The organism is Sulfuricurvum sp. IAE1, assembly GCF_004347735.1.
Taxonomy (GTDB): Bacteria; Campylobacterota; Campylobacteria; order Campylobacterales; family Sulfurimonadaceae; genus Sulfuricurvum.
This window is the reverse complement of record NZ_SLTI01000042.1, coordinates 115343-223823: the sequence shown is the minus strand read 5'-3', so window position 1 is coordinate 223823 and position 108481 is coordinate 115343. Positions and strand designations below refer to the sequence as shown.

The following is a 108481-nucleotide window of genomic DNA, read 5'->3' as shown; positions in this document are numbered from 1 at the left end:
CTTTGGCGCGTACTTTGGCATCGGATTTGTCAATGATGCCGATGGGGTTGAGGACCTTTCGGAGGGCATCGATGATCGGGGCGCGCAGCCGTTCCATTCCCAGGGTGTTGATCTGAATCGCAAGATAGCCGTTGTAGCTGTCGACGATGAGACCCGGGAGAAAATCGGCTTCGGAGTGGACGACGCGGTAAGCGTCGGCGCATCCGGCTATGGCCTTGCGTTTGACGTAGGCCGACCGGATCCGTTCTTCGAAAAACGAAGCGTCGATCTCTCGGCGCTCAAACGCGAGGACCCGTACCGAAATCGTGCTTTTGCGGTTGAGATACCCCCGCGCGAGAAATGTCCCATCGGGTGCAAGGATATCGACGATCTCTCCATCGGCAATATCGTCCGGGGCGATCAGTTCGTTGCTGTAAACCCAGCAAAAGAAATTGCGTAAGGATCGGGCGGCGTTTTTGGTGACGGTAATGGCGTTCATGGGATTCCTCGTAATGATGCTAAAATCATAACCCAGAGGCGATAAGAGAAGGGTTAAGCCCTGTGCCGTTCAAGGGCGACGACGGCGATCGCGTAGTCGCCGTCATGGGTGATCGAGACGCTGAGATTTTCGATAGCGAACGCCGTTTTGACCCGTTCGGACAGATCGATCAGCGGTGCACCTTTGGGGTTTTTGGAGAGGATGATATCGTGAAATCCGCACTCGGCCCCGATGCCGCATCCAAGCGCTTTGGCGCATGCTTCCTTGGCGGCCCAGAACCCGGCGGCGTTACGGTGGTTTTTGACGAGGAGAATTTCATCGGGGGAGAGGAAACGGGAAAGCCCCCGTTCGCCGAAACGGCCCAGTAGCCGTTCCATCCTCTGCGTTTTGACCAGGTCGATTCCGATCATTGCACCACGAAATCGGTGAAGTAGACGTTTTTGACTTTACCGTCTTTAAGACGCATGTTGATCTCGTCGACGATCTGTTCTTTGAGTTTCTCTTTTCCTTTGATCGTCGAAATTTCTTCGAGCGATTTGGAAGAGAGAATCCGGATAATGATATCGCGGAAAATCGGTTTTTTCGTATCGAGTTCAGGGCTAAGTTCTTCCCCCTCGATTTCAAGGTTGATCTCGACTTTCAGATAACGGCGTCCGCTTTCGGAAAGGAGATTGACCGTGAAAACGTCAAGCGGGTACATCAGTCCCACTTCGGTCAGGGAAGAATCCGAAGGGCCCGCTTCGCTTTCGGCTTCGTCGGCATGCGGCGCGGCCGCGGCTTCTTTTTTGGCTCCGTGAGCCGCTTCGCCCGCCGCATCATCGTTACCCATCATCAAAAATGCAATGGCCCCGCCGATCGCCAGTACGAGCACCAGTACGATGATGATAATGATCAGCAGCAGGTTCGATTTTTTCTTTTCTCCGCCTTCTGCGGTCTGTTCTTCTTCTTTTTCAGCCATCCGTTGCTCCGGTTGTTTGGTAAGATAATGGATATTGTAGCGAGAAACTTTTGAATTTTAGGCTTTCTTGGAGTAAACTTACCCGATTAAAACAAGGAATAGTGCAATGATAGAGAGGCTATTGGGTTACGTCGGCCGTCCGTTCGTCCGTTTTTTCGACACGATTGAGAGATTCGGGGCGTTTATTCTGTTCCAGGTCAGACTTTTTGCACTCTTTCCGTACGTACTGCGCCGCCCCAAAATTTTTCTGACCCAGATCGAAGTTATCGGGATGGGGTGTATGGGGGTTATTACGCTGACCGCCGTTTTTACCGGAATGGTGCTGGCGATACAGCTTTACAACGGGTTCCACCAGTTCGGCGCCGAAAATTTTATCGGCTATACCGTCTATTTTTCGATTACGCGCGAACTGGGGCCCGTGTTCGCGGCCTTGATGCTGATTTCGCGCTCCATCAGCGCGATGGCGGCGGAACTGGGGACGATGCGGGTGAGCGAACAGATCGACGCAATCGACATCCTGGGGGTCGATTCCAAAGAGTACCTGATCTCTCCGCGCATCGTAGCGACGATCATTTCGCTTCCCCTGCTGGTCGTCTGGTTCGATTTCATCGCCATAGGTGCCGGTTATCTGATTTCGACGGGAGTTTTGGGGATCAATCCGGTCGTTTACCAGGATACGCTGATGCGGCTGGGAGAATTCGACGACATCATGACCGGCGTCATCAAAGCCGCCGTTTTCGGCTACATCGTCAGTGCCATCGGCAGCTACATCGGCTACCATACAACAGGCGGAGCCAGAGGGGTCGGAGAGTCGACGATCTATGCGGTCGTCTATTCGGCGGTGGCGATTTTCGTCGCGAACTATTTTCTCTCGGCGCTGTTTTTGTTTCTGGATTGGTAAAAAGAGCGTCCCGCAAAGGGACGGAAAAAGAACGGATTATTCGGCGAGATCGCTGAGCGGTCGGAACTGGTAGGAATCGGGATCGTAGTAATCGATCGTTCCGGTTTCGATATCGTAGTACCACCCGTGGATGAACAGTTTATCCGAGTCCACCAGTTTTTTGACGTAAGGGTAGGTGAGAAGGTTTTCGATCTGGGTGATGATCGAGAGTTGCTCGGTTGTCCGCAGGAGATTGTCCTTAGGGGCGTTGTCTCCCAGTGCGATCAATGCCATCGATTTGGCTTTTTCTCCCAGAGTCAGCCATTTGGCCGTATGGACCATCGACGTATCGCACGTCGTTTTGTACAGCGATTCGATCGCCCCGCAGTGAGAATGTCCGCAGATGATGATCTCGGAGACTCCCAGGACGTTCACGGCGTATTCGATTCCCGCCGCGGTCGAGTGAAAATCCTCGTCGGGTTTGTAGGGAGCGACGAAGTTTCCGACGTTTCGGATAACGAATAAATCGCCGGGATTGGACTGGACGATCAGGTCGGGAATGACCCGTGAATCCGAACATCCGATGAAAAGGGTCTTGGGGTTTTGACCTTCTTTTGCAAGTTTGAGCAGTTGCGCTTCATTCTTGCGGAAGTAGGTTTTCTGGAAGGTTTCGTTCCCTTCGGCGAACTCTTTAAGACGCTGGACACTCAGATCCGAGGGGTTGATGGTCAATGACATTCCTCTATTCCCAGTTTTTTGATGATCGCTTCGAACACGTTGCCCCCTTCGCGGTCGCAGTCGTCATGGTATTCGATCGTGATCATCCGTTTTCCGCCGGTGACGGCACCGCCGTAAATGGTCGGCTGGATTGAGCACAAGGGAGTACACGCCTCGATCGTTTCTTCGATCAGTTGGCGTTCTTCGTCGGTCGTATAGGCGAGCGAGAGCTTGGAATAGCGCTCTTCGGATTTATGATCGGCAAAAATGGAACACATAGGCATGTTGATTCTCCTCAGGTTATGGGTTGGAAATTATACTCGAATCTACCTTTAAAACCACTCCAGCAGTTTACTCACTTCGTCGATTTCGTAGCATTTGACGCTGCTTTTTTCGAGCGGTTTTTTGGGGATGAGCGCTTTTGTGATCTGTTGGGAAGCCGCTTCTTTGAGCCGCTGGTCGAGTTGGTACACTTCGCGGATATCCCCGACGAGCGAGACTTCGCCGATAAAAACGGTCTCTTTGGAGATGGAGCGGTTGCGGAAGCTGCTGATGATGGCGGCGAGAATCGCGAGATCGGCGGACGTTTCGGTGATTTTGATGCCGCCCGTGATGTTGACGAAGACGTCGTAACTGTTGAGCGGCAGTTCGAGTTTGCGCTCCAGCAGGGCCAGGAGCATGTTGAGACGGTTGGTTTCGAACCCCGTCGCCTGACGTTTGGGATTGGGTGCGTGGGTGTCGCTCACCAGCGCCTGCACTTCCAGCACGATGGGGCGGGAACCCTCCATAATGACGGTCAGGGCCGAGCCGCTTTGGGATTTGGAGCGGTTGAAAAAACGCGAGGAGAGGTCTTTGGCCGAAACGAGCCCTTCGCCGCGCATTTCGAATACGCCGATTTCGCTGGTGGGGCCGAAACGGTTTTTGAACCCGCGCAGGATCCGCAGTTCGTGACCGCTGTCCCCTTCGAAATACAAGACCACGTCCACCATGTGCTCCAGTACCCTCGGGCCGGCGATTGAACCCTCTTTGGTGATGTGCCCGATGATGAAGATGGCGATTTTGCGCTCTTTGGCAATGCGCATCAGGTCAAACGTGATCTGGCGTACCTGCGTCACCGATCCGGGTGCGGAGGGGATCGTCTCGGAATAAAGGGTCTGGATCGAGTCGACGATGATGCATTCGTACGCGCGTTCGTGCAGTTCGCCCAGAACCTGTTCGAGGCGGATTTCGCTGAGGAGGTAGAGGTGGTCGACGTTGGCCCCGAGGCGGTTGGCCCGCAGTTTGACCTGTCCTTCGCTCTCCTCGCCCGTGACGTAGAGGACGTTACGGTTCTGGCGTGCGAGGTTGGAGCCGATTTTGAGGAGCAGGGTCGATTTTCCCACCCCGGGACTCCCTCCGATCAGGACAAGTGACCCCGGGACGATTCCGCCGCCGAGAACCATGTCGAGTTCGCTGTCATCGCTGCTGTAACGCTCGGTCGTCTCTTCGACGATACTCGTGATCTCTTTGGCCTTGGCTCCGGCTGCGGGAGATGATGAGGAGGTGAGTTTGATGATCTCCTGCTGCTGTTCGTTCAGCTCGATAAAACTGTCCCAGCCGCCGCAGTTGGTGCATTTGCCCATCCATTTGGGGGTGGTGAAGCCGCAGTGCTGGCATTCGAAGAGGGTCGTTTTCTTTTTGGCCATGATCAGGCGGCTTTCTCGCCGAAAATCGCGTCGAGGATACCGTCGACGAATTCGTATTTGTCAAACGGGATGAGATGTTCCGCACTCTCCCCGACGCCGATGTAGAGGATCGGGAGTTTGAGGGCGTATGCGATACTGAAAACTGATCCCCCCTTCGCCGTTCCGTCGAGCTTGGTGATGATGATCCCATCAACACCCACCATCTCGTTGAACGCTTTGGCCTGGGCGATCGCGGAACTCCCCTGTGTCCCGTCGAGAATGAGGATTTTGCGGTGGGGCGATCCGGGATGGGCCTTGTCGCAGATGCGGACGATTTTTTTGAGTTCGTTCCCCAGATTCGTCTGGGTGTGGAGGCGTCCGGCGGTATCGATGATGACCTGCTCAAACCCCCGCGCTTTGGCCGATTCGATCGTATCGTACGCCACGGCGCTGGGATCATGCCCCTGGCGCGAAGAGACGATGGGGATTTCGAGTTTGTCGGCCCAGCGGGTGAGCTGTTCGATCGCGGCGGCGCGGAAGGTGTCTCCCGCACCCAGGATGACCCGTTCGCCGTTGTTGAGGTGGCGTTGGGCCAGTTTGGCGATCGTCGTCGTTTTCCCGGCCCCGTTGACGCCGATAATGAGGGTGACGGTCGGTTTGTCGGGGTTGTCGGGGAGGGTGTTCTGGGCGAATGCTAGGGTCGCGAGGAGTTTCGACTCGAGTTGCTCGCGCGTCACGTTTTCCTGGTAAAGTTCGCGGAGAATGATTTCGACGAGATCGTATTCGACATCGGCTTCGAGGAGGATGCTTTCGAGCTCATCTTTGGAAACGGCCGCTTTTTTTTCGGGGAGTACCGCCGCGATCGCGTCGACCGTTTTCTGAAGTCCTTTTTTGATAAATCCGAACATTCTTAACGCTCCAGTGCTTCGGCGATGTCATGGTCGATGATCTCTTCATGGGTCGCGCCGGCGTAGTGGGTCACGTATTCGCCGTTTTTGTAGAGCACCATGAGCGGTATCGGAAACTGCTGGCCGACCCCGATGGTCGATGCGATGGCGCGGGCAAGTTCTTTGTTATCGGCTTTGTTGCTGATGAGGTAGTCTCCCCCTTTGTACTTTTCGCGGAACGCTTCGAGTTCGGCGTTGCTTTTGTCGTCTTCGATCGTGATCCCCATGATGATCAGATCCTCACCGTATTTTTTCTGGAGATTGCCCAGATGTTTCACTTCGGCCTGGCAGGGGGGGCACCAGGTGGCAAAAATATCGAAAAGGACGACTTTGTCTTTTCCGGTGCTGAGGGTGAAATTGGTTCCCCGTTTTTCGACGGTATAGGCTTTTCCCTGCGTGTCCATCAGGTTGAACGTGGCGGTCGAGACCATCGCGTCTTCGGCCGAATCGTCGCCGCATCCCTGAAACAGGAGGGTTATAGAGATCAAAGAGGTAAAAAAGAGTGAAAAACGCATCTCGGTCCCTTTTGGAATTGGATAAAATTAGGCTGATTATAACGAAGCAAAGGTAAAAAGTGACCAAAAGCGAGTTCCGAAGCGTTTGCAGCAAACGACTTAAAAGTGCCAGTCCCGCGACCAAAACGATGCGCGACGCGAGGGTACGGAGGACGCTTGATCGGGTGCTCTCTGAGCTTGCCCCCCGAAGCGTCCTGGCCTACTGGCCCATGGAGTTTGAAGCCGACATCCGTAAGACGGTTGCCGCCGCACGCCGCAGAGGAAAAGTATATCTCCCGTTTATGGATGGCGTCAGTTTCAAGATGGTACCATTGAGATTACCGTTGGAACGTAAAGCTTTCGGGATTTACGAGCCTCGGGACAGTTATCGAAAAACAGATTTAATAGATGTAGCTATCGTCCCCGCTATAGGGGTAGACGCCTCGCTGGGCCGGATCGGTTTTGGCAAAGGGATGTATGATCGATTTTTCCCGACCCTTAAAGCCAGACCGTTTACGATTTTTATCCAGTCCTGCGAATGTTTGACAAACAGATTTTTATGTGACGATTATGATGTGCGGTCTGATTTGTTGATTACCCCGCGCGGGGCCTATAGTATGAGGAAAACCCATGTTGAACGAACTACTCGCCGGAGGCGGCATTGCCGTCGCCAGCGGTGTAGTCGGCTTTTTAATTTCGAAAAAGATTTCCGCCGCCCATTTTGATTTGTATCTCGAACAGGCCAAGGCAAAGGCCAAAGCGATCGAAAACGAAGCGCAGATCGTCCTCGAACGCGCTTCGATCCGTTCGCGCGAGATCGAAAAAGAGGCTCAGAAGCGGTACGACGAAACGTACGAACAGGTTAAAAAAGAGTTCGCAGAGCGCGAACAAAAGATTCTCGATCAGGAGAAAACGTTCGAACGTTTCCGCAAAAGCGAAGAAGAGAAGCTTTCATCGCAGCGCTCGGCAATCGAAAACCGCCGTTTGAATCTCGAACGCAACGAGCGGTCTTTGGAGAAATTAAAAGAAGACTATCGCCGCAAAATTGACCAGATGCAGGTGATCGTGGAACAACGCGCGGGACTCTCCGCGCAGGAGGCCAAGGCGATCCTTATCGAACAGGTGCGGGACAAAGAACGTCTCGCCCTTGCGCGTGAAATGCGGCTGCTCGAAGAGCAGTCCAAAGAACAGATCAAACGCAAAGCCGATTACATTCTCGCGCAGGCGACGTCCCGTTTTGCGGGCGAATTTGCGGCCGAGCGGCTCATCAGCGTGATCCATCTCGATGACGATGAGCTCAAAGGGCGCATTATCGGCAAAGAGGGACGCAATATCAAGACCCTCGAAATGGTGACCGGGGTCGATATCATTATCGACGAGACCCCCAACGCGATCATTGTCAGCTCGTTCAACCTCTATCGCCGCGCGGTCGCGGTACGGACGGTCGAGTTGCTGATTCAGGACGGACGTATACAGCCTGCCCGGATCGAAGAGGTGTACCAAAAGGTGTGCGAAGAGTTTGAAGAAGCGATGCTGCGCGAAGGGGAAGACATCGTCTTCGAACTGGGGCTAAGCGGGATTCACCACGAGCTGGTCAAACTCGTTGGACGGCTTAAATACCGTTCAAGCTACGGCCAGAACGCATTGGCACATACCCTGGAAGTCGCCCATCTGGCGGGTATCATGGCCTCAGAGATGGGAGGCGACGTCAAACTCGCCCGACGTGCCGGACTGCTGCACGACATCGGCAAGGCACTGACCCAGGAGAGCGGGGGAAATCACGTCGACATCGGCGTCGAACTCTGCCGAAAATACAATGAAGATCCCGTCGTGATCAACGCGATTTACGCGCATCACGGCTTCGAAGAGATCAAAAGCATCGAGTGCGCCGCCGTGTGTGCGGCCGATACCCTTTCCGCAGCCCGTCCGGGCGCGCGGCGCGAAGTGCTGGAGAGTTTTCTGCGGCGCGTGAGCGAAATCGAAGAGATCGCGACCCGCAAAGAGGGGGTCAAGCAGGCCTATGCTATCAATGCGGGGCGCGAAGTGCGCGTCATCGTCAACGCCCAAAGCGTCAATGACGACGAAAGTGCGCTGATCGCCCGCGAGATCGCCGAAGAGATCGCCCAGAAGGTGCAGTTTCCCGGCGAAATCAAAGTCAATGTCATCCGCGAAAGCCGCGTCGTGGAATACGCGCGTTAAACGCCGATACGGCGGGGCAGAGGCTCCGCTTATTCGGAAATCTCAACCTTTACCATTCCCCTTAAATCCCCCATTTTATACCCCAGCGCTTTATCTTCGGGATAGGTTGTCGCAATCGCTTTTCCCAGAGGGGATCCCGAAGCGATGTCGCCGTGGCATTTCAGACACGCTTCATTGTTGATGAGAATCGGTTTGTAATAGGCACTTTGAGAGGACGAAAGTTTTTTCAGTTCATGGCTTGGAAGGCTTTGGCCGTTTTTGAGCATCGTTTCCCATTGCTCGAGCAACGCTTTGTCCTCGCCGGTCGCGGCGTTGAGCGGATTGCGGTTTTTGAGGCTGAGGCGCTGGATCTTCGTTCCGTGCTCTTTACCTACCTGCTCGGTCATGGGGAGGGCGTTCATCGAACAAAATTCGAGCGTTTTGACCGGACCGGAGGCTTCCATGTTTTTTTTGACTTCTCCGCCCAGTTTCTGGAGTAGAGCCGAAGAGGCCGCGGCACCTTTTGCGATCCGTTGATCGTCGTTTAAACCGGCGGCACAGAGAAACGAAGAAGCGGCAAGCGCGATAGCGAAGGGAAAAAATTTCATTTTGCATTTCCTTTTGTTATTATTTTCATCATTCTATATTATGGAAAATAACACTTTCCTCAGAGCCTCAGTCTATATATTCCCCTTCAGAATCGTCGTAGGGATCAAGATGGATCAGTGCATGTACGTTGGCGTCGGGGAAAAGTTTCTTGAGTGCGAGTTCGACACGGTCTCCTACCTTATGGGCATCGTAGAGCGACGTGCTGATACTGAATACGATATGGACGCTCATGTAGATTTCCGATCCCGAACGGCGGGTGCGCAGATCATGGTAGCCGCTGATGTCGTGCTGATTTCTTAAAAGGGTATGGATCTTTTCGACACTGTCGGCGTCGAGCGCCGCATCCAGCAGCATCAATATCCCTTCCCGGATGAGAGGGAACGCCGAATAGATCATGTAAACGGCGATTCCGATACCGAGCAGGGGATCAATAAAGGTGTAATCGGTAAAGTGTATGAGGGCCAGAGAGATCAGAACCGCCGCGTTGCTGAAGAGGTCGGTCTTGTAATGGAGGGCATCGGCCTCGATCACCATGTTGCCCGTTTTTTTGGCAACGAAGTGCAAAAAGATCACCAACGCGGCCGTGACGACGATGGAGACGACCATGACCCCGATCGAGAGGTCCAGATGCTCGATGGGGCTTCCCTGAACGAGCTTGGAGATCGCTTCGTAGAGGATGAACAGGGCCGAGAGGCTGATGACGGTCCCTTCCACGACTGCGGCCAGGGGTTCGAGTTTGCGACGTCCGAAATTGAAATATTCATCCGGCTGTTTTTCGGCGTTATGGAGGGCATAATAGTTGAACGTCGAAACGACCATATCGAGCAGAGAGTCGATCGCAGAGGCCAAAACGGCGACCGAGCCGCTGATAATGCCGACGGTCAGTTTGAACGTGACCAGCAAAAAGGCGACGGTGGTAGAAACGAGGGTAGCTTTTTTTTCGATACGCATAGGGTCATTTTAGCCTAATATGGCTAAAATTTCGGGGCTTTGGAGATGAAAAAGCTCACAGGTCGGGAGAGGAGAGAGAATGGATTTAAACGCGATACGTGCGGAGCGGATGAAATGGATGGAGTGGAAAAATATCGCCCCTTTGCGCGAAGCACTCAACGCGCTTCCCGATTTCAGGGCCGAAATCTCGCCCGAAAACACCGTGACCCTTCGCAACGGCGGAGAGATCGACACCGCGGAGCTCGAAAAAGTCGCGCGGATGATGATGCCCTGGCGCAAGGGGCCGTTTGATCTGTTCGGACTCCTGATCGACACCGAATGGCGTTCGGACATGAAATACAATTTTCTTCGCCCGCATTTCGATCTTCACGGCAAAAAAGTGGCCGATATCGGCTGCAACAACGGTTATTACATGTTCCGTTTTCTCGAAGACGCCCCGGCGAAAATGGTCGGGTTCGATCCCTCCGCACTTTTCAAGACGCAGTTTGACCTGATCAACCGGTTTGCACAGACAAAGATCGTCTACGAATTGCTCGGGGTCGAGCATCTGCCGTACTACGAAGAGAAATTCGATGTCATATTCTGCCTGGGCGTGCTCTATCACCGCAGCGATCCTGTCGCGATGCTCAAGGCGTTGCGCCAGGGGCTTGCGGAGGGGGGAGAAGTCTACCTGGACACTTTTATCATCGACGGGGACGATCCGGTGGCCCTGTGCCCGTCGGAGAGTTATTCTAAAATCTCCAACGTCTATTTCGTCCCTACCCTCAAAGCGCTGGAAAACTGGTGCATCCGCGCCGGATTTAAAGAATTCGAGGTATTGGGAACGGTGGTAACAACCCCGGACGAGCAGCGCAAAACCGACTGGATCGAGTCGCAGAGTCTTGAAGATTTTCTTGATCCGGCCGATAATAGCAAAACAGTCGAAGGGTATCCCGCGCCCAAACGGGGATACGTACGGATTAAAAAAGGATAATTTTGGCGAAAGAAGCAGCAGAAACACCGGCGGAACTGGTCCAGTCGGTTACAAACCCCCAGGCCGCGTTGAACACGCATGAACGGATCAATACCTCATTCAGCGGTTACATTGTACGTCTAGAAAGCGGTTACGCGCAGGTGGCGCTCGAGACCAGCGACGTTATGCGGGCCGACGAACTCGGATTGGTACACGGCGGCTTTATTTTCAGCGCCGCCGATTTTGCGGCGATGGCTGCCGTAAACGAGCCCAACGTCGTTTTGGCGTCGTGCAACTGTCTTTTCCTCGCCCCCGTCCGATCGGGCGACGTCGTAACGTTCGAAGCGACCGAACATCAAAAAGAGGGGCGTAAGCGCAACGTCACCGTCAAGGGATTCGTTCATGAGATCAAAGTTTTCGAGGGGGAGTTCAAAACGGTCATCACCGAGCGCCATGTCTTGCGCCTCGATCTGATGAAAAACGTCGAATAATTCTAGACTACTCTCAGCCAGTAATCGATATTACGCTGCTCCGCGCGGACGCTGGTCGCTCTCCCATGACCCGGATAGAGCGGTTTGTCGTCGCTCCAGAGCGCAAATTTTCGGAGGCTTTCGCGCATCGCTTCAGGGTCGGAATAGGGGAAGTCCCATCGTCCGATTGAACCTTCGAACAGAAAATCCCCGCTGAAAATGACGTTGCCGATCTCGATCATTGAACATCCCGGACAGTGTCCCGGGAAATGGTGAAACGTCACCCGGATACCCGAAATATCGAAAGTCTGGTCGCCGTCGACTTCGACGTCGGGAACCGAGGGGGGAAGATCCGGCATCCACGTACTGCCCGAGAGAAGCATGACGTCGCCTTTGGGGGTATAGAGCGGGATTCCAAGCTTTTGCCGGAGTTCGCTGTTGCTCCAGACATGGTCGAAGTGGCCGTGGGTATTGAGGATGGCGACGGGGTTCGTAACATTTGCCATCACCCATTCGGTGGCCCCCATCCCCGGATCGATGATGATCTCTTTGCCGTCGATTCTGACAATATAACAATTGGTTTGATAATCGCCCATCGGACGTTTTAGAATTTCCATACAGTGCTCTTTTTTAGTCAAATTCTAGCATAATTGGTCCCATGGAAATTTACGGTACGTTGGAAACATTGCTGGGCATTGCCGCACCGGCCGAAAAGATTGCGGCGTTCAAAACCTTTTATGCGGCCTATCGGGATGGGAAAGTCGAACGCGACGCGTCCGCGGAGTGCAGGGTTTTCGACCGCCCTTCGTATGCGGGATTCTGCACGATTGCCGATCCCAAAGAGGTCCCCCGCCGTAACAACCTCAAAACAGCTCATGGGCAGACGCTGCTGCTGCACGCGATTGCCCATATCGAATACAGTGCGATCGATCTTGCGCTGGATGCGGTGTACCGGTTTCGGGAGGAGGGGGAAGAATTCGAACGCGACTGGCTCGAAGTGGCCGAGGATGAAGTGCGCCATTTCGAAATGATCGAAAACCTGCTCCATGAGCTGGGAAGCGGGTATGGGGAATACCCCGTACACGACGCGCTGTTCGAAGCATCGATGCGGACGCTCAGCCTCAGTGAACGGATGGCGGTTGTCCCCCGTTACCTCGAGGCCAACGGCCTGGACGCGACGCCGCAGATCCTCCGGAAACTCGAGCCGTACAAAAAGGAGCCGATGATAGCGAAAATCATCGCGGCACTGCATGTCATCCTCGATGAAGAGGTCGACCATGTCCGAAAAGGCGACAAATGGTTTGCACACTCCTGCCGGAAAGCCCGAATCCCCGCTTCATCGTATTTTGTGATCATCGAACGCCATTATCCGGGGAGTTTTCCCCGTAAAATCGAGATCAACTGCGAGGCGAGACGGCGCGCGGGATTCGAGGAAAAGGAGCTGGAGAAAATTTCGTCGAAACGATGTTGACGGTGACCGTGCGAATTTACGTTATAATGCAAAATGTTAATTTTACGGTAAGGTTGGCAGGTGGATAAATACGCACTGATCAGTGAGTATCTGACACGGTTCCTGGAAGAAGAGGTCCGCAAGACCGGTCTGTCCAAAACGGTCGTCGGTTTAAGCGGGGGGATCGATTCGGCGGTTGTCGCGGTGCTGGCGCACCGTGCGTTCGGAGACGACCTGCTGTGCGTCAAAATGCCTTCGCACCATTCGTCCCAAAGCAGCCTTGACGATGCCGATGAACTGTGCCGCGTTTTTGGCCTCCGCAGCGAAACCCGCAGTATCGAGCCGATGTTGCGGGCGTATGGAGAGGAGGGGATGTCGGCGCTTCGGATCGGCAACCTCTCCGCACGGCTTCGGATGGTAACGCTGTTCGATATCTCCGCGCGGGAAGGGGCGCTGGTGCTGGGAACCAGCAACAAAAGCGAATTGATGCTCGGTTACGGGACCCTTTACGGCGATCTGGCCAGCGCCCTCAACCCGATCGGCGATCTGTACAAAACCGAGGTTTTTGAACTCGCCCGCCATCTGGGGATTCCGGGTTCCATCCTTTCCAAGCCCCCCAGTGCCGATTTATGGGCGGGGCAGAGCGACGAAGCCGAGATAGGCTACCCCTACAGCGACCTCGACCGTGTGTTGAAACGTTACGTCGAAGAGCGTCACACACGTGAAGAGATGATCCGTGATGGAGAAAAACCCGATTTGGTCGATATGATTATCGGAAAGATTTATAAAAATCAGTTCAAGCGCCGTATGCCGGTCATCGCCAAACTGACGTCGCGGACGGTCAACATCGATTTCAATTATCCCAGAGATATAACCCTATAAAAAGGAAAAGCAGATGAATATCCCGTTTTATCGTGTCGAAGTCGGAGGAGATGAGCGAGAAAAAATCGACGAAGTGCTTGACGGCGAAGCGCCGGACATCATCAAAGATCTCGAAAGCGCTTTCGAATCGTATATCGGCGCTTCGTATGCGCTGGCAACGTCGCACGGAACCGCGGCACTGCATCTGGCGATGCTGGCGATCGACCTCAAACGGGGCGACAAAGTGCTGTGCTCGATCAATGCGTACCCTTCGGTACCCGAAGTGGTACGCCATTTCGATGCCGAGCCCATTTTCATCGACATCGATCCCGATACCTTCAACATCGATCTGGGTAAACTCGAACACTATCTGTCCGAAAACAAAAGCAAAAAGCTCAAAGCGGTGATCGTCTCGCATGTGGGCGGGCAGAGCGTCGATCTCGACCGTCTCTACGAGATCGCCAAACAATACGACGTCAAAATCGTCGAAGACGCTTCCGACGCGCTTGGAGCAACGTATAAAGGCCAGAAAATCGGTTCAACCGGTGCGGATATTACCTGTTTTGATTTCAGTCCCCACCTGCGCCGTAACGTCTGTAACGGCGGCATGCTGGTGAGCGATGATGAAGAGATCATCGAACGGGCCCGGCTGCTGCGCAACCACGCCATGGTGACCGAAGACGAATCGCTGGGGTACATCTACGACGTGACCGATATCGGGAGCCAGTACATGATGAGCCCGCTGGATGCGGCGACGATCCTTATACAGCTCGAAAAACAAGACGACATCATCGAACGCCAGCGCGTGATCGCGGCAGTCTACAACGAGCATCTTGAAGGGGCGCCGCATATCAAGCTGCCGATCGCGAACGACGAGCACCCCTATTCACTCTACATTATCAAGGTCGACAAAAACCGCGATTCGTTCGCCCGCGAACTCTCCGCGCGCGGGATCGAATGCGGCCTGCACTACATCCCGCTGCACCTGTTGAGCTATTACAAGGCGAAGTATTCGCTTCGCGTTAACGATTTTCCCGTTGCGCTGCGCAGTTACCAGCAGGTTTTGTCGATTCCCAACTACGCCGCTTTGAGCGACGATGAGGTCGACGAAATCTGCGAAGCGATTCTGGACGTAGCGTCGACCCGGGTGTGAAACGCTTTCTGATCCGATGGGGGGAGGGGTATCTGTATCGCCCCTCGCTGCTCCAGAAACTCTTTTCGATTCTGTTGCTCCCTTTAAGCGCCCTGTATTGTCTGTGCGCTTATATCCGCTACCGACGCAGCGTTCCGAAAAACCAGGGTATCCCGGTCGTGAGCGTCGGGAACCTGGTCGTTGGCGGGAGCGGTAAAACACCCCTGGTAATCGAACTTGCCCGCCGCTTTGCCAAACCTGCCGTCGTGTTGCGCGGATACGGGAGATCGAGCCGGGGGATGGTGGTTGTCAAGGATCGGGACATTTTGTGCGACATCGCCCAAAGCGGGGATGAAGCGATGCTGTATGCCAAATCTTTGCCCCACGGCGTCGTCATCGTCAGCGAAATCCGCGAACGGGCCATCGCCGAAGCCAAAGCGATCGGATGCGATGTGGTATTGCTAGACGACGGCTACGGGAAACACGCCATCGAGAAGCTCGACGTACTCATCCGCGTGAAAACCCCTAACCCGTTCTGTCTCCCCAGCGGAGCCTACCGTGAAAAACTCTGGAAAGGCAAAGAGGCGCTTATCGCCGAAGAGGGGGAGACGTTCACCCGTCGGGTAAGTGTGCAGAATCCGACCCGCAAGATGGTACTGGTGACGGCGATCGCCCGTCCGGAGCGGCTTGACCCCTATCTCCCCGAGGTGGTCGAAAAGGTTTATTTCGAAGATCACCATCCCTTCACCCCCGGCGAACTCGAAGCGATCGTCAAGCGGACGGGGGCGACGAGCCTGCTCGTAACTCAGAAAGACTTCGTTAAAATGGCGTCTTTTAATCTCAACCTCACCGTCTTGGAACTCTCCTTGGATGTAGATGAGGCGTTTATCGAACAGGTAAAGGAATACGTCAATGCAAAAAAAGATTGATACCGTCAAAACCCTGATGGACGCGATGCCGTTCATCAAAGAGTTTCGCGACGAGATCGTCGTCATCAAATACGGCGGATCGGCGCAGAGCTCCGAAGAACTTAAAGCCAAATTCGCGCAGGATATCGTATTGTTGCACCTGGTGGGGGTTAAAGTCGTCATCGTCCACGGCGGGGGAAGCCGTATCAGCCAGTTGCTCGCTGACCTCAAAATACCGACCGAGTTTATCGACGGCGAACGGGTCAGCACCCCCGAAGTGATGCGGATCGTGGAAATGGTGCTCAGTGGGGAGATCAACAAGGAAATCACGTCGCTGCTCAATTCCCACGGCGCCAAGGCGATCGGTATCAGCGGCAAAGACGCCCATTTCCTCAAAGCCAAACCCAAAGACGAAGCCAAATTCGGTCTGACGGGGCGGGTGAACGAGGTAAAAGCCGACGTGATCCACAACCTTCTGCGTGAAAACTTCATCCCTGTCATTGCCCCTATCGGAGCGGACGAAGCGCTTGGGCATCCGGGTTACAATATCAACGCCGATCTCGCCGCATCGGCGATTGCGGCCGCCATCGGCGCGTGCAAAGTGATTTTTATGACGGATACCCCGGGCGTTCTGAACAAAGATAAAGAGCTTTTCTCCACCCTGAGCGAAGCCGAAGTCGAAGCGCTCAAAAACGACGGGACGATTCAAGGCGGGATGGTTCCGAAGGTGGATGCATGCCTTGAAGCGGTGGACGGCGGCGTCAAAAAAGCGCACATCATCGACGGACGGATTGAACACGCGATTTTGCTTGAGCTTTTCACGTCCGACGGAGTCGGGACCCAGATCACTTTGTGATCGGCCCGAACTTTAAGCTTCCTGCGTTATAATTTCGGTCTCTTTTCACACAAAATACTTTGCGGTCGTGGTGAAATTGGTAGACACGCTAGATTCAGGTTCTAGTGGCAGAAATGTCGTGGAGGTTCAAGTCCTCTCGACCGCACCATCGTAAAACAGGTACTTTCATAGCCTTACAATAATCACTCAAATTTTTAAGAATTCTATTGGGGTACAACTCAGGGTACAACTTCAATTTCACGAAGCAATGGCAACTTTTTTCGATTCTATCCACTCTTCAAGCTTTTCTACCTCAAAATAATTACGGTTTCCGACTTTGATCGCCGGTATGAACTCGCCCTTCATGTAGAGTTTCGTAAGGGTGTTTTTTTTCAGTCCGTAGATTTTTTCAATATCTCTATAGGTTATATATTTAGCCATTGATCGCCTCCTCTTTACTGATCTGTTCAAACTCGGTCACCCAAACGTATCTGTTGTCGAATGATCTATCGCCGTATATCGACTCCCAAAGTGTTTTAAATGAAGATTGTGCGGATACCAAAAATCTCATAGAATCGTTTTTTCCGTACATATAATTTTTGAAATAAACTGGATGATATTCATGTCCATCATAAACACCATCTATTACTTCGATTCCTTCTGCAACTGCATCCCCTTCGCTGATCTCATTCAACCGCTCAATGCGAACGTCTTTGACTCTGAGGAATAAACGGGCGTACTCTTTTGGCATGTAGATAGATGGTTTCCATTTCACATTGTCTGCTTCGATATGAACCTCTTCGCCATGCTCTGTATCTTTAGCATCCCAATGAAGCGGAAAATCAGCCTTATACCAAACGTAGTTTTTGGGGTAATCGCTCCATGTCTCCCGCACATAGATAATGTCACCGACTTTATAGGGGGCAAATTCAAGCAGATACTTAATATCTCCATTTGAAAAAGGTCTATCAACCCCATTACTTCCGATTTCACCCAAAAGCTGTGCGTATTTAATAACCTTTTCTATGTACTTTGAAAACGGACGGCGTGTATTTGTTTTTCGATCATCAAGTATCGCTCTCACCATTTCGGTGTTGAAGATTGCGGGTTTCATTACGCACCCCATTCATTATTGTAGTCATCAGCAAACTTGTCAAATTCGTCGCCATCTATTCCACGAGATGAAAGTTCAACCATAAGCTCTTCATTGGTAAAGTCGCCGATTTTTTTATCTTCAATTCGGTGAATCGAAGTCATATAGATTTGATCCTCTTTCTCGTCAAATTCATCACTCATAGCACACTCTATCCAAGGTTTAAACCCCAACTTTTCATGTACTTCTTGCATTGTCATATTTGTTTGTAATGCATAAAATTTCATCCAGCTCTCCTCATTTGTTCTAAAATCCTCATCGCCTGGTGGTAGTCGTACCACTCGTCGGCGGTGTCGAAGTCGTCTCTGGTAACTTCTTCGATCGGTTCCGCTTCCATTCTCGGTTGTAGTTGCGATGCTGTTCCGGGTTGTTCTCCCGCCATCGCTTCACGCTCTCGTAAGATGCTTTCGGGTTGTCCTTGCGCCATTTCTTCATGTAGTTGCGTTTCCACTCCCGTTTTTGTTCCAAAGTGAGACGCGGTTTTTTCGGCTTTTTGACCATCTCGTGGGCTTGCACGACATGATCTGTTTTCGGCTTTGGCTCTTTCTGAGCCTTGGCCGATTCGGGCTTTTTTCTACGGCGCTCTTTTACCTCTGCGGCGATTTTGGCATGGTTGTCGATCGACGACGATACTGATCGCTTCGGGGTGATCTGTAGAGGCGGTTGCCCCGTGCGGTCGTATCCCATCATCGCGTCGAAGTCGCGGCGGATCATCGGTTTCTGTCCGCGCTCGCGCATCTGGGCGCAGTAGGTTTCGTAGGTAAATTTCGGGTTTGGGCTCATTTCGTATCCTTTTTTCCGAAGTAGTCTCTGATTTTTTTGCTGTAGTAGGTCATTGCTTCCTGCCGGTTCATCCGTGCGGGTAGCTTCCATAGGCTTTTTTGAATCTGTACCAGGTCTTTTCTCAGATCTATATTTGCACGTTTGTGTACGTATGCTTCTCCGTGGGTCATTTTCGATTCCTCTAAAAGCTTGTTTCACTGGCGCTGATCAGATAGCTGCCGATACACTCGCCGTTCATGCACCGTGTTCGTTCGAGCTCGCCTTTTTTACGCTGAACCCGCATGAAGTCGAGCGCTTTGTCGGCAATGAGTTCTTCATCGGAAGGGATATGGTTCCGATTCCACTCCAGCAGAACATTGATGATCTCTTCGCATTCCTGGTGGGTTCCAAATCCGACGGGGTAAGGTTTGATGTGCTGTCGGATTTGGTAAAACTCGATCAGATCGGATGGGGTCATATGCGGTTTGTCGTGGGTAAGCATCCATGCCGATTTCGTGTATGCTCCGGCCGCATCGCAGCGGTTCAGGAACTCATCGATCGGCAGATGTTCCCCGCTATTGTTGAACACGTCCAGGTACACTGCCGAGTCAGACCATGCCACGGCTCTTACCTCATACTCTCCGCTGAGCCCGTCGACGTCACCGCTGAATTTGACGGCTTGGATGAAAGGCTCGTACGTCAGGCACCATCGGAAGTATTTGTCGCTTCGTTTTATGTTGCCGGATTTGATCAGTTCCGAGATCCTGTTGACCGTCTGGTCGTAGGTCATCGTTGGGACGTTTGACATGTCGATCGTGTTGAACTTCGGCAGCTCTACGACGCGCTCTATCCGTACAGGCTTATCGGTTGCGATCACGGCTCCGCCGAAATCGAACGATGATTGCGGGTTTTTTGACATGGTGAATCCTTTGGGTTAATTAAACACTTCTAATAATTTATGGATAAGTTCATTCTCAGTAAATCCCTCTAAGTGTATAGACAGCATGACACCACCTTCACTATTCGAATGTACTGATACCCTTTGAATGCGCTTTTTGAAATTTGCTGTATCTTCAAATACACTTTCCTCTACTACAGGTGATTTCTTGAATTTCTTTTGAACCAAATTGTCAATAGATTCTCTTGTATACACACCTCTGCGGATACGTTCGGCTCTATGAGAATAGTTAGCATTAAACGATTGAGTTGACACGCCAAGTAGATCAGCCGCTTCACCCACTGAATACCCGTCTTTAGCCAAGTTTACTGATGAGTCTTTTATTTTAGAATGATTTTTAACGTATTCTTTAATGCGTTTAATATCAAGTCCAAAAAAATAATCCCCGTCAGGATCAATATCTAATTTTTCGCAAACATCGCGAAATATCGCTGGAAATAATCCTGTCTCTACTATTGCTTGTGTTTTTGTCATGTGTAGCTACTTGAATGTTATTTGTTCATTTTGACTGTCTCACAGTGAATCCGTCGATGTGCGGAATGGTTGGACGTATTCAGTCTGGGGCAGGGTATTGGTTTAGGTGGATTGTTTTAGTGTATGGGTATGCGGGGAGATCCCGCATATTTTAAACGACAGCTGCTGGTGCTTCATCGACTTTTTTTAGTGTTACTGTCATAATGAATGATTGACGTTTGATTTCGCCATTTTCATACCATACGCATGTAACTGAATCATCTTCATCAATGCTTTCAACCGTCATGATTGGGCCACCTGATTTAAGGGTAACTCTGTCTCCTGCTTTAAACATGCTATCACCTCCTTTCTTTTAAGATGCCGTCATTATATGTGACGTATAGTTAAAAAATCAGAGATTTATATCTTAACTTAAGATGCTCCATGCCATCGGTACCATTCTTGAAACCTGTCCGTTTCCAATGGCTTTAATGCGGTGTGCCCGATGGGCCACCCCATGAGCCACTCTTCCCAATCCGGGTTCAGCAGGCCATCTTCTCCCATACGCTGCAAATGTTCTGCCAAATTGACCCCACGGCTTGAGCCATCCATTCTCTTGAGTAGTGCTTCCTGTGACAGATTCCCCCTCCAGTCTCTCGCAAGCGGAGTTGGATAGAAGTTCATCACCTGACCGACGATCCCGTTGCGCTTGTCCGCAGATACTTTCCCGCGCTTCTCTGCATCGTTGGCTTTGGGAGTATAGAAAAATTCGCGGGTTGATCTCTCCTCTCCGAACTCTATTTCGTCGAATAGACTTTCGGATAGCTCGGAAGTTTGCGTGCTCTTCCCGGACACGCTTCGCGACGATCCAAATGCGGTCGCGCTTGTGGGGAGCACCGGTATTGTGCGCTCCGATAACTCCCCATTGACAGTCATACCCCAACGCGGTAAGATCACCAATAACTCGATCTCCTCCCCGAAGAGTGAGGAGCGGCGAATTTTCCACGAGAACGTATCGGGGTCGTACTTCGCCGATGATCCGCGCCATTTCTCTCCATAGACCGGATCGCTCTCCGTCCAGTCCGCATCCTTTTCCGGCAGAGCTGATGTCCTGACATGGGAACCCGCCAGATATGACATCAACAATTCCTCGCCACGGGTATCCGTCAAAACTTCGCACGTCAGACCATATCGGGAAAGGTTCGAAGGTTCCGTCATTTTGTCGTTGTGCCAAAACTTGTGCGGCGTAGGCATCACGCTCAACGGCGCAGACGGTTCGCCATCCGAGAAGTTTTCCGCCGAGTATTCCGCCACCAGCGCCCGCGAAAAGAGCCAACTCATTCACGTATCCTCCTTTTTTATTCGTACGAACTCCGATTGAACGATTTCAGCAACGGGTTATCTTCCGACGTTTCAAAAGGTGTGGGGCAGTACTGATCACACCGACTGGAATCATCATACATAGGCATTCCTGTAAGAGCGCACCACGTATCTACACCTACCTCGTCTGATAACAGATAGTTGCACCCCCTGCATCGAGTGTCTTTTTGCTCTTCGCGGACGATGCGGTCGTATTCCGCCATGAAAAAAGCGGCTCCGATGATCAGGTTCGTTTTACGGTCATGCTTTTGGCGTGAATCGAAAACGGGGCACCACGGATACAGGGTTCGGACCGGGAACGTTTCGCCTCCGAGTTTGTAGACCGGCACGGTGGCACCGTAGCACGCTCCGGCATCCGCCAGCGATCCGTCGGTATGTTCATCGTCATGCTCTCGGGTGTATCCTTTTTCGACGATCTGGCGAGTCCGCTCTTTGGCTACGAGTTCGAGGAAGTTTGATCTGTGCATGGGGAGTCCTTTTTCTTTCGTTCATGTTCTTCATACCAGCCGAGCAGTACGGTCAGCACCACGATAACCGCTATGGTGATCATCATCTCTTTGCCTTTGAATATTTCGCTCCGGGGAAGTTTTCTCCGTACCGTCGTTTTTGCTGACGCGATCCGATACCGATCACCGCCAAAACGATGAGGAATACAACCGCCCCTATGAATTGGTCTTCCATTTCATGCCGCCTTATAAGAGATCGTATTTTTCGCACCAATCGAGGAGCTTCTCAAAATTGGTTTCAATGATGTGCCAAGCAATAAACATCGCTTCTCCTTTTCTATTTCTTCGAGGATTCGCACCGCTTCACCGATGCTGATGAATCTGTACTTCATACGATCTCCTCGATGGTGATTTTGTACTTCTTCCACGGCTCTACTTCCCGGAAGAATCGGTGGAAATCATCCCCTCCAAAAAGCAAACGTCCATCACCTTGTGTGACAGCAACCTCTCTTTGGACTTTTATTTTTTTAGGTTCGATCGGCTTTTCCGCTTTCGGCTTCGCCGCTTCTTTGAACTCATCGCGCTTGATCTCCCCGGCGTTGTACCGATCATATACCTCGCGCTGTTTTTCCGGTTCCACCCGGCTCAGTTCTTCGAGCACGGAGAGTCCGGTGTCGCGTTTGTTCTCCTCGATGTCGGCTCTGATCTCCGGGTCGAGCTTGTTGACGACGCTGAACGCTTTGGATACAAATGAGAGCGGTTTGGATATCGCGCGGGCGAGATCCTTTTTCTGAGGGTACATGCCTGTCTCCCACAGCCGCACGACCGCCATCGCGATTTCGTAGTCGGTCAGGTCGTCGCGCTGGATGTTCTCGATCAGCGCCATCTCTTCGATTTCGGATTCATCCTTGACCACCAAAGCAGCTTTGATCGTAACGGACCCGATGATCTGATGAGCTCTCCATCTCCGCTCCCCGGCGATGATCATATACCCCGCAGTTCTTCGGACCACACTGATAGGTTGGATCAGTCCATGTGATTTGATAGACTCTGCCAGCTCAACCAGTGAATCAGGGTCAAAATGTTTGCGTGGCTGGTGTGGGTTTGCGTAGACCAGAGACATCTCCAGTTCCATGACATCTGATATGCCTGAAGTGCGGGGCTTTGATTCGCTGACCGCGTCATCGAGTGCGTCTAAGTTCATCTCTCAGCTCCAGTATTTCGGTTTGTGCCGCGACGTTTCCGATGCTACTGAAAACGCTCTGGCCGTTGCCCATCGTGGTGTAGTAGATCTTGCGCGACCGGATGGCGCTGTCCAGGATGGTGAAGCGCGATCCCTTGACCGCTTTTTTGAATTTGTCGAAGTTGCGTGTGGAGGCGTGTACGTTGTTGAACAGTACGTGAAAATGTGTATCGACTATGTCCAGCTCAGAGAGGATCGCGTCAAACGTCCGGAACCCGAGCACCTCGGTCACGCGGTCGGGGGTGATCGGGATCACGACGTGGTCGCTGTGCCTGATCGACGCGCGGTTCAGATCGCTGTCGAACCCGCCGATATCCATGATGAGTGTCACGTCGTGCGTGGTGCGACTGATCAGGTCGTACAGCTCTGCGACGTTGCGCGGCTGATGGACGGTAAACGGACGACCTGCCATGATGTTGACGTAATGGAGCGTCTGGTTGAAGTCCATGTCGACGATCTCGACCGGACCGATCAGACTGAATGCATGGGCCAGATGCCAGGCGGCGGTCGATTTGCCGACACCGCCTTTGGTGTGTGCGAGGGTGAGGATCATTTGATGTCCTTTTGGCTGTATTCAGTGCATCCAAAGTCTTCTTTCACAAAACCTCTATAGCATTCATCTACCAGCTCTCGCCCATATCTGATGCCATACTGGCAAGAACCTATGTCAAGGACACTGCCATCAGTACACTCCCAAGGTAAATACTGCTTGCATGTTTCACACGTTTTTGGCTTTGTGAGTTCTTCAACTTCGGCTATCGCCGCATCGTACACTTGAGCGAACTCGTGGTCGTCTTCTATCTGTGATCGTGTCTTTTGCAAAATTTCCAATGCATTCATCGTTTGACCTTTTTGATTGAATTTTCCCGCGGGAAATTTTGAGCGCTCTGCTGGATCGAGGGATAGCGAACCGCAAAGGGAACCTATGCCCAGCGCAACGCTCTCTGTGAAGCCCTCACTGCTAATCCCCTACCGTTAAATTTCCGTAAATGCTGTCAGGAGATCGCATGGAGATTCGTGTCCATGTTGGATGACTTTTGAGGGCTTCATGGAGAGTGTTTTTGTTATTGAAATATGGATTTGCGAAGAAATTTCATATCAGCTAAAATTTTTCACAACATAGGAGGAATATATGGAAGGACTATTAAAGTTAATCCCTGTCGGAAGACACTACAGCGTTATCATTTTTTTATCCGCATTGTTTTTATTATTTGCACTATTCAATGAGAATGTTTATGTGGATCGTTTTTCACTGGTTGCAATATCATTGGCGGGTTTATTGTTTGGGATATCAGAGATGATAAATCATTCAGATGAAAAACAGTACAAACCATATTTTAATCATTGGACTAATGAAACAACACAAATTCCAGATGGTATTAAACATGTAAGAAAAATGACAATATTAGGGTCATCAATACTTGGAGCCGCTATTGTCATAATGATTACAGGTCTATATCATATAAGCACTCTGTGAAACGCATCGCTGCGATACGCTTCATTAAGCACTTTTGCTCCGTCCCTTCCTTCGTGTTATTGGGGACTATCGGAAAGTGAAGCTGCACGTAGCTCTAGCACTCGCCGCACGCGGATCGATCGCACCGCTTGCAAGAGATACACTCTCTCACTCCCTCAAGGATTTCTCCTCGCTTTATTGAGCATAGGCTCAATAGATCACACCATCGTGTGATCTATGAAACTATGCGGATGTCGTTTTCACGGCAATAAGTGGTAAACCCGGTACAGTTGTTTTTCAGGTATTCGAAGATCCGCTGATCCAGTGGGGTGCTTTTGCCGTTGCGTAGGAATTTTGCCCCGATACGGTTTTTGATCGATGCCGGAGTGGTGCCGATATCGGTCGCAGCGTCTTCGATGCTTTTGCCGTTTGCGATCAGCGAAGCCTTTACGTTCTGATAGAGATTTACACTTTGGTTAAATGCCATTTTTGTCAAACCTTTCGCCCTATTTGCCGAATGTGTTATAATTGTTCATGTTATGAGAACGTGAACGAATAGAGGCATTATAGACATATTTGTCAAGTATTGTCAAGAGGAAGTGTCAATTTATGTCAACATGGTTTGAAAGATTTAAAAAACTTAGAATAGAAAAAGAGCTTACACAGCAAGAAATTGCTGATGCCCTAGGAAAAGACATTACTGCTGTTAGCAGATATGAAAATGGCAAAGGCTCTAAAGATATGCCTTTCGTATTCAAGAAAAACTTGACAAATTTGTTTACAAACGGCGAACTTAGATATATAGAGACTGGCGAAAAGGCAAAAAATGTACAATCTAACGAGGAAATAAACTCCAAGTCTATTCCAGTAAATACCGACAAAATGATTTCCGCCCCGATCATGTCGGTCAAAGCCTCCGCCGGAAGAGGCAACGAGAACTATGAGGCGGTCATCACCGGAGAGCTGCTGATCGACCGTATGTTGTTCAAAGTGCTGCCGAACCTGAAAAACATCCGCGCCATAGAGGTGGAGGGGGATAGCATGTACCCGACGCTCAAAGAGGGGGATTTCGTGATCATCGAAGAGAACCAGCATTTCAGCGGGGATGGGATCTATGTGCTGCAGTGGGACAGTGTACTGCTTGTGAAAAGGCTGCAAGCGGGAGCGGGTAGGATCGATATCATCAGTGACAACCAGCAATATGCGGTAAATACATTTGACCCTACGGATGATCAGCGGTCATTTCATATCGTCGGGAAAGTTATTCTGAGGATGCAGAGATAATCAGCGCAAATGATGCGCTGATTTAAGTGTTAGGCAGCATGCTCTTTTGTAAGAGCATCGTAAAAATCTGTCGTTTCAGCAGATGCATTAAACCAGTCAAGGTTTTTAAGAGTACCGTGCTCTTCCAAGTGTGCTTCAAGAGCTTCTTTTATTACTCTCGTGAGTTCATTCTTAATTGCTTCAGAATTTTGAAACATAATCCTTCTCCTTCTACCATCAAGATTATTTTTTTCTGAATACGAGCCATTTACCACTACGTGTACATAGTATATCGGCTTTTTCAAAAATTTCGTTAAGCATTTTGCTTTTAACGATTCGGTCAAAAGTCTTAATCATATTATCCGTTCTTCCGTAAATTTTCAACTCTTTTGCTGTTGTATAATCACTAAACAACAAATCAATTGAATCAAAAATTGAAAAACTCACTGCCTCTGCTGCTTCATTGATGTTAAAATCACCAAGTACCAAATCTGGGTGTAGATCAAGATCAAGTAGCTTTAACCAAGGTGTATCTGACTTTGGCAATGCATGAATAATACTTAATAGAGCTTTTGTCTTTCCTTCTTCATTTTCGAAGACGTACGCGTAATTATTGGGTTCCGAAATGCTTTTTTTTAGCTGAGCGATTTTTTCATTTAAATCGTTAGCATAAACAGCGCCCTCATCACCATATGGCAATGTCAACTCAGACCAATTATCTAAAATTATGTCCAGGTCACCAGATGTCGCTTTTTTTAGCATTAATCCCCTTTTTTAAATGAGGTGCAAAATTATACACCTGTTAGATAAATATTTGTTTACGTTTTCAAAACGTGAACGATACTTTTACCTTTGGTAACATCTTTTTCCATATCGCAAACCGTATTGCAACGATTATTCCAAAAGATATCGCCATGATTTTCCCGTGGGAAAATTACCGTGGAACTCCAGCTGCTTCACAGTCCGATTTTTCCGTGGCATCCCATTCTTTGTATCCTGTTTCATTTTTGGCCTGCAGCATGGCTGCCTTTACCATCCCTGCCTGTACGCAGGTATCCATCGCATTGCCGCCGCTTTTGGCGATATTGTACTGAGCTATGGCATCATCCACTACCTGGTTGTGGATATCGTTTAGCTGGTCTTGCACCATCTCCTGCTGGATCGAGCTGTCGCATCCCGTGAATGCCATAGCCACCAAAGCTGCCGCCGTCATGATTGTAATTTTTGTCATGTTTTTCCTTTAGATGAATTTGATCCAGTGTTCTTCGGATACGATGCTGAGCGATGTTTTTCCGCTATCCCTGATCGTCACCGCCGCTTCGATCTTGCGCCCGTGGGTGGAGTGGATCCAGTCGCGGCTTCCCACGATTCCAATCACGAGGTAATCGGTGGAGAGGGTAGGGGCTTTTACACATTTGCCTCCTTTGCTCTCGATCAGCTTCGTGACGTTGTCACGCGATCCTACCGTAAAACCTCCGGTGAGGCAAAATACCCGGCCCTGAAACAGGATATCCGGCTGCGGGTTATCCAGCGGGAGGGTCGAGGACATACTCGATACCTGCTCCGGAGTTTTTCCCCCGGTGATCTGCGATATCAGATCCATCAGGTCCGCACTCTCGGATGCATCGAGGATGCCGTCGGAAAGATGGAGCCGGATCCGCTCATAGAGGATATTGGCCGGCCACTGGTTCGCCGCATCCTGGTTCGACTCCATCCATGAGAGGAGAAACTCCGCCTCTTTTTGCGAAACCTCACCGTCTGCTATGACACCCTTGCAGATCCCGATCAGCTCGTCGACGTTCCGATCCGCGCGACGGGCAGCGCTGATGATATGGAGCACCGGCTGGGCCGTATCCGGATCCAACATGATATCGCTCATTTCATAACCTCCAAAATTAAATTAAATTGACAATACTTGACAAAGATGTCAATATTTGTCTACAATGACGACTCAAACCAGTTCATCTGAGCAGCGGGGGTTTGACCTTTTGGGCCCGTTCGCTCTTCAGATGAGTTCCCAAAAGGACGCAACATGCCACTTCCAAAACATTCCTGGCTTTATAAATCCATATCACAATCGATCGACGCCTTCGGGCGCAGACACAACCTGACTGCACGACAGCATTTCGCGCCGAAGCTTGGATACTCCGGAACCAACGGAGAGATACAGCTCGGAACAGCTCTAAATTGTACCACATATAACCCGATCAACCCAAAACCGTTATCTATTGATCAGCTCGCCATACTGCTCGACGAGCTGGGGGCTGATCAGAAGATCATACTGGATGCTATCGCAAAGCAGTGCGACGGGGTGTTTACCTATGGTGCGCAGGCGTCCAAAGTAGATTCTGAGTCAATAAAAGATGAGCTGCTCACCATCGCATCGTTTGCCGGATCGCTTTCCGCCAAGTTTTTGGAATACAAAAACAATGACGGGATCATCGACGATCATGAAGCCGAAGAGCTGGAGCGGGTGGCGTATGAGACCCGACAGCATCTGAGAGCATTCGAGGAGATGGTCGCAAAGAGCAAATTGTGTGTGAAGGAGGAGTAGATGACACCCACTACAAAACGCACCGGAATGGTTCAGACGGTTCTCGAATGGCTAAAAAGCGGCCGTGAGATCACCGCACTCGAAGCGGCGCGCATGTGGGATGAGCTGAACCTGCGAAATAAAATCAGCATACTGCGTGCCGATGGGTGGCCGATCCATAGCCGTGAGGAGAAACATAACGGTAAAGTATTCAAAGTCTACTTTTTAGACGGGTGCAAAAACGCATGAATGAAGAATTCTATAACCTGGCCTTCGAGCGATCGGTGCTTGCATCATTTATTTTTGAACCGGCTATGTTCGCACGTTCAGGAGTAACTTCCGACGATTTCTACATGCATGCCCACCAGAATATTTTAAACGCCATGAAAGACCTAAACGATCAGGACCGTCCGATCGATGAGGAGTTCATCCGGGTATGGCTGAGTGACCGTAAGCAGTTCGATGAGCGGGCTATGATGGAAGTACTCACTTCAAACCCCATCTCAAACCTCCATGAATACATCAAGTCGCTCAAAGAGTACGCTCAACGCCGTGCACTATGGAAACTCGGTATCGATCTGCAAAAGCAGGAGTTTACACGTCCGTCTGATGGGATAGACATGATAGAAACAACCCTATCTAATATCCGCGACATGCGTGTAGGTGTTGCGATCCGAACCATACCATCCGGGGATGTTGTGGAACGGGAGCCGGAATTCGTCCTGAGCAACTGGCTTCCGCTCCCTCGCGGGGTCGTATCGATGATATCAGCAGAGGGAGGGTCAGGGAAGGGATGGACCGCACTGCAGATTGCCAACCGATACATCGACGAACACCCATACGATAAAGTATGTCTGTGGCTATCCGAAGACGATATCGGTATCAATACGAACCGGCACCGCCTGGTGTCTTCGAGCGTCATGAACAAGCTATACAGTGATTATAAAAACTCCGTGCACTTCCCTGTTGTTCAAAAAAACGGAGTAATCATTGGAGAACGTCCGAAGCCTCTGATCGTCAACGGAAAATTCGACCATCATGCGTTCTATCGTATGCGCCAGTCGCTTCGTGGGTTCGGGCTGATAGTTCTTGATCCGCTACGGTCTTTTTACGGTGGAGATGAAAACAGCAATACCGAGGCAAACCTATTCATGGGTCCGCTGCAGGACTGGGCGGCCGAAGAGAACATCGTCCTGGTGCTGCTGCACCATTCCAATAAAGACAAAGACGGAAGCTTCAAATCCAAATCACGTGGGGCTAGTGCGTTCCGTGATGCGGTGCGCGTAATGTACGAGATCGACAAAATCTATAAAAACCCTCATACCGCAGAGATCGATCTGGATAACGCGCACATGCGCAGGTTCAAGATGACGAAGGATAATCTCGGGGCCATGCGTGTGCTCGGTAGATATGAAGTGACACACCATATCACTCCCAAAGACAGTGCACGTGCTACCGTTATCCAGTACGAGTCAAAGACTTCGGATGAGAATGAGTACAAGTTTGACTTTCCAGCAGGGGTGACAGCAGAATGAGCGCACGCATGAATTACATCTCTGTCCCTGTGGACTATGTGAGGGCATTGAAAACCAAAGGGGTGCGAGGCAGAGAACGTGCACGTGCCTTTATGGAGTATTTTGACGATATGGATTCAGGCGATCACCACTCCGTAGGTTTCTATGCAGAATCATGGGGGGTTAGTAAATCAACTGCGCATGACTGGCTCAAAGAATTCCGCCATGAAACAGATCGGTTCTTCAGCTTTTGGGTGCTTAAAAATGGTCAGCACTATAACTATGCAAAAAATCAAACCGAACGAACCGAACGACAGCACCCGAACGAACCGAACGGCTACGAACCACGCGAAATAGGCATTTTCGGAAATGATACCGAACGAACCGAACGACAGCACCCGAACGAAGTATTTAATATCAACGTAGTTGATAGCGCGGGGGGGCGTGCGAGCATGTATGACTGCATTACCGATCCTGAGTTCGGGGACCTGTGTTTCACCTACTCTATGAACGGCGGAACGGTAGGAAAGAAGCCGGAAGCCTATGAGGTCTATAAAACCGTACAGGCCGATCCTGATTCTCTGAAAATTGCCGCTATTGAATATCTGCACTCAAACCAGCATCGAGGGCATTACAACCTCCGTAATTTTTTGATGAACGATACGTACATGAAATACATGCCGAAGCGGGTAAGTATCTTCCATAACGGAGTATGGGTCGAGATGAGCTATGACATCGATAACGGAGAACTCAGAGCTGATAACGGAAGTACCGGAAGCATCTCTCCGAAGATGATGATCAAGATGTTCAAAGACGGAACTCTAAAATTTATCAAACCAGTTGGGAGGGTTGCATGATCAACATTGATGCGAACTTCAAAGAGATGAACCGCTTTATCGGGTCACTTCCAAAGCAACTGAACTACGGAGCGTCGGTTGGATTGAATAACCTTGCAACGCATATGCGTGACTCGGAGTTGGCCGGTGCAAAGAATACTTTGACACTTCGCGGAAGATGGTATGAACCTCGCTCTCGTTTCGGGTTCAATGTTCAGTTTGCAAAGAAGAACGATCTCAATGCTGCTGTCTATACAAGGGCTGATTGGTTGGTACTTCATACTGAGGGTGGAACCAAGACAGGGCGTGGTCGTATTGCTATCCCGACTGCAGAAGTGAAACGCAGTAAACGAGACATGATCACACGATCGAATCGACCCCGCAATATCAAAGGGTCGTTTCTTGTTCACACGAGCAAGGGAGATGCTATTGCAGTTCGAAAAGGTAGAGGCAAACGTTCACGGTTGGTGATTCTGTATTGGTTGGAAAAACAGGCGAAAATCAAAAAGGTGTATGACTTCTATGAGATCGGTAAAAAGGTTTACGATCGGAACGCGCAGCGGTATCTTGGTGAAGGGGTTGATAAAGCATGGGCATCTATAAAAAATTGACGGGTCCTTTTGGGGAAATATCTATCGAGGGTACGCGCCACCCCGATTGTCGCGTAGTTTGTGGGTTTTTTACTTGGTTGACACACTCGGAGTTGTCAACGTTGACACATCTTGACGGAATGGGAGCCTGACGATGCTGATGACACAGGCCGCTTTTGCACGTAAGGTAAAACGAAGCCGCCAGTACATCAATAAGCTCGTTAAAAACGGAACCATCCCGACATACTATGACGGGCGGGTGAACATGGAGGAAGCTGAACGGCTGATGGCAGAGCATGAAGATCCACGCCGAGACGGACAGCGTGAGGCGAATGCTGCGAAGCGTTCAGGCGGAGCTGACCTGCTGTCATCGGCAGGAAGTTACCCGTCAATGGCTGATATGACCGAAGAGGAGCAGGAGATCGAGCGGGAGCGGTTGCAACAGACTCTGCGAGATCTGCAAAATAAGGCGTCCGATATCGGAGAAGAGGATGAGACTATCGGTGATATAGAATCCATGAACGTCAAGCAACTCAATATCGCTATTTTGAAGCAAGATTTGCGGATCAAACGTGCGAAAGCCGATGAGAGCGAGAAAATGTCCGTCCCTATCGATGAAGTCCGAAACAGCATATTTGCTGCATCACGCATCGTCAGAGACGGATTGCTCGGTATACCTGCCCGTCTTGCCGCACGGATTGCTGCCGAAAGTGATCCTCATATTTGTCGGACGATGATGGAGCAGGAGATTAACCGTCAGCTGGAAAACCTTAGCGGGGCATTCCGTGAGCTGTAATCCAGTTTATGATGCTTTTGCACTTGGTTTTGAACCTGACCCGTATCTGACGATAGACCAGTGGGCGGACAAACGACGTAAATTGCCATCCGGTGCCAGTGCCGAATCAGGTCAGTACAGTACCGACCGTATGCCGTATCTTAGAGAAATCATGCAGGAGCTTTCACCTCAGAGCCCTACGCAACAGGTAAAGGTCATCAAAGCTACACAGGTTGGATGTACCGAAGTGGGTAATAACGCCGTCATGTACTATATGGACGTAGTGCCTACATCGCAGCTAATGATTATGCCTACCGAGGGACTGGCAAAAGACCACAGTAACCGAAAACTCACTCCTTCACTGCGTGCGATGCCGGAGTTGGCTCAAAAAATCAGCGGAGGGAAGACGCGAGACGATATCGGAGGAACATTTGAAAAAATCTATCCTGGAGGTATGCTGAAAATTTCATGGGCAGGTTCACCTGCCAACTACCGATCACTCTCATGCCGGTTCGTATGTCTCGATGACGTAGATGGGTTTCCGCTGGATGTCGCGGGGGAAGGGGACCCGCTCGAACTCGGGAAAAAAAGGGCGGACTCATTCGGGATCATGCGTAAGATTTACATCAATTCCACTCCTACCGAAAAAGGGTATTCAAATATCGAAGCCGAGTTTGAAGCATCGGATCAGCGCCACTACTACATGCCATGCCCGTATTGCGGAGAGATGATCTGCTTTGAAAAAGACGGGTTCGTGTTCGAGTATAACAAAGAGACCTACGCGTTGATCGGTGACGTCCAGTACGGATGTACCGAATGTGGATCACTGATCGATGAGCATCATAAAGGCCGCATGCTGCATGAAGGCAAATGGGTACCGCACAATCCAGGGCATATCCACCGCGGGTATCGATTGCCGTCGTATTATTCTCCGCTCGGGTTTGTGAGCTGGAACGAGATTTTCAGAGAGTTTCTGGAAGCGAAAGCGCTGATGAAAACAGGAGACGTGCGCAAAATGAAAACATGGGTCAATACCCGTGATGCTAAGGTATGGGAAGGTGATCTGGAAACGGTTAAAGCAGATGACCTTCCATCTCGAAGAGAGCACTATCCGTCTGAGGTACCTGATGGGGTATTGGTACTGTCCGCCGGAATCGATACCCAAAATACCCGCTTTGAGATCGAGGTGGTAGGGTATGGTAGGGACGGTGAAACGTGGAGTATCGATTATCACATCATCAACGGTGATCCAAACGACATAGAGACGCGAAAGCAGCTCGCAGCGTATTTGAACCGAACGTTCGAGTGTAATGACGGGGCGCGGATGAAAATCTATGCAAAAGGTGTCGATACGGGGGGGCATCGTACGAAAGCTGCGTATGCGTTCTGTAAGCCACGGTACAGCCAGCGCGTCTATGCCCTCAAGGGATCAAGCACTATCGGAGCACCGTTTATCAACAAGCGGGCCAGTACAAACAACGAGGGTAAAGTGAACCTGTTTCTCGTCGGGGTAAATGCCGGAAAGGATGAAATCTATGCGAATATCGAAGTCACAGAGCCGGGTCCGAACTATATGCACTTCCCGGATTATGACGTGTACAACGACGAGTACTTCAAACAGCTCACTGCGGAGAAACGGGATAAAAAGACCGGAGGGTGGGTCAAGTATCGCCACCGTAACGAGGCCATCGACTGCCGTAACTATGCAAACGCGGCATTGCAACTCGCAGGTGTGGACGAGCAGGTACTCGGCATTGGGAGACGGATCGGGATCGTTTCGGTCCAATCGTCAGAGAACGGAGAAAAAATTTCCCGCGGGAAAAAATCCGGCAGAAGAATCATTTCAAGGGGGAGATAATGGCAAAAGAGTATAAAACACCACTTAGAGTTCATATTGATGTGAATGTTTTGAATACACTGGAGATGATCAAGTCTGAAAAAAATACCGAAGAGACAGGGTCGCTTCTAAAAATGCTACTCCTCGAAAGCCCTACATTTGCCGAAAAATACGAAGAAATCATGAGATTATTCGGAAAATCCGCCTAAAAATACCAAAAACACTTCCGCAAAGTCAAGACAGCAAAAATGCTGTCTATTTTATTTTTTCCGCTTCTGTGAAAATGTCGTCAAGATTAAAAAAAATCGGATTTAACCTTGGCAACACTCATTCAAGAACTTACCGAAGTCAAAGCAGCTATCAAAGCCGTACTCACGTCTCAAAGCTATGAGATGGAAGGGCGCAAGCTTACCCGTGCTGATTTGGAAATGTTGCAAGCTCGTGAAGATCGCCTAGAAGATAAAATCCGAAAATACGGCCCGAACTATGATATCACGCAGGAACAAGTTCAGGCCAGACGCGGCATTCGTGTCAAAAAGGCGGTATGGTAATGAAAAAACCGACCGTAACTCCCAATATGATCGACAAAGCCGTGATGTTCGTCGCTCCCCAATGGGGGATGTCGCGCATCCAATCGCGTATGAAATATGAAGCTCTATCAATGGGCGGGTACATCGGTGCCGATACGTCGCGCCGATCCATGCGTTCAGCAAATACCACAATCGGATCATCCGACACCGATGATCTTCCTTCTCTCGAAAAACTCCGCGCCATCGCCCGTGATATGTACCGCAACGCTCCGATCGTACACGGGGCAGGGGATACGATCCGGTTTAATGTCATCGGTTCCGGGCTGACCGTCCAGTCAGATATCGACCGCGAATTTTTGGGGATGGATGAGGAAGCGGCGCGCAAATGGGAGCAGAACGCAGAGCGGCTGTTCCGGTTCTGGGCAGATTCGGAGAGCAGCGACGCAGAGCGAACGTCAAATTTTTATGAATTGCAGACGATCGCGCTGATGGGTGCGCTGATCAGCGGGGATATCTTTGCAGCGCTTCCATATGTCAAACGTGAGGGTACTCCGTTCTCACTTATCGTCCAACTGATAGAAGCAGACCGCTGTTCCAACCCGAACAGTAGCATGGATACCGACAAAATCGCCGGAGGGGTAGAAGTAGACGCGCTTGGCGCCCCCACCCACTACCATTTTACAAAATACCATCCAGGGGGACTGCGGTTATCGAACGAGTGGAAACGGATTCCAGCATTCGGAAATAGTGGTCGCAGAAATATCCTGCACGTGTATGAAAAACTCCGCCCCGGGCAGAAGCGCGGCGTCTCTATCCTCGCCCCGATCATCGAACCGCTCAAGCAATTCACCGATTACACCCATGCTGAATTGACAGCTGCGGTGGTAAGCGGACTGTTTACGGTGTTTATCGAGAGCGAATCGGGCGGTGTCAATCTGGATATGGAAGATGAAAACGGCGGCAGCGGGTCAAATGTAGATGCCGATGAGTTGAACCTATCAGCCGGTGCCATCCTCGGGCTTGCCCCTGGTGAAAAGGTGACTACCGCAAACCCGAACCGACCGAACACGGCGTTTGACCCGTTTACTCAGGCGATCCTGAAACAGATCGGCGCTGCGCTAAATATCCCGTTTGAAGTGCTAATGAAACATTTCAGCGCTTCATACTCAGCAAGCCGTGCCGCTCTTCTGGAAGCATGGAAGATGTTCCGTTCCCGCCGCACATGGTTTTCGAAAAAATTCTGTCAACCCATCTATGAGGCGGTGCTCACCGAAGCGGTGCTGATCGGTCGGCTCGATGCTCCCGGTTTTCTTGAAGATCCGATGGTCCGTAGAGCGTATTGTCAGGCATCGTGGAAAGGACCGGCGCAGGGGCAGCTAAACCCTGTCAACGAGACAAAGGCCGCAGACATGAGGGTTGAATCAGGGTACAGTACCCGCGCCGCTGAAGCGGCGGAGATGAACGGGAGCGATTTCGATCAGAACATCAAACGGGCTACTGTCGAGACGCGGCAGATGAAAGAATCCGGACTGTTTGAAATGAAATACACGACCGCCTCTATTGAGCAGGCGAAAATTGATCAGGGGAACGAACAATGAGCGCAATTTTAAATGCGATGGCAAATCAGCCGTGGTTAATGATGCCGGACCGTCTGGAAATGATGGCAAAAATAGCCAAACGCGAGCACGACGTCGAAGCGCTTGCAGCCCGTGTCGGGTCGAAGCTGGACAATACCCGTACCGTAGAGATGCGCGGGAGTATCGCTGTGATCCCAGTCATCGGAGGGATTTACCGATACGCAAACCTTTTTACCGAGTTTTGCGGCGGTACTTCAACGGAAGTGCTCGCCAAAGACATCATCGCGGCGGGGGATAACCGATCGGTGAGCCATATCGTACTCAATTTTGACACCCCCGGCGGTCAAGCGGCCTCTATCGCTGAAAATGCCGAACTGATTCGGATGGTAAGCCAAAAAAAACCGGTAATCGCCTATGTCGATGATCTCGCCGCGTCTGCTGGGTATTGGCTCGCCAGTGCGTGCAACCATATTGCCGCATCCAAAACGGCGATGGCAGGGAGCATCGGTGCGGTGTATTCGTTTCGTCTGTATGACGACGGCAGCGAGAAGATCGAAATCGTCTCGTCCGTAAGCCCGAAAAAACGACCCGACATCAAAACCGATGAAGGGAAAAATCAGATTCAGGCGTGGGCGGACAAGCTCGGCGAAATTTTTGTCGAGGATGTGGCCGCGAACAGAGGCGTCTCCGTCGATGAAGTGCTTCAGCGCTTTGGTCAGGGGGATCTACTCATCGGCAGCGACGCGCTCGATGCCGGGATGATCGATGAAATCACAACATTCGAGGCTCTGATCGCAGAGCTTCAATCTTAAACAAGGAGCATCAATGGCAATGTACAAAGACAGCGAAATCACCGCCGCGATGATTCAGGATAAATTCCCGAGTGTCGCTACTGAGATTGTTGCATCGGCAAGCGCCGAAACAGGAATTACGATTACGGCGGCTTCGCTTCGCGAAACTCACCCGGACGTAGTGGCTGAAATCGTAGCTGGGGCTACAGCCAATCAATCAGAGGCGGTAGCCACAGCAGTAGCGGCCGAACAAAAACGGATCGCTGATATCCAGGCGCTTTCTCGTCCAGGGTATGAGAGCATCATCAGCAAGGCTCTTTCGGATACCAAAGTAACTCCTGAGCAGGTGAAGATCAAGATGTTCGATGCGATGAACTCAAAACGTACCGAAACGGCGTCAGCACACAGCGCTGATGGCGAATCGCTCGGGAAAGATCTGGTCGAATTGGGTGGAGGTTCAGCCGACGGAGCGGATGCAAATACGTCGGATGATGAAAAAGCGGTTGCGGCGATGGCCGAAGCCGGTAAAAAAGCAAGAGGAGAAATGTAATGGCTGAAACATATACACCGGACAATCTGATTGCCGGGGAGACACGGACAGTATGCGACATCGTAACGATCGCATCAGGAGGCACAGCGCTCAAACGCGGTGCGGTATTAGGAAAAGTGACTGCAACAGGGAAGCTTATCCTGTCTGCATCGGATGCAGTCGATGGTAGTCAAACACCGAGTGCCATTCTGGCAGAGGATTGCGATCCGAGCTTGGCGGACGTGACAAACGTGGCCGTCTACATCAAAGGAGAGTTCAACGCAAACGCATTGAGCTTCGGAACCGGGCATACGGCCGCGTCGGTAAAAGATGCGCTTCGTGATGGCGGAATTTATATCAAAACAGCCGTAACGGCATAAGGGGTAAACGATGGAAATCAGTATTTTTGCATCACGAGCTATGGCGGCGGCAATGCGCCAGGACAAGAAGACCGGGTCATTCATCCTTGACCTTTTGTTTTCGAAAGTTGACCCGGTAACGGCTGAAACCGTCGATATCGACATCATCAAAGGCAAACGCCGTATGGCTCCGTTCCAGTCTCCGCGTGTGGAGGGGAAACTGGTCGAGAAGCTCGGTTTTACAACCAACAGCTACAAACCGGCTTATATCAAGCCTAAAAAAGTGCTCGAATCTGCAGATATCGTCAATAACCGTGCTGCTGGTGAATCCGCGTACTCACTTCAGTCTCCGGAAGAACGTGCCAGTATGAAGCTTGCCAAAGAGCTCACTGATCTTGAGGATATGATCATCCGCCGCGAAGAATGGATGGCATGTCAGCAAATTGTAAACGGGTATGTCGATGTCGTCGGTGATGGCGTGAACTACCGAATCGATCTGCTGATGGATGCGGATCATAAAATCACATTGACCGGAACCGACATCTGGACAGATTCCGGGTCAAATCCAAATATCGATATCGGAATCGGAGTGCAGCTGATCTCGAAAGATTCCGGAAAATCTGCAAACGTCATGATCGGGAACACGACAACTATGGATGTGTACGTGAACCATGCAAAAGTTCAAAACACTCTCAATACACGCCGTATCGATCTCGGGATTATCAAGCCCGAAGACATGGGTGATGGCGTGTCGTACTACGGGTATGTCACGGTCAATGGAAAACAGCTCGATCTTTACGGTTACGATAACTGGTATATCGATGATAACGACGTAGAACAACCGATGATCCCTGACGGTCAGGTCGTCATCACGTCGACAAAAGCAGATTTCCGCCGTCACTACGGTGCGATCAAGGACAAAAAAGCCGGATTCGCAGCTATCCCACGGTTCCCTAAAACATGGGACGAAGAGGACCCTGATGCAACGTGGTTGATGGTGCAGTCTGCTCCGCTTCCTGCCGCGCATGAGATCGATGCGATCGTATCTATGAAGGTGTACTAATGGAAGCGATTAAACTCATGAATTCCGCCAAAGTAGGCGGAAAACTGCATAAGGCCAAAGCAGTGCTTGTAGTCGGTAACGGGAAAGACATCGATGTTAAAGATGCTGAGTTTCTGGTGGCTCACGGTGCTGCAGAAGAGACATTCAAACCTTCATCTACACAACCATCTACAAATGGTGATGGACTCTCTGTTGAAGAGATGGCGGTACTGGATGATCTGAGTGTGCTCAAAGTTGACGACCTGAAAAAAGTATGTGAATACCTCGGGCTCGAAAAATACAGCAGTATGAACAAAAAAGAGCTGATGGCGCTTATCGAAGATCATCGCGGCATTGTCGACATCGACGAAATGGATGAAGACGCTCTGCGCGAGCTGGCTGAAGAGGAAGGGATTACGCTCCCGGACGATGCGGATATCGAGACTATCCGTAAAATCATTGCGACGAGCATCGGAGATTAACAATGAGCCTCAAAGATCAACTTGCCGCTGATACGGAAAACGTGTTCATGAACTCCGAAGAGCTTGCCGATTCGGTAACGATTGATGGGGTAGTGATATCTGGGTTTTTGCTGGAGCAATCCGGCGAAATGGAAGAGTTGGTAAATGTGCTTAAAGTTGCGTCGAGCGTAGTGATCAGTGCTGATTCGGTGATCGTTGCAAACGGTAAAACATACGGTGTTGCAAGCGGTCCGCACGATGACGGTTTTGGATCAAAAACGGTCGTTTTAGGTACGCGTTTATGATGAGTGAAGCTGACGTAAAAATACGGATTTCGGATGCGGTTCGTCCTATCGTAAAGACGGCGGATGTTTTCGTATTCCGACGCACTCCTACCGCGTCAACGCTCAAAGAGGTTGTATTCGCAGTAAAGGTCAAGCGTGATGCTGATATCGGTGAATCGATGGTCAATGCATTGATGACGATAGGCAACGCGGGTGATCTAAACCATCCTGAGAAGATCGAGTTTGCCGAAAGTACCCTCGATTTTAACGAGGGATTGGAACACGAATATTTTATGGTCAAAGCGACGCTTTGGTCTGGAGTGTGATATGGCAAGAGCCAAAGATGAAACGGTGACGCTTGTCATCGAGGACAATACGGTGGTGGTCCTCAGCGATCTGGAATACAGCGGAGAGGTAACGGTCAATGCGGCCACCGCCGAAGCTCTGAAACAAACAGGAAAGGTAAAAGATTATGTCGAATCAGCTGACGCTTAAAAATGTTGTCCTGGCAAAATCAGGAGGCGCACCGGTTGCTGATGATGTCATCACAACCAACGGGCTCGTTTTTGTCAATCCGAAGGTGAAATCCGGAGATTACAAAGACATTGGTAACGGGATGATGGGTGCTACCAAAACATTCATCGACCCCAACTGGGTCACTGCAGAGTTTGACATTCCTGTACAGATGAAAAAAGCGTCTGCACTAGGAACAGCCCCCAGCATCGACGAGCTGCTTAAAATCTGCGGACTTGCAGAAACGGTCACAGCAGCGACAAAGGTCGAGTACAAGCCGGGCGGAACCGGTGCAGGTACAGGACAGATCAAGGTTTATACCGACGGGTATGTACGTGCTCTCACGGGAGTGGCAGGAAATCTTAAAATTAGCGGGAAAATCGGTGAGCCATTGTCGGCGACGGTATCGGTCAAAGGGTTTTTAGCTGATGCAGCGGCTACTGCGGAACCAAACCCGACTGTTACGCTCGATACCAATACAGCTCCGCTGGTAACCAAAGTGTCGGTTCTGACCGTAGGGGGTGCGACACTCAATGCAGACAGCTTCGATTTTGATCTCGGAAATCAGATCAACGAGCTATACGCGATCAATATGGCCGAATACTACATGCAGGATTTCGACCCTACGATCACTGTCACTGCGGTCAAGATCAAAGGTACTGATGAAGCAGCATGGGCAGATTTCTCCGCTGGAACGGTACTGGCGATCATCATCCAAGTTGGTGAAGCTGGGTCACAGATCGAGCTCTCGATCCCCTATGCAATCCTCAAAGATGTCAGCGAGAGCGACGATGCCGGAAACGTCAAAATTTCCCGCACCTTCCGCGCTCAGGCATCTTCCGGGAACGACAATTACACGATCACCTACAAGTGATCCGATGGGTTAGCCTTCCCCTCACCAAAAAGGCAATGAATTTTTTGATCAAAAAATTTCCCGCGGGAAAATCCATAAAAAGGCAAAAAAATGGCTTTGTTCACAACTATGGCAATCGCATTGGAGATCGATGGGATCACATTCAATGTCACGGTTTCAAATTTGAAAAAAGAGCAGCAGGACACGCTGAAAGAGAAGTACGGTTCATACGATGCAGAGTTCAAAGAAAGAAGTGAAAACGAGGCTAAACTCGGTCGAATGATCGAGCGGTACCAGTTGCTTAAAGCTGACGGTCAGAACCAATCAGCTCTCGATCTTCTCGATCAGATCGAAGCGATCGAGGCAAAGATCGCTCCAAAAAACATCGAAGAGACAGAGAAGATGCTCAACGAAATGTATCAGTCACGCTTTTTGATGACTGTTTCAGGGACCGATAAAGAGCGCCTCAAAGGTTATGTCGATGAACATAACATCGGATATTTAGTGCTTGTGAAAGAAATCGAACAAATGGTCGCTGAGGCAAAAAAGGGAAAGTCGAAAGGCTAAGACGTTTTGCCAGAGAGTTTGGCAAAGGTCAAAGTTATATCCATCTGGCAGACGATCTGCATCGGATCGATGATGATGCTGTATTCATTCCGGAGTGTGAAACAGAGTTGATACTAAGTGACTGCTTAGCTCTGTCGCTCCAGAGGTCATTCGATGGTGTTGCAATCAACTACGACATCGTGAAAGATTACGTTAGCAGAACCGGGGATGACCCAGTAGAAGCTTATCGGATTTTAAAATCAATGTTGTCCGAATTTAACGGATAAATAAGAACCAGATAGCCGTAATGGCGATCAGAAAAGGTGCCGTAAAACTGATAGCGGCTGTTCTGAATAGAGAAGATAAATATTTCATAGGGGGCAGTATATGGAAAAAGAGCTGAGAATCAAACTTAATACCGTATCTGACCTCAAAGGGATAGAAAGTGTTAAGCGAAGTTTCTCCGAGATCGAGCGCGAATCGATACGAGCCGTATCGGCACAGCGATCTGTTTCGTCGGCAACTTCGGACGCAGCAAAATCGGTAGATAACCTATCAGAACGCATCGGATTTATGGGTCATGCGTATGTAGGATTTCAGGCAGTAATGGCCGGATCATCTTATATGAGTGATCTCACCAGAGATGCTATCGCTCAGGCAGACACATGGAACCTGTTAGAGGGACGTTTACGCCTTGTCACAGATTCCACACAGCAGCTCGTATCGGTGCAGGCCGATCTGTTCGATATCTCTCAGGAGAGCCGTACCAGTTATGGGAGCAATGCCGATCTGTATGCTCGTATTGCACGGGCTACGCAGGATATGAACAAAAGTCAATATGAAACGCTCGACGTAACGGAGGCCATCAGTAAATCATTTATAGTTTCAGGGGCTTCCGCTGAAAGTGCAAAAGCGGCAGTAATCCAATTAGGACAGGGATTTGCATCTGGGGTTCTCCGCGGTGAGGAGCTCAACTCTGTGCTAGAGCAGGCCCCACGGCTTGCGGAGGCTATTGCTGAAGGTATGGGGGTCACAGTAGGGCAGCTTAAAACGCTCGGGGAAGATGGAAAACTAACTGCTGAGAAAGTCTATGAAGCGATTCTCACCCAAAAAAGTGCCATAGAAGAAGAATTCAATCAAATGCCTAAAACTGTTGGGCAGTCGCTGGTTGTTTTGACCAATCAGATCGGTCTTACAATCCACGAATTTGACCAGATGCATGGAGTAACAGTCGGTATTGCTTCAGCTATTTCCGATGTTACAGTTGTACTATCTGAACATAGTGGAGAGATTGGTGATTATGTTGGGTATGTAGGTACGGCAGTTTCAACGATTATAGCGTGGAAAATAGGCACAGTGGCTTTGAATGGAGCGCAGCAACTGCATGCGGCTTATATAGCTGCTTCCACCGTTGCAACTACATCATATAGCATTGCAACCAACACTACTACCGCATCTGTAACAACGCTTACCGCACGTCAAGTTGCCGCCAATGCAGCTATAGGGGCATGGAACCGTCTTATTGCAGTGAACCCGTACGCTATTGCAGGTGCGGCGATCGTCGGTGTCGGATTAGTTCTGAAAAATCAGGCAGATGAACTGCGGGATTCAGTCCGAAGAACCGCTGTAGATGTAGAAAACCTGAGCGCCAAAGCATTGCAAGCAAAGATTACATATGGAACTATAGAGCTTGACAAGGTTAATGAATCGATCAATAATCCTTCGATAATGCAATCACTTTTTGGTAATGAAAGGATTGCGCTTCACCGCAGAGTTCAGATTGAGAATGAACTCAAAACATATGGAAAACAGCTTCAGAAATTACATGAAGTCGCGAATGCTAAACCATCTGGTGGAGGAGTAAATAAGCCTTACATACCCACCGATAAAGAGCTAAAAGCAGCAGCCAAATCCGCAGAAGAGTACGCCAAAAATTACAAATCGCTTCAAGATACTATCTTCAATATCGGTGCTTCTGACCATGACAAAGCAATCAAATCTATCGATGACCAGGCAAAGGCGTGGCGTGATCAGAAAATGCCTGAGATAGAAATTGCCAAGTACGTATCTGAAGCAAAATCGGCGTTGAACCGTAAAGAGCTTGATGAACTTGGCAACATGATGAGTGAATCACGCAAGCTCACCGAAGAGAACTATGCCAAAGAGGATCAGGCTGATCAGGAACGCTACGCAAAACAGATTGAAACGGCTCAGTCTATGTATATGGCTATCAACGAGCTGTCAGACAACTGGTATGACAATGAGCTGGTAAACATTTCCAATCGTGCAACAGAGTTTGCAGCCGCAGGACTTGAAGACATTAAGATCGTCGAATACGTTAATGCATCGATTTCCAAAATCGACAAAAAGCGCTACGAAGAGCAATCCGAACTAGCGAAAAAACAATGGGAAGAACAGAATGCCGGGTGGCTGTCATTTTTCAGTGATCTCTATAAAGCGATGGGTAATCAGCTCTTCGATGCTATGGTTGGGAAATGGAATTCGTTTGGTGATTGGCTGAAGGACTTTTGGGACAGCCTCACAACTTCAATTGCAAGAGCGATTTCGTCGAGGTTGTCGTCGTCGATCATCGGAAGCGTTCAGGATATGTTGATCGGAACAAATTCGGCACCGTCTGGTATCCAAAACATATTCAGTTATTTCGGTGGGGCTGCACAGGTATCCGGGGCAGGAATGCTCGGGGTTGGTTCGGTACTGAGCGCGGATCAAATCGCAATGTTCGGAGGGACGAGTGATTCATCTGGGTTTACCACAACCGCGGGCGGTACCGTTTTCGACTCGGCCGGTCAAATTACGACTGCCGGAACAGATATCGGGAATTTGGTTAATTCCGCTTCAGCGTTGAATAACGCCTATACTCTTGCTACACAAGGTATAAACGGCCTGCTGTATGCGCCTTCAGCTTACATGGCGAATTTGGCCGGTACGGCATACGGAGCCGGATTTACCGGAACCGGGTCATTTTTGGCAGGTGGGGCAAACGTACTTGCCGGTGGTGGTGTGTCCGGATTGAGCGGAGCGGCGTACTACGGTGGGCTTGCAACTGCAGGAGCCCTAGGGGGGCTTGGCGGATATGCAGTAGGATCACTTGGGGATAAGCTGCTCGGGGCGAATACGCGTGCCGCAAACTATGGAGCGATTGGTGGGTCTATAGGTGCGATCGCTGGATCGATCATCCCTGGGCTTGGTACTTTGGTTGGCGGGGCAATCGGTACCGCTCTCGGATCTGTGATTGGCGGAATGTTCGGAAAGACCAAAACAACCGGATCAGGTATCCATGCATGGTCCAATATCACGTCTGACAGCGGTATGGGCGGATTGTCTGCGTATACTGATTATCAGAAGAAGTCTTGGTTTAAATCGAAGTCTTGGACTGAGTATTATGGGCTCAGTTCTGATCAGATGAAGCAGATACAAGGGATCTTTACAACATACGATTATCTGCTCGGACAGCTTGGAGACGTTGACCGTATCGTTGTTGGGGCTGGCAGATACACCGGGACAAGTTTCTATAACGCGATTGATCGTGCATTTATCCGTGCGTTCGTTGATGATCCAAACCTGACTGATTATTTTTACGGGGCGTGGACTCAGTATGCATCGAGCCTGAGCAAGACGGTCCAGGAAACATTCGCTACGGCTGTGAACGATTTCATCGGGACGAAAAGATCATTTGAAACATGGTCACTCGAGCGGATAGGAATGGTTACCGAGTCTCTAAAGAAGCAGGCAGAGTGGGCGCGGGGAGATCTCGAAGCGGTTGCAGATCTGATAGGTGCTCAGGGGGTAACAGTCGACAATTATTTAGAGAAGTACAACGAAGCTATTCGGTCGTCATTCACTCCTGAAACCATCAATAACTGGAAAAGCCTCGGGGATGCGTTGATGAATGCAACCAATGCATCAGACGCTTATAACGCACAGTTGAGTAAATCTACTGATGAGCTAGAAGCACAGGCAGATGCAATCAAGCAAACAATGTACGCGCAGGTCAATACTGGATTTATACCAGACATGATGCTAGCAAAAATCGGAACTCCAAGTACATCATTCAGTGTCAAATCACTGGCTGACAAGATGCAGGAAAACGCCGACAATTCATCCCAGATGGTTGCCCAGCTGTATGAAGTGATCCGTACGCTCAAAGATCAGCTAAAACTCGCTCAGTTTAACAGTACGTCAGGAATTCCGGCATGAAGATAATGTATCCGTCAAATATCTCTATTGTCAGTTCAAATGTCTCCGGTTCGCTTTTGAACGAGTGGGATATCAATACTCCGTACAGCATCGGAGCGCAGGTATATCTTCCAGACAACTACGGAGAATATAAAGCCCTGACAAACAATACCGGAAAGAAGCCTAATGAAAATCCGTTGGACTGGGAGCATATAGGTACAGCGAACAAGTTCAAAATGTTCGATCAATTTCTGAACACACAGACGATTAACCCTGAGAATATCGACGTCGAAGTAGTGGCATACGGATCAAAAGGTATGTTTATCGGAAATATCGAAGCTTCATCGGTTCTGATTGAAGTAATTGACAATGATACGCTACAGACGATCGAAAGCACCACTTTCGATATGGTAGACGACGTTGTCGACTGGCTCGATTACTTTTTCGGTGATTGGCTCGATCAACGTAAAAATTCGGTGACGTATTATCGAACAACCTTGACGATGAATATCACATATCACGTGAAGATCGACAATGGCGTCAGTGAGGCCAGATGCGGGATCCTTTTTATCGGAGTGGTTAGAGAGATCGGAGCGACAAAATATTCGTTTTCCTTGGGTGCTCTTGATTTTTCGAAAGTGGTTACCAACCAAAGCTCCGGTGCAACACTCCTTGAACGCGGAAATTATGCGAAAACAATCAGGGCGAATGTATTCGCACGTACAGGTACATCGCAAATGGTATTCAAAAGGCTTACGGAAGCCAGGGGAACACCACTGGTTTTCCTGAACGGAGGCGGGCTCTTAGACATCTTCGGGTATATCCAAAAACACGAAGTGCTTATTGAAGGACCAGTTGAAACCGCTATCACCGTAGATATCATCGGATTAATTTAAAAAGGGGAAATACATGGCAATCAATGTCCAATTTACAACACCTCCGGATGCACCAAGTTCGGCAGACGCGGCTACTTTTCGGACCCGCTCCGATGCGTTCGTCGCATGGATGGCTTCATTTGGGGTGAAGCTCATTCAATTCGTCACACAGATCAATGCGACCGAGCAAAACATCAATGAAAAAGAAGTGAGCACCAACGCGGCGGCGGCTGCAGCGCTTTCCGCTGCAAATTTCCAAGGCAGTTTTGTTGCAGGTGTGTCTTCCGCCGTTGTTGGTGAATCATGGGAGTGGCAAGGTCTAGTGTATCGTGTATTGGAGAACACCACGGAAAGCCCGACAGAGTCACCATTGTCATGGATAGCCATGAATGATGCAGGATCGATTCATTACGACAATCAGACGAGTGGGCTGAGTGCAACAAAAGTAAAAGCTGCATTAGATGAGTTGTCTGCCGAAAAAGCAAATTTATCTGATTTATCTTTAGCCATACCTGCCGGTACTGTTTGCTATTTTGCTCAGAGCACTCCCCCTGGCGGTTGGATCAAAGCCAATGGAGCGTTGGTATCGAGAACTGCTTATGCGGCTTTGTTTGCTGCTATCGGTACTACATTCGGTGCCGGAGATGGGTCGACTACATTCAAACTGCCTGATTTGCGTGGAGAGTTTCTGCGCGGATGGGATGATGGCAGAGGCGTGGATAGCGGTCGTGCATTTGGTAGTTCACAATCAGGAGATATCCAGTCGCACTCACACAACCTTGGGCTATACGGTAACGTACCAGCTGTTACCAGTGTAGCTGCTTCATCCGGATCATCATTGGGTGCGTGGGCTACAACTACATCATCAGGCGGTTCAGAAACGCGCCCACGCAATATCGCCATGCTTGCATGCATCAAATATTAAGGAGTTCCTATGAAAATCTACAATTATGAAGAAAACGGAAAATTCGCAGGGATCTCAAAAGCTGATCCATCCCCACTCGAACCAGATACGTACCTGATCCCGGCCCTAGCGACGGATAAGGCACCGCCTATCGCCAAGGACGGCTTTGAAATCTACTGGAACGGAACAGCATGGGAGTACCGTGAGGCTCCCAAAGAAAAACCGGAACAGCCAAACGAATACAGCTTATGGAATGAAGCTTTGTGGGTGTGGGTCGAGGATGCCGAACTGAAAGCCGCATATGATGCCCGTATCGCTTCAGAGCTCAGAGACAAAGCTATGCTGCTCGGCTTCAAATACGGAACCAATCAAGACGGAACAGACCGTTATATCTCAGTCACAAAAGATGACGGGGATGGGATGATACAGGTGGAGGCTACATTTAAGCGGTTGAGAGATGCGATCACCAAGGGCGAGCTTCCTACTGAAACCGAAATAAAAACCGTGATCCATTTCAAAAACGGTACGAAATTACCCATAGCAGAGGCTGAGTTCGAGAGTTTTTCCCTCCTGTTCATCCTTGAACGTGGAAAGTTTTTCCAATGACCCGCACACCAGAACAGCTCTCTGCACTGTATGACAAATTTGAATCCGATATGGAGAAGCGCTCTCGCCGATTTCGTCTCGCTCTCGCCGTCGATCAGTTCTTCAACGTTCTGGTCTGGAACGGTTCTCAGGACGAGACGATCAGCTCGCATATCCATCGGCGCAAAGAAAAAGGGATCGCAACACGGTTCGACAACATCGTGTGCTGCCTGCTCTCTAAGCTCGAGTACAATCACTGTTATCTGTCAAGGGGGGAATGATGGTTGTAGAAACGAGCCTGATCATAAGTGGAGGCGGGATCATCGCGTCGGTTGCCGGAGCATGGGCCATGATGAAGGCACAGGGTGAGCGGCACAGCAAGGAGATTGAGTCGCTGAAGAACTCGGTCAACGGGCTGGGGGGAAGGATCGACGGACACGGCGAATCGATCGTGGAACTGCGGACAAAACAGAGCGCGTCGATCACGGCGCGGGAGTGCGATGACAAGTATGTATCCAAAGAGCTGTTCCGGCAGTTCGAGAAACACATCGACGGGCGGTTTGATACGATCGAAACCGGAGTGGGGAAGATCCTCGGTTACCTTGAGAACGGGAAGAGGGGGTAGCGGATGGAAGATTACAAAGGAATCAGCCGCGACGAGTTCCCGGCATGGCAGGGCTGGAAGATCATCGCCGACTACGCGAAGTTCGCATCGGACGAACGGACGCTGATTCAGCTCTGTGAAAACAATGTTCAGCTCCATGAGCTGGTCGCTCAATTTTACGAAGGAGGAAGAAAAAATGGCTGATTTTTCAATCGCCTATGCGCGTACTGCAGAGAATGAGGGGGGCTATGCGAACCACATCGGAGACCGTGGTGGAGAGACATTTCACGGCATCGCCCGGAAATACTGGCCGATGTGGAAGGGGTGGGAACTAATCGACGCGCACCGCTCGAAATTCCCGCGCGAAATTCACTCCCCATCGAGCTGGCGTAAGGTGGACAAAATACTCGAAGCAGAGCCACGTCTCAAAGAGCTTGTGCGCCGCTTCTACCTGGTCAATTTTTGGGACGACATCGAGGGGGACCGGATCAAGTCGCAGGAAGTAGCGAACATTCTCTACGACTGGGCCGTCAACAGCGGAGAGGGTTCACCGGCCAAATCGGTGCAGCGGATAGTTGGGGCGAAGGTAGACGGAGATATAGGCCCGGCAACTGCCGCGAAGATTAACGCATACCCAGCACAGGAATCACTCCAAACGCTGCTGCGTACCGAGCGGGTCAAGATGGTGCGCGAGATCGTGCGACGCGATCCGAGTCAGGGGGTGTTTCTGGACGGCTGGATCGAGAGGGCTCAAAATGCGTAATATCATCCGTAAAATTTTCCGCAACTGGTGGAAATCAAAAACGCAGTTATTCAACGCGATGCTCGTCGCTGTGGGGCTGATAGAGGCGAACACTGGGGAGTTTCGATCCCTCGTCGGTGATGATAACTACGGGTTTTTCATCGTCGCGATCGGGGTGCTGGGGTGGTACCTTCGTACCGTAACGACCAAGTCTATGGAGGATAAGTGATGGTGCTGCGATATTGGCGGGAGATTATGCTTGTTTTGCTGGCCGTATCGCTTTATCAGGTATGGTCCATCTACTCCGAGCGGGTGGAAGATCGTGACGCAACCATCGTGACGCTATCCGCAGAGGCGAAGCTCTCGGAGCTTCAGCAGGACGCACTGCGTCAGGCCATAGTCGATCTGAACTACGCTGTAGAAGCCCAGCGCATCGATGCGGAGAAACGGGCTGCACAGTTTGAGGAAAAATCGAAAGAGATATGGAAGCGGTACGAGGCAAAGCGCAAAGAGGTCGCAGCGCTCAGTGGTAATGATGAATGCCAGGCAATGAGATCGATGGTGCAGGAGGCGGTGAGATGAAGTGGATCATATTTGCATTGATCGCAGCGTTTATGCTGCACGGTTGCTCTGGAAAGACAGTCTATGTCGATCGTGTCGTAGAGGTAAATGTTCCTGTCAAATGCAAGACCAAAGAAGTACAGCCTGCGAAATCAGGCGTGAATGATGCTGAGACGTTGGCGGATATTATCAGAGAGCGGGATGAGTTGAGGGAGGCTAAAAAAGAGTGTGATTGATTGGGACCACAGCACCCGGTGAAGACTGCTGCGGTATCGGGATTATTTCCGATATCTTTTTATGGCCGTGAAAATATGTCACGGTGCAAAGGAATGACATGCAGCGTCTTCAAGCGCCATTCGGATGGATCGGCGGTAAATCGCAACTCGCCGATGATATCGTCTCCATGATGCCGGAACATCGTCTCTACGTTGAAGTATTCGGTGGTGCTCTCAACGTCCTCTATCGCAAACGTGCTCCCATATCTCCCAAGAAAGCCGAGGTCGTAAACGACATCAACGGCGAACTGGTCAACCTCCACCGATCGATCAGGACAAACCCGCAGTCGCTCTCGATGTATCTGAGCCGGTTGCTAGTCAGCCGTGAACTGTTCGACGACGTCGTCGCCGGACGTATGAAGCCAAGAAACAACATCGAGCGCGCTGCGTTCTATTACTACTCGCTGACGCAGAGCTTCGGATCGAAAGGTACCAATTTCGCAATGTCGGCCAAAAACGGTCGTCCGAAGGATCTGCATAAAAACTTCTACGTCTGGTCGCGCAGGCTTCGGTATGTGACAATCGAAAACATGAGCTTCGAAAAACTGATCCTGACGTATGACAGCCCGGATACGTTTTTCTACTGTGATCCGCCATACGTCGACACGGAAAGCTACTATCAGAATACTGGCGGTTTCGGTGAGGCAGAACACAGGCTGTTGTCAGATCTGCTGCAGAACATTCGCGGAAAATTTCTTCTGAGCTACAACGACTGCGACCTGGTGCGGGAACTGTATGCGGACATGGTGATCCGATCGAGTCGAGAGATCGATTATACGTTAGGCGGGGGGCATCAAAAGAAAGCGGTGCGGGAGGTGTTCATATCTAACTATGAAGATGATGAGGCGATGGGTGTGCTCTTTTGAGTCACTTCATAGCATCATGAAACTGGTTCAGTGCATTAGCGGCCGTCTCTTTTTTGACCTTTGAGTACCTTTTGGTGATCGTAGTAGAACTGTGGCCAAGAACCGCGGCGATCTGCTCCAGCGTCGCCCCTGAGTTTACAAGGGTACCTCCGATAAGGTGCCTGATATCGTGGATTCTCATATTGATATCCAGCTCTTGCAGGATTTTTACCCAGTGGTTACGGAACGTCTCCTTACTCATCGGTCTGTTCGTGTCGGTCCGTGCCGGGAAGATGTACTTCGATATCTTCGGGATTGCGTCCAATGCTTCCTCCGTATCATCTCTGAGCTGATACTGGGCTGTTTTGCGGTTCTTCGTGGTGAATGACTGAACCGTGTACGATCGGCTTGGAATATTGACCGATGTCCACTCCATGAGTAGAATCTCTCCAAGACGTCTGCCGTCCAGCAAAAAAGACATTACCCCCCGGATTGTTGGCTCTGGGTAAGATGACATTGCCTGCACCAGAGCTTTTGCTTTTGGCTTCGATAATTCGAAACGGACCGTATTGTCGAATGTAGGTAGCTCAATATCCGTAGCTGGGTTAGGGATAATCTTCGCCGCTTTGAAAAAAGGCCTGAGATAGTCCTGGATCAGTTTTGCTGTGCGGGGTTTTTTCCCGGATGCCAGGATAGAGTTCACGATCTGCTGCAGGTCTTCAGTCTCTATTTGTGACACTGGGAGATGCTCTATCTCTTCCATGTATTTGTCGAATACCAGTTTTTGAATGTCGATGTTTTGTTTCGAGAGCTTTCCATTCGCCTCTCGTTCCGAGATGTACTGATCCCACGCCTCTCTGAGCGTCACGTTCCTTTTCACCTCTTCTTTGCGTTTAAAGGTGAGATCATCACGGAAACTCTCACGCTGAGAGGATACTTTTTCAACGGCACGCTTGAAGGTGATGCCCTTGTCGGTAAACGGGAAGGTTTTTTTAGAAGTGACTTTTTTGCCGCGCTTCATAACAGTAGTACGGAGAATAATTTTAAAAGGTGGTTTAATTTTTTGATGAGGAGAGGAGTCGTCTATTTCGGAGGATTCAAAGAGGTTTTGCGAGTCTTCAAAATAGATGCCGCGGCATTGGTATCCCCTGAGATTTACTTTGATGAGACGTTGGGCCATTTCTATTCCTCGGGTGCAATTTGGGGTGCAACTTTTGAGGAATGATTGTACCCAAAAAGGATACATCAGGAATAGATATTAGGCAAAAGAAATACCGCAATATAGGCAAAATGCTCAGTTAAGAATAGTTTGAATCCTCGATTCAGGTTCTAGTGGCAGCAATGTCGTGGAGGTTCAAGTCCTCTCGACCGCACCATCCTTCTAATTAATCGAAAATCCATCGCTTTCAGTCACTTCACTCTTTTGTTCGGTAATGGTACGTCCGTAGAAAAAATTTTCTTCCAACCGTTTTTTTGATGCCATTTTGATGCCATATCGTATAAAGTTTCACATCCCGTAAATAGGTTTTTCGCATATCCTTCAAATCGTAACAATAAAATGGAGCGGAAATACTTATTTTATGGGGCTCCTGTTTACTGCTTACAGCCCCGGCAATCTTGGAATATAACCCATTTTAGAGAGTTTATAATACCATCCCCATCCCATTTTGAGCCAGTGTCCGACGAGCGGCATCGGAATAAGTCGGGCTTTGGCGTCGTCACGGTACACAAAACCCGCCCCGTTGCCCATATCCATCAGGCACAGAATATTCAGATGTCCGTGATAGGTTTTTTTTGGTTCGTTTTTCAGGCCGAACGAGACGGCGCTGTTGTGGGCGGCATTGCGCGCCATGATTTCGGCGATATGTCCCTGCTTGGCTTTCCAATCCGGCCCTTCGAGCGCCGTGGCATCCCCGATCGCGTACCATCCCGAAACCTCTTCGATTTCGCAGTGGCCGTCGATGCGGATGAATCCGGCCGCATTTTGCGGGAGGTCGGAGCTTTTGATTAGCTCAGAACCGTCACCGGCGGGGATGAACATCGTCAGATCGCTTGGGAGGGTCGTGTCGTCTTCGAAAACGATCCCCTCGGCCTCGAAGCGCTTGATTTTTTTGCCGTAACGGGTTGCGAAGCGGTTGCGCTTGAACATCGTTTCCATCATGCCCAGGGCTTTGTTCCCCATGCGGGCGCCGGGAGAGGGCATCGGTGCGAAAAAGGTCATTTCGAAATTTTCGCGGATTCCGAGTTTTTTGAGACGGTGATGAAGGTTGAAAAAGAGTTCGAATCCCGGCCCTCCGCGCACTCCGCTGGAATCGTTGGGGTTACCCCCGAAGCCGAAGGCGATCTTGCCGCTGCCGCGGGCGATCAGGGCGTCGATCTTTTCTTTGAGTTGAAGCGATTGCTCCGGTTCGCCGCAGATCGAGAGGGTGTGGGCGATCCCCTCGTGTTTCATCTTGCCCGCCCCGATCGCAATGACGAGGTGCGCTATTGTTCGTTCTCCCCCTTCTTGAAGGGTGACGGTACGGGTCGCGGCATTGATGGCGGTAACGCGGTCGATCGTCAGTGTGAATCCGTGCCGTGCGGCGAGTCTGTCCAGTGAAAGGGTGGCGTCGTCGAAGCGGTTGACGTGGACGGGGATCCAGATTGCAATGGGGTAGACGAACAGATAGCTGCGGTCGCTGATGAGTTCGACTTCGAAACCTTCTTTACGGTAATAAATGGCGGCTTCGATTCCGGCAATTCCGCCGCCCAGGATGGTTACGTTTTTCATGGATGCTCTCACGTCTTGAAATTAAATCTTCAGGCTGCCCGTCAGGAGCAGCGTTTTGATTTGTATAATATATACTTTTTATAAAAATATGACTTAATTATGATTCTGCTTCCGCCGGCGAATAATGGCTTTTTTCGGTGTAGGCGTCCCGGATCGCCAGGAATTCGTCCAGATGGTCGAAAAAGATATCGATCAGCGTCGGATCGAAATGGGTCCCGCGCTGGGTTTTGAGCAGGGCGAGAATATCGTCGAGTTCCCACGCTTTTTTGTAGCATCGGTCGCTCCCCAGAGCGTCGAAAACGTCGGCAACGGCGGTAATCCGACCGAAAATATGGATTTCTTCCCCTTTGAGTCCCCTCGGGTATCCCGAACCGTCGTATTTTTCATGGTGTTCGAAGGCGATGATCGAGGCCGCTTTGAGGAGCGGTTTGGACGAATCGCGGAAGAGATCGTAGCCGATGCGGCAGTGGGTGCGCATGACCTCCCATTCCTCGGATGTCAGCGGGCCGGGTTTGTTGAGGATATGATCGGGAATACCCACTTTGCCGATGTCGTGCATCGGGCTGGCATTGGCCAGTACGGTCGTTTCTTCTTCATTTAGACCGTATTTCTGTGCGAGAAGACGGGAATATTCGGCAACCCGCCGTACGTGGTAGCCGGTTTCACGGCTGCGGGTTTCGCCGATCTCCCCGATTCGGGAGATCATCTCCTGCTGGGTCTGTTCGAGTTCTTCGTGCAGCCGGATCGTTTCGGTGATATCGCTGCGGATCGCGATGAACTCTTCAATGTTCCCTTTGTGGTCAAGGATCGGATTGATCGTTGCGTCTACCCAGTAATACGACCCTTCCTTGGTCCGGTTTTTCACGACGCCGTGCCAGGGGTCTCCTTTTATGATGGTCGCCCACATATCCTTGAAGGTCTGCTTGGGCATGTCCTTATGCCGGACCATGCTGTGGGGCTTTCCGATCAGTTCGTCATGGCTGAACCCCGAAATGGCGCAAAACTTTTCGTTGGCGTAGGTGATCCGCCCCTTTTTATCGGTTTTGGAAACAATGCTGCTGCGGTCGACGGCGTTTTTGTATTCGTCGAGAAGCTTGAAGTTTTTGCGGATATTGTCGGCGATCCGGTATCCCATCCACAAGATCAGTCCGATGGTCAGAGAGAGGAGGGCGATGACGATGACGAGATACTCGCGCGCTTCGAAGATGCGGGTATGGAGTTTGTCTTCGATCACCGCGAAATTATGTTTTTCGCTAATGCGCAGTTTATCGAGCGAAACGGCGCTAAGGCGGAGCCATTCGGCGGGAACCATGGCGGAGGACTCCCCCCGGGAACGTATCGAGAGGTCGATCATCCGGTAGGTGGTGTCGATTTCAGGCCCCTTGAACGTTTCGCGGTACATGGTGCGGAACCGCTTGGAAGCGAGCGTTTCGAAGCGTCCCGCCGCAGTGTCGTGTTCCCCCTTGGAGAGGATCAGACGTACATAAAGCTCATGCCCCATCCGTTTTTGGGAAAAAGAGGTATTCAGCAGCGATTGCATCTGGCTCAGGGTCTCTTTGATCGCCATAAGATTGGTGTAGGCCTGAAAGTCGTTCCGCAAGGATACGTCGCTGACGGTGAGGACGATGGCGAGGTAATCCGAACGCATCTGGCTGATGAGGCGGGTATAATAATCGAATGAATCGATCGGGCGAACGGATCCCTTGTCGACATGGCGGCGATGGCGCTCGAGGGTATCGAACGTGGCGCACGAGGATTTGAAAGCGGTCGTTTCACTGTCGGATATTCCCCTGAGGTTACGAAGCGCGAGATTCACTTTGTCGCGCTGGAGCAGCAGCGCCGGCTCCGTATCGGCGCTGTTGCGGGTCAGGGCCGCCGTGCTCAGGGAGCGTTCGGATTGCAGTTCATGGATCAGCACCGCGACGTACTTGATCTGATCGACCCGTTTGTGCAGAGTCTGCAGCGTATTCATCTGGTTGAACAGATAGTATCCGTAGGCCAGGGAGGCCAGCACGATCAGGAACATCGGAACCGACAGCAACAGACGTAGCCGGTTTATAATGCTGATCGAGGGCATCGCGTTCCTTTGATATTTTTTTGATATTTTAGCGGACGGAGACTGTGTAAACCCTTGTTGCGATGCATTTTGCGATCCAGTCGAAGAATGAAACGATTACGCTGCGCCCTAAGCCATCCGTGAGAGCCTCTTTGTTATAATCACCGAAAAATTTTAAAAGTGGCACGATGAAATTTATTGAAACACGCGGAAATGACGGAAACCACCCCCTGGAAATCACTTTCTCCGAAGCGATTTTGAGCCCTATCGCCTCGTTCGGCGGATTGTACGTACCCAAAGAGCTCCCCGATCTGGGCGAAGCATTTTTGAACAAACATCGTACATCGTCCTATAAAGAGCTGGCGAAAGATCTGCTGCAGACTCTGGCGATCGATATCGACGCTTCGGTCATCGATGAGGCACTGGCCCTCTATGACAAGTTCGACGATCCCGCCAATCCCGTTCCTGTGGTCAAGGTACGCGACGACCTCTACGTCAGCGAACTCTATCACGGCCCGACCCGCGCATTCAAGGATATGGCGCTGCAACCGTTCGGCGTCGTTCTGAGCTCCATCGCGCAAAAACGGGGCGAAGAGTACCTGATTCTTGCCGCCACGAGCGGTGACACGGGCCCCGCGGCGCTCGAGACGTTTAAAAACCGCCCCAACGTCCGCGTCGCGTGTCTTTATCCCGACGGCGGTACGTCGGACGTACAACGGTTGCAAATGGTGACCGAAGATGCCCCTAACCTCAAAGTCATCGGGATCAAGGGGGATTTCGACGATGCTCAGAGCGCACTGAAACGGCTATTGGGCTCGCAAACGTTCAAAGAGACCCTCAAAGCCAAAAACATCTCCCTCTCGGCTGCCAATTCGGTCAACTTCGGGCGGATCATTTTCCAGATTATCTATCATATCCACAGTTACCTCGAACTGGTGCGCCAGAACGTCATCGTCATGGGCGAAAAAGTCTACCTTAACGTTCCGAGCGGGAATTTCGGGAATGCGCTGGGGGGATACTACGCGTACAAAATGGGGCTTCCGGTCGAGAAAATCATCATCGCTTCGAACGAAAATAACGTCTTGACCCGCCTCATCAACACCGGGCGTTACGATCTGCGCGGCGAGAAGGTGGTTCCGACCACTTCTCCGGCGATGGACATCCTGATTTCGAGCAACGTCGAGCGGATTTTGTTCGATCTTTTCGGACCTGAGCGGACCAAAGAACTGATGAAGGGACTTGAGAGCGAGCGTTTCTATGCCCTGAACGATGACGAGACGATGAAGCTCCAGTCGCTTTTCGCCGCCGATTACTGCAACGGTGCCGAAGGCAAGGGGTACATCAAGGAGGCGTTTGACGGGGGATACCTGATGGACCCGCATACGGCTACCTGTTTCAAAGCGTACGACTGCTGTGCCACCAAACCGATCAAAACGATCGTGTATTCGACCGCCGAGTGGACCAAGTTCTCTCCGACGATCGCCAACGCCCTTACCGGAGAGACGGGAGCGCGGGATATCGACGCCCTCGAAGCGATCTCCAAAACCGCTTCCACCCCTATCCCTGCCATGATCCAGGGGTTATTCACCAAACCGGTCACCCAGGCGACGGTAATCGACAAAGAGAATATCGAAAACGAAATTCTCTCCTTTTTGAACTAATCTTTCCTTCCCCTCCCGCGGGCAGGAACCTCTTTTTACTTTTCTTTTTTCGAGAGTACGGTTTCGAGCCGGTTGATCTCTTCGGCTCCCCACACGACGATTTTTTTCGATACGCTAAGATCGGGCGGATTTTTGGTAGGGTATTCGATGCTTGAGAGAATATGTCTGATACAGTTCAACCGCGCTTTTTTCTTGTTGTCCGAACGGACGATCACCCAGGGGGCGATCCCGGTGTGGGAGGCTCTGAGCATCTGGTATTTGGCCTCGGTGTATTTGTCCCACAACTCCTGCGAAGCGGCATCAACGGGGGAAAGTTTGAACTGCTTGAGCGGATCGGTTTTTCGTTCTTTAAACCGGCGGGCCTGCTCTTCTTTCGAAACCGAGAAATAGAATTTGAAGAGGATGATCCCCGAGTTGACGAGCATCCGCTCGAATTCGGCGACGTGATCGAGAAACTCTTTGTGCTCGGCTTTGCTGCAAAACCCCATGACCGGTTCGACCCCTGCGCGGTTGTACCAGCTGCGGTCGAAAAATACCATCTCTCCCGCACTGGGGAGATGCGCGACGTAACGCTGAAAATACCATTGGGTTTTTTCGACGTCTGAAGGTTTCTCAAGGGCTACGATCCGTGCTCCGCGGGGATTGAGATGCTCGGTGATCCGTTTGATCGTTCCCCCTTTTCCGGCTGCGTCGCGACCTTCGAAGATGACGAGGAGTTTGAGACCTTTTTCCTTGACATGGTTTTGGAGTTTGAGAAGCTCGATCTGAAGCTTTTTGAGTTCCTGTTCGTATTCGAGGACCGATTTTTTAACCCAGACGGGAAGCCTTTCCTCTTTGTCCCCTTTGCGCCGTTTTTCTTTGACCGGCTTCGGATTTAGCGATTTGCGGCGGTCTTCGTGGACGATGTCCTCGATTTTATCGGCAGCGGCAATCTCTGCGGTGGCCATAGAGTGTTTTGCTCCCATCCTTGCTCCTGTGTTTTGGCTATTATAACGTCGAGCGGATGATCCCGTCAAGGGAAGCGGCATCGTCGGTCGTCGCATAGCACGCGTTTTCCCCGCATACGAGATAGGCTTCGAGCGTTTCATCGTTTCGGTACAGTACGAACGGATATGCCGGAGATTGTTCGATGGCGGCGAGTTTTTGCGAAGGGGCTTTGATCAGCCGCTCAGGATGGAGCCAGCGTACGGCCTGAAGGGTAAGCGCCGGAAAATAGATCGGCGTTTTCATCAGTTTGAGGGAGGCGAATTCGAGGCTTTTGAACGCGAAATGACGGTATTTCGGATCGATCAGCGTCCCCAGGTCCATCAGTGCCTCGACCATCACCGCCATGGAACTCGGATAGGTACCGTCGTCGAGTTCCGCTTCGGTCGTGAACGCGCCGCGGCTGAAATACCATTTACCTTCCCGGTAAAAAAGTTCCAGTGCTTTGTTGGCATAGCGTTGGGCATCGATGAGGTAGGGTTCGTGTAAGGTTGTGCGGTACCCTTCGAGCAACGCGGCGCAAAGGTAGGCGTAGTCTTCGAGGAAACCGTCGATTTTGGCCCTTTTCCCGATAAGTGCGGAGTGTTTGAGGATATCCCCTTCGCACATGGATGAGAGAAGCATGGCGAGGCTTCGTTTCGCCTGCAAGAGGTAACGCTCGTCTTTTTTTCCGAGGACGAAGAGGGCATTGATCATCATCGCGTTCCATGCCGTGATCACTTTGCGGTCGACAAACGGATAGTTTCGTCCCTTCCGCAAAAGAGCGAGGCGATCGCGCACCTTGTCAAACCATTCGGGACGATCGGCGAAACCCAGGCGGACGATGCAGTTCCCCTCGAAATTTCCCTCGGGGAGCGCGCCGATCTCCCGTGCGGCCCGGTCTGGATCGACAACGCCGCACGCTTCAAGCGCGGAGAAGATCTCGTCGTAGGAATAAACGAAGTATTTTCCCTCTTCTCCGTCGCTGTCGGCATCGCTGGCGCTGTAGAAAAGATCTTGTTCGGACATGAAGTTCATCATGAAATCGGCGATTTCGCGGGCGACGTTCGCAAAACGGGGTTCGTCGTAAACCTCTGCGGCTTCGCTGTAGAGGCTGCACAACAAAGCGTTGTCGTAGGTCATTTTTTCGAAATGGGGGACGAGCCACGACGCGTCGGTACTGTAGCGGCAGAATCCGCCGTCGACAAGGTCGTACATTCCTCCCAGCGCCATTTGTTCGAGTGAATGTTGTACCATATGCCTGATGTGGGGATCGGGGGTGAGGCGTTCAAGACGCATCAGCGTTCGCAGGGTTGAAACATGGGGGAATTTCGGTGCGGCGGAAAATCCGCCGTTGGTCTCGTCGAAATTGTGACGGGTCTGTTTGACGTAAAGTTCGGCGATTTTTTCGGTGAGGGTCGTGGCTTGGACGGGCGTCGTGTCCGGACGCATGAACGAAGCGATTTCGTCGGCGTTCGAAAACAGTTTTTCGTCGTTTTCGGCCACTTTGGCCGCGATGATTTCGGAAAGCTCGCTAAACCCCATCATCCGGTCCCGATTGTGCGGGGGGATATAGGTCGCGGCGTAGAACGGTTTGTTCTGAGGGGTGCAGAAAACCGAAAGCGGCCATCCGCCGCTGCGGCGGTTGAGGAGCATATGCAGCTCCTGGTAGTGTTTGTCGATGTCGGGGCGCTCTTCACGGTCGACCTTGATGCAGATGAAGTGGCGGTTGACAAATTCGGCTATCGCGTCGTTTTCGAATACTTCGCGCTCCATGACGTGACACCAGTGGCAGCTGCTGTAACCGATACTGATGAAAATCGGCTTGTTTTCGCTGCGCGCGCGTTCAAACGCTTCGTCGCACCACGGATACCAGTCAAACGGGTTGTCTTTGTGTTGCTGCAGATAGGGGGAGTCTTCGTGGGCCAGACGGTTGGACATATTCATTTCCCGGTTATTAAAGTTGCGCTAGTGTAACACCCGATGCTATGAGAAAGCTGAAAAATATTAACAATGTTGCTCTCAAGGCTTTGCTACAGCTTTATGCGGTACAATTTGGAAGATATTCAGAATAAGGTTTTGCTATGCGTTTCCTATGGTTGTTCCTTCTTCCTTTTGCCCTGTACGGGGTAGGGTTTTTACAGCCCGAAGAGGCATTTAAACCCAAAATCTCAATGGCCGACGATCAGACCGCGGCGATTGAGATCGAGTTGGGTGACCAGATCTATCTGTATGCCGACAAAGTGAAGGTCGAAGATGCCGATCCCAAAGACGGCATCGGTTTTAAATCGGTCACGATGGCCGATCCGGTCGACCATGAAGGGGAGAAAGTTTTCGAAAACTCTCCCGCGATCCGGATCGCACTGGCTCGCGACGGCGATGCCGAAGGGGTAAAAGAGCTTAAAGTCAAACTTGCCTATCAGGGATGTTCGGCCGCGGGGCTGTGTTACGAACCCCAGGAAGTTGTTCTCAGCGTCAAAGTCGATGCGGACAAGCTTCTTTCCGCAGACGGTTCCTCAATCCTCAAAGCCCCTGCGGTCACCTCCGGCGAGATTGACCTGGCTCCGGCGCCCAAACCCGCTGCCCAGGAAAAATCCGAAACCGATCGGATCGCACAGGTGATCGAGGGGGGTAGCCTCTGGTTCATCCTTCTGAGCTTTTTCGGATTCGGTCTTCTGCTCGCGCTGACGCCGTGCGTCTTCCCGATGGTGCCCATCATCTCTTCGGTGATCGTCGCACAGGGGGAAGGTCTTGGGACCAAGCGGGCGTTTTGGCTCTCCGTCGTCTACGTATTGGCGATGGCGGTGGCGTATACGATTGCCGGGGTGCTGGCCGGGTTGTTCGGCGCGAATCTCCAGGCGGCTTTCCAGACGCCGTGGATCATCACCCTTTTTGCCCTGATTTTCGTCATTCTGGCGATGTCGATGTTCGATCTTTTCGAACTCCAGATCCCCAACGCGATCCAGTCGCGCATTACGCAGATCAGCGGCCGCCGCAGCGGTATTGTCGGCGTTGCCGTCATGGGGTTCCTCTCGGCTCTGATCGTCGGTCCCTGCGTCGCCGCTCCGCTTGCCGGAGCGCTTATCTACATCGGACAGACCGGGGACGCGCTGCTCGGCGGGGTCGCTTTGTTCGCACTTAGCATCGGAATGGGGATTCCTCTGATCGCGGTAGGAACCAGTGCGGGTAAATTCATGCCCAAACCGGGACCGTGGATGGATACGGTCAAATCGATTTTCGGGGTCATGCTCATCGGCGTCTCTATCTGGATGATCAGCCGTATCCTTGATGAAAACATTTCGATGATGCTGTGGGGAGCCCTGGCGGTATTCGTAGCGGTCAATATCGGAGCCCTCGAGCCGATCCGCGGACGTTGCATCCGTTGCCACCGTGCGAACAAAAAAGCGCTGGGAATAATCCTGTTCCTCTACGGAATGTCGCTGCTCCTGGGCGGCATGAGCGGAGCCAAAGACCCGCTCCATCCTCTCGATCCGTTCCTCCCCGCAAAAGGGGCCGTAAACGTCGAAGCTTCATCGCATAAAACGTTTGAAAAAATCACTTCGATCGAAGAACTCGAAGCGATTCTGGCCGAAAACAAAGGGAAACCGGTACTGGTCGATTTTTATGCCGACTGGTGTACCGCGTGCAAGGAACTGGAGGAAAAAACCTTCAGTGACGAAGCGGTCAAAACCGCGATGGACCGGTTCGTACTGGTCAAAGTCGATCTTACTGCCAACGATGAGGCGGCCAAAGCGATCAGTGCGAAATACGGCATTTTCGGCCCCCCGGCCATTTTGTTCTTCGATCAGAACGGTACGCGGATGAAAAGTGCCGATATCGTCGGGTTTAAAGAACCCGGAGAATTTTTAGATCATTTAGGGAAACTCTGATGAAAAAAATCATCCTCGCTTTGTCGCTTGTCGCCTCGTGCGCATTTGCCGAACTCAAATGGGCGCCGTCGTACGATGCGGCGCTCGCACAGGCCAAAAAAGAGAAGAAAAACGTGATGGTGATGCTCTCACGGGAAAATTGCCCGGCGTGCGAATACATGAACGATGTCGTGTTCGAGGAGAAGGCGATCAGTACGGAGATACACAAATATTATGTCCCCGTCCACATCGACATCCATAACGATTTCGTCCCCGAAGGGCTTTCGTATATCGGTACCCCGACGTTCCATTTTCTGAACGCTGCGGGGAAAAAAATCGGGCGCCACGACGGTGCCGCGAATATCCCCACCTTTATGGGGATTCTGAACAAGTATAAAAAATAATTTTTACCGTTTTCCCTCGACGAGGCGGTCGAGAATGTAGAGCTGCAGATTTTTGTGCGGTATCTCTTTGTCGAGTGCTTCGGAATAGATTTTCGCCACCTCTTTGGCGTGAAGATCGTAATCGAAATGGGGAAAATGGTTCTCCCACGCTTTTTTGATAATCCGCAGCGCCACCGTATCGATCATGTACTCTTTGAACATCGCATAAGTCGCGAAAAACATCCCCGTGAACAGCACCGCCATCAGAATGAGGAGGTGGCAGTCGATTTTCGCCAGCACCGAGTGAAAAATCGCCGATGCCGGGAAAAGAATCAGATGCCACAGTGCGATGAAAACGACATAGCTACGTCCGATGCTCAGGCGGAAGCCCGGAATTTTCCCTTCGAGCTTCAGCCCGTCCTGGTACATCTTGTTGGTGTTGAGCATATCCCGAAACAGCATCGGATCGTCGCTGAGCGTAAAAATATAAGGGACGATTTTTTCGTCTTTAAAGCGTTTGAGGGATGTTTTCATCCATGAAAAAAGTCTGATCATTTCAAATCCTTGATAATTTCGCTGACGCGCTTGGCGCTTCCGTGTCCCAGAAGGCCGCGCAGACGTTCGGCATCGCTGAAAAAAGCGGCCGTATCCGTTTGACGATAGGCATTATACAGATTTTGGGCATACACTTCGTTTTGCAGCAGTTCGGGATGCAAAGGGCGGCCGAAGGCGTGTGAAAAAAGGATATTCCCAAGCCCGACGTAATCGAGTTTGACGAGGCGTCTGGCAATCGCGTAGTCGAGCGCTTTGGCGATGTAAACCAAAACGAACGGCGTTCCGATCAGCGCGGCTTCGAGAGTCGCGGTACCGCTGCAGATAAAAGCGAAGTCGGATTCGGCGAGGCTCGCATGCGCCTCGTGGACGATCTCGAACCCCGTTATGTCGCCGTAGAGTTCCACTACCTGCGTTTGGGTAAAATGGGGGGGGATGACCAGCAGCGCGTTGCATTCGAGCATCGGCCGAAGCTCACGGAAAACGGGCATCAGCCGTTTGATCTCGCCCGGACGGCTTCCGGGCATGAAGGTGATTTTTCCGCTGGGGGATAGATCACGCTTGCGGATGTCGATTTCATCCAGCAGCGGATGGCCGACGTATTCGATGGGCGCTTCTTTCGAATAATACGAGGGTTCGAAGGGGAGAATCGAGCAGAGCTTTGTTATCGTCCGCTCCAGCACCGGGATCCGTTTTTTCTTCCACGCCCATGCCTGGGGGAGGATGTAGTAGATAATCTCTTTTTCGGGATAGCGTTTTCGGATCGCTTTGGCCAGGGGGAGATTGAATCCCGAGGAATCGATCAGTAGTACTTTGTCGGCTGTAGCGGCAAGTTCGAGCATCCGGTCTCTGAGGCGGAAAAAAAACGGGAGTTTTTTAAGCGCGTCGACGAACCCCATGATGGAAGTCGAACGCAGATCGACGATGCTCTCCCCCAGCGACGAATCGAAAATACCGCACAATTCGACTTCGTCACCGAGTTCTCTGACGAGATAGCGTAAATGGATGTTTGCGGAGTGCTCCAGTGCGCTGATGAGAAGTTTCATGATCCTCCGTCTCCCCGGTTGCTCATATCGGGCGAATAGGTGCTTTTGCCTTCGCGGTATTCTCCCAAAAAGGTGGTGAGGGCATCGATTTCCCGGTCGCTAAGTCCCATGGCGAAGGGGATCATCATTTGCGAGAGCTGGGTGGAGCCTTTTTTGGCGCGGTACTCTTTGAGCTTGTGGGACAGAAACGCCTTGCGCCGATACGCCAGTGCGGGATACTGGGCGGAACCGGCCGCCGAAATACCGTGGCAGCCGTTGCACCCTTTCGAAAAATAGAGCTTTTTTCCCTGTGTGTAGAGATCACCCGCCGCAAAAACGATCATCGGAAAGAAAAATAACAATAACTTCGCCATTTTTAGAGGTGCCTTTAACCATTCATAGTCTACAATAACGCAATTATAGCGAACGGGAGCAACTATGATCATTTCGGGTGCGGTTATTTGTGATATTAACGGGGAACGCAGAGCGGATGTGCGGATCGAAGAGGGAATTATCACCGAAATCGGCGAAGAGCTGGAGGGGACGGAGAGAATTGACGCAAAGGGGTGCTACCTGTTCCCCGGGCTGGTCGATACCGATGTTCGGCTTAAAGATGGCCAGCTCAACCGCACGAATCTCGAAAAACTTTCCCGACGTGCCCTTCGCGGCGGGGTTACGACGGCAGTATTGGCCAGCGACTGTTCTCCCCGCATCGACGACGAAATTACACTCGAATTCGTCCAGCAGCACCGTCATCTTGCTCACGGAGCCACGATCGAATCGACGCTCAGCGCCCTCAACGAGGAGGGCAATCTCAGCAATATAGCGATCATGCTCAAAAAAGGCTCCCTTGCCGTCCATACCGTCACGATCGACGATTACAACCGCATCAGCCGGATTGCCCAGTATCTGAAAATGGCCGATAAGACCCTGTTTTACAAAGCGACCGATAAAAGCCTGTTTGAAAGCGGTGTAATGAGCGACGGCGAAATCGCATCCCAGCTGGGTCTTCCGGGGATTTCTCCCCTTTCCGAAGTGGTGCACGTCGCATCGATGATCGAGATCGCGCGCCATTTTGGCATACGGATCGTCTTTAAAAGCGTCACGGAACCCCGAACGGTGGAAATGATCGCCCAGGCCCGGACTGAGGGGATCGACGTATCGTGCGAGGTATCTCTCCATCACCTGCTCAAAAACGATTCGGCATGCCTGGGGTTCGATACGGATGCCAAAATCAATCCGCCGCTGGTCAGTGAAACCAAACGTCTCATCCTGCTCGAAGCGCTCCGAAACGGTACGATCGCTTCGCTCAGTGCCCTTCATCAGCCCAATTCGGACGTTCATAAAGACATCACGTTTTACGATGCCCAGTTCGGAACGACTGCGATCGAAGAGTACCTTCCCCTGTGCTATACCTATCTGATCCGTCCGGGGACAATCTCAGTAGCCCGTTTCGCCGAGATCGCGTCGCGCGTTCCGGGAAGCCATGTCGGAATCGAAAGCGGAGAAATCGCGGTCGGCGCAAAAGGGGATGTGGTTGTATTCGATCCGGAAGGGACGACCTCCGTGCTTCACCACCACAGCCTCTATAAAAACGAAACGCTGCAGGGAAAAGTCATCTTGGCCGTCTGCCGCGGAGAAGTGACGCGCTTTTAATGATATAAGTCAATCGAACTGATGATTTCTCCCGCAAAAATGCGGGTAGCTTTAGGGGGTTGCAGGGGACAATCTTGTCCCTGCCGCTTTCAGGGCTTGCTCCGGAGGCGTATCAAATTATAGTGATTTCGCGTTGCGGAATTCGGAAATTTCCGCTTCGACCATTTCATCTATCATTATTTTATAGAGTTTCGACAGAAGGTTCGGAGAAACTCCCGACTCCATCGCCTTGAGCCGAACACGGTCCATAACCGCCTCCATTCTCTCTTCGCCTTTAATCTCATCGATCGAATGTTTAAACTTGGCCGCCTGCTTGACGTAAGCGTTGCGCGCGGCGATCAGCTCGACGATCTGATCGTCCAGACGGTCGATATACTGGCGTACTTCTTCTAAACTGTGGCACTCTGCGGCTTGCATGAATTTCCTTTTGGGAATGGGTTGGCGTTATGATAGCATGAATACGGTTATTTGGAAAATATCACATAATTATCACGTTAAATGATATAAAATTAACTTATTTGGGTTTTTTTTTGATATTTTATATATAGTTATAAATCTTTAAGAATTAAATACCTATGATACTCCTCAAGCGATGACGAATTTGTTATTGTTTTCGCACTCGAAGCTAATCGAAGAAGAGGAGAACCCTAAGTATGAAACTTTCAAGACGTGACTTACTCAAGTTTGCAGGTATCAGCGCCGCTGCTGCCGCTGTTTCAGGTTGTACGGCCGCTGCAGGCGCGGCACCGGGATCGGCAGCATCAGGCAAAATGCTCGGTAAACACCAAGTCGTTATTATCGGTGGCGGATGGGGCGGTCTGACCGTTGCCAAAGAGCTCAAAAAAATCGATCCTAAATTTGATGTAGCGATCATCGAGAAAAACGACAGCTTCATGTCTTGTCCGTTTTCAAACTGCAACCTCGGCGGAATCGAAGGCGTCAATCTGAACGTTTTGATGCACGATTACTCCAAAGCGGTTGAAAACTTCGGATACGGAATGCTTCAGGCCGAAGTTACCGGTATCGACCGTGCGGCCAAAGTCGTCCATACCGCAAAAGGTTCGGTCGGTTACGATATCCTCGTTCTCGCACCGGGTATCGACTATAACTACAAAAGTTCGTTCCCGGCTTGGGATGCTGCAAAAGTTGCCAAAGCAAAACGCCTTGCCCCTGCGGCACTCGTACCCGGCGGTGAACACGTAGCGCTTGACCGTCTGGTTAAAAATATGGAAGAGGGCGATTTCGTCATCACCGTTCCTGCCGGAAAATACCGCTGCCCGCCTGCACCGTTCGAACGTGCAAGCATGGTGGCCAACCATATGAAAAACGAAGGATTGACCGGAAAAGTCATCATCCTCAATGAAACGGCTGAAATCGCGAAAGGCGCAGCGTTCAAAGAAGCTTGGGCGGAAGTGAACAACGGTAACGTCGAACACCGCGCAAACTGCAAAATCGTAGACGTCGATTTCGACAAAAAAGAGATCACATACGTTCAAACGACTTTCAAAGACAAAGACGATGTCGAAGGGACAAAAGCGACCCACACGATCAAATACGGCGTCTTCAACCTGATTCCGCACAACATGTCGAATCCGGTCATCGAGATGGCAGGCGTCGCAACGACTCCGGACTCGTTCAAAAAAGTCAAAATGGCGACTAGCCCTGAAAAACCGGTATCGTTCCAGACGGCTACCGATGCGAACGTATTTGCCGTCGGCGACGTTGTTGGACACGGTATCCCGCCAAGCGGCCAGTCGGCTATCTGGTCGGGCAAAGAGTGTGCTAAAGAGATCGCACACAAACTCCACGGCAAAAGCTACAGCGTTGCGTCGGCTCTTCCGTACAAAAGCGCGAACGTTTGTTACTCAATGGTCAACGGTAGCCCCGAAGAAGCGATCATGGTTAACCATGAATTCGTTGTCCAGGGACCGGTTATTTTCGGAAAAGGAAGCGTTCCTAAAGACGAGAAAACGGGCAAATTCCGTACAACTGGCCTTGCGAAAGCAACCCGCGACTGGTACAAAGGGGCGATGCGCGACCTTTTCGGTTGATGCTTCCCCCATTTTCTCCCCGCCCGGGGGGAAATTTAAATGCAATATCTGCTACACTAATCACCGCAAAAATCATTCAACACGGACATTATCATGGATAGAAGAAATTTTTTGAAAGTTGTTGCCGCAGGTGCAACGGTTGTTGCGGTCAGCCCATCGCTGATCCGCGGAAATTTGTATGCCGCAGACGGTGCCCTTTTCAAAGCGTACGAGAAGGCGCAGCTGGTTGATGCAGCCGGTAAACCGATCAAAGCCTCAAGTCTGGCCAAAGAAGTGACGTATATTTTCAATTATCCGTATGCTTCGACTCCGTGTATGTTGATCAATCTGCCCAAACCAACCGCGACGGACGTCCAGCTCACTTCCGAAAACGGCGAGAAATACGTCTGGAAAAGCGGTGTCGGTAAAGAACGTACGGTGGTCGCATACGTTGCGATCTGTACCCACCAGCTGACCCACCCGACCCCGAACGACAGTTTTATCGGATACGTCCCGACCAACAAAAAAACGATGGCGTACGATAAAAGCGGTGTAATCGTTTGTTCGTCTCACCTTTCGGCGTTCGATGCCGGTTCGGGGGCCAAAGTTCTCGGGGGGGCAGCAACGCAACCTTTGAATGCGGTGGTGCTCGAACACGCGGCCGACGATACCCTGTGGGCCGTCGGGATTTTGGGTCAGGACAAATTCCACGACTATTTCCAGGCGTTCCGTCCGGAGATCAAAGAGTTTTACGGGAAACCGGCTGAGTCGAAAAAACTCGTTTCCATTTCGGCCAAGACCGTCAAACTCAGCGAGTTTTCGAAAGAAATTATCCAATATTAAAAGGGGCAACGATGAAAAAAGCTTTAGCGTCACTGGCACTGGGAGTGTTTCTCGCCGGATCATTGAACGCGGCTGAGAAAGCCGATCCGCGACTGGAACTGATGAAAGAGATGCGTACGATGATGGACGCGATGGAACAGATTCAGCGGGGGGGGCTGTACAGTTCGGGTGACGAGATGAAACAGGGAGTCAAAAAATTGCAGGGGACACTCAAATCGCTCGAAAGCGAAGATGTCAAGGCGATTCTACCCAAAGACCAGGTTTACGCTTATAAATTCGCCCAGAAAACGGCGCACATGCTCCGCCTTTATTCCGATGATCTGATCGCATCGGTCGAAGCAGGCCGCATGGACAATGCGCTCGATGATTATACCCAGCTGCTTAAGCAGTGTATGTCGTGTCATATCCGCATCCGTAACTGGTAATCCTTTTTTCAATTATTATCCCTCCCTCAGGGGCGGGACTCTCTTATCGATTCTCTTTTTACCTCTTAACCTTTTTCTTTCATACTAAATATAATAATTAAAGTTATCAAATCGAATATTTGATTTTCTGATTCAAAATCCCGATCATCCGTGGTGAAAAGTATAATTTTTTCTTTTTATCACATTTTTGTCTCAAAAGCTTACAAATTTGTAACTCCATCAAAAAAAATTATAGTTTTAAAGATTTATTTAAGATAAAGACCTTTAAACTGAGTCCCGAGATCCAAATAAGATTATCTTATTACGGACGGTTTCTTGAAGGAGAATGAATGAAATTAGGAAAACTGAGTCTTGTAGCCGTTATGGCTCTGGGAACAAGCGCGTTTGCGATTGACAACGTCAAAGTAAACGGTGAAGCGAAAGTTTGGTATCAAACATCAGAAACACTGGGAAGCAACCTTGATATGTTCGACCACGGGACTAACTCGTTGGCAGAAGTATCATTGTTGGTCGGTGCAACAATGGATCTTGCTCCAAACCTCAGCATGGGTGCCAGCGCGTACGCGTTGACGACGCTCGGTCTTGAGAACAACCTTGTCGGACAGGTTCCTGCCGCACGTTTGAATCCGGATGGTACAGCCGCAACGGGTGCATTGGACGACCAGTCATGGGCTCGCGAATTGTACCTTGCCTACACTGCCGGTAAAACAACCCTCAAAGTCGGTCGCCAGGAACTGAACACTCCGCTTGCGTTCACCGAAAAATGGAACGTTGTTGACAATACTTTCGATGCTGCGGTTGTATTGAACAACGATCTTCCGGATACGACACTGGTCGGTGCATGGGTCGGTAAAGATAACGGTGCCGCAAGCAACACGACTGTCAACAACGGCGGTAAATTCTCGACGTTCGGCGCTACCGGTGCCTACGCTGCAGGTGCGATCAACAAATCAATCCCTAACACAACGGTTCAAGCGTGGTACTACGACGTTCAGAGCGTTGCGGATGCTTACTGGTTGCAGGCGGATGCGAAACTGATGAACGACATGGTAGAACTGGGTCTTCAGTATGCAAACATGGATAAAAAATACGTCAACTACAGCGATACTGACATTTATGCAGTAAAACTGGGCGTAAACGTTGCCAACTCAAACATCTATGCGGCGTATTCGTCTGCAAGCGACAACAACGGGAACGGTATCGCACAAGCGGATAACTTCTCAAACGTTGCAACAGGTGATAAATCAATGATCTATACTGCGCTGGGAAGCATCTACATGGACGGTGAGCACACCACAAAATCGGATACCGATGCGTGGAAAATCGGTGCTTCTACGAAAATGATCCCGGGTGTAACTTTGTCAGCAAGCTATGGTGAAGCCGAAACAGACGGTAACAACAATGCTGCCAACAAAGCTGAATACAGTGCATGGGATGTAATCGCGTCTGGTAAAGTCGGACCACTCGGTTTGACTGCTATCTATACGCAGTATGACAAAGAAGACAATACCGGTGCTAAAACCATCGATACTGACACTCTCCGTATCATCGCTTCTTTGAAATTCTAAGAAGTCTTTTCTTCAGGGCCTTCGGGCCCTTTCAATTCTCCTTATGTTAAGTTTGCCGTGCGGGATTCGTCACCCCGTACACACTCCGCCCGCAGATTCGTCACCTGCGGGCACTTTTACTCCCCGTTTTTTTTTAATCTTCTAAGCGTTTGGCCTGCCGTTTTGGAACCACATTTTTTTTGCCGTTATCCGATTCGGTCCTGGTTTCGTGTTTCAGATAGTGCGGTAACGTCCTTCCTTCGGTTTTGGCAATGTCTTCGAGCAGTCTGGAACGTACCGTTCCGGTGTCGCGGATCGTGCAGAGGTATTCGTAGATCAGCGCGCTTTGGCGGTCGAGCGAAATCTTCCACGTCGAGAGAGTCCGCGAATAGATCCATTCGCAAAAAGCGTAAAACGCTTCGAATACGCTTCCTCCTTCCGACAGCAGTCGCACCGTCTCGTCGAAATTTCCGCTGTTGTAATACATATCCCAAAACCGGGCGAACCGTTTCATTTTTTGTATCTGCGTGAAACTCAGAAGATCGTTTTGCAAGATGTCGTAGGGGGGAGTGTCGGAGTAGAGCATCCCGTGTGCGGAATCGTGGCGCGAGAGGGTCGTGCCGGAGAGATTTTTGAGAATTCCGATCTGGATTTCGCTGCGGGTCAGCGAGACGAGGGTGTCGAGATTGCGAGCGAATCCTTCCAGGCTCTCGCCCGGAAGCCCTACGATCAGATCCAGATGCAGGTGGGCCGAGGTGTCGTTTTCGAGAAATCGGAGGTTGTCGATAATCTTTTCAAGCCGAAGGGGACGGTTAATCCCTTTGGCAATGAGGGGATCGAGGGTCTGGATCCCGATTTCGAGCTGGAGCGATCCGGGGGGAAATAGGGCGATTTTGTGGCGAAGCGATTCGGGAAAGTGGTCGGGTATCACTTCGAAATGGGCGAAATAGGGGGGCTCTTTGGAGAGGAAAAAATCGAGGATCGCATTGGCGAACGTCATGTTGAGATTAAAAGTGCGGTCGATGAATTTGAAGCTGCGTGCGCCGCGTTGCCAGAGGATTTCGAACTCTTCGAGCAGCGTTTCGAGCGGAAAATTGCGCACCTTTTCGTCGATCGAAGAGAGGCAGAATTCGCATTCGAACGGGCAGCCCCGCGAAGCTTCGACGTAGATGTAACGGTGTTGAACATCCTCGTCGCGGTAGGCCGCGTAGGGAAGCGCGATCGATTTCAGATCCGGGAGCGGGGCCTTGATGAAGCGTTCTTCGGGAATCCCGCCGTCCAGAATCCTACGGCACAATTCGTAGAAAGCGATTTCGCCTTCGCCGCTGACGATGCAGTCGGCGGATGAAAAATCGACGCGGTGGGGCAGATACCCCGCTTCGGGACCGCCCAGGACGATGAACGTCTGCGGTGAGACTTTTTTGAGGATATTGATCAGTTCGGCGGTCTCGGCGGCATTCCAGATGTAGACGCCTATCCCGATAATGCGCGGGGAATGCTCGAGCAGCCGTTCGGCGACGCTTTGCATCTGCTCGTTGATCGTGAATTCCAGGATTGCCGCGTCGCTTTGCAGCTCGCGCAGGTTGGCGTAGAGATAGCGCAGCCCCAGGGCAGTGTGGGCGTATCGGGCATTGAGGGTTGTGAGGATGATAGGGTGCATGGGCGTTCCGGTAAAAGATAAACGTATTATATGGTATTCTATATAGACTCATAATAATGCAAAAGGAAACATAATGCGCTACATTCGCCGTTTTGATTCGCTGAATATTCATGACATCGCTTTGGTGGGAGGAAAAAACGCTTCGCTGGGGGAGATGATCGGTTCGCTCAAAAAACTCGGGGTCAAAGTGCCCGAGGGGTTTGCCGTCACGGCAGAGGGATACCGCGCTTTCGTGAATCATAACGGATTCGAGCCTAAAATCCGCGCATTGTTCGAAGGGGTCGATATCGTTAACATCGAAGAACTTTCCCGCTGCGGGGAGGCTGTTCGGACACTGATGCTATCAGGCGAGATGCCCGAAGAACTCAAAAACGAAATCCTCAAGGCGTACCGCGAGATGGAGAGTGAATACGCGATGGCTTCGGTGGATGTGGCCGTCCGGTCCTCGGCGACGGCGGAGGATCTGCCTGATGCCAGCTTCGCGGGGCAACAGGAGAGTTATCTCAACGTACGCGGCGAGACGATGCTCGTCGAGCACGTCAAACGCTGTTTCGCGTCGCTTTTTACCGACCGTGCGATCAGCTACCGCCACAGTCGCGGGTACGATCATTTCGCGGTCGCCCTCTCCGTCGGCGTCCAGAAGATGGTACGCAGCGATCTGGCCAGCAGCGGCGTCATGTTTACGATCGACACGGAAAACGGCTCGGAAAATCTGATCCTCATTAACTCGATTTACGGATTGGGGGAAAACATCGTCGGCGGGCGGGTCAACCCGGATGAATTTTACGTTTTCAAACCGACGCTTCGGGAAGGGAAAGTCTCGATCCTCAAACGCCAGCTCGGCTCCAAAGCCCTTACGATGCGCTATGACGAACGCCATCACACCGTTAACCTGGCGACGCCCAAAAAGCTGCAGGAACGCTTTTCGATCACCGACGACGAAGTCGCGACTCTCGCCCGCTATGCGATGATTATCGAAGAGCATTACACGGCGCAGGCGGGTGAATACCGTCCGATGGACATCGAATGGGCCAAAGACGGCCAAAGCGGCGAACTCTTCATCGTCCAGGCGCGTCCCGAAACGGTTCAAAGCCGCCGTATGGGCGAAAACATCCTCGAACAGTACCATATCGTGTCGGATCGTCCCCGCAACGTCCTCGCGGTCGGTAAAGCGATCGGGGAGAAGATCGGATCGGGCAAGGTAAAGATCATCCGTTCACCCCACGAAAGCGACCGTTTTAACGAAGGGGAAGTGCTCGTCGCCGACATCACCGATCCCGACTGGGAACCGATCATGAAAAAGGCTTCGGCCGTTATCACCAACCGCGGAGGGCGCACCTGCCATGCCGCGATTGTCGCGCGCGAGATCGGAGTCCCCGCGATCGTGGGGACCGGGAACGCGACCGAAGTTCTCCGTGAAGGAGATGAAGTGACCGTCAGCTGTGCCGAGGGGGAAAACGGGAACGTCTACGCGGGTCTGCTCGATTTTGAGATCAAGCAGACCGATCTGGGGACGCTGCCGCCGACCAAAACGAAACTCTATATGAACGTCGGGAACCCAGAGATCGCGTTCAAAGTCGCCAAACTTCCCAACGACGGTGTAGGACTGGCACGGATGGAGTTTATCGTTACCCAGTACGTCAAAGTCCATCCGATGGCTCTCGTCGACAAGGCCAAGGGGAAAACGGCGGGTGACGAAGAAGCGGTAGTCGAAGCGATGAAGGGCTACGACGACCCCAAACGGTTTTTCATCGACAAGGTCGCAGAAGGGGTCGGGATGATCGCGGCGGCATTTTATCCAAAGAGCGTGATCGTCCGGACGACCGACTTTAAATCAAACGAATACAAGCACATGAACGGCGGATTCGCGTACGAACGTGACGAAGAGAACCCGATGATCGGGTTTCGGGGGGCGAGCCGTTATTATTCGCAGGAGTACCGTGAAGCGTTCTTGTGGGAATGCGAGGCGCTTGCGCGCGTGCGCGACGAGATGGGCCTTACCAACGTCAAAGTGATGCTCCCCTTCGTCCGAACCCCGGAGGAGGGGAAGAAAGCGATTGCGGTGATGAACGAAGCGGGACTGGTGCAGGGGAAAAACGGCCTGGAAGTCTACGCAATGTGCGAGATCCCCGCCAACGTCATCCTGGCCGACCGGTTTTTGGAAATCTTCGACGGCTACAGTATCGGCAGCAACGATCTCACGCAGCTCGTACTCGGAGTCGATCGCGACAGTGCGCTCGTATCATCGGTATTCGATGAGCGTAACGAAGCGGTGACGCGGATGCTCAGTATGGCGATCCGTGCGTGTAAAGAGCGGGGCAAATACATCGGCATCTGCGGTCAGGCTCCTTCGGATTATCCCGAGATCACCCGCTTCCTTGTGCAAGAAGGGATCGATTCGATCTCGCTCAACCCCGATTCACTGCTCAAAATGCGTCAGGTGGTCAGCGAATTCGAGGGTTAAAACTTGAAGATCAGTACGTCGTGGTCGGCCTCTTCAAGGAGGTCGAATGCGAAAAAACTGAATGAACCGGAAGTATGGATACTGATAAGGTCGGTTCCGTAAGAACCCGATATTTCCAGAAAAAGGGGGGGATTTAGCGGTCCTTTGCGGGTGAGCATCTGTACCTTTTCAGGCAAGAGGTGCAGGGATGCGGCGAACGTCTCTGCGGCGAGCTCCTCGTTTTGGCTGATTTGCATCTGATATTCGAGAATATCCTCTTCGGTAAAACCGTACGTTTTCAGTCGACCTTCGAAAGGAAGGTTGTAGATGTTGAGCAGCGAAAGTTCGGCATTGGGGAAAAGGTCTGCCGTTGCAAGTATCGCGGTTCTGGAATGATCGGAAAAATTGGTCGGGATCAAAATTCGGCGCGGGTTGAGCGGAAGATCGTTTTTGATCACCAGAACGGGAATCGAGGAGTTGCGGATGATGCTTTTGCTTGTCGATCCCACAAGCAGCTCTTTGAACATATAGGTCTCGCCGCTGCTGCCGATAACGAGAATTGTCGCCTCGATCTGCTCGGCGATTTCGGCGATTTCGCGGACGACGTTGCCTTGCATGCAGTGAAAGTATTTTTTATGCAGTTGCGGGAACTGGGCATTCAAAACGTTCCAGCTGTGTTCGCGGATCGATTTGATCTCCTGCTTGAGGGCAAACCATGATTCTTCGATGACATGGACGACGTGCAGATCGGCTCCGTGGGATTCAGCCAGGTAAAGTGCTTTGCGCACAACCGTCAAGCCGGTTTCAGAGAAGTCGGTAGCGACCAAAACCGTCATTTTTTTCATAAACTCTCCTTAAATTGGGTTATACGGGTCTGGAGGATTGCTGTTCCAGTATCGGTTTGTAATTTCGATCCCGTACGCTTTGAATCAGCTGTTCCACGTCTTCGTTCACAACGTCTAGCATCTGCAGGGCAGTTGCCCCCAGACTCAGACTCGCTTCTATTGCTTCAGGATAGGCATGCGTCGCACCTTCTTCGAGCAGTCTCATGCTGCTTTCGACATCTTTGGCTCGAACGATAATGGGCAAATTGGGAGAAATCTTTCGCAAAAACGATACTGCTTTCAAAGCCTGTTCGGAGTCATCGACCGTAATCACGACTAGGGACGCGCGCTCTGCATGGATTGTCGTGAGGAGTTCGGGATCGGAGATATCGCCGTACGCGACGGGATGCCCCTCTGAGAGTCCTTTGGAAACCCGGTCGGGATCGGTGTCGAAAACTTTGAAGTCTATCCCTCTTTCTTGCATAAGTACCGCAACGGTATGGCCGACCCGTCCGTATCCTCCGATGAGGACCTGCTCGCTTGAATCGATCAGCGACTGGGGAAGGGTGTGTGTTAGAACACGATGACGGCCTGAGAGGAATGCAGCGATGGGTTGATTGTATCGGATCAGGAGGGAACCGCCTATCAGCGAAAAAAGGACTGATGTCAGGATAATCTGCCCAAGGTCGGCATCAATGACACTCGAATCCAGTGCTATCGCCAGAAGAGCAAATCCGAATTCTCCGCCCACCGAAAGCAACAGTCCGGTTCTCCAGGCATCGGAGAGTTCCATGCCGCTTTTTTTGACGAGTACCGCGACGATGAGGATCTTGCTGATCAGGATGAGCAACGCGCCAAGCACCGCCCAATGCCAGATATGAGGGATTGCCGAAGGATTGAAGAGCATCCCGATGCCGACGAAGAAAAGTCCCAGCAAGACATCCCGGAACGGTCGGATACTTGATTCGACCTGATGACGGAATTCCGTTTCTCCGAGCATCATTCCCGCCAGAAACGCTCCGAATGCGAGCGAGAGCCCAAGACTGTTGGAAGACCAGGCTGCCACCAGCGCCACGAGCAGTACTGTTAGAGTAAATATTTCAGGCGACTGGCGGGTGGCGACGAGGTGAAATAACGGTCGAAGAAGCCAACGCCCCGCAACAAAAACGATTGCAAAGGCCAATACCGCTTTCGCAAAAGCCCATCCCAGCGCTCCGGCGAGGATGTCAGCGCCGACCGCAATACCAAGGACAGGAATGATGACCAGGAAAGGGACGGCGGTGACGTCCTGAAAGACCGACATGGCCAGACCAAGCCGCCCGTGAGCCGTATTCTCTTCGCCCTGTTCGGCCAGCTGGCTGCCGATGATCGTGGAGGAAGACTGGGCAAACACGGCGCCGATGACAAAAGCGACGGCAGGGGGAAGCCCAAAAGCCCAGAGCAAGCCGCCTACGATGATCGTGGAGAAAACGACCTGGGCGGTTCCCAGCCCAAGAACCTGATGGCGAAGGGCATGAAGCTGAGGCAACGAATAGTTCAGACCGATCGTGAAGAGGAGGAATACGACTCCGAATTCGGCGATCACTTTGAGCTCGGGAACATTGAGGGTGGGACCGATGGTGTAAGGGCTGAGGATCGCTCCGACGAGGAGATACCCAAGACTCGTCGGAATCCGGAATTGCTGGAAAACGACGATGACCGCCACTCCGATTCCGAGCAGCATCAAAATCTGAGTAAGTTCGTTCATCGTTCCAAACCCTCTTGTAAGTGTTGGAATGATTATATAGGCAAATAGTAAACGTTCAACAGAGGGCTTGCTCAGGGGTCGGAGTTCAACGAGCGGTCGTTTTGGGGAGACATACTTTTATACAGCGCTTTTGAAAAATTACGGGTGATATGGGTGATGTTCATAAAAATTGCCGTCATCTGTTTGGAAATTTTGTAGTTGACGATCATATCATTCAATATCGCAATGCTGTTTTTGTAGCTGGTGTCGAGTTTCGTAAAAAGCGCTTCGAGTTTCGCGCTGGCTTCGGAGTCGCCGTTGAGCCAGTCGGTGTAGTGCATGCAAAGGGCTAGAATCTGATAACGCAGCTCATGAAAAAACGCTTCCATCTCCCGGGTTTCAGATTCGCTGAGCATCTCGATATCGTGCAAAATATCCCGTATATATTTCGATGCGCCGATCAGCTGTGTCGCCATGTAGAGGGTCTGATCGAACTCCTTGCGAATTTCGGGAAGTTGAATGCGAACCGACAATGCGCTGGCGTAATCGAGAATCTCCCCCTGCAGATGTTGCAAGTCATGGTAGCGTTCAAGCGGCGAGGGAAGCAGCGGCTGCTTGTAGGTTTCGAGAATTTTGGCAATCGAAGCGTGATGTTTCAACCCTTCTTCGGGAGGGATATGAATCGCCGCGACGGCAAAAGAGCACACCTTGTGCCCCAGATGGATCACTTCTTGACGCAGGGCTTCGTGCTCCAATGCCGGAATCGTATGGGATACGTTGTGGATGTAGCGTGTCATGACCGGTTTGACGACCAGGAATTTCGTTTGGAGCCATCGGGTCAGCTTCGGGATCAGCGGGAACCAAATCACAACCCCCAAGAGATTGAAAACCGTATGGAAAAGCGCCAGCGCCTCGACGCTCTGATCGAGCCCGATATGGGTGACCGACCATGTTATGGGCGTAAGCAGGAGAAAGGCGATGATTCCGGTAAAGAGATTGAAGAGCACATGCGCCACCGCCGTACGTTTTTTGTCGCTTGATCCTCCCGCCGCACCGATAATCGCGGTGGCGGTCGTGCCTACATTGGCCCCGATGACGAACGCTGCTGCATGGTCAAACCCCAAAATTCCGGTGAACAATGCGCTTTGGGCGATGGCAACGGAAGCGGAGCTGCTTTGAATAAGTGCGGTCAATACCAATCCGGCAAAGAGGAAAACGAGCGCGTTGTATTCGCTCAAAGAAGTGATATCGATGGTTTCAGCCAGTGAAGAAAAACTCTCTTTAAGCCCTTCAAGCCCGAGGAAAATAAGGCCGAATCCGGTCAAGCCTCCAAAAACATAGCGCGTTTTTCCCTCGCCGAATAATACGCTGCCGATCCCTCCGAATCCGACCATGACGAAGGCGATCAGTTTGATGTCGAATTTAAAACCGATCAGCGCGATGATCCATCCGGTAGCGGTCGTTCCGATGTTGGAACCGAAGATCACCCCGATCGCGCTTTGCAAACTCATTAACCCCGCACCCGTTAACGACAGCGCCATGAGGGTAACAACCGATGAGCTTTGCAGCAATGCGGTTGCCGAAGCTCCGGCAAAAACGGCTTTTGCGTCGGTGTCGGTGGAAATCTTAACCCATTTTTTGAACGAAGAACCCGCCGCTTTTTTAAGTGAATCCTCGAGATAGATCATGCCGAACATGAACAGTCCCAGGGAAGCGAAGGCTTCAATCATCACCGATGTCACGGACGCTCCTTATGCTGCGATAAGGGCACATGACCGATTTGCTCAGCGCCCGAGAATAAAGCAATTATAGCCTTACCGCTCATTTACTTTTTTTAAGAAGTCTGCGGACGCTGGAAATACTCCCCTTCGGTTGTGAAGAGTTTCAGGATTTTGCGGTATTCGCCGTATGCCTGGCGGTAGAGGTGCTGGGTGTGGTTGTTGCTCTCGTAGAGCTCGGTTGCGCTCTGGCCCGTTTCGAGAGCGTTTTTGAGCAGCTTCGTACGGCGCAGGTAGGTAAAGGCGAGTCCCGGGAAATGCTCGTGGATTTTTTCGCGTATCGCCAGCGCGTCGTTGGGATTTTCGAGCATGTTGGCAAAGACCAGAATCGTTTTTTCGCGGAATTTTTTGATGAATACGAGGCTTTTCATGATCGAATTGGCATCGTTCGTGGTGGGGAGGAGGATGATGTCCGATTGCAGGAGGATCTCCTCGACGTGCGGGCTCTCGAATCCGCCGAAATCGTAGACGGTATCGGGATAGAGGGGGATCTTGTTCGGATAGTAGCGGGCATTGCGGTATTTGTTCAGCGCCACCGACATGTCGTTCGTGGCGTAGCGGTAACCCAGGTCTTTGGCGAGGGAAAATGCAAGAGAGGTTTTGCCGACGCCCCCTTTGGTCGATGCGATGGAGATGATAGCCATGGGACCCTTTGAATCGTTTTTGGATGAAATAGTAGCATAAGGAGAACGTATATTGCCATCTTTAGGCTATACTGACGCTTTTTAACGCTTTAACCAACAAAAGGTATGCCCAATGAACCTGTTATCGAAAAACGCCCCGCTGGAAGAATCGATCGCGCGGATGCGCTCGACTCTCGAAACGGTGGGGTGCGGATTGGTGTTTTCGCAGGAAAAGCATCCGCTCGAACACTGCTATTCGGTCAACCTGGCTTCGACCGAAGCGCCGAACCATATCTACTCCAACGGCAAGGGTGTTTTGTCCGACGCCTCGGTCGCCAGCGCGCTGGGTGAATACATCGAACGGCTCCAGACCAACAACTTTTTCATCGATTTTCACCTCCCGCAGCGGCGCTATTACCCCGATGAGGTAGCATTTGGTTTCGACGAACCTTATCTGGATGACGATCTGCGCGGCATTTACGACCCGCACGGGGAGATGGCCGATGAGGACTGGATCGACTACAACAGCGATTACGACGATAAAATCGTTTCGCTGCCGTTCGTCAAACAAAGCTCCGGTGAGAAAGCCTACATCCCCCTGAACGTCTTGAGCAACCTGTATGCGAGCAACGGCCTCGCCACCGGGAACACACCGCTCGAAGCACAGGTACAGGCGCTCAGCGAAATCTGCGAACGTCATGCCAAAATCGAGATCATCCGCGAGGGGTACGCCCTGCCGAAGTTTCCCGACGAGATCATCAAAGGGTTCGATCGGCTCTATGCCGACGTTTGCGCGCTGAGGGAAAAAGGGTACGTCGTCGAGGTGCTCGACGCGTCGCTGGGGGGACGGTTCCCCGTCACCGCGATCTCGCTTATCAACCCGTCGAATTCGACCCTGTTCGTTTCGTTCGGTTCCCATCCGATTTTGCAGGTGTCCCTGGAGCGGACGATGACCGAACTGATGCAGGGACGGACGCTTGCCGAACTCGATGCGTTCGAGGTCCCGACGTTCGACATGAGCCTTGTCGCCGACAGTTTCAACCTCGAATCCCATTTCATCGATTCAAACGGCAAGCTGGGCTTCCCCTTTTTGAGTGCGAAAAAAAGTTTCGCTTTTACACCGTGGAATTACACGGGAACTTCAAGCGAGGAAGAATACGCCTATCTGTGCGGGATACTCCGCAAGGAAGGCAAAGAGATCTACGTCCGCGAATACGATTACCTCGGGTTCTATTCGTGCCAGATCGTGGTTCCCGGATTCTCGGAGGTTTATCCGATCGAGGATATGGTCTACAACAATAAAAACAGCGGCAAAAAAATCCGCCAGATGGTCCTGAATTTCGAAGAGTACGATCCCGAAGAAGTGCTCGAACATGTCGAATCGCTCGAAGATACCCTCAACGTCGACAAATACATCGGGGTAATTTTTGAACGCAACTTCACCATGGCGCAATTCAAAGCGCAGATGCACATCCTTGCGGGTAATGACGAAGAGGCGATTGCCCTGCTCGAATTCGCCAATGACAAGACGGGCCATCTTGTCGCCGAGTTGATCCGGATGCGTGCGCGCGAAGAGGCCTGGGAAGATTATGAAGAAGCACTCTTCAACGTATTCGGACGCGAACGGGTGATCGAAGCGGTCCGTATCCTAAACGGGGAATCGGCGCTGATCGACGTCACGCTGCACGAGCACTATTACAACATGCTCGGACTGTATGACCGTCTCGAAGCGAAAAAAGCGCTGATCCCCCGCTAGGAAAGAGGGTTACTCTTTCCCTTCTGAGGGTTTGAGGGATTTGACGGTAATGCGGCGGGGAGGGCGTTTGGGTTCTGCGGGCGCTGCGGAAGACGGTTTGTCGCCGTAAGGTTTTTTCTCTCCGGCAGGCTTTTTGCCGCCGTACGGTTTTTTATCCCCGAACCTTTTTTTATCTCCGTAGGGCTTTTTATCCCCGAAAGATTTTTTATCTCCATAGGGTTTTTTGTCGCCAAAAGGCTTCTTTTCCCCTTTGACAAACTCTTTTTTCTCTTTGGATTGGACCGTTTTATCGGCGTTTTTATCCTCTTTTCCGTAAAACTTCGGTTTGCTGGCGTAGGGAGTTTTGTACGCTTTTTCCGCTTCGGTTCGCGGCGTACCGTCGATGTAGTGGTTGCGATCGCGGGTTTTTCCTTCGAAAATCGGTTTGCCGTTTTCGTCTTTGCCTATGAAACGGGGTTTTTTATCATTTTTGGCCCATCGATCACGCGGTTTTTCGTCTCTGGAGCCCTTTTTATCCGTGTCGGTGCTCTGCGAACGCGGTTTGAAGTCACGTTTGGGGCGCGCGTCGCGCTGCGTCGTCGTTTCATCCCGTGCCGCACGTCGTGCTTTGGCTTCTTCCTTCTCCTTTTTTTCCGCGGCGATGCCGAAAGAGGGTTCGAACCCTTCGATCACTTCCTGGATGATGGTCCTTCCCAGCAGCGTTTCGATGGGATAGAGGCGTTTTTGCTCTTCGGCGTCCATCAGCACGAGGGCGAATTCGCGTGCTTTGGCGATACGCGCCATGTACACGAGGGCTTTTTCGGGGAGATCGTAACTGATGAGAAGATCGTATTCGCCTGAGGATGGGAGTGCCGCGTCGTCGGTCAATGTGATGTTTGCAGTATTCGGCAGCACCACGGCTTGGGTGCTTCCCTCAGTGACGACGAGAATTTTTTTGTTGTTGTAGCGCGTTGCCAGATAGGAAAGAAGTTCGTTTTTACGGGCTGCGTCGCAGGGGTGGATACGGTGGTTTTGACGTTTGATGGTTAATGACATGGAAAGTCCTTGAAATATTGACCTCGAGGTGAGGGCGGATAAGCGGCCAATGGGGAAGACTCAAGCGCAGACCGAACGCGCAAATGATGGCCGCATTATAGCGTGATTTACCTCTAGGTACGTTGAGGGCGTTTTAGCGCTCTTCGAGGGGGTAGCCTTTTTCTTTCCATTCATTGAAACCGTTGAGGAACCAGTAGACGTTTTTATGACCGAGTTTGCGTACTGCAAGGGCCGCTTCATACGAGTTGGCACACGATTCGCCGTAGCAGTAGAAGACGAGGGGCTGCTCTTTTTCCCGGGGGAGTTCGATCACCATGTATTCGGCCTTGGAGACGTCGAAATGGACGGGTCTGGCCCCTTTGATGCGGGATTTATGGAAATGTCGTTTTTCGCGTGCGTCGTAGAAATGGGCTTTTTGGTCGTGGAGGGCCCGGGCCTGCTTGAGATCGATCACCTTCACCCCTTTGGCGATCGCGTCGTTGACCTGGGGCGGAACGATGCAGACGTCGTATTTGGTTTCGAGCAGGTAACTTTTTTCACCGTCGTATTCGACGGCTCCGGCAGGTATAAAAGAGAGGGCGGCGAGGGCGCATCCGAGGATAAAATGGCGCAGCATGAGTGACTCCTTGAATGGGATGGAATCATCATAGAGCAAAAAATATTAACACGATTAGCGTATTATAAATAATTATAAAAGCGTAAGGTTTTATTTAGCTATCGGTCGCGGTAGCCTTCAACTCCCAGGTGGCGGTCGAGGGTTTCAAAGCGGTATCCCATTGAACGCAGGCGCTCGATGATCGGCCCCAGGGCTTTGGCGGTTGCGGCGTTGGAACGGGAACTGTGCATCAGGACGATATCGCCGGGACGGATGTTGGCGATCACGTTGCGTTCGATTTCGAGCGGGTCTTTGATCGCCCAGTCAAGCGAATCTAGAGACCACAATACGGTGGTGTAGCCTTCGGTGTTGAGGGTTTCAACGACGGATCGGTTGATCGAACCGTAGGGGGGACGTACGAGACGTGGGAAACGGCCGGTGATCGAAGCGATCTTCGTTTCGGCCGATCGGATCTCGTCGATCAGGCGATCGGGGGGAAGGGTGCTCAGACGCGGATGGGTGAAGCTGTGGTTGAGCACCAGGTGCCCCTCGTCGTGCGCGCGTTTGACGGCGGTTGCGTTGAGATCGTTCATCGGCGCGCCGATCATGAAAAAACTCGCTTTGACGCCGTAGCGTTTGAGGACGTCGAGGACCGCGAACGTGGTGTTTTCATCGGGCGAATCGTCGAAGGTCAGGGCGACGGTCTTGGTGTCGCCGCAATCGGCGCAAAGCCGTACGTTCGTATAGTTCCCCTCCCGGATGGGGGCGGTCGTGGAGTCGCGCCATTGGCGGAGAAAAAGGCTCATATTGGCATCGAGCATCGTCGAGTCCCCGCGAATCTCGTATCGGGGGGCGGCAGAGAGTAAAAGCTGCAACACAAGGGTGAGCAGAAAAATGAGTCGCGTCGTCATCGGGCCGTTTCGGTTTGGAAATAGGAGAGCATTATAGCGCATCGGCCTTGAACCGTTTGGGCCGCCGGGGTCCGATCGGCTATAATTACGCCCATGAAAGAGAAGTTAAAAGCCAAAGCACGCGCCGTAGCGCAAAATCCCGCCGCCCGTAACGCCCTGTGCTCGATGAAGCCCGAAAAATCGCTCTGGGGCTTTCTGGGGGTCGCCGTTTTCCTGATCCTCCCCGAAATCGTGGCGTTTATCTGGGGGGGCGAGATCGCGGCGTATGCCAAAGCGCAGCTTCCCCACGCCGCTTCCTCCGTTGAACGCCAATACTACGACCTCCTCGTAATGCTCTTCGGCGAGGGGGGGAGCTGGGTGAATCTCGCCATCGGGATCGCCTTGCTGGTGTGGCTCTTTTTTTAGCCGCCCTCTAATAGAGCAGTTTCAGCGTCCCCGCCTGCATCGCGTCGTATGCGACTGAGGGGACGACGTCGGCGATGCCGATCAGGTAAGGTTCGAGCTGCGTCTCTTCGAGCCCGAACAACACCCGTACCGCTGCGGCCGCTTCGAACGACTTCTGGATCGAGCTGACGTCGAGAATCGACTGGGACGGGACCGACATCGCCACCTTGTCGTTGCTGATGCCGTAGACAAGAAAACTCAGACGCCCCGTCACTTTTTCATCCTGTGCCGCCAGCCCGATCGGGAGCAGGCCGCTCAGGTCGACGCCGTCTGCGGAGGTTTCCAGATCGGCGATGATCCGCAGCCCCACCCCGATTCTCCCCAGTGCGGACGTTTTGCCCGAACCGTTGAACGAAAGGTTCTGGGTCGTGTAGTTGACGTAGTCGAACGTCACCTTGTAGCTTCCGCGCGAGACTTTCCCTCCCGAACCGAAATAGCTCAAAGAGCCCGATTTGTCCCGTTTTTCGATGGTCACAATCGTTTCGGTACTGGTGAGACGTTTGCGTATCTCCGCCGAACTCAGGGATAAAACATCCGTTTCGACCCGTTTCTTGAGGACGGGATCGTACGTTTCGATCGTCCGGACGGGCATCGGGTTTTCCAGGGGGATCATTTTCGCTTTCGTCGTTGCCGAGGGGCTGACGATGCTTTTGGTGCCGAAATCGTAGGCGGGGAAAACTTCGGCACATCCGCTGATCCCGAGCACGAGAAGTGCGCATGCAAGAGGAAAACGGAGGGGAGAACCCTTCGGCGATCGCCGAAAAAAAGGGGAAGTGAGCATACTGAAATCTCCTTTGTATCGAATGAGACGGTCGAAAGGTGAAGCAGCGGGGATTGAATGATTATACTCCCGGGGACATAAAGTTTTCTTAACCGATCGGCTCCCCATAGCCGTGCGCAAACAGTTCGGCCGTATCGATCCCGTAAAAGGTGCGCAGCCGCTCATACAGCTCTGCGAAGTCCTCTTTGAAATCCTCCCCCGCACCGAAAAACCGCTCCGTCGCCACGGCGAAAAACTCCGCTTCATCCAGTGCGGCGTCGGCTCCGAACAGCTCGTATTTTCCCAGTTCCGCGTTGTCCCGTACGAGAGCGTCGAGAGTGTCGAACTCGCGGTCGAATACCTCCGTCCACGCATCGTAATGTTCTTCGTCCATCGGGGGGATACCGTCGATTTCGCCGTTCATGAAATCGATCTCGTGGGCGAATTCGTGGAGGATCAGGTTGTAATCCCCCATTTCCAGCGCTTCGGCGCGCGCCGCGTCCCACGTGATGACGACGGTACCCTCAGCCGACTGGCCGTCGATGGCGACCTCTTCGCTCGTGACCACCCCGCCGTCGTTGCGGTTTTGCTCGATGAGCACCGAATCGGGATAGATGAGGATCGTCGAGAGATGGGGATAGGGGAGGGGGGCGTTTTTACGGATGAGCAGCAACGAAGCGTAAAACGCGATGAGAACCCGCATTTCGTCGTTGACGCTAATCCCGATCCCGACAAAATCCTTGGTGTGGATAAAACGGAGTATCCTGCGGCGCATCTCCTCTTTGTCGCTTTCTGCGAGCTTCGGGAAATGGGGAGTGGAGGCGAGGAGCGTTTCGTATTCGGCGGGAAACGCGAGGGCGTCGATCCGGGAGAGTTCCCTGTGTTTGCGCAGACGATAGAGGGTATAGACGGCGTATGCCGTCGCGCCCAGGAGCGCTACGATCCAGAACAGGGCGCCGTAATAATTCATTTGCGGTCGAAATGGTAAATCGAGTGGGTCGTATGGAGTTTTTTGTCTTTCCACGCGAAATAGGAGCTTTTGAGATGTCTGCCGTCTTCGCTCAGCTCGTGGACGATCCGGTGGATATGGTCTTCGTCGGAGTTGCACAGCTCGGTGCTCATGTCGCACTCGAACACGATCCGTTTCGGGGTGCTTTCGCGGAGGTTGGCCAGGAACTCGGGCTGGTTTTGTTTGGAGCAGTAGTGGGTCGCCTTGAGGTTCGTGCAGGCAATGTCCTTGCAGTGGTACATGCTCACCATCTGCTTGGCGGTCCCCGGCAGCAAATCCTCCTGGATCGTCACCTCTCCCCCGATGAGTTTGAACGCCATCGCCGTCGCTTCGGTCCCGACGAGGGGAAGGACCGCTTTGTGTTTGTACGATTCGCTTCCGGCCTGGTCGGGGGAGAGTTTCCATTCGCCCACCAGGGTCTCTTCCATCCATCCGAAGAGTTCCCACGCGGTCGTGTTTTCGGCGGCATGGGAAGCACTTGCGAGGGCAAACGTAGCAAAAAGGGACACAATCGGTTGTCTGAACATGATAATTTCCTTGCGATGATTGAAATTTTACTGTGAAAAGGGGGTTTTGACTATAATAAACCTCATTAACAGACCAGGACAGCCCCATTATGAAACAAATGATGCAGATTTACCGCACCAACCGCGAAACGGTGGAGGCTTTTTTGCTGACCACCATCAGTGACAAACCTTATGCGCAGTTCGATGAGTCGCAGGTGCGCGCGACGTTCAAAAATCTCCCCTGCCTGAGCGACCTCTACGTGATCGACGCACAGGGGATGCAGATCACCCCGACATGGCGCCGCAACGGCCACGATGCGTCGATGCAGGGGGCCGACAAGGGGTATTTCATCAACCGCATCCGTTTCGACGAGCACGGTAACTACGTTTCGAACCCCTACATCTGCGCCCATTCAGGCCAGCCAAAGGTGTCGGTCGCACGGCGTTTCGCCGATGGAACGGTCGTCGTATTCGACCTTGACCTCGTATCGGTTATGACCAAGATGCATCTCATTGACAGCGACCGGCTCATTTCGAAGCTGTCGGTGTGGGTTTACGCGATGCTCGGCGGCGGTCTGGTGCTGCTTGCCCTCTTTTTGGGTGTGTACGGCCTGATCGGGTTCGTCAAGGCCCTTTCATCGTTCGGCGACGAGATGCTCCAGCACGTCTTTAAATCGATCATCGGGATCACGCTGGCGATCGCGATCTACGATCTGGCCAAAACGATCCTCGAAAAAGAGGTCTTTTTCCGCTCCCTCACCCTCGAAGAGGGGAACGAATACGCGACGCTGACGAAGTTTCTCACCTCGATCATCATCGCCCTCTCGATCGAATCGCTGATGGTGGTGTTCAAAGTCGCGATCAACGACATCGGCCAGATGAACTACGCCCTCTACCTGCTCAGCGGGGTCGGGATACTGATCGTATCGATGGCGATCCTTACCTTCGTCAGCCGTAAAAAAGCCGAAGCCAAAGAATAGCGTTCGGGACGTTTCAGCCCAGCGTGGAGGTGTTGAAGCGTGCAAATTTTTTGCGCATCGTCTTGATGTGCAGAAAACTGAGGCCGCTGAGGACGAGGATGAGAAGGGTGAAGCGGAAGGTATCGAGGCCTCCGCTTTTGGCTCCGATGGCCATGCCGAAAAGGAGCAATAGGAAAAAGGTGATAAAACGGGCAAAAAGTTTGGTTGTTCTCATGGTAGCACTTGTTCGAAATTGAACCATCCATATCGGCCAAGCGGAAAAAATCTTGAGCGGAACATGGTACAATCTGTCAAATTCGTCGGAAAGGGAGGTGCAATGGTGCGTGCAGGCCGTATCGTGATGCCCGTTTTGGACCCCCTCTACGATGCCTCGTCCGAACAGCGCAGAGCTTTCGAGGAGTGGGACCGTCCTTCCCGGACGCTTCAGATCCGCTCCATCACCTTTCTGACAGGGTTGCTGTATATCGTTTTTTCGTTTATCGACGGTATGCTGCTGCCCGCATACGCCCTCCCTTTTGGGACGTTGATGCACCTTTACGTTCTCCCGCCGCTCCTGTTTGTGATCAGCGCGATGACGTACGTCAAAAAACTTTACCGCGTCACGGTAGTGATCCTCGCTCTCTCCCCCGTTATAGCGAATCTTGGGAACCTCTACCTCTACGGCATCCTTTATCCGGTTTCGCCCTATCTTGCCGAGATCTATACCCCCGAAGTGTCGCTGAGCATCATCTGGATGTTCGCGATTTCGGGGCTGCGGCTCCCCTTTGCGCTGGCCAGTGCCTCGGTCACCATCGCGGCCCATCTGGCATACGAGCTCTATCTGGGGATCCCTTTCGAAGTGCTCTGCATCCATTCGCTCTGGATCGTCGCGGCGGTATCGTTCGGCATCCTCAGCGCGCTGATCCTTGATAAAAAAAGCAAGCAGATTTTTCTCGATTCGCGGGAACTCGAATATCTCGCCACGACCGACAAGCTCAGCGGTCTCTACAACCGGATGAAGATCGAGGCGTATTGCCTTGAAGAGATTGAGAGGGTCAGACGCTACGGGGGGACTTTTTCGATCATTCTGCTCGACATCGACCATTTCAAGGAGATTAACGACACCTGCGGCCACAACGTCGGCGACCATGTGATCCAGAAACTGGCGCAGATCATGAGCGAATCGGTCCGTTCGGTCGACCGGACGGGGCGTTGGGGAGGGGAGGAATTTTTGATCCTCCTCCCCGAAACGGGAGGAGAACAGGCGTTCGGAGTTGCCGAACACCTCCGCCGCCACATCGAAGAGAGCGATTTTTCACCCGCCTGCCGGGTCCTCATCAGCGCCGGTGTCGCCGAATACGCTCCCGGCGATACGATCGAAAAGATCGTCCAAAGAGCCGACGAAGCACTCTATGCGGCGAAAGAAGGGGGACGAAATCAAACGCGTCTGGGATAAGCCGAAAAAATCGCTAAAATACGGGTTATAAATAGAGCGAACAAGGCAAGAGATGAAAGAGTTGACTATCACCGATTTAAAACTGGCGTTCGAGCAGGACCTGAAAATGTCCCTGTACGTGCACGAACGCTATGGCATCGAAGCCAGCTTCGCCCTCATCGCGTGTGACGAGTACGACATCGACAAAGCCCATCTGACCGAGAACATCCGCCACAGCGACGTCTCCAAACGGCTCAACGAACACTACGTCGCCGTTTTGTTTACGTTCGTCGATCCGACGGGTGCGCGGTGCGCCCTTGAAAAGCTTATCAACCGTTATCCCCAGTTCGATCTCAAAGGCTCCCTAGTCACCCTCAACAAGGGCGACACCATCGAGTCGGTCTGCGAACGCGCCATCGAGGCGAACCGCTACATCCACCAAAATCCGCAGGCCCAGATCATCGACGAGTTTCAGCGGAGGGGATAGGGGTGTCAAACGATACCGTAAAACTCGATTATTTCGAACACGTCGACGGGGAACGCCGAAAACACGAACTGGTGTTTTCATCATCCCTCATCAAGCGCCCCTATGCACCGGAGTCATTGTTCGTGATCCGCGTGGAAGGACAGTCCATGGAGCCCCTGATCGGGCACGATGCGCTCGTCGTCTCCGACCTGTCCCAAAAAGAGTTTGAAAACGGATCGATTTTTTTAGTCTACAAAGACAACCGCATGTGGATCAAAAAAGCTGCGGTGATCGAGGGGGGAGAGTATTTCGTTTCCATCAACGATGGGTACGAGCATCTGGTCTATCCCCGTCCCGAAGTAAGGATCGTTGCCAAAGCGTTGCTGACGTTTACGGGGCTGTAGGCTGGCATCGTGCCGTGAACGTCTGGCGGGTGACGGTTCCCCAGTAGTGATCGTCGTAGCGCTCTTCGCAAAAGGGGGTATCGCCGAACCGCTCTATGGTTTTGCGCCAGAACGCGGTGGCGTAGTCGGCTCCTGAGATCTGTTTGATCTCCCACGTTCCGTTATGGCGTTCCCAGATCGCGTGGGCGAAACGCATACCCGCTTCATTTTTACGGAACACGGGGACGACGTAAAATTCGCATACTTCAAAACTGGCATTCTCTTTTCGGGCAATAGCGGCCAGACCGGCCGGGGTGTCGTCGATGTAGAGAAGATAGCCCAGGATATTCCCTCCGATCAGGGTATCGAGAGCAAAGAGCCCGGAAGCGTCGGGTTTCTTGCCCGTGAGGGGCGAAAATTCCGCCTCGTAGCACTGGGCAAGGTTATGGTAGATGGGGAGATTGTTTTCGGTTACGGGGATGATCTGCAACGTTACCCGCTTATCCGCGTGCCGTTACCTCGAGGAGGTGATAGCCGAACTGGGTTTTGATCGGTCCGTAGAGGACGCCCACATCGCCCGTGAATACCGCGCGATCGAACTCGGGAACCATCTGCCCCGGTCCGAAACGGCCCAGATCGCCTCCTTTGCGTCCTGATGGGCATTGGGAGTTTTGGATCGCCGCTTCCGCGAAATCAAGACCTTCTTCGATTTGTGTTTTGAGTGCGTTGCACTCCTCTTCGGTTGCTACCAGTATGTGCCGTGCTGTTGCCCAAGCCATAGTATCTCCTTTTGTTTTTTGGAATTGTACTTGGATTGTCCTTTTCTTTTTAGAAAAGAAAAGAACGAAAAGAAAAGCGCCCCCGCAACAAGTCGCTTAACCGGCCGCTTCACCCTGCGGCGAGCGGCCTCGCTCTGGGTGTGTTGCGGGGGCAGGGAGTGTTTGATGGGAATGATTTTCGCATACTGCGAAAATAGATAAACAATGTAGAACTAATTAGTTTTTTGGTTTTTCAAAACAAACGGATGCACTTGTCCCGATTTTATTTCCGGTAGTGTATTCAGAGATGTAGAATACACGCCATCCGTCATATTTTTCAAATAATTCTTTCATCTCACTGTTGCTGCGCATATCAACTTCCTCACAGCGTGTCATCATATTCGAATTGATATCAGAATTGCGAATTTGTGATTGGATATTTGCCGGTGCACACGCGGTGAATAGAATTGCGGTTGCTACTGTAGCACTTCCGATGAGATAAGATTTTAATGCCATAAAGTTCTCCTCTATAAAATATAGGAGATTATTTCCTAAAGAGGCTTCTTTTTTACTGAAAAGAATATAATTGATTAGTTTTAATAATTAAACTTTTTATAGAAATGGATTCCCGCTATCGCGGGAATTTGCAGAAGAAAAGAAGTTGTTACAGCGCTTTCGCCATAATACGATTAAGTCGCGCAATAAACCCTGCGGTATCCTCCAGCGTTTCCCCCTCATAGAGTTTCGCCTGATCGAGCAGCACATGCGCCGCATCCTCGATGAGGTTCATGTCCGCCGAATCGCTGAGCTTTTTGATCAGCTCATGGTTCGGGTTGATCTGGAGGATCGGCTTGATCGGCGGGATGTCTCCGCCCATCTGCCCGAACTGCTTCATCATCTGCGCCATCATGTAGCCCGGGTCTTCTTTGTCGATTTTCAGACATACGGCCGACTCGGTGAGATCGAAGGTCGTTTCGACTTTTTTGACCTTTTCGCCGAGCGCGTTTTCAAGCTGCCCGACGAAGGATTCGAGCCCTTTGGCTTTCTCTTCCTGCTCTTTTTTCTCCTCTTCGCTCGCTTCGAGTTTCGCGTCGGAGACGTTGACGAATTTGTACTCGTTGTACTCGCTTACCATCGGGAAGACGATCGTGTCGATCTCTTCGTTGAGCACCAGCACGTCGATCCCTTTTGCTTTGAAGCGTTCCAGTGCCGGAGAGTTTTTGAGCATCGAGAGGGACATTTTCGCCGTGATGTAATAGATCTCTTTTTTCTCTTCGTCCACATTTTTTACAAAGTCGCCGAACATCACCGGGGTGTCGGAGTTCAGGGTATTGAGTTTGAGAAGTTCGAGGATCTTCTCGCGGTTGCCGAAATCGCTGTAAAGCCCCTCTTTGAGGACGTTACCGAACTCTTTGTAGAACGCGTCGTATTTGGCCGCATCGTTTTCGGCGAGTTTGGCGAGTTCGCCGAGCACTTTTTTGACCGAAGCGTTTTTGATCTTCGCCATCACTTTGTTGCTTTGCAGGATTTCGCGGCTGACGTTGAGCGGGAGGTCGGCCGAATCGATCACACCGCGCAGGAAACGCAGGTAGGTCGGCATCAGCTCTTTTTCGTCGTCGGTGATGAAAACGCGGTTGATGTAGAGCTTGATACCGCTTTGGTAATCGACGCGGTAGAGATCCATCGGCGCTTTGGACGGCACGTAGAAGAGGGTGGTGTACTCGAGCGATCCTTCGGCCTTGTTGTGCATCCACAAAAGCGGCTCGCCCGAGTCGTGGGCGATGCTCGAGTAGAAATCCTTGTACTCTTCGTCGGTGATGTCGTTTTTGCTGATCGTCCAGAGGGCGTTGGCTTTGTTGATCTGTTTGTTGACGATCTCGTTGTGCCCTTTTTCTTCACCCTCTTTGGGGGCTACCCACTCTTCCTTGTCCATGAAGATCGGGAAGGGGATGTGGTTGGAGTATTTTTTGATGATGTTCTCGATGCGCCAGCCATCCAGGAATTCGGATTCGTCCTCTTTGAGGTGCATGATGATGCTCGTACCGTGGCTCTCGCGGCTGGCCGGTTCGATCTCGTACTCGCTTCCCGCCATGGATGACCATTTGTAGGCGTTTTCTTCGCCCGCTTTGCGGCTGATCACTTCGACCTTGTCGGCGACCATGAACGAGGCGTAGAATCCGACCCCGAACTGACCGATGAGTTTGGAGTCTTTTTTCTGGTCTCCCGTCAGCTGCTCAAGGAACGCTTTGGTCCCCGATTTGGCGATGGTTCCGAGGTTTTCGACGAGGTCGCTCTCGTTCATCCCGATCCCCGTGTCGCTGATCGTGATGGTTTTGGCCTCTTTATCAAGGGCGATGTCGATGCGGGGATTGAAGGCTACCCCTTTGTATTTCTCGTCAGTGAGGACGAGCATATTGAGTTTGTCCAGGGCGTCCGAGGCGTTCGAGACGAGTTCGCGGACGAAAATCTCCTTGTTGGAGTAGAGAGAGTGGATCATGAGGTGCAAGATTTGTGAGACTTCAGTCTGAAACTGATGTTTTGCCATGTGACATATCCTTTAGTGTGTTGGTATTAAGTTTTTCGAGGATGATTGTAACAAAAAGGATTTAATAATGCAAGAAATATAAAGAAGTTTTAGTCTTAAAGACTCAATAGTTGACGCGTGAGAGGTACAGTCCGTTGTGCGGCGCGAGATCGGAACAGTGGCGATAACGGCAAGAGAGCTGATCTTGGAGCTGTTCTTTGGTCGCTTTGCCTTCGCTGATGCGGAGCAGAAAACCGACCATGAGGCGGATCTGGGAACGGAGAAATCCGTTGGCGTCGAACCGGAGAATCAGATAGCCGCGGTGAGAGTAGGCGTAGGCACGGAAGATCGTCCGGACATAGTGGGTCGTGTCGGAACCGCTTTTTTTGAACAGCTCGAAGTCGTGTTCCCCCTCGAAGAGACTGATCGCGTCGATGATGGCTTTTTCATCGAGGCGCGGAACGAAGGTGACGAAATCGGCTTCGAACGGGTTGGACTCCCCCGCTTTAAGCACGTAGCGGTATGAACGTACCCGGGCACCGTAGCGGGCGTGAAAATCATCCGCAACGGGTTCGATACGGCGGATGCGTATCGAGGAGGGGAGCTGGAGGGCGAGCATTTCGCGCAGCTTGCGAAGGTCCTGCCAGTAGGGGGGAAGGTCGAGATGGATCACCTGGCGCGTTGCGTGGACGCCGCGGTCGGTACGGCCGCTGCCCACGGGGAGCGAATCGATACCCAGACGCTTGAATGCCGCATGCAGGGTCCCGACGACGGTGTTGTCGGTCGTGGTCTGGGACTGAAACCCCATAAACGCCGCCCCGTTATAGCTGAGGGTGAGTTTGACGCGGTTCAAAAGCGTCGGCCGACCAGGCGCCGGTAAAAACCGTACGAGAGGATGAACCACACCAGCGCCGTGGCCCAGATCGTGTGGAAATCGAGCCATTTTTGCGTCATGATCGCGGCGGCGTAGAATCCGACGATGGCGAGGAACATCCACAGGTAGATCCACCGCTTCTGGTGACGGGCGTGGACGACTCCCAGGGCGATCATGAGCCATACCGAGAGAAGCGGAAAGAGGCTAAGGAGGGTGTTGGTGATGAGGAGCTGGTTTTTTTTGTCGCGGCGGTCTTCGTTCGTCCAGTAATCGAGGGTATCGACGTAACGGGTCTGCTCCGTGCTCATCATATCGTTGATATAGGCCGTTTCGAACGGCATCTGTTTGAAAACCTCGTCGTTGTAGCTGTAGCTTTCCCCTTTGCTGAGGCGAAACTGCAAGACTCCGTTGTTATTGATCAGTTCGGCGCTTTTGGCCGAAATGAGGATCTCGTCTTTCATCTCTTTGCTGAAAAGGACGATGTCGCCGTAGGCGCGTTCGGCGTTGTCGCTTTTGTTGATGAAGAGCATCCACTCCCCGAAGTTATGGCCGAATTCCGAAGCCGAGAGGTTGAATTTCGCTTCGGCTTTTTTCTGGTCGAGGAAGTTGGCCGAGATCGTCTTGATGTAGGGGGTGACGATCAGATAATCGATAAACAGCAGCAGCGAGAGGAGCAGTGCCGGAGCGGCGAGGACCCGGGCGATAAAGCGCGGAGGGATCCCCAAGGAAAAAACGACGACCATTTCGTTATCGTTCGAGAGGCGATAGAGGGTGAGCGCTCCGCTGACGAAAAACGAGATCGGGAGGGTGTAAAACAGCAGTTCGGGGAGGACGAAGAGGTAGAGTTTCCCCATCTCCGCGAGGCTCAGCTGGATGACGGCCGTGTAGGTGGCTAGCTTGATCATGAAGATGACCGACGCAATCGCAAACAGCGGCAGGAAAATCGAAAAGAACAGCAGCGAAAGGTTCGAGAGGATATAGCGTCGTAGTTTATCCATAGAGGCCTGCCAGGTAGGTAGTGATGTATCCGTCGAACATTAAGGCGATCCATGCCCCCGTCGCGAGGAAGGGAATGAAGGGGAGCTGCTGTGAGTCTTCGTCTTCGGTGCGGGTCAGCAGAAGTGCGGGGAGGGCGAGCAGCGCCCCGATGAAAATCGCCGCGAGCGCAAGCTGGATCCCCAAAATCGCTCCCATCGTCGCCGCGATCATGATGTCGGCTTCGCCCATAGCCTCTTTTTTAATCGCGTAGGAGAGGTAAAAGCGCAGCAGGGTGAATCCCCCGGCAAAGAGGAGGGCGTTTTGGAAATTGTACGTCAGATGGGCGAACGAAGTCGCGCTGATCACCGCGAGGGTGAGGGCTGCGAGGTTGAGGCTGTCGGGGACCATTTTGTATCGGTAGTCGATGACCGAGAGGGCCAGCAGAAGCACAAAGGCAAGCGCGATCCCGGCGGCAGGGAGGGAAATCCCCAGTTTCATCGCGCTAAGGAGGAAAATAAGTCCGCCCAGCAGTTCAACGAGGGGGTACTGCAGCGAGATTTTCGCGCCGCAGAAACCGCATTTCCCGCGCAGGAAAAGCCAGGAGAGTATCGGGATGTTGTGGTAAAAGCGCAGCGGCGCGTTACAGCTCATGCAGTGCGATGCGGGAAACGAAACACTTTCGTCTTTGGGAAGGCGGAGTATGACCACGTTCATGAACGAACCGACGGCGGCGCCGAGGAGAAATACCAGTATCCATTCCATCAGTTAAGCCCTCCGAAGCGTCTTTCGACGGTTTTGAATTTTTTGATGATCCGTTCAAATTCTGCAGTCGTAAAATCGGGCCACAGCGTGTCGGTAAAGAAGAGTTCGGCATACGCCGACTGCCACAGCAGAAAGTTCGAGAGTCGGTGGTCTCCCCCGGTGCGGATCAGCAGATCGACGTTTTCGTTCGTATCGAGGGCGTGGCCGAGCGACTCGGCGCTGATGGTCTCTCCCCGCCCTAGGAGCGCATTCGCGGCGCGGACGATTTCGTCCTGCGCGCCGTAGTTGAGCGCGAGGCTCTGCACCAGCCCGCTGCAACGGGCCGTCTCTTCCCGTACCCGCTCGATCGTCTTGCGCAAAGAGGGGGAGAAAGAGGAAAGGTCCCCGATGGGTTCGAAGCGGATGTTTCCTTCAAGATACGTTTTTAGCTCGTTTTTGAGGTATTTTTCGAGGAGTTTCATCAAAAATTCCACTTCGAGTTTGGGGCGTTTCCAGTTTTCGGTGCTGAACGCATAGAGGGTCAGACGCTCGATTTCGTCGTTTTCGGCGCAGAACGTGGTGATCCGGCGGACAGTTTCGGCCCCTTTTTCGTGCCCGGCGGTGCGGTTTTTACCCTGGGCCTGCGCCCATCGGCCGTTGCCGTCCATGATGATGGCGATGTGGCGTGCGCGGTTGCTCATAAGCTGCAGGCTTGTGCGTGATGTAAAATTTTTTCGGCAAGGTCGATTTTGGTATGGCGCCCCAGATCGATCTGTTCTTCCCTGGTGATGAAGGTGACCGTGTTCTCTTCCCCGCCGAAACTTTTGGCGTCGTCGAGAAGATTGTAGCACACCGCATCGACCCCTTTTTCGATCAACAGTTTTTTCGCATTTTCAAGCCCCTCTTGGCTGTCCATTTCCGCTTTGAACGCAATCGTACTCACCCCTTCGCGCTCCTGCGCAAGGGTACTGAGAATGTCGGAAGTACGGGTGAGTTCGACTTGCCAGTTTTCTCCGAGCGCCGATTTTTTGAGCTTTCCTCGCTGCGGAAATCTGGGGGTGAAATCGGCGACCGCCGCGACCATGAACAGATAGGGGCGTTTTTGAATGAGCCCTATCGCTTCGGTGCTCGTGAGCGAAGGTTTGCTCAGCTTCCCTTTTTTGGCGACACGGATCGCATCGCGGGTATACTCCAGCATTTCGGCCGCATCGTCGACGTCGATGGTATAGATCGCTTTGGGGAGCCCTTCGCTCCCTTTGGTCGTGATGTAGCAGACATCCGAGCCTTTGAGGTAGAGTGAAAGGGCGATCGCTTTGGCCATTTTTCCCGAAGAAAAATTGGAGACGTAACGCACTTCGTCGATCTTTTCTCTCGTCCCTCCGCCGGTGACCACGACGCGCCGGTCTTCCCAGAAAGGGTCTTTGAGCAGCAGCCTTGCCGTCTCGAAAAAGATGTCGAGCGGTTCGGCCATCGCCCCGTCTCCCGTCGTCTGGCAGGCGAGCTCCTTGGTCTGGGTGGAGACGATTTCGTAGTCGGCCATCGCGAGCATTTTGAGCGATCCCTGGATCATCGGGTTTTGGATCATGTTGGTGTTCGCTGAAGGGGCTAGCACTTTGGGCCCGGCGAACGCCAGCGCGCACTGGGTGAGGATGGTGTCGGCAATACCGTTGGCGAGTTTGGCGATCGTGTTGGCGGTGGCGGGGACGATGACCATCACGTCCGCCCACTGCGAAATTTTGATGTGGTTGAAATCGTCCGCCCACGATTCGTTCGTGTCGTCGAGGACGCCGTTGCGGCTGAGCGCTTCGAAACTCAGCGGCTGGACGAATTTTTGGGCGGCGGGGCTCATGACGACGCGGACGTCGGCTCCCGCTTTCGTGTAGAGGCGTACGAGTTCCAGGGATTTGTACGCCGCGATCGAGCCGGTCACCCCCAAAAGGATCTTTTTGCCCGCGAGAAGGGTGGAGGGGATCAGCATTCTTTCCCTTTACCGAAAAATTTGGCGAAGAACCCGGCGACTTTGCGGACCGGGGTACGGCTGAGGAGCAGAATTCCGCTTTCGTATTTGCCCGCCGTTACGGTGGTACCGGCGGCGATCATCACGTTGTCGCTGATTTCGACGGGGGCGACGAGCTGGGTGTCGCTGCCGACGAAAACGTTTTTCCCGATGATCGTGCGGTACTTTTTCATCCCGTCATAGTTACAGGTGATCGTCCCCGCGCCGATGTTGGTCCCCTCATCGATATCGGCGTCCCCAAGATAGCTCAGGTGTCCCGCCTTGACTCCGCGCAGGTGGGATTTTTTCACTTCGACGAAGTTGCCGACGTGGGTGTTTTCAAGTACGCTCTGCGGACGCAGGTGGGCGAGCGGCCCGACGTCGGAATCGCGCACACTCGAGTCTTCGATGACGCTGTGGGCTTTGAGGTGCGAATTCTCGATGAGGCTCTCACCGCACACCCGTACGCCGTTTTCGACGACGCACTCACCGACGAAACGGACTCCTTCTTCGATGTAGACCGTCTGCGGAAGCTGCATGATCACCCCCGCATCCATCCACGTTTTGCGGATCCGATCCATCATGATCTCTTCGGCGTGGGCGAGATCGGCTTTGGAATTGACCCCTTTGAACTCCTCTTCAGCGACGTAGAGCGGGGCGATCGAGAGGCCGTCGCGCCGTGCCATCTCGATGACGTCGGTGAGGTAGTATTCCCCCTGGGCGTTGTCGTTGGAGAGGCGGGGAATGTAGTTTTGGAGTACGTGGTGTTTGAACGCGTATACCCCGGCGTTGACGGTATTGATCGCTTTTTGCGCTTCGGTGGCGTCTTTTTCTTCGACGATCCGCAGGACTTGTCCTTCTTCGATCACGACGCGTCCGTACCCGCCCGGATTGTCAAGGGGGATGACCGACATGACGATGTCGGCGGGATTGGCGAGGAAGCGTTCGATCGAGCCGCGGGTGATGAGGGGCATATCTCCGTTGAGGACGAGGACGTCGTCGTATTTGGGGCTTACCCCCTTCATCGCCCCCCCGGTTCCGGGGAAGTTTTCGGCATCCTGAACGACAAAGCTCAACCCGTCGAAATGGCGTTCCATCGCCGCTTTCACCGCCTCTTTTTGGTGGGCGATGACGACGATGACGTCGTCGGTGATCTCCCGCGCCGCCTTGATGCTGTAATAGAGCATTTCGCGTCCGCAGATCCGGTGGAGGACCTTGGCGGTGGGCGATTTCATCCGACTCCCTTTTCCGGCGGCGAGAATGACGATAGAAAGAGAATGGGACATAAAAGCTCCTGCATTGATTTGATGCAATTTTATCAGAATTTAATCGAGATACACCCTTAGTTTGTGGTATTATCGCCTCATTAAAAAGAATTCATTTTGGAAAATGCGGGGTACGGTTTGGGTCGTTTGGTCTTTTTGCTCTTGATGATCCCGTTGATGCTTTGGGCCGAAGACGCCCAGGTGCCGGCGATGAACTTCAACCTGACCGCCCCCGAAACCCCCGAAGAGGTGGTGAGTTCGCTCAACGTCCTTTTGGTGCTGACGGTTCTTTTCCTTGCGCCGAGCCTGGTGCTGGTGATGACGACGTTTACCCGTTTCGTCATCGTGTTCGGGTTTTTGCGCCAGGCGCTGGGGACCCAGCAGGTCCCCCCGACGCAGCTGCTGGTCATGCTCGCGCTTATTCTTACGGTGTTCGTAATGGAACCCGTCGCCACAAAGGCCTACGATGAAGGGATCAAACCCTACAGCGAAGAGCTGATCACCTACGACGAGGCGTTCGAAAAAACGACCGAACCGTTCAAAAATTTCATGGTCCGCAACACCCGTGAAAAAGACCTGGCGCTCTTTTTGCGGATCCGGCACATGGAAAATCCCCAGTCGATCAAAGAGGTGCCGCTGACCATCGTCATCCCGGCGTTCGTCATCAGTGAACTCAAAACGGCCTTTGAGATCGGGTTCCTCCTTTTTCTCCCGTTCCTCGTCATCGATATGGTCGTGGCGTCGATACTGATGTCGATGGGGATGATGATGTTGCCCCCCGTCATGATATCGATGCCGTTCAAGATACTCGTTTTCGTGATGGTCGACGGGTGGAATCTTCTCATCGGCAATCTCATCGCCAGTGTCAAATAGCGTTTAAAGGTCTTTCGTGCAGTGTAATTATTTCGGGATCTGCGGCAGCTGCCGCGATTATGAAAACGGATACGAAGGGCAGCTCGAACACAAGCTCTCCGTCGTACGCGAAACGTTCGCCCCGTTTTTCCGGGGCGAGATCGAAATCGTCCGCTCGCCGCAAGAGCGGTTCCGTTCCCGGGCCGAGTTCAAGGTGTACCATGACGAAGGCGGGATGAGTTACGCGATGAACCGCATGGATCGGCAGGGGATGCTCCGGATCCATGAATGCGGCATTGTCGCAGAACCGATCGCGTATGCGATGAAACGGCTTCTGCCCGCGATTTCGGAGCTTGGAATGGGGCACAAGCTTTTTGGTGCCGATTTCCTTGCATCGGGGGAAGGGGAGGTGCTTGTCAGCCTGCTGTATCACCGAAAACTCGACGACGAATGGCTGGCTCTGGCGCGCCGTCTCGAAGAGCGGCTCGGAATCGGCGTTATCGGGCGAAGCCGCGGGCAAAAGATCGTCGTAAGCCGTGACTACGTGACCGAAACGCTCCGTATCGCAGGGCGGGACTACCGTTACGTCCATATCGAAAACAGCTTCACGCAACCCAATCCCAGAGTAAATGAGCGGATGGTCGAATGGTCGCTCGCACAGCTCGAGGGGATCGGCGGCGATCTTCTCGAACTCTACTGCGGGGCGGGGAATTTTACGATACCGTTCGCGTCGCGCTTTGAGCGGGTGCTTGCGACCGAAATCTCCAAATCCTCCATTGCCGCGGCCAGAGAGAACATGAAGCTCAACGGAGTCGACAATATCGATTTCGTCCGCATGAGCGCCGAAGAATTCACGATGGCGCTCGACCGCGTCCGCGTGTTTAACCGCATGGAAGGGGTCGATCTGGACGATTATCGTCTCAAAACCCTCTTCGTCGATCCCCCGCGCGCCGGGCTCGGAGAAGAGCCGTGCGCGTTCGCGTCGCGGTTTGAGCACCTGCTCTACATCTCGTGCAACCCCGAGACCCTGGCGCGCGACCTCGAAATACTCGAACGGACCCATACCGTGAGCGCGATGGCCGCATTCGATCAGTTCCCCTATACCCACCATCTGGAAATGGGCGTCAAGCTGGTCAAAAAAGAAGGGGTTGCATGAAGACGCTGTTTGCAAGTTTGATCGCCGCAGGGTATCTTTACGGGGCTGCCGGAGAGACCCAGGCGGTATTGGGCGACGTCGCCAAGTTACGCCAAAAATACGAAGAGTGCCGTCAGGCGCAGGAAGCCAATCCGAAGATCAAAGGGTATCAGACCCGCATCGCCCGACTCGAAGCGCAGATCAAAGAGAACACGCAACAGCTCAAGACGCTCCAGCAGCGCAACCGCGAAATAGAGCAGGAGATCGGGCGTAAAAAAGGGGTGATCCAAAGCCTGGAAAAAACCCTCACTTCACGCGATGAGCAGCTGCGTTCGGTTTCGGAGCGCAGCGAGCGGCTCGCCAAAGAGGCTAACGCGGTCAAAGTGGGAAAAATCGAGCGGGAGAACCTGACCAAAGCGCTCGCTAAAGCCAAAGAGCAGGTCCGTCTCCTGGAAAACGACCTGAAAAAAAGTTCCGCTGCCTCATTGCGCAAAGAAGCTGCCGACGCGCGCGTCGAGATCGCCCGGCTGCGCAAAGAGCTCGCTGCGGCGCATGCCGCCGCGAAACCGGCCGCTTCCGCTGCAGCGGCTGTCGAACCCCAGCGGGTACAGGCACTCCAGCGGGAACTCGAAAAAGCCAATGCTGCGATTGCGCGGCTCCAGGCCTCTCCCGCCCGGGAAAAAATCGTTACCAAGGTAGTCGAACCGACCGAAAAACTCGCATCGCTTCAACGGGAGCTTACTGCTGCGCGCGCTGAAATCGCCAATCTCAAAGCCTCCAAAGCCGTTCCGGCGCAACCGGTCAAAGTGGTCGAAAAAGTAGTGTATCGCGACCGCCCGGTCGAGAAGATCGTCACCAAAACGACCGAGCCGACCGAAAAGATCAAAGCACTCCAAGCCGAACTCGCAACGGCGAAGAGCACGATCGAAAAACTTAAAAAAGCCCCTTCCGTAAAAGAAAAAGTGGTTGAAAAAGTGGTTTACAAAGACCGGATCGTGACCCAGGAAAAAGTGGTGTACCGCGACCGTCCGGTCGAGAAGATCGTCACCAAAACGGCCGAAACGCCCCAGCAGGTGAAGGCGCTCCAAAGCAGGCTCGCACAGGCCGATGCGCAGATCGCCAAGCTCAAAGCCGACCTCTCCGCAGCCCAAAGCCGTAAAACGGCCGTTGCCGCCGCCCCGGCGCGCGACGCTCGCCCCCTTGCCAAAAGCACCTCGACCGAGCCGTCGAAAGCGGCCGCTTCCGCACCTAAAAAAGGGGGGAAATCGTCAGCATACCGGATGGCCGTAAACGGATCGATTTACAACGCTCCCGGAGGATCGGTCGTCGATACGTGGGAGGCGCGCCGCTCGTTCACCGCGGGGGAACCTTCGGGCGGATGGGTACGCATTACCGGTTATTTCGTCAACCGCGTATGGCAGCCGACCAGTCCGGATGAGAACCTGTGGGTACGGGAGAGCGACGTTATCCGACGATAGAACGCAGAAGCGGCAGAAGCTGGACGAGCTCGAACGACAGCACCGCCAGCCATGCAAAGATACTGATCCCCGCCGCCGCTGCGGCAATATCCTTGATGATGAGGATTTTTTCGTTGTAGCGGGTCTCCATGAAATCGCACATCGCTTCGATGGCCGTATTGAAAATCTCCGCCGAGAGCATCACCCCCGTCGCGAGAACGATCAGCGACGCGTTGAGTTTATCGCTGAAAATCATCACCGGAATCAAAACGGCGACCGAGAGGATGATTTTGTAGAGAACGCTGAAATCATAAATTACGGCAAAGCGGAGGCCTGAGAGGATAATCCGAAACTTCCGCCAAGGGTGGTATCCGCGCTCCCCGGTCCCCAGAAATTTATTCTTCATCGTACCGTCCCCGATTTGACCACCAGTATCGCGATAGCCGCCCAGATCAGGGCGATCAGCGTTCCGGCCATGACGTCGGTGGGAAAATGGACCTGCAGGTACATCCGCGAAAGAACCACCGAAGCCGATATCCCCAGCAACAAGACGCCAAGAAGAAGATTGCCGACCGTCGGACCCGTGTAGACGACGATCCACAGTAAAAGGCTAAACGCGATGATCTGGGTCGTATGGGCGCTGGGAAAAGCGGGGTCGAGCGGGAGTTCGCCGATCGGCCCGAAAAAGTGGGGACGTTTGCGTTCGAACATGTATTTGATGACGTAAGTGGTAATGATTGCGCCGAAAAAACCGATCCCCATCACCCGTTCGACATGTTCGAAACTTTTGGAGAGGGTCAGGACCAAAACCACATAGGAGGGGAGGAGCACCCAGAGCGATCCCAGCCACGTGATCGAGGAAAAAAAACGGTCCAGGGAAGGGTGTTTGAGCTTATGAAACCCTCCCAATACCGCCTGATCCATCTGGAGCAGGTGTCCGCCGCGTACCGCGAGGGTAAGCGCGGCCAGCGCTCCCAGAGCAAGGACCAGTACCGCGAGGAGCAAAAAGCGCTCGTCGGGTGTGAGCTTTTCATGAAAGTTCATGATTCCCCCTTATTCTTGACACATCATTACGGAAGAATCCTTAAAGAACGCAATGGATAAAAAAGGGAGAAGGTAAAAAAAGAGGAGAATCGTGCGGATACGTGGGAGGGGTTAAAACCCGTCCCAAGGCATTTTGGAATCTTTCCAGCCGAACATGAACCCGTTGTCGAGGTTGTAGGCCTTGATCCCTTCTTTTGCCAGTATGTTCGCGGCCGCTTTCGAACGCGGGCCGCTGCGGCAGACGAGGATAACCGAATCGACGTTGCGCAGTTTCATCGCCTTCATGACGTCGCTGACGAAGTTTTTGTTGAAAACCTCTTTGGCGTCGTAGAGTTTTTGTACCTCGACGTGCCCTTTGACCTTGTCGCTTTTGAGTTCATACTCGGCACTTTTGACCCGTTCTTCAACCGATTTTGGGATGTAGGTCCATTCGTAGGCGGGGATGTTGATGAACCCTTCGCCGTGGCCGGTGTAGATGAATTCAAGGGTGGTGCGTACATCGACGATGATCGCTTCCCCTTTCTTTTGCATTTCGTGCGCTTCGGCGGCGGTGAGATCCCCCTCGTAAACGTCTTCAGCGCTGAGCGAGACGCAGGCGAGCAATACAAACAGCAGTTTTTTCATGGCATGTGTTCCGTTGTGCAGGTAAATTTTTCGGTGATTGTATCGGAAAAAGATTACACCCAGATGAAAATCGAACCATAAGTAAAAACAAAGTGATGCTTTAGTGATATTTTTTGGATATTATTACCGGAAAAAATTAGTTTTAATGATTTGTGTTACTTAAAGGAAATGTGTTGCGAGCGGACGATCGGCAGGGTTTGAATGATTGAAAACATAGGGATCACGTATGTCACCGACTGGGAAACGAAAGGGGAAGATTCGACCGGACTCGACCCTTTCGTCGAACCCCTTCGAACATTGGGATGCCGCCTGGAGATATTTCCAGAGCTCCCGTCCCATCTGGAGACGACCGATCTGCTGATTCTCCATCCCCGAACGATGATCCCGGAGATATTGGAGAGCGTCCGCATCAGCAAAGAACGCTATCCCACCCTTAAAACGATCGTCATTTCGAGCGCGCACGGAAGCGACCTTTTTTTGCAGGCCATCGACGTCGGGGTCGATAAATACCTGCTCAAACCCCTTTCGGCCGGTGCGGTACTGATAGTAGCCCAGCGGCTCGTGCGTCAATGCGTGTATGCCAAAGAGGCTCAGCGGGCGTTTACCCATATCCAGTTGATGCATGCCGCGATTTCGAAGACCTCATTCACCGCCCATCTCGATCATAAGGGAATGATCATAGAAATAAACCATCTTCTTGCGTCGAGACTGGGCAGACCCGTCGAAGAGATCGTAGGGGTTCACTGGTTCCGTTTCATCGCCCGCCGTTTTCGGGTTTTTTTGCGGGCGCTGGTGAACGAACGGCTCAAAGCGGGGGAAATTTATCGCGGCATTATCGAGTTCATCGATCTGCACGGTGATTCGGTAATGGTCGATACGACGCTTTATGCGATCCTCGATGACAACCGCCAGGTCGACGAAATCGTTTTCATCGGTCATGACATGAGCGAAATGAACCGTGCGATCGTTTCGAGTATGAAACGGATGATCGACCACGATACCTCGCCCGCGGTTTTGTACAATTACCGTTACGAGCCGATCGCCGTCAACCGCAATTTTGCCGAACTGGGCGGATATGCGGGGAGCGATGAGTGTTTCGCCGCGTACAAGGCATGCGACTGGTTCCGTGAAGAGGGGGAAAATCTGGTCCCGATCCTCGAACATCACAAAAAACCGAAAAAAGCCCTTGAGAAGATTTTTGCTCTCTATCGTGCAGGAGAGTTTAACAGCCGTGCGGTTCTCATACGCCCCGATCAGGATAAACGCTATTTTCAGCTTCATACCGCCGAAATGCCCAATCCTATGATCCCTGATGACCATTACCATATCCTCTATTTCGTCGACGTCACCGATTTTGAACGCCTCAAAGAAGAGAAACTCAGCGACGCCAAGCTCATGAGCGTCGGCAGACTTGCGGCAAGCATCACCCACGAGATCAATACCCCCATCACGTACATCAAAGGGAACCTCGAGCTGCTGAAACTCGAATGCGACGAAAAGCTGCCCGAGGCGGAAGGGTTGTTCCGCCCGATCGAAGAGGGGATTGAACGGATACAGTCGATCGTCGCGTCGATGTACGAGTTCGCCGGTACGGGCAAAGAGGAGATGAAGCCCTGCAATCCTTATACGACCCTCGTTTATGCACTGCGGATCGTCATGAACCGTTCCCGTCACATCGTCCCCATAACGATCAACGGGGAGCTTTTTTCGTACGAAACGAAATACGACCGGTTCGAAGGGTGCCGGACGCTGGGGATCGCGACGCGGCTTGAACAGGTGTGGATTATTATTTTAAATAATGCACTGGATGAGTTCGAAAAAGGTAAAATAGCGTATGCCGACCGACGATTGGCGATTGCGTTCGAGTGCGACGACGCGCGGATCCGGATCAAAATTTCCGACAATGCCGGAGGGATTCCCAAGGGTATCCTCCCGACCATTTTTGATTTTGCGGTCGGGGGGGAAAAGAAAAAAAGCATGGGAATCGGGCTAAACGTGGCCAAGGCGATCATCGACAAACACGGCGGGAAAATCAGCGTGGCCAACCGCAACCGGGGTGCGGAATTTGAAGTTGTATTAAAAACCTATCAGGAGAAGGAGTAGTATGTTTTTCGGGAATGAAATCAAAAGATACCGCGACGAAGCCGCCGAGCTTCGCGCCGAACGCGACCGTCTGGCCGCCGAGCTGGAACTATACAAAGAGATCGCCGCGCTCAGCGACAAGGAAGCGGTCGTTGTCATCGATTCGAAAAACGAGCCGGTGTTTTTCAACACCCGTGCCGAAGCGATCGACGACAAAATCTCCCTTGTGCGCGCACTCTCATCGGGGGCGCACGAAGTGGTCGTCGGTGAATGCGAGGCCGATGTCGTCCAAAAGAGCCTTCGTAACGGATTCAAAGGGTTCGTCCTTCACAAATCCTCAACCGTTAGCGGCGAAGAGGGGGGATTGCTCGAGATGCACCAAAAAAGCATCCGCGGTGCGCTCAGCGCCACGCAGAAAGTCTTTATCGACATCCTTGAAAAACTCAAAGACATGACCGAACAGTCGCGCGAAACGGCCCAGGGTTCCCAAGAGGGGCTTCGGCTGGCTAAAGAGGTTGACGAGGGGATGAACAAGCTCGCCGAACTGATGGAGGGGACGATGAACACGACGGCCAATCTGGTCAGCCGTTCGCACGAAGTTTCCAGCGTCGTTGCACTGATTAAAGATATTGCCGACCAGACCAACCTCCTCGCCCTCAACGCTGCGATCGAAGCGGCGCGTGCCGGAGAACACGGACGGGGATTCGCCGTCGTTGCCGATGAGGTGCGCAAGCTTGCCGAACGGACCCAGAAAGCGACCAAAGAGATCGAAATCGTTATCCAGTCGATGACCCAGGATACGAGCGAGATCGAAACGGCGACCGGAGAACTTTCCGGGATCGTTTCGGAGACCAAGGACGACGTTTCGCAGATGGGAGAGCGGATGGAGATATTCCAGCGCAACGCTTCACGCAGCGTGTACGAGATCATGGACATCAGCAACTACATTTTCAGCAACCTCGCCAAAATCGACCACGTTATCTATAAAAACAACGTTTACGCCTTCCTTTTCGGACAGGAGAGCGATTTTAAACCGGTCGATCACCACTCCTGCCGTCTGGGCAAATGGTACGACAGCGGCCTCGGTAAAGAGCAGTTCGGGCACCTCAAGTCCTACAGTCGGCTCGAAGGGCCCCACTCTCAGGTCCATACGCAGGCCAATGCCCTTATCGCCGACTGCGGCGACGGCAAAAAACTGTGTTCGCGCACCCAGATCGAGGAACGCATCCGTAAAATCGAGGAGGCCAGCCACGGCGTTTTCGAAGCACTGGACGTACTGGTGGCGGAAAAAACAGAGGATTTGATGGAACACGCGATTGATAATTTATTTGGAGGTAATGAATGATCCGTTTGATGATTGTAGACGATGAAGCGTCCATCGGGACGATGCTGGAAAAAGCACTGGGGCGCACCGGGGACATCAAGGTGACCTATTTCGATAATCCCCTAAGCGCTTTGAGCCGCTTCAGAGCCGGAGAATTTGACGGCGTACTGCTTGATATCATGATGCCGCAGCGCGACGGGTTGAGCGTACTCGAAGAGATCAAGGCCAAAGATCCCGAATGTGTCGTTATTATGATGACGGCCTATTCGACGCTGGACAAAGTGCTGCAAAGCCACAAGATCGGTGCGGACCATTATGTCCTCAAACCGTTTGATTCTCTTGCCGCCGTTGAGAAAAAAGTTCGGGAACTGATCCCGAATCGCTAATGCGGTTCAAAGGGGAGAAGGCTCCCCTTTTTTATTTCCTTCTTTTTTATACCTTAGTAATTCTGTATGGATGCTTGACAATAAGAAAAATCTATTTTACTATGGCGAAAAAAAAGAAGGGGTCTCTTATGGCTCAACAATGCCCACTGATTTTTCGCCAGGTCGATGCTACGGTGACGCGGATCAATACGCTGTTCGTGATGAGCGGGGTAATTGCGTACCTGGTAAGCGGGATCGTGGCGATCCTGCTTTTTTTGACGGTCGATTTCGCGCTTCGTCTCTACGGAGTCAAACATCTCAGTCCGATCCAGAACGTATCCCTATGGATTCAGCGCCGTCTTTCTTTGCCAAGCCGTATGGAAGATGCCGGGGCCAAACGGCTGGCCGCTTTGTTCGGCATCGGGTTTGTCGCGGCGATGGCGCTGTTTCATTTTCTGGGAATCGCATGGGCGGTTAACGCCGTTGCGGTGATTTACCTTTTCTGCGCGGCTTTGGATCTCTTTTTCGGCTACTGCATCGCGTGCAAACTTTACCACTGGACCAAAAAAATCTATCCGAAAGGGTTTGAATAATGGCGATGCTCTCTTCCAAG

131 protein-coding genes and 1 tRNA gene (2 of these 132 cut by a window edge) are annotated in these 108481 nt (G+C 51.9%); 68 read left to right on the top strand and 64 right to left on the bottom strand.

Annotated features, from left to right (window positions below):
- The 3 genes in view from E0765_RS06360 to fliL are tightly spaced (at most 53 nt apart) and all read right to left on the bottom strand, a layout consistent with a single transcriptional unit that may run on beyond the window.
- Positions 1 to 478, bottom strand: partial view of a class I SAM-dependent rRNA methyltransferase gene (locus tag E0765_RS06360; RefSeq protein WP_132812389.1) — the beginning only. Its footprint begins 695 nt before the window's first position; 478 of the gene's 1173 nt are visible here — the first part of the coding sequence; the start codon lies at positions 476 to 478; the stop codon falls past the left edge of the window.
- Positions 479 to 531: 53 nt separating this feature from the next.
- Positions 532 to 888 carry a holo-ACP synthase gene (acpS, locus tag E0765_RS06355; protein ID WP_132812388.1) on the bottom strand — a complete coding sequence of 119 codons (357 nt, stop codon included), beginning with the start codon at positions 886 to 888 and terminating at the stop codon, positions 532 to 534.
- Positions 885 to 1436: a flagellar basal body-associated protein FliL gene (gene fliL, locus E0765_RS06350; protein WP_132812387.1), complete on the bottom strand. Its 552-nt coding sequence runs from the start codon at positions 1434 to 1436 to the stop codon at positions 885 to 887. The genes acpS and fliL overlap by 4 nt, the downstream gene beginning before the upstream one ends.
- Positions 1437 to 1542: 106 nt before the next feature.
- On the opposite strand from fliL, the gene E0765_RS06345 reads away from it, so the two are divergent.
- Positions 1543 to 2337, top strand: a complete 795-nt coding sequence (locus tag E0765_RS06345) for an ABC transporter permease (protein WP_132812386.1) — start codon at positions 1543 to 1545, stop codon at positions 2335 to 2337.
- Between the two features lie 36 nt (positions 2338 to 2373).
- On the opposite strand, the gene E0765_RS06340 is transcribed toward E0765_RS06345, so the two are convergent.
- From E0765_RS06340 to E0765_RS06320, 5 genes are read right to left on the bottom strand one after another with little or no spacing between them, the layout of a single operon-like run.
- Complete coding sequence (locus E0765_RS06340; RefSeq protein WP_132812385.1) at positions 2374 to 3054, bottom strand: carbonic anhydrase; 681 nt, start codon at positions 3052 to 3054, stop codon at positions 2374 to 2376.
- A complete protein-coding gene (locus E0765_RS06335; RefSeq protein ID WP_132812384.1) occupies positions 3045 to 3317 on the bottom strand; it encodes a hypothetical protein in 273 nt (90 codons plus the stop codon). The genes E0765_RS06340 and E0765_RS06335 overlap by 10 nt, the downstream gene beginning before the upstream one ends.
- Positions 3318 to 3365: 48 nt before the next feature.
- Positions 3366 to 4718: a DNA repair protein RadA gene (gene radA / locus E0765_RS06330; RefSeq protein ID WP_132812383.1), complete on the bottom strand. Its 1353-nt coding sequence runs from the start codon at positions 4716 to 4718 to the stop codon at positions 3366 to 3368.
- 2 nt (positions 4719 to 4720) lie between these two features.
- Positions 4721 to 5605 carry a signal recognition particle-docking protein FtsY gene (gene ftsY, locus E0765_RS06325; protein WP_132812382.1) on the bottom strand — a complete coding sequence of 295 codons (885 nt, stop codon included), beginning with the start codon at positions 5603 to 5605 and terminating at the stop codon, positions 4721 to 4723.
- A 2-nt stretch (positions 5606 to 5607) separates the two neighbouring features.
- Positions 5608 to 6159, bottom strand: coding sequence for a TlpA disulfide reductase family protein (locus tag E0765_RS06320; protein ID WP_132812381.1), 552 nt, complete (start codon positions 6157 to 6159; stop codon positions 5608 to 5610).
- 59 nt (positions 6160 to 6218) lie between these two features.
- Between E0765_RS06320 and E0765_RS06315 the strand changes: the two genes are divergently transcribed.
- Together E0765_RS06315 and rny are read left to right on the top strand one after the other, a co-directional pair.
- On the top strand, positions 6219 to 6863 hold the full coding sequence (locus E0765_RS06315) for a 5-formyltetrahydrofolate cyclo-ligase (protein WP_132812380.1): 645 nt from the start codon (positions 6219 to 6221) through the stop codon (positions 6861 to 6863).
- Positions 6769 to 8337 carry a ribonuclease Y gene (gene rny / locus E0765_RS06310; protein ID WP_132812379.1) on the top strand — a complete coding sequence of 523 codons (1569 nt, stop codon included), beginning with the start codon at positions 6769 to 6771 and terminating at the stop codon, positions 8335 to 8337. The genes E0765_RS06315 and rny overlap by 95 nt, the downstream gene beginning before the upstream one ends.
- Positions 8338 to 8366: 29 nt before the next feature.
- On the opposite strand, the gene E0765_RS06305 is transcribed toward rny, so the two are convergent.
- The gene (locus E0765_RS06305) at positions 8367 to 8924 is read right to left on the bottom strand and encodes a DUF3365 domain-containing protein (RefSeq protein ID WP_132812378.1); all 558 of its coding nucleotides are present in this window, start codon (positions 8922 to 8924) and stop codon (positions 8367 to 8369) included.
- Positions 8925 to 8991: 67 nt separating this feature from the next.
- Positions 8992 to 9876: a cation diffusion facilitator family transporter gene (locus E0765_RS06300; protein WP_132812377.1), complete on the bottom strand. Its 885-nt coding sequence runs from the start codon at positions 9874 to 9876 to the stop codon at positions 8992 to 8994.
- Positions 9877 to 9955: 79 nt separating this feature from the next.
- On the opposite strand from E0765_RS06300, the gene cmoB reads away from it, so the two are divergent.
- Positions 9956 to 10849, top strand: a complete 894-nt coding sequence (gene cmoB, locus E0765_RS06295) for a tRNA 5-methoxyuridine(34)/uridine 5-oxyacetic acid(34) synthase CmoB (RefSeq protein WP_132812376.1) — start codon at positions 9956 to 9958, stop codon at positions 10847 to 10849.
- Between the two features lie 2 nt (positions 10850 to 10851).
- Positions 10852 to 11319, top strand: coding sequence for a hotdog domain-containing protein (locus E0765_RS06290; RefSeq protein WP_132812375.1), 468 nt, complete (start codon positions 10852 to 10854; stop codon positions 11317 to 11319).
- A gap of 2 nt (positions 11320 to 11321) precedes the next feature.
- On the opposite strand, the gene E0765_RS06285 is transcribed toward E0765_RS06290, so the two are convergent.
- Complete coding sequence (locus E0765_RS06285) at positions 11322 to 11915, bottom strand: MBL fold metallo-hydrolase (RefSeq protein WP_132812374.1); 594 nt, start codon at positions 11913 to 11915, stop codon at positions 11322 to 11324.
- Positions 11916 to 11956: 41 nt separating this feature from the next.
- On the opposite strand from E0765_RS06285, the gene E0765_RS06280 reads away from it, so the two are divergent.
- The 6 genes from E0765_RS06280 (at position 11957) to E0765_RS06255 (ending at position 16653) form a co-directional block, all read left to right on the top strand.
- Entirely contained in the window at positions 11957 to 12769 is an 813-nt protein-coding gene (locus tag E0765_RS06280) for a ferritin-like domain-containing protein (protein WP_165921694.1), read from the top strand.
- A 60-nt stretch (positions 12770 to 12829) separates the two neighbouring features.
- On the top strand, positions 12830 to 13630 hold the full coding sequence (locus tag E0765_RS06275; protein WP_132812372.1) for an NAD+ synthase: 801 nt from the start codon (positions 12830 to 12832) through the stop codon (positions 13628 to 13630).
- Positions 13631 to 13643: 13 nt separating this feature from the next.
- On the top strand, positions 13644 to 14762 hold the full coding sequence (locus tag E0765_RS06270) for a DegT/DnrJ/EryC1/StrS aminotransferase family protein (protein WP_132812371.1): 1119 nt from the start codon (positions 13644 to 13646) through the stop codon (positions 14760 to 14762).
- Positions 14759 to 15670: a tetraacyldisaccharide 4'-kinase gene (locus E0765_RS06265; RefSeq protein WP_132812370.1), complete on the top strand. Its 912-nt coding sequence runs from the start codon at positions 14759 to 14761 to the stop codon at positions 15668 to 15670. Before E0765_RS06270 ends, E0765_RS06265 begins: the two co-directional genes overlap by 4 nt.
- On the top strand, positions 15654 to 16505 hold the full coding sequence (gene argB, locus E0765_RS06260) for an acetylglutamate kinase (protein ID WP_132812369.1): 852 nt from the start codon (positions 15654 to 15656) through the stop codon (positions 16503 to 16505). Before E0765_RS06265 ends, argB begins: the two co-directional genes overlap by 17 nt.
- A 61-nt stretch (positions 16506 to 16566) precedes the next feature.
- Positions 16567 to 16653: transfer RNA gene (locus tag E0765_RS06255), tRNA-Leu, on the top strand.
- Between the two features lie 89 nt (positions 16654 to 16742).
- Here the strand turns inward: E0765_RS06255 and E0765_RS06250 are convergent.
- The 14 genes from E0765_RS06250 to E0765_RS06195 all read right to left on the bottom strand — a co-directional run bounded on the left by E0765_RS06250 (position 16743) and on the right by E0765_RS06195 (position 23719).
- On the bottom strand, positions 16743 to 16925 hold the full coding sequence (locus E0765_RS06250) for an AlpA family transcriptional regulator (RefSeq protein ID WP_132812368.1): 183 nt from the start codon (positions 16923 to 16925) through the stop codon (positions 16743 to 16745).
- Positions 16918 to 17598, bottom strand: a complete 681-nt coding sequence (locus E0765_RS06245) for a hypothetical protein (RefSeq protein WP_132812367.1) — start codon at positions 17596 to 17598, stop codon at positions 16918 to 16920. The genes E0765_RS06250 and E0765_RS06245 overlap by 8 nt, the downstream gene beginning before the upstream one ends.
- The gene (locus tag E0765_RS06240; RefSeq protein ID WP_132812366.1) at positions 17598 to 17864 is read right to left on the bottom strand and encodes a hypothetical protein; all 267 of its coding nucleotides are present in this window, start codon (positions 17862 to 17864) and stop codon (positions 17598 to 17600) included. Before E0765_RS06240 ends, E0765_RS06245 begins: the two co-directional genes overlap by 1 nt.
- Before the next feature lie 28 nt (positions 17865 to 17892).
- Entirely contained in the window at positions 17893 to 18420 is a 528-nt protein-coding gene (locus tag E0765_RS06235) for a hypothetical protein (RefSeq protein WP_132812365.1), read from the bottom strand.
- A gap of 181 nt (positions 18421 to 18601) precedes the next feature.
- Positions 18602 to 19318, bottom strand: coding sequence for a hypothetical protein (locus E0765_RS06230; protein WP_132812364.1), 717 nt, complete (start codon positions 19316 to 19318; stop codon positions 18602 to 18604).
- Positions 19319 to 19333: 15 nt separating this feature from the next.
- The gene (locus E0765_RS06225; protein WP_132812363.1) at positions 19334 to 19831 is read right to left on the bottom strand and encodes a hypothetical protein; all 498 of its coding nucleotides are present in this window, start codon (positions 19829 to 19831) and stop codon (positions 19334 to 19336) included.
- A gap of 151 nt (positions 19832 to 19982) precedes the next feature.
- Positions 19983 to 20165 (bottom strand): YodC family protein, encoded by a 183-nt coding sequence (locus tag E0765_RS06220; protein WP_132812362.1) that lies wholly within the window; start codon positions 20163 to 20165, stop codon positions 19983 to 19985.
- 72 nt (positions 20166 to 20237) lie between these two features.
- The gene (locus E0765_RS06215; protein ID WP_132812361.1) at positions 20238 to 21155 is read right to left on the bottom strand and encodes a DNA cytosine methyltransferase; all 918 of its coding nucleotides are present in this window, start codon (positions 21153 to 21155) and stop codon (positions 20238 to 20240) included.
- A 13-nt stretch (positions 21156 to 21168) separates the two neighbouring features.
- Positions 21169 to 21657, bottom strand: coding sequence for a hypothetical protein (locus tag E0765_RS06210; RefSeq protein ID WP_132812360.1), 489 nt, complete (start codon positions 21655 to 21657; stop codon positions 21169 to 21171).
- An 82-nt stretch (positions 21658 to 21739) separates the two neighbouring features.
- Positions 21740 to 21871 (bottom strand): hypothetical protein, encoded by a 132-nt coding sequence (locus tag E0765_RS12710; RefSeq protein WP_255417863.1) that lies wholly within the window; start codon positions 21869 to 21871, stop codon positions 21740 to 21742.
- Position 21872: 1 nt separating this feature from the next.
- Entirely contained in the window at positions 21873 to 22028 is a 156-nt protein-coding gene (locus E0765_RS12500) for a hypothetical protein (protein ID WP_165921693.1), read from the bottom strand.
- Positions 22025 to 22840 (bottom strand): ParB/RepB/Spo0J family partition protein, encoded by an 816-nt coding sequence (locus tag E0765_RS06205; protein ID WP_132812359.1) that lies wholly within the window; start codon positions 22838 to 22840, stop codon positions 22025 to 22027. Before E0765_RS06205 ends, E0765_RS12500 begins: the two co-directional genes overlap by 4 nt.
- Positions 22818 to 23432 (bottom strand): ParA family protein, encoded by a 615-nt coding sequence (locus tag E0765_RS06200; RefSeq protein WP_132812358.1) that lies wholly within the window; start codon positions 23430 to 23432, stop codon positions 22818 to 22820. The genes E0765_RS06205 and E0765_RS06200 overlap by 23 nt, the downstream gene beginning before the upstream one ends.
- On the bottom strand, positions 23429 to 23719 hold the full coding sequence (locus tag E0765_RS06195) for a hypothetical protein (RefSeq protein ID WP_132812357.1): 291 nt from the start codon (positions 23717 to 23719) through the stop codon (positions 23429 to 23431). The genes E0765_RS06200 and E0765_RS06195 overlap by 4 nt, the downstream gene beginning before the upstream one ends.
- 292 nt (positions 23720 to 24011) lie before the next feature.
- Here E0765_RS06195 and E0765_RS06190 point away from each other — a divergent pair, with 292 nt between their 5' ends.
- Positions 24012 to 24356 (top strand): hypothetical protein, encoded by a 345-nt coding sequence (locus tag E0765_RS06190; RefSeq protein ID WP_132812356.1) that lies wholly within the window; start codon positions 24012 to 24014, stop codon positions 24354 to 24356.
- A gap of 214 nt (positions 24357 to 24570) precedes the next feature.
- Here E0765_RS06190 and E0765_RS06185 read toward each other — a convergent pair whose 3' ends face one another.
- Positions 24571 to 24822 (bottom strand): hypothetical protein, encoded by a 252-nt coding sequence (locus E0765_RS06185; protein WP_132812355.1) that lies wholly within the window; start codon positions 24820 to 24822, stop codon positions 24571 to 24573.
- A gap of 122 nt (positions 24823 to 24944) precedes the next feature.
- On the opposite strand from E0765_RS06185, the gene E0765_RS06180 reads away from it, so the two are divergent.
- Positions 24945 to 25619, top strand: coding sequence for a LexA family transcriptional regulator (locus tag E0765_RS06180; protein WP_132812354.1), 675 nt, complete (start codon positions 24945 to 24947; stop codon positions 25617 to 25619).
- Positions 25620 to 25648: 29 nt separating this feature from the next.
- Here E0765_RS06180 and E0765_RS12495 read toward each other — a convergent pair whose 3' ends face one another.
- The 4 genes from E0765_RS12495 to E0765_RS06165 all read right to left on the bottom strand — a co-directional run bounded on the left by E0765_RS12495 (position 25649) and on the right by E0765_RS06165 (position 27477).
- On the bottom strand, positions 25649 to 25816 hold the full coding sequence (locus E0765_RS12495; protein WP_165921692.1) for a hypothetical protein: 168 nt from the start codon (positions 25814 to 25816) through the stop codon (positions 25649 to 25651).
- A 25-nt stretch (positions 25817 to 25841) separates the two neighbouring features.
- Positions 25842 to 26360, bottom strand: a complete 519-nt coding sequence (locus E0765_RS06175) for a hypothetical protein (protein ID WP_132812353.1) — start codon at positions 26358 to 26360, stop codon at positions 25842 to 25844.
- Between the two features lie 172 nt (positions 26361 to 26532).
- Entirely contained in the window at positions 26533 to 26829 is a 297-nt protein-coding gene (locus tag E0765_RS06170) for a hypothetical protein (RefSeq protein ID WP_132812352.1), read from the bottom strand.
- A gap of 9 nt (positions 26830 to 26838) precedes the next feature.
- Positions 26839 to 27477: a BRCT domain-containing protein gene (locus E0765_RS06165; protein ID WP_132812351.1), complete on the bottom strand. Its 639-nt coding sequence runs from the start codon at positions 27475 to 27477 to the stop codon at positions 26839 to 26841.
- Positions 27478 to 27630: 153 nt separating this feature from the next.
- Between E0765_RS06165 and E0765_RS06160 the strand changes: the two genes are divergently transcribed.
- From E0765_RS06160 to E0765_RS06010, 32 genes are all read left to right on the top strand, one after another.
- The gene (locus E0765_RS06160) at positions 27631 to 28152 is read left to right on the top strand and encodes a hypothetical protein (RefSeq protein WP_132812350.1); all 522 of its coding nucleotides are present in this window, start codon (positions 27631 to 27633) and stop codon (positions 28150 to 28152) included.
- Entirely contained in the window at positions 28153 to 28380 is a 228-nt protein-coding gene (locus E0765_RS06155) for a helix-turn-helix domain-containing protein (protein WP_132812349.1), read from the top strand.
- Positions 28377 to 29666 (top strand): AAA family ATPase, encoded by a 1290-nt coding sequence (locus E0765_RS06150; protein WP_132812348.1) that lies wholly within the window; start codon positions 28377 to 28379, stop codon positions 29664 to 29666. The genes E0765_RS06155 and E0765_RS06150 overlap by 4 nt, the downstream gene beginning before the upstream one ends.
- On the top strand, positions 29663 to 30502 hold the full coding sequence (locus E0765_RS06145) for a hypothetical protein (RefSeq protein WP_132812347.1): 840 nt from the start codon (positions 29663 to 29665) through the stop codon (positions 30500 to 30502). Before E0765_RS06150 ends, E0765_RS06145 begins: the two co-directional genes overlap by 4 nt.
- Positions 30499 to 31092 (top strand): hypothetical protein, encoded by a 594-nt coding sequence (locus E0765_RS06140; RefSeq protein WP_132812346.1) that lies wholly within the window; start codon positions 30499 to 30501, stop codon positions 31090 to 31092. Before E0765_RS06145 ends, E0765_RS06140 begins: the two co-directional genes overlap by 4 nt.
- A 133-nt stretch (positions 31093 to 31225) precedes the next feature.
- Positions 31226 to 31867, top strand: a complete 642-nt coding sequence (locus tag E0765_RS06135) for a hypothetical protein (protein ID WP_132812345.1) — start codon at positions 31226 to 31228, stop codon at positions 31865 to 31867.
- Positions 31857 to 33704, top strand: a complete 1848-nt coding sequence (locus tag E0765_RS06130) for a phage terminase large subunit family protein (RefSeq protein ID WP_255417862.1) — start codon at positions 31857 to 31859, stop codon at positions 33702 to 33704. The genes E0765_RS06135 and E0765_RS06130 overlap by 11 nt, the downstream gene beginning before the upstream one ends.
- Positions 33704 to 33892: a hypothetical protein gene (locus tag E0765_RS06125; RefSeq protein ID WP_132812343.1), complete on the top strand. Its 189-nt coding sequence runs from the start codon at positions 33704 to 33706 to the stop codon at positions 33890 to 33892. The genes E0765_RS06130 and E0765_RS06125 overlap by 1 nt, the downstream gene beginning before the upstream one ends.
- A 108-nt stretch (positions 33893 to 34000) precedes the next feature.
- Positions 34001 to 34234, top strand: coding sequence for a hypothetical protein (locus E0765_RS06120; protein WP_132812342.1), 234 nt, complete (start codon positions 34001 to 34003; stop codon positions 34232 to 34234).
- Positions 34234 to 35811, top strand: a complete 1578-nt coding sequence (locus E0765_RS06115) for a phage portal protein (RefSeq protein WP_165921690.1) — start codon at positions 34234 to 34236, stop codon at positions 35809 to 35811. The genes E0765_RS06120 and E0765_RS06115 overlap by 1 nt, the downstream gene beginning before the upstream one ends.
- Positions 35808 to 36602, top strand: coding sequence for a S49 family peptidase (locus E0765_RS06110; RefSeq protein WP_132812340.1), 795 nt, complete (start codon positions 35808 to 35810; stop codon positions 36600 to 36602). The genes E0765_RS06115 and E0765_RS06110 overlap by 4 nt, the downstream gene beginning before the upstream one ends.
- Before the next feature lie 13 nt (positions 36603 to 36615).
- Complete coding sequence (locus tag E0765_RS06105; protein ID WP_132812339.1) at positions 36616 to 37131, top strand: hypothetical protein; 516 nt, start codon at positions 36616 to 36618, stop codon at positions 37129 to 37131.
- Entirely contained in the window at positions 37131 to 37490 is a 360-nt protein-coding gene (locus E0765_RS06100) for a head decoration protein (RefSeq protein ID WP_132812338.1), read from the top strand. Before E0765_RS06105 ends, E0765_RS06100 begins: the two co-directional genes overlap by 1 nt.
- A gap of 10 nt (positions 37491 to 37500) precedes the next feature.
- Entirely contained in the window at positions 37501 to 38532 is a 1032-nt protein-coding gene (locus E0765_RS06095) for a major capsid protein (RefSeq protein ID WP_132812337.1), read from the top strand.
- Positions 38532 to 38993: a Rho termination factor N-terminal domain-containing protein gene (locus E0765_RS06090; protein ID WP_132812336.1), complete on the top strand. Its 462-nt coding sequence runs from the start codon at positions 38532 to 38534 to the stop codon at positions 38991 to 38993. The genes E0765_RS06095 and E0765_RS06090 overlap by 1 nt, the downstream gene beginning before the upstream one ends.
- A gap of 2 nt (positions 38994 to 38995) precedes the next feature.
- Positions 38996 to 39277, top strand: a complete 282-nt coding sequence (locus tag E0765_RS06085; RefSeq protein ID WP_132812335.1) for a hypothetical protein — start codon at positions 38996 to 38998, stop codon at positions 39275 to 39277.
- On the top strand, positions 39277 to 39582 hold the full coding sequence (locus tag E0765_RS06080) for a hypothetical protein (RefSeq protein ID WP_132812334.1): 306 nt from the start codon (positions 39277 to 39279) through the stop codon (positions 39580 to 39582). The genes E0765_RS06085 and E0765_RS06080 overlap by 1 nt, the downstream gene beginning before the upstream one ends.
- Before the next feature lies 1 nt (position 39583).
- On the top strand, positions 39584 to 39751 hold the full coding sequence (locus E0765_RS12490; protein WP_165921688.1) for a hypothetical protein: 168 nt from the start codon (positions 39584 to 39586) through the stop codon (positions 39749 to 39751).
- Between the two features lie 121 nt (positions 39752 to 39872).
- Complete coding sequence (locus tag E0765_RS06075; RefSeq protein ID WP_132812333.1) at positions 39873 to 40643, top strand: phage tail tube protein; 771 nt, start codon at positions 39873 to 39875, stop codon at positions 40641 to 40643.
- Positions 40644 to 40733: 90 nt separating this feature from the next.
- Positions 40734 to 41189, top strand: a complete 456-nt coding sequence (locus E0765_RS06070) for a hypothetical protein (RefSeq protein ID WP_132812332.1) — start codon at positions 40734 to 40736, stop codon at positions 41187 to 41189.
- A 366-nt stretch (positions 41190 to 41555) separates the two neighbouring features.
- Complete coding sequence (locus E0765_RS06065) at positions 41556 to 45386, top strand: tape measure protein (RefSeq protein WP_132812331.1); 3831 nt, start codon at positions 41556 to 41558, stop codon at positions 45384 to 45386.
- Positions 45383 to 46261: a hypothetical protein gene (locus tag E0765_RS06060; RefSeq protein WP_132812330.1), complete on the top strand. Its 879-nt coding sequence runs from the start codon at positions 45383 to 45385 to the stop codon at positions 46259 to 46261. The genes E0765_RS06065 and E0765_RS06060 overlap by 4 nt, the downstream gene beginning before the upstream one ends.
- Positions 46262 to 46274: 13 nt before the next feature.
- Positions 46275 to 47165 (top strand): tail fiber protein, encoded by an 891-nt coding sequence (locus tag E0765_RS06055; protein ID WP_132812329.1) that lies wholly within the window; start codon positions 46275 to 46277, stop codon positions 47163 to 47165.
- A gap of 9 nt (positions 47166 to 47174) precedes the next feature.
- Complete coding sequence (locus E0765_RS06050; protein WP_132812328.1) at positions 47175 to 47750, top strand: hypothetical protein; 576 nt, start codon at positions 47175 to 47177, stop codon at positions 47748 to 47750.
- Complete coding sequence (locus E0765_RS06045) at positions 47747 to 48010, top strand: hypothetical protein (RefSeq protein WP_132812327.1); 264 nt, start codon at positions 47747 to 47749, stop codon at positions 48008 to 48010. The genes E0765_RS06050 and E0765_RS06045 overlap by 4 nt, the downstream gene beginning before the upstream one ends.
- Entirely contained in the window at positions 48010 to 48354 is a 345-nt protein-coding gene (locus E0765_RS06040) for a hypothetical protein (protein ID WP_132812326.1), read from the top strand. Before E0765_RS06045 ends, E0765_RS06040 begins: the two co-directional genes overlap by 1 nt.
- Positions 48355 to 48357: 3 nt before the next feature.
- Positions 48358 to 48537, top strand: a complete 180-nt coding sequence (locus tag E0765_RS06035; RefSeq protein ID WP_132812325.1) for a hypothetical protein — start codon at positions 48358 to 48360, stop codon at positions 48535 to 48537.
- Positions 48530 to 49096, top strand: a complete 567-nt coding sequence (locus E0765_RS06030) for a glycoside hydrolase family 108 protein (protein WP_165921687.1) — start codon at positions 48530 to 48532, stop codon at positions 49094 to 49096. Before E0765_RS06035 ends, E0765_RS06030 begins: the two co-directional genes overlap by 8 nt.
- Positions 49089 to 49304, top strand: a complete 216-nt coding sequence (locus E0765_RS06025; RefSeq protein ID WP_132812323.1) for a hypothetical protein — start codon at positions 49089 to 49091, stop codon at positions 49302 to 49304. The genes E0765_RS06030 and E0765_RS06025 overlap by 8 nt, the downstream gene beginning before the upstream one ends.
- Before the next feature lie 2 nt (positions 49305 to 49306).
- On the top strand, positions 49307 to 49657 hold the full coding sequence (locus E0765_RS06020; RefSeq protein ID WP_132812322.1) for a hypothetical protein: 351 nt from the start codon (positions 49307 to 49309) through the stop codon (positions 49655 to 49657).
- Entirely contained in the window at positions 49654 to 49872 is a 219-nt protein-coding gene (locus E0765_RS06015) for a hypothetical protein (RefSeq protein ID WP_132812321.1), read from the top strand. The genes E0765_RS06020 and E0765_RS06015 overlap by 4 nt, the downstream gene beginning before the upstream one ends.
- 98 nt (positions 49873 to 49970) lie before the next feature.
- Complete coding sequence (locus E0765_RS06010) at positions 49971 to 50777, top strand: DNA adenine methylase (protein ID WP_132812320.1); 807 nt, start codon at positions 49971 to 49973, stop codon at positions 50775 to 50777.
- Position 50778: 1 nt separating this feature from the next.
- Here E0765_RS06010 and E0765_RS06005 read toward each other — a convergent pair whose 3' ends face one another.
- The 3 genes from E0765_RS06005 to E0765_RS12705 all read right to left on the bottom strand — a co-directional run bounded on the left by E0765_RS06005 (position 50779) and on the right by E0765_RS12705 (position 55603).
- Positions 50779 to 51936, bottom strand: coding sequence for a tyrosine-type recombinase/integrase (locus E0765_RS06005; RefSeq protein ID WP_165921686.1), 1158 nt, complete (start codon positions 51934 to 51936; stop codon positions 50779 to 50781).
- Positions 51937 to 52356: 420 nt separating this feature from the next.
- The gene (locus E0765_RS06000; protein ID WP_132812318.1) at positions 52357 to 53526 is read right to left on the bottom strand and encodes an NAD(P)/FAD-dependent oxidoreductase; all 1170 of its coding nucleotides are present in this window, start codon (positions 53524 to 53526) and stop codon (positions 52357 to 52359) included.
- Positions 53527 to 53623: 97 nt separating this feature from the next.
- Complete coding sequence (locus E0765_RS12705) at positions 53624 to 55603, bottom strand: HD domain-containing phosphohydrolase (protein ID WP_132812317.1); 1980 nt, start codon at positions 55601 to 55603, stop codon at positions 53624 to 53626.
- Between the two features lie 167 nt (positions 55604 to 55770).
- Here E0765_RS12705 and thrC point away from each other — a divergent pair, with 167 nt between their 5' ends.
- Positions 55771 to 57243 carry a threonine synthase gene (thrC, locus tag E0765_RS05990; RefSeq protein WP_132812316.1) on the top strand — a complete coding sequence of 491 codons (1473 nt, stop codon included), beginning with the start codon at positions 55771 to 55773 and terminating at the stop codon, positions 57241 to 57243.
- A gap of 35 nt (positions 57244 to 57278) precedes the next feature.
- Here thrC and ppk2 read toward each other — a convergent pair whose 3' ends face one another.
- Together ppk2 and E0765_RS05980 are read right to left on the bottom strand one after the other, a co-directional pair.
- Positions 57279 to 58208, bottom strand: a complete 930-nt coding sequence (gene ppk2, locus E0765_RS05985) for a polyphosphate kinase 2 (RefSeq protein WP_132812315.1) — start codon at positions 58206 to 58208, stop codon at positions 57279 to 57281.
- A gap of 22 nt (positions 58209 to 58230) precedes the next feature.
- The gene (locus tag E0765_RS05980) at positions 58231 to 60153 is read right to left on the bottom strand and encodes a thioredoxin domain-containing protein (RefSeq protein ID WP_368666171.1); all 1923 of its coding nucleotides are present in this window, start codon (positions 60151 to 60153) and stop codon (positions 58231 to 58233) included.
- 137 nt (positions 60154 to 60290) lie between these two features.
- Between E0765_RS05980 and dsbD the strand changes: the two genes are divergently transcribed.
- Entirely contained in the window at positions 60291 to 62096 is a 1806-nt protein-coding gene (gene dsbD, locus E0765_RS05975) for a protein-disulfide reductase DsbD (RefSeq protein WP_132812314.1), read from the top strand.
- Positions 62096 to 62479, top strand: a complete 384-nt coding sequence (locus E0765_RS05970) for a thioredoxin family protein (protein ID WP_132812313.1) — start codon at positions 62096 to 62098, stop codon at positions 62477 to 62479. The genes dsbD and E0765_RS05970 overlap by 1 nt, the downstream gene beginning before the upstream one ends.
- Positions 62480 to 62482: 3 nt before the next feature.
- On the opposite strand, the gene E0765_RS05965 is transcribed toward E0765_RS05970, so the two are convergent.
- Genes E0765_RS05965 through E0765_RS05955 form a run of 3 tightly spaced genes read right to left on the bottom strand, consistent with a single transcriptional unit; the run spans position 62483 to position 64409 of the window.
- Complete coding sequence (locus E0765_RS05965; RefSeq protein WP_132812312.1) at positions 62483 to 63013, bottom strand: hypothetical protein; 531 nt, start codon at positions 63011 to 63013, stop codon at positions 62483 to 62485.
- Positions 63010 to 64056, bottom strand: a complete 1047-nt coding sequence (gene lpxB / locus E0765_RS05960) for a lipid-A-disaccharide synthase (RefSeq protein WP_132812311.1) — start codon at positions 64054 to 64056, stop codon at positions 63010 to 63012. The genes E0765_RS05965 and lpxB overlap by 4 nt, the downstream gene beginning before the upstream one ends.
- On the bottom strand, positions 64053 to 64409 hold the full coding sequence (locus E0765_RS05955) for a c-type cytochrome (protein ID WP_165921685.1): 357 nt from the start codon (positions 64407 to 64409) through the stop codon (positions 64053 to 64055). Before E0765_RS05955 ends, lpxB begins: the two co-directional genes overlap by 4 nt.
- Positions 64410 to 64473: 64 nt before the next feature.
- Between E0765_RS05955 and E0765_RS05950 the strand changes: the two genes are divergently transcribed.
- Positions 64474 to 65691 (top strand): amidohydrolase family protein, encoded by a 1218-nt coding sequence (locus tag E0765_RS05950; protein ID WP_132812309.1) that lies wholly within the window; start codon positions 64474 to 64476, stop codon positions 65689 to 65691.
- 117 nt (positions 65692 to 65808) lie between these two features.
- Here E0765_RS05950 and E0765_RS05945 read toward each other — a convergent pair whose 3' ends face one another.
- Positions 65809 to 66108, bottom strand: a complete 300-nt coding sequence (locus E0765_RS05945) for a chorismate mutase (protein ID WP_132812308.1) — start codon at positions 66106 to 66108, stop codon at positions 65809 to 65811.
- A gap of 236 nt (positions 66109 to 66344) precedes the next feature.
- On the opposite strand from E0765_RS05945, the gene E0765_RS05940 reads away from it, so the two are divergent.
- The 4 genes from E0765_RS05940 (at position 66345) to E0765_RS05925 (ending at position 70557) form a co-directional block, all read left to right on the top strand.
- A complete protein-coding gene (locus tag E0765_RS05940; RefSeq protein ID WP_132812307.1) occupies positions 66345 to 67742 on the top strand; it encodes an FAD/NAD(P)-binding oxidoreductase in 1398 nt (465 codons plus the stop codon).
- Between the two features lie 93 nt (positions 67743 to 67835).
- Positions 67836 to 68564 carry a twin-arginine translocation signal domain-containing protein gene (locus tag E0765_RS05935; protein ID WP_132812306.1) on the top strand — a complete coding sequence of 243 codons (729 nt, stop codon included), beginning with the start codon at positions 67836 to 67838 and terminating at the stop codon, positions 68562 to 68564.
- Positions 68565 to 68575: 11 nt separating this feature from the next.
- The gene (locus tag E0765_RS05930) at positions 68576 to 68989 is read left to right on the top strand and encodes a hypothetical protein (protein ID WP_132812305.1); all 414 of its coding nucleotides are present in this window, start codon (positions 68576 to 68578) and stop codon (positions 68987 to 68989) included.
- A gap of 329 nt (positions 68990 to 69318) precedes the next feature.
- A complete protein-coding gene (locus E0765_RS05925) occupies positions 69319 to 70557 on the top strand; it encodes a porin (RefSeq protein ID WP_132812304.1) in 1239 nt (412 codons plus the stop codon).
- Between the two features lie 133 nt (positions 70558 to 70690).
- On the opposite strand, the gene E0765_RS05920 is transcribed toward E0765_RS05925, so the two are convergent.
- Positions 70691 to 72196 (bottom strand): B12-binding domain-containing radical SAM protein, encoded by a 1506-nt coding sequence (locus tag E0765_RS05920; RefSeq protein ID WP_132812303.1) that lies wholly within the window; start codon positions 72194 to 72196, stop codon positions 70691 to 70693.
- 73 nt (positions 72197 to 72269) lie between these two features.
- Here E0765_RS05920 and ppsA point away from each other — a divergent pair, with 73 nt between their 5' ends.
- Positions 72270 to 74660, top strand: a complete 2391-nt coding sequence (gene ppsA, locus E0765_RS05915) for a phosphoenolpyruvate synthase (RefSeq protein WP_132812302.1) — start codon at positions 72270 to 72272, stop codon at positions 74658 to 74660.
- Here ppsA and E0765_RS05910 read toward each other — a convergent pair.
- The 4 genes from E0765_RS05910 to E0765_RS05895 form a co-directional block, all read right to left on the bottom strand.
- Complete coding sequence (locus E0765_RS05910; RefSeq protein WP_132812301.1) at positions 74657 to 75484, bottom strand: universal stress protein; 828 nt, start codon at positions 75482 to 75484, stop codon at positions 74657 to 74659. The two genes, ppsA and E0765_RS05910, sit on opposite strands and share 4 nt — an antisense overlap.
- A gap of 19 nt (positions 75485 to 75503) precedes the next feature.
- Positions 75504 to 77210: a cation:proton antiporter gene (locus E0765_RS05905; protein WP_132812300.1), complete on the bottom strand. Its 1707-nt coding sequence runs from the start codon at positions 77208 to 77210 to the stop codon at positions 75504 to 75506.
- 71 nt (positions 77211 to 77281) lie between these two features.
- Positions 77282 to 78919 carry a Na/Pi cotransporter family protein gene (locus E0765_RS05900; protein WP_255417873.1) on the bottom strand — a complete coding sequence of 546 codons (1638 nt, stop codon included), beginning with the start codon at positions 78917 to 78919 and terminating at the stop codon, positions 77282 to 77284.
- Positions 78920 to 79023: 104 nt separating this feature from the next.
- Positions 79024 to 79611 carry a hypothetical protein gene (locus tag E0765_RS05895; protein ID WP_132812298.1) on the bottom strand — a complete coding sequence of 196 codons (588 nt, stop codon included), beginning with the start codon at positions 79609 to 79611 and terminating at the stop codon, positions 79024 to 79026.
- Between the two features lie 112 nt (positions 79612 to 79723).
- On the opposite strand from E0765_RS05895, the gene E0765_RS05890 reads away from it, so the two are divergent.
- The gene (locus E0765_RS05890) at positions 79724 to 81346 is read left to right on the top strand and encodes a YcaO-like family protein (protein WP_132812297.1); all 1623 of its coding nucleotides are present in this window, start codon (positions 79724 to 79726) and stop codon (positions 81344 to 81346) included.
- Positions 81347 to 81355: 9 nt separating this feature from the next.
- On the opposite strand, the gene E0765_RS05885 is transcribed toward E0765_RS05890, so the two are convergent.
- The 3 genes from E0765_RS05885 to E0765_RS05875 form a co-directional block, all read right to left on the bottom strand.
- A complete protein-coding gene (locus E0765_RS05885; protein ID WP_132812296.1) occupies positions 81356 to 82381 on the bottom strand; it encodes a hypothetical protein in 1026 nt (341 codons plus the stop codon).
- Positions 82382 to 82514: 133 nt separating this feature from the next.
- Entirely contained in the window at positions 82515 to 82997 is a 483-nt protein-coding gene (locus E0765_RS05880; RefSeq protein ID WP_132812295.1) for a rhodanese-like domain-containing protein, read from the bottom strand.
- 98 nt (positions 82998 to 83095) lie between these two features.
- Positions 83096 to 83929: a polysaccharide deacetylase family protein gene (locus tag E0765_RS05875; protein ID WP_132812294.1), complete on the bottom strand. Its 834-nt coding sequence runs from the start codon at positions 83927 to 83929 to the stop codon at positions 83096 to 83098.
- Positions 83930 to 83980: 51 nt separating this feature from the next.
- Between E0765_RS05875 and E0765_RS05870 the strand changes: the two genes are divergently transcribed.
- Complete coding sequence (locus tag E0765_RS05870) at positions 83981 to 84292, top strand: hypothetical protein (protein WP_132812293.1); 312 nt, start codon at positions 83981 to 83983, stop codon at positions 84290 to 84292.
- Positions 84293 to 84299: 7 nt separating this feature from the next.
- Here the strand turns inward: E0765_RS05870 and E0765_RS05865 are convergent, their stop codons facing one another.
- The 3 genes from E0765_RS05865 to E0765_RS05855 all read right to left on the bottom strand — a co-directional run bounded on the left by E0765_RS05865 (position 84300) and on the right by E0765_RS05855 (position 86627).
- Positions 84300 to 85112: a hypothetical protein gene (locus E0765_RS05865; RefSeq protein ID WP_132812292.1), complete on the bottom strand. Its 813-nt coding sequence runs from the start codon at positions 85110 to 85112 to the stop codon at positions 84300 to 84302.
- Between the two features lie 88 nt (positions 85113 to 85200).
- Positions 85201 to 86061: a zinc-dependent peptidase gene (locus tag E0765_RS05860; protein ID WP_132812291.1), complete on the bottom strand. Its 861-nt coding sequence runs from the start codon at positions 86059 to 86061 to the stop codon at positions 85201 to 85203.
- Positions 86058 to 86627 carry a hypothetical protein gene (locus E0765_RS05855; RefSeq protein ID WP_132812290.1) on the bottom strand — a complete coding sequence of 190 codons (570 nt, stop codon included), beginning with the start codon at positions 86625 to 86627 and terminating at the stop codon, positions 86058 to 86060. The genes E0765_RS05860 and E0765_RS05855 overlap by 4 nt, the downstream gene beginning before the upstream one ends.
- An 89-nt stretch (positions 86628 to 86716) precedes the next feature.
- Here E0765_RS05855 and E0765_RS05850 point away from each other — a divergent pair, with 89 nt between their 5' ends.
- Positions 86717 to 87586, top strand: a complete 870-nt coding sequence (locus tag E0765_RS05850) for a PDC sensor domain-containing protein (RefSeq protein WP_132812289.1) — start codon at positions 86717 to 86719, stop codon at positions 87584 to 87586.
- A gap of 13 nt (positions 87587 to 87599) precedes the next feature.
- Here the strand turns inward: E0765_RS05850 and E0765_RS05845 are convergent, their stop codons facing one another.
- Positions 87600 to 87800, bottom strand: coding sequence for a hypothetical protein (locus tag E0765_RS05845; RefSeq protein WP_132812288.1), 201 nt, complete (start codon positions 87798 to 87800; stop codon positions 87600 to 87602).
- A gap of 63 nt (positions 87801 to 87863) precedes the next feature.
- On the opposite strand from E0765_RS05845, the gene E0765_RS05840 reads away from it, so the two are divergent.
- From E0765_RS05840 to E0765_RS05830, 3 genes are read left to right on the top strand one after another with little or no spacing between them, the layout of a single operon-like run.
- Positions 87864 to 89021 (top strand): GGDEF domain-containing protein, encoded by a 1158-nt coding sequence (locus E0765_RS05840; protein WP_132812287.1) that lies wholly within the window; start codon positions 87864 to 87866, stop codon positions 89019 to 89021.
- Positions 89022 to 89073: 52 nt separating this feature from the next.
- Entirely contained in the window at positions 89074 to 89487 is a 414-nt protein-coding gene (locus tag E0765_RS05835) for a hypothetical protein (RefSeq protein WP_132812286.1), read from the top strand.
- Between the two features lie 2 nt (positions 89488 to 89489).
- The gene (locus tag E0765_RS05830) at positions 89490 to 89870 is read left to right on the top strand and encodes a S24 family peptidase (protein WP_223175679.1); all 381 of its coding nucleotides are present in this window, start codon (positions 89490 to 89492) and stop codon (positions 89868 to 89870) included.
- On the opposite strand, the gene E0765_RS05825 is transcribed toward E0765_RS05830, so the two are convergent.
- The 10 genes from E0765_RS05825 to glmU all read right to left on the bottom strand — a co-directional run bounded on the left by E0765_RS05825 (position 89857) and on the right by glmU (position 99006).
- A complete protein-coding gene (locus E0765_RS05825; protein WP_132812285.1) occupies positions 89857 to 90339 on the bottom strand; it encodes a GNAT family N-acetyltransferase in 483 nt (160 codons plus the stop codon). The genes E0765_RS05830 and E0765_RS05825 overlap by 14 nt on opposite strands.
- Positions 90340 to 90349: 10 nt before the next feature.
- A complete protein-coding gene (locus E0765_RS05820) occupies positions 90350 to 90628 on the bottom strand; it encodes a peptidylprolyl isomerase (RefSeq protein ID WP_132812284.1) in 279 nt (92 codons plus the stop codon).
- Between the two features lie 216 nt (positions 90629 to 90844).
- A complete protein-coding gene (locus E0765_RS05815; protein ID WP_132812283.1) occupies positions 90845 to 91123 on the bottom strand; it encodes a hypothetical protein in 279 nt (92 codons plus the stop codon).
- 148 nt (positions 91124 to 91271) lie between these two features.
- Entirely contained in the window at positions 91272 to 93152 is a 1881-nt protein-coding gene (htpG, locus tag E0765_RS05810; protein ID WP_132812282.1) for a molecular chaperone HtpG, read from the bottom strand.
- Positions 93153 to 93255: 103 nt separating this feature from the next.
- Positions 93256 to 93984 carry a tRNA pseudouridine(38-40) synthase TruA gene (gene truA, locus E0765_RS05805; RefSeq protein WP_132812281.1) on the bottom strand — a complete coding sequence of 243 codons (729 nt, stop codon included), beginning with the start codon at positions 93982 to 93984 and terminating at the stop codon, positions 93256 to 93258.
- Positions 93981 to 95003, bottom strand: coding sequence for an LptF/LptG family permease (locus E0765_RS05800; RefSeq protein WP_132812280.1), 1023 nt, complete (start codon positions 95001 to 95003; stop codon positions 93981 to 93983). Before E0765_RS05800 ends, truA begins: the two co-directional genes overlap by 4 nt.
- Positions 94996 to 95745 (bottom strand): A24 family peptidase, encoded by a 750-nt coding sequence (locus tag E0765_RS05795; protein WP_132812279.1) that lies wholly within the window; start codon positions 95743 to 95745, stop codon positions 94996 to 94998. The genes E0765_RS05800 and E0765_RS05795 overlap by 8 nt, the downstream gene beginning before the upstream one ends.
- Positions 95745 to 96425, bottom strand: a complete 681-nt coding sequence (locus E0765_RS05790) for a di-trans,poly-cis-decaprenylcistransferase (protein ID WP_132812278.1) — start codon at positions 96423 to 96425, stop codon at positions 95745 to 95747. The genes E0765_RS05795 and E0765_RS05790 overlap by 1 nt, the downstream gene beginning before the upstream one ends.
- Entirely contained in the window at positions 96422 to 97702 is a 1281-nt protein-coding gene (gene coaBC, locus E0765_RS05785; RefSeq protein ID WP_132812277.1) for a bifunctional phosphopantothenoylcysteine decarboxylase/phosphopantothenate--cysteine ligase CoaBC, read from the bottom strand. Before coaBC ends, E0765_RS05790 begins: the two co-directional genes overlap by 4 nt.
- Positions 97696 to 99006: a bifunctional UDP-N-acetylglucosamine diphosphorylase/glucosamine-1-phosphate N-acetyltransferase GlmU gene (glmU, locus tag E0765_RS05780; RefSeq protein ID WP_132812276.1), complete on the bottom strand. Its 1311-nt coding sequence runs from the start codon at positions 99004 to 99006 to the stop codon at positions 97696 to 97698. Before glmU ends, coaBC begins: the two co-directional genes overlap by 7 nt.
- A gap of 117 nt (positions 99007 to 99123) precedes the next feature.
- Here glmU and fliP point away from each other — a divergent pair, with 117 nt between their 5' ends.
- The 3 genes from fliP to E0765_RS05765 are packed head-to-tail and all read left to right on the top strand — an operon-like array spanning position 99124 to position 102450.
- Positions 99124 to 99858: a flagellar type III secretion system pore protein FliP gene (gene fliP, locus E0765_RS05775; protein ID WP_132812275.1), complete on the top strand. Its 735-nt coding sequence runs from the start codon at positions 99124 to 99126 to the stop codon at positions 99856 to 99858.
- A gap of 16 nt (positions 99859 to 99874) precedes the next feature.
- Positions 99875 to 100993: a tRNA (uridine(54)-C5)-methyltransferase TrmA gene (trmA, locus tag E0765_RS05770; protein WP_132812274.1), complete on the top strand. Its 1119-nt coding sequence runs from the start codon at positions 99875 to 99877 to the stop codon at positions 100991 to 100993.
- Positions 100990 to 102450, top strand: coding sequence for a hypothetical protein (locus E0765_RS05765; RefSeq protein ID WP_132812273.1), 1461 nt, complete (start codon positions 100990 to 100992; stop codon positions 102448 to 102450). Before trmA ends, E0765_RS05765 begins: the two co-directional genes overlap by 4 nt.
- Here E0765_RS05765 and E0765_RS05760 read toward each other — a convergent pair.
- From E0765_RS05760 to E0765_RS05750, 3 genes are all read right to left on the bottom strand, one after another.
- A complete protein-coding gene (locus E0765_RS05760; protein WP_132812272.1) occupies positions 102437 to 102835 on the bottom strand; it encodes a diacylglycerol kinase in 399 nt (132 codons plus the stop codon). The genes E0765_RS05765 and E0765_RS05760 overlap by 14 nt on opposite strands.
- On the bottom strand, positions 102832 to 103473 hold the full coding sequence (locus E0765_RS05755; protein ID WP_132812271.1) for a phosphatase PAP2 family protein: 642 nt from the start codon (positions 103471 to 103473) through the stop codon (positions 102832 to 102834). Before E0765_RS05755 ends, E0765_RS05760 begins: the two co-directional genes overlap by 4 nt.
- A 111-nt stretch (positions 103474 to 103584) precedes the next feature.
- Positions 103585 to 104097 carry a rhodanese-like domain-containing protein gene (locus tag E0765_RS05750; RefSeq protein ID WP_132812270.1) on the bottom strand — a complete coding sequence of 171 codons (513 nt, stop codon included), beginning with the start codon at positions 104095 to 104097 and terminating at the stop codon, positions 103585 to 103587.
- Between the two features lie 201 nt (positions 104098 to 104298).
- Between E0765_RS05750 and E0765_RS05745 the strand changes: the two genes are divergently transcribed.
- The 5 genes from E0765_RS05745 to E0765_RS05725 all read left to right on the top strand — a co-directional run.
- The gene (locus E0765_RS05745) at positions 104299 to 106200 is read left to right on the top strand and encodes an ATP-binding protein (protein ID WP_132812269.1); all 1902 of its coding nucleotides are present in this window, start codon (positions 104299 to 104301) and stop codon (positions 106198 to 106200) included.
- A 1-nt stretch (position 106201) separates the two neighbouring features.
- Positions 106202 to 107524, top strand: coding sequence for a methyl-accepting chemotaxis protein (locus tag E0765_RS12805; RefSeq protein WP_132812268.1), 1323 nt, complete (start codon positions 106202 to 106204; stop codon positions 107522 to 107524).
- Positions 107521 to 107889, top strand: coding sequence for a response regulator (locus tag E0765_RS05735; RefSeq protein ID WP_132812267.1), 369 nt, complete (start codon positions 107521 to 107523; stop codon positions 107887 to 107889). Before E0765_RS12805 ends, E0765_RS05735 begins: the two co-directional genes overlap by 4 nt.
- A 128-nt stretch (positions 107890 to 108017) precedes the next feature.
- Complete coding sequence (locus tag E0765_RS05730) at positions 108018 to 108461, top strand: DUF4395 domain-containing protein (protein WP_165921682.1); 444 nt, start codon at positions 108018 to 108020, stop codon at positions 108459 to 108461.
- On the top strand, positions 108461 to 108481 hold the 5' portion of the coding sequence (locus tag E0765_RS05725) for an Rrf2 family transcriptional regulator (RefSeq protein WP_132812265.1). Its footprint extends 384 nt past the window's final position; only the first 21 of its 405 coding nucleotides appear in the window; the start codon lies at positions 108461 to 108463; the stop codon falls past the right edge of the window. Before E0765_RS05730 ends, E0765_RS05725 begins: the two co-directional genes overlap by 1 nt.

Excerpts from the sequence above, each read along its gene's own strand:
- acpS (WP_132812388.1), bottom strand. The coding sequence starts at position 888 with ATGATCGGAATCGACCTGGTCAAAACGCAGAGGATGGAACGGCTACTG.
- fliL (WP_132812387.1), bottom strand. The coding sequence starts at position 1,436 with ATGGCTGAAAAAGAAGAAGAACAGACCGCAGAAGGCGGAGAAAAGAAA.
- E0765_RS06345 (WP_132812386.1), top strand. The coding sequence starts at position 1,543 with ATGATAGAGAGGCTATTGGGTTACGTCGGCCGTCCGTTCGTCCGTTTT.
- E0765_RS06340 (WP_132812385.1), bottom strand. The coding sequence starts at position 3,054 with ATGTCATTGACCATCAACCCCTCGGATCTGAGTGTCCAGCGTCTTAAA.
- E0765_RS06335 (WP_132812384.1), bottom strand. The coding sequence starts at position 3,317 with ATGCCTATGTGTTCCATTTTTGCCGATCATAAATCCGAAGAGCGCTAT.
- radA (WP_132812383.1), bottom strand. The coding sequence starts at position 4,718 with ATGGCCAAAAAGAAAACGACCCTCTTCGAATGCCAGCACTGCGGCTTC.
- ftsY (WP_132812382.1), bottom strand. The coding sequence starts at position 5,605 with ATGTTCGGATTTATCAAAAAAGGACTTCAGAAAACGGTCGACGCGATC.
- E0765_RS06320 (WP_132812381.1), bottom strand. The coding sequence starts at position 6,159 with ATGCGTTTTTCACTCTTTTTTACCTCTTTGATCTCTATAACCCTCCTG.
- rny (WP_132812379.1), top strand. The coding sequence starts at position 6,769 with ATGTTGAACGAACTACTCGCCGGAGGCGGCATTGCCGTCGCCAGCGGT.
- E0765_RS06305 (WP_132812378.1), bottom strand. The coding sequence starts at position 8,924 with ATGAAATTTTTTCCCTTCGCTATCGCGCTTGCCGCTTCTTCGTTTCTC.
- E0765_RS06300 (WP_132812377.1), bottom strand. The coding sequence starts at position 9,876 with ATGCGTATCGAAAAAAAAGCTACCCTCGTTTCTACCACCGTCGCCTTT.
- cmoB (WP_132812376.1), top strand. The coding sequence starts at position 9,956 with ATGGATTTAAACGCGATACGTGCGGAGCGGATGAAATGGATGGAGTGG.
- E0765_RS06285 (WP_132812374.1), bottom strand. The coding sequence starts at position 11,915 with ATGGAAATTCTAAAACGTCCGATGGGCGATTATCAAACCAATTGTTAT.
- E0765_RS06280 (WP_165921694.1), top strand. The coding sequence starts at position 11,957 with ATGGAAATTTACGGTACGTTGGAAACATTGCTGGGCATTGCCGCACCG.
- E0765_RS06270 (WP_132812371.1), top strand. The coding sequence starts at position 13,644 with ATGAATATCCCGTTTTATCGTGTCGAAGTCGGAGGAGATGAGCGAGAA.
- argB (WP_132812369.1), top strand. The coding sequence starts at position 15,654 with ATGCAAAAAAAGATTGATACCGTCAAAACCCTGATGGACGCGATGCCG.
- E0765_RS06250 (WP_132812368.1), bottom strand. The coding sequence starts at position 16,925 with ATGGCTAAATATATAACCTATAGAGATATTGAAAAAATCTACGGACTG.
- E0765_RS06245 (WP_132812367.1), bottom strand. The coding sequence starts at position 17,598 with ATGAAACCCGCAATCTTCAACACCGAAATGGTGAGAGCGATACTTGAT.
- E0765_RS06240 (WP_132812366.1), bottom strand. The coding sequence starts at position 17,864 with ATGAAATTTTATGCATTACAAACAAATATGACAATGCAAGAAGTACAT.
- E0765_RS06235 (WP_132812365.1), bottom strand. The coding sequence starts at position 18,420 with ATGAGCCCAAACCCGAAATTTACCTACGAAACCTACTGCGCCCAGATG.
- E0765_RS06230 (WP_132812364.1), bottom strand. The coding sequence starts at position 19,318 with ATGTCAAAAAACCCGCAATCATCGTTCGATTTCGGCGGAGCCGTGATC.
- E0765_RS06225 (WP_132812363.1), bottom strand. The coding sequence starts at position 19,831 with ATGACAAAAACACAAGCAATAGTAGAGACAGGATTATTTCCAGCGATA.
- E0765_RS06220 (WP_132812362.1), bottom strand. The coding sequence starts at position 20,165 with ATGTTTAAAGCAGGAGACAGAGTTACCCTTAAATCAGGTGGCCCAATC.
- E0765_RS06210 (WP_132812360.1), bottom strand. The coding sequence starts at position 21,657 with ATGCACAGATCAAACTTCCTCGAACTCGTAGCCAAAGAGCGGACTCGC.
- E0765_RS12710 (WP_255417863.1), bottom strand. The coding sequence starts at position 21,871 with ATGGAAGACCAATTCATAGGGGCGGTTGTATTCCTCATCGTTTTGGCG.
- E0765_RS12500 (WP_165921693.1), bottom strand. The coding sequence starts at position 22,028 with ATGAAGTACAGATTCATCAGCATCGGTGAAGCGGTGCGAATCCTCGAA.
- E0765_RS06205 (WP_132812359.1), bottom strand. The coding sequence starts at position 22,840 with ATGAACTTAGACGCACTCGATGACGCGGTCAGCGAATCAAAGCCCCGC.
- E0765_RS06200 (WP_132812358.1), bottom strand. The coding sequence starts at position 23,432 with ATGATCCTCACCCTCGCACACACCAAAGGCGGTGTCGGCAAATCGACC.
- E0765_RS06195 (WP_132812357.1), bottom strand. The coding sequence starts at position 23,719 with ATGAATGCATTGGAAATTTTGCAAAAGACACGATCACAGATAGAAGAC.
- E0765_RS06190 (WP_132812356.1), top strand. The coding sequence starts at position 24,012 with ATGGAAGGACTATTAAAGTTAATCCCTGTCGGAAGACACTACAGCGTT.
- E0765_RS06185 (WP_132812355.1), bottom strand. The coding sequence starts at position 24,822 with ATGGCATTTAACCAAAGTGTAAATCTCTATCAGAACGTAAAGGCTTCG.
- E0765_RS06180 (WP_132812354.1), top strand. The coding sequence starts at position 24,945 with ATGTCAACATGGTTTGAAAGATTTAAAAAACTTAGAATAGAAAAAGAG.
- E0765_RS12495 (WP_165921692.1), bottom strand. The coding sequence starts at position 25,816 with ATGTTTCAAAATTCTGAAGCAATTAAGAATGAACTCACGAGAGTAATA.
- E0765_RS06175 (WP_132812353.1), bottom strand. The coding sequence starts at position 26,360 with ATGCTAAAAAAAGCGACATCTGGTGACCTGGACATAATTTTAGATAAT.
- E0765_RS06170 (WP_132812352.1), bottom strand. The coding sequence starts at position 26,829 with ATGACAAAAATTACAATCATGACGGCGGCAGCTTTGGTGGCTATGGCA.
- E0765_RS06165 (WP_132812351.1), bottom strand. The coding sequence starts at position 27,477 with ATGAGCGATATCATGTTGGATCCGGATACGGCCCAGCCGGTGCTCCAT.
- E0765_RS06160 (WP_132812350.1), top strand. The coding sequence starts at position 27,631 with ATGCCACTTCCAAAACATTCCTGGCTTTATAAATCCATATCACAATCG.
- E0765_RS06155 (WP_132812349.1), top strand. The coding sequence starts at position 28,153 with ATGACACCCACTACAAAACGCACCGGAATGGTTCAGACGGTTCTCGAA.
- E0765_RS06150 (WP_132812348.1), top strand. The coding sequence starts at position 28,377 with ATGAATGAAGAATTCTATAACCTGGCCTTCGAGCGATCGGTGCTTGCA.
- E0765_RS06145 (WP_132812347.1), top strand. The coding sequence starts at position 29,663 with ATGAGCGCACGCATGAATTACATCTCTGTCCCTGTGGACTATGTGAGG.
- E0765_RS06140 (WP_132812346.1), top strand. The coding sequence starts at position 30,499 with ATGATCAACATTGATGCGAACTTCAAAGAGATGAACCGCTTTATCGGG.
- E0765_RS06135 (WP_132812345.1), top strand. The coding sequence starts at position 31,226 with ATGCTGATGACACAGGCCGCTTTTGCACGTAAGGTAAAACGAAGCCGC.
- E0765_RS06125 (WP_132812343.1), top strand. The coding sequence starts at position 33,704 with ATGGCAAAAGAGTATAAAACACCACTTAGAGTTCATATTGATGTGAAT.
- E0765_RS06115 (WP_165921690.1), top strand. The coding sequence starts at position 34,234 with ATGAAAAAACCGACCGTAACTCCCAATATGATCGACAAAGCCGTGATG.
- E0765_RS06110 (WP_132812340.1), top strand. The coding sequence starts at position 35,808 with ATGAGCGCAATTTTAAATGCGATGGCAAATCAGCCGTGGTTAATGATG.
- E0765_RS06105 (WP_132812339.1), top strand. The coding sequence starts at position 36,616 with ATGGCAATGTACAAAGACAGCGAAATCACCGCCGCGATGATTCAGGAT.
- E0765_RS06100 (WP_132812338.1), top strand. The coding sequence starts at position 37,131 with ATGGCTGAAACATATACACCGGACAATCTGATTGCCGGGGAGACACGG.
- E0765_RS06095 (WP_132812337.1), top strand. The coding sequence starts at position 37,501 with ATGGAAATCAGTATTTTTGCATCACGAGCTATGGCGGCGGCAATGCGC.
- E0765_RS06090 (WP_132812336.1), top strand. The coding sequence starts at position 38,532 with ATGGAAGCGATTAAACTCATGAATTCCGCCAAAGTAGGCGGAAAACTG.
- E0765_RS06085 (WP_132812335.1), top strand. The coding sequence starts at position 38,996 with ATGAGCCTCAAAGATCAACTTGCCGCTGATACGGAAAACGTGTTCATG.
- E0765_RS06080 (WP_132812334.1), top strand. The coding sequence starts at position 39,277 with ATGAGTGAAGCTGACGTAAAAATACGGATTTCGGATGCGGTTCGTCCT.
- E0765_RS12490 (WP_165921688.1), top strand. The coding sequence starts at position 39,584 with ATGGCAAGAGCCAAAGATGAAACGGTGACGCTTGTCATCGAGGACAAT.
- E0765_RS06075 (WP_132812333.1), top strand. The coding sequence starts at position 39,873 with ATGATGGGTGCTACCAAAACATTCATCGACCCCAACTGGGTCACTGCA.
- E0765_RS06070 (WP_132812332.1), top strand. The coding sequence starts at position 40,734 with ATGGCTTTGTTCACAACTATGGCAATCGCATTGGAGATCGATGGGATC.
- E0765_RS06065 (WP_132812331.1), top strand. The coding sequence starts at position 41,556 with ATGGAAAAAGAGCTGAGAATCAAACTTAATACCGTATCTGACCTCAAA.
- E0765_RS06060 (WP_132812330.1), top strand. The coding sequence starts at position 45,383 with ATGAAGATAATGTATCCGTCAAATATCTCTATTGTCAGTTCAAATGTC.
- E0765_RS06055 (WP_132812329.1), top strand. The coding sequence starts at position 46,275 with ATGGCAATCAATGTCCAATTTACAACACCTCCGGATGCACCAAGTTCG.
- E0765_RS06050 (WP_132812328.1), top strand. The coding sequence starts at position 47,175 with ATGAAAATCTACAATTATGAAGAAAACGGAAAATTCGCAGGGATCTCA.
- E0765_RS06045 (WP_132812327.1), top strand. The coding sequence starts at position 47,747 with ATGACCCGCACACCAGAACAGCTCTCTGCACTGTATGACAAATTTGAA.
- E0765_RS06040 (WP_132812326.1), top strand. The coding sequence starts at position 48,010 with ATGGTTGTAGAAACGAGCCTGATCATAAGTGGAGGCGGGATCATCGCG.
- E0765_RS06035 (WP_132812325.1), top strand. The coding sequence starts at position 48,358 with ATGGAAGATTACAAAGGAATCAGCCGCGACGAGTTCCCGGCATGGCAG.
- E0765_RS06030 (WP_165921687.1), top strand. The coding sequence starts at position 48,530 with ATGGCTGATTTTTCAATCGCCTATGCGCGTACTGCAGAGAATGAGGGG.
- E0765_RS06025 (WP_132812323.1), top strand. The coding sequence starts at position 49,089 with ATGCGTAATATCATCCGTAAAATTTTCCGCAACTGGTGGAAATCAAAA.
- E0765_RS06015 (WP_132812321.1), top strand. The coding sequence starts at position 49,654 with ATGAAGTGGATCATATTTGCATTGATCGCAGCGTTTATGCTGCACGGT.
- E0765_RS06010 (WP_132812320.1), top strand. The coding sequence starts at position 49,971 with ATGCAGCGTCTTCAAGCGCCATTCGGATGGATCGGCGGTAAATCGCAA.
- E0765_RS06005 (WP_165921686.1), bottom strand. The coding sequence starts at position 51,936 with ATGGCCCAACGTCTCATCAAAGTAAATCTCAGGGGATACCAATGCCGC.
- E0765_RS06000 (WP_132812318.1), bottom strand. The coding sequence starts at position 53,526 with ATGAAAAACGTAACCATCCTGGGCGGCGGAATTGCCGGAATCGAAGCC.
- E0765_RS12705 (WP_132812317.1), bottom strand. The coding sequence starts at position 55,603 with ATGCCCTCGATCAGCATTATAAACCGGCTACGTCTGTTGCTGTCGGTT.
- thrC (WP_132812316.1), top strand. The coding sequence starts at position 55,771 with ATGAAATTTATTGAAACACGCGGAAATGACGGAAACCACCCCCTGGAA.
- ppk2 (WP_132812315.1), bottom strand. The coding sequence starts at position 58,208 with ATGGGAGCAAAACACTCTATGGCCACCGCAGAGATTGCCGCTGCCGAT.
- E0765_RS05980 (WP_368666171.1), bottom strand. The coding sequence starts at position 60,153 with ATGAATATGTCCAACCGTCTGGCCCACGAAGACTCCCCCTATCTGCAG.
- dsbD (WP_132812314.1), top strand. The coding sequence starts at position 60,291 with ATGCGTTTCCTATGGTTGTTCCTTCTTCCTTTTGCCCTGTACGGGGTA.
- E0765_RS05970 (WP_132812313.1), top strand. The coding sequence starts at position 62,096 with ATGAAAAAAATCATCCTCGCTTTGTCGCTTGTCGCCTCGTGCGCATTT.
- E0765_RS05965 (WP_132812312.1), bottom strand. The coding sequence starts at position 63,013 with ATGATCAGACTTTTTTCATGGATGAAAACATCCCTCAAACGCTTTAAA.
- lpxB (WP_132812311.1), bottom strand. The coding sequence starts at position 64,056 with ATGAAACTTCTCATCAGCGCACTGGAGCACTCCGCAAACATCCATTTA.
- E0765_RS05955 (WP_165921685.1), bottom strand. The coding sequence starts at position 64,409 with ATGGCGAAGTTATTGTTATTTTTCTTTCCGATGATCGTTTTTGCGGCG.
- E0765_RS05950 (WP_132812309.1), top strand. The coding sequence starts at position 64,474 with ATGATCATTTCGGGTGCGGTTATTTGTGATATTAACGGGGAACGCAGA.
- E0765_RS05945 (WP_132812308.1), bottom strand. The coding sequence starts at position 66,108 with ATGCAAGCCGCAGAGTGCCACAGTTTAGAAGAAGTACGCCAGTATATC.
- E0765_RS05940 (WP_132812307.1), top strand. The coding sequence starts at position 66,345 with ATGAAACTTTCAAGACGTGACTTACTCAAGTTTGCAGGTATCAGCGCC.
- E0765_RS05935 (WP_132812306.1), top strand. The coding sequence starts at position 67,836 with ATGGATAGAAGAAATTTTTTGAAAGTTGTTGCCGCAGGTGCAACGGTT.
- E0765_RS05930 (WP_132812305.1), top strand. The coding sequence starts at position 68,576 with ATGAAAAAAGCTTTAGCGTCACTGGCACTGGGAGTGTTTCTCGCCGGA.
- E0765_RS05925 (WP_132812304.1), top strand. The coding sequence starts at position 69,319 with ATGAAATTAGGAAAACTGAGTCTTGTAGCCGTTATGGCTCTGGGAACA.
- E0765_RS05920 (WP_132812303.1), bottom strand. The coding sequence starts at position 72,196 with ATGCACCCTATCATCCTCACAACCCTCAATGCCCGATACGCCCACACT.
- ppsA (WP_132812302.1), top strand. The coding sequence starts at position 72,270 with ATGCGCTACATTCGCCGTTTTGATTCGCTGAATATTCATGACATCGCT.
- E0765_RS05910 (WP_132812301.1), bottom strand. The coding sequence starts at position 75,484 with ATGAAAAAAATGACGGTTTTGGTCGCTACCGACTTCTCTGAAACCGGC.
- E0765_RS05905 (WP_132812300.1), bottom strand. The coding sequence starts at position 77,210 with ATGAACGAACTTACTCAGATTTTGATGCTGCTCGGAATCGGAGTGGCG.
- E0765_RS05900 (WP_255417873.1), bottom strand. The coding sequence starts at position 78,919 with ATGATTGAAGCCTTCGCTTCCCTGGGACTGTTCATGTTCGGCATGATC.
- E0765_RS05895 (WP_132812298.1), bottom strand. The coding sequence starts at position 79,611 with ATGGCTATCATCTCCATCGCATCGACCAAAGGGGGCGTCGGCAAAACC.
- E0765_RS05890 (WP_132812297.1), top strand. The coding sequence starts at position 79,724 with ATGAACCTGTTATCGAAAAACGCCCCGCTGGAAGAATCGATCGCGCGG.
- E0765_RS05885 (WP_132812296.1), bottom strand. The coding sequence starts at position 82,381 with ATGTCATTAACCATCAAACGTCAAAACCACCGTATCCACCCCTGCGAC.
- E0765_RS05880 (WP_132812295.1), bottom strand. The coding sequence starts at position 82,997 with ATGCTGCGCCATTTTATCCTCGGATGCGCCCTCGCCGCCCTCTCTTTT.
- E0765_RS05875 (WP_132812294.1), bottom strand. The coding sequence starts at position 83,929 with ATGCGCTATAATGCTCTCCTATTTCCAAACCGAAACGGCCCGATGACG.
- E0765_RS05870 (WP_132812293.1), top strand. The coding sequence starts at position 83,981 with ATGAAAGAGAAGTTAAAAGCCAAAGCACGCGCCGTAGCGCAAAATCCC.
- E0765_RS05865 (WP_132812292.1), bottom strand. The coding sequence starts at position 85,112 with ATGCTCACTTCCCCTTTTTTTCGGCGATCGCCGAAGGGTTCTCCCCTC.
- E0765_RS05860 (WP_132812291.1), bottom strand. The coding sequence starts at position 86,061 with ATGAATTATTACGGCGCCCTGTTCTGGATCGTAGCGCTCCTGGGCGCG.
- E0765_RS05855 (WP_132812290.1), bottom strand. The coding sequence starts at position 86,627 with ATGTTCAGACAACCGATTGTGTCCCTTTTTGCTACGTTTGCCCTCGCA.
- E0765_RS05850 (WP_132812289.1), top strand. The coding sequence starts at position 86,717 with ATGAAACAAATGATGCAGATTTACCGCACCAACCGCGAAACGGTGGAG.
- E0765_RS05845 (WP_132812288.1), bottom strand. The coding sequence starts at position 87,800 with ATGAGAACAACCAAACTTTTTGCCCGTTTTATCACCTTTTTCCTATTG.
- E0765_RS05840 (WP_132812287.1), top strand. The coding sequence starts at position 87,864 with ATGGTACAATCTGTCAAATTCGTCGGAAAGGGAGGTGCAATGGTGCGT.
- E0765_RS05835 (WP_132812286.1), top strand. The coding sequence starts at position 89,074 with ATGAAAGAGTTGACTATCACCGATTTAAAACTGGCGTTCGAGCAGGAC.
- E0765_RS05820 (WP_132812284.1), bottom strand. The coding sequence starts at position 90,628 with ATGGCTTGGGCAACAGCACGGCACATACTGGTAGCAACCGAAGAGGAG.
- E0765_RS05815 (WP_132812283.1), bottom strand. The coding sequence starts at position 91,123 with ATGGCATTAAAATCTTATCTCATCGGAAGTGCTACAGTAGCAACCGCA.
- htpG (WP_132812282.1), bottom strand. The coding sequence starts at position 93,152 with ATGGCAAAACATCAGTTTCAGACTGAAGTCTCACAAATCTTGCACCTC.
- E0765_RS05800 (WP_132812280.1), bottom strand. The coding sequence starts at position 95,003 with ATGGATAAACTACGACGCTATATCCTCTCGAACCTTTCGCTGCTGTTC.
- E0765_RS05795 (WP_132812279.1), bottom strand. The coding sequence starts at position 95,745 with ATGGAATGGATACTGGTATTTCTCCTCGGCGCCGCCGTCGGTTCGTTC.
- E0765_RS05790 (WP_132812278.1), bottom strand. The coding sequence starts at position 96,425 with ATGAGCAACCGCGCACGCCACATCGCCATCATCATGGACGGCAACGGC.
- coaBC (WP_132812277.1), bottom strand. The coding sequence starts at position 97,702 with ATGCTGATCCCCTCCACCCTTCTCGCGGGCAAAAAGATCCTTTTGGGG.
- glmU (WP_132812276.1), bottom strand. The coding sequence starts at position 99,006 with ATGTCCCATTCTCTTTCTATCGTCATTCTCGCCGCCGGAAAAGGGAGT.
- E0765_RS05765 (WP_132812273.1), top strand. The coding sequence starts at position 100,990 with ATGAAGACGCTGTTTGCAAGTTTGATCGCCGCAGGGTATCTTTACGGG.
- E0765_RS05760 (WP_132812272.1), bottom strand. The coding sequence starts at position 102,835 with ATGAAGAATAAATTTCTGGGGACCGGGGAGCGCGGATACCACCCTTGG.
- E0765_RS05755 (WP_132812271.1), bottom strand. The coding sequence starts at position 103,473 with ATGAACTTTCATGAAAAGCTCACACCCGACGAGCGCTTTTTGCTCCTC.
- E0765_RS05750 (WP_132812270.1), bottom strand. The coding sequence starts at position 104,097 with ATGAAAAAACTGCTGTTTGTATTGCTCGCCTGCGTCTCGCTCAGCGCT.
- E0765_RS05745 (WP_132812269.1), top strand. The coding sequence starts at position 104,299 with ATGATTGAAAACATAGGGATCACGTATGTCACCGACTGGGAAACGAAA.
- E0765_RS12805 (WP_132812268.1), top strand. The coding sequence starts at position 106,202 with ATGTTTTTCGGGAATGAAATCAAAAGATACCGCGACGAAGCCGCCGAG.
- E0765_RS05735 (WP_132812267.1), top strand. The coding sequence starts at position 107,521 with ATGATCCGTTTGATGATTGTAGACGATGAAGCGTCCATCGGGACGATG.
- E0765_RS05730 (WP_165921682.1), top strand. The coding sequence starts at position 108,018 with ATGGCTCAACAATGCCCACTGATTTTTCGCCAGGTCGATGCTACGGTG.